The sequence below is a fragment of the Acidianus infernus genome, assembly GCF_009729545.1.
Classification (GTDB): Archaea; Thermoproteota; Thermoprotei_A; order Sulfolobales; family Sulfolobaceae; genus Acidianus; species Acidianus infernus.
The window spans coordinates 1,415,102-1,530,444 of the sequence record NZ_WFIY01000004.1 but is presented as its reverse complement, the minus strand read 5'-3'; the positions used below and the strand labels follow the sequence as shown (position 1 = coordinate 1,530,444).

Below are 115,343 nucleotides of genomic sequence, written 5' to 3'. Positions count from 1 at the left end.
TAATAGTGTAACAGACTATGTAATAATAACTAAGAGTGATGAAAATATAGAATTGCTTAAGGAGACCATGGAACCTCTAGCCTCTTCATAAGAATTTTATTTAAGTCCGTCTTTATTGCATCTTCTACTTGAGGCGGAACATTAGTAATTGGTGTAAACCATCCCACTGAAGTTGTCATACCTAATTCTTCTGCCTTAGATTTTAACCATAAGGCTACTGCCAGGCCAGCTAATGTTGGCTTAAATATTACTATTGAAGGCCCTATTGATGAACTAGAAATTTTTATTGCATGCTTAGAAATTGTTTTCCATCTAGTTTTTGTAATTATTCTTACTAATTCTTTTGCCCTGTCTTTTTCACCCACTGCATAAAATATTATCATACATAGAAAACAGCTAAAACCTACTTAAAAATTTTTAGCCGGATCCAGCCCCACAACCACAATATCCATATTCATCAATTTCCATACCACATACTGGACAAACTACGCCAGTTCCTTTGACTTCTTCAGCAGGTTTACCAAACTGCATTGTGTGTACATCTAATAAAGCTCTAGCTAAGTCACGTATAGAAACTATTCCGTACAGTTTTCCATCGCGTCTAATTATTGGTAAATGTCTAAATCCGTTATTTAGCATTACATCTAATGCATCAGTAACTTCGGTATCTTCAGTTACTCCTTTTACCTCTTTAGTCATGTATTTTTCTACTGGGCTGTCAATATCTCTATTAGAAACTGCCCTAACTATATCTCTCTCTGTTATAATTCCAGCTACTCTATTTTGAGAATCTATAACTACTAATGAACCTAAATTGTGCTCTTTCATTTCCTTTGCGGCTTCTGCTATTGTAACGTTAGGCTTAACTACATAAACTTTTGTAGTGGCTATTTGAGAAACTTTTGCTGCCATAAATAAATTAGAAAAGATTTAAGACTAAAAACTTTCTTATCCTATTATAAACTGGTAAGCCTTTACTTTTCCTCCTTCTAGAACAATTAAGGCTGCATGCAATAAACCTTCACCATATTCGCTTCCTGGATTTATAACTATGGTTCTTCCTATTTTATCAAAACCTCTAGACTCGTGAATGTGACCATGAAGACCTAATAAAGGTTGAGTTTCTTCAATTATTTTTCTTACAGCTTGAGACCCAACATGAGTAAATACTATTTCTCCTCCCTTAACTACAGGTTTAAGATTTTCATCAAGTAATGGGGCGTTATCTAAATTACTACCATATGGAGGAGCATGGAAATTAAATATAGCCTCAGAGGGATTAGATAGCTTTTCTACCTCATGTTTTAAAGCTTCATACAATTTCTCTTCTGGCATTTCTCTGGGCGTATGCCAGGGAGTGGGATTAACATAACCATAAGAGACCATTTCATATTTATCTATATTAACAACTTTTCCCTCAGTTTTTATCATTATGTCACTTTCATCCAACACGTCAAACAAGTATTCTGGATCATCGTTACCTAAATTAACGTAAATTGGAATATTAAGACCTTTATATCTCTCTTCTGCAATTCTTATCCAGGTTCTTACAACTTCAGTCATAGCATTTTTAAAAGCCTCATCTACCTTTCTTTTATCACGTTTCATATCTTCGAATTCCTCTCTACTAACAATGACATAATAATTTCCTTGATTTCTAATCTCTGATATTTTCTGGGCTAATAGATCTTTTGAAAATCTATTTCCATCTATCTCATAATTTCCATCATTAAGCTCAATTATAGGTATTAAAGCTTTACCAGCTAGATCTCCCCCTATTATTAAAGCATCAACTTTATACATTTTGCCCGCATTAAGAAACTTCTTGAATACTATGTCCGAGCCATGAAGATCGGAAGTAAATAAGATTCTTACTTGCTTGCTATAGTTATTTTTCTTCCTATTAAATAGCCCCACGCTTTAACTTAAAGTAATATAATATTTAAAAGTTGTTAAACCGATAAACAAAAAAGTCAGACAGCAAATAGTTCATAGAAATGGTATTAGTATTATTCGTTAGACATGGGCACAGCGTCTCTAATCAAAACAAAATTTTGTCACATGATATTAACAATTACCCTTTGACAGAAGAAGGACAAATCCAAGCTAAAAACACCGCTAAAGAATTGTCAAAACTTAAAATAACTAAGATTTTCACTAGTCCTATACTTAGAGCATATCAAACTGCTACAATAATAGCAAATGAATTAGGTCTGATACCGATTATAGACGATAGATTGAGGGAAAGATATTTGGGTGATCTAAATAATAAAAAATTTGACCCCTCTGATCATTGGAAAATAAAATTAATAAAAGGACAAATAGAAGTTAAAGGACTAGAACCTTGGGAATCCATGCAAAGGAGGATGATAGAATTTGTTAATTCTATCAAGAATGAGGAAGGTGCAGTAGTTGCTGTTTCTCACTATGACCCTATAAGAGCACTTATAGGTTATATTTTAGGCTTAGATGATATTTCAGTCTTCGGAATTTCCTTACCAAATGCAAGCATAACTGCTATAGAAATGATTGACGGAAAGTTTAGACTCCATTCTATAGGATCTCCTATACTTTCACAGGAGTTATTAAATAGACTTAATAGATATATTATTACTATTAATCAAAGATAGTATTTTTTCTCTAGTTTTCTGGTTTAAGCTATCGAATAATATAGTATCAATTCTGTTAATAGTTTTTTCTAATGCTTGCTGAATAATGTTCGAATTTAATTCTGATATATTATGTTTAGATATAATATGTGATATACATGATTTCATTGCAAGCTTTGAAACATTATGCGCATAATGTGGGCCACCAAAAGCTAAAATAACGTTATCACAAGTAGTTTCTTCTAATCTCTCAATTCCCCTCAAAACTGCATCAACTAAATTTTTGACCAATTTCTCGTTATTCCAAAATTCCTCACTGCTACCTACTTCAGCGAAAATCACTGGGACAGTTTGATAAGTAGGGCCGTGATGTGTGGCTTCAAATACTTTATCTATGTTAACATCAATCTTTGATATTTCCCGATATATTGAAGTTATAAGTCTTGGAAATGCTACCCCTAGTTTATTTGCCTCTCCTCCCATTGTTTTATTACCTATATTACCTGGATGATGAACAGTTAATGAAGGAATCTTTGCGGAGCTTTCATGCCTACATATTACTACTATTGCATCACCAGAATTATATTTAAAATCTATTACGTCTTCATTTATTTCTTCAAATTTATATCCTAATTTTTTAACAGTTTTTCCCACTGCGTCAACGTTAGAAATTATTACTTTAATATTCATTCCTTTACCATCTCCTTTACTTTTTCTGCTAAATATGGAGCTATTGCGTATCCAAACCTATATCCTCCAACAATTATAAGATTTTCAAAAGGTTTAATCAATATTGGCTCGTTATTTTCACTTACACTTCTAAATCCTACTCTAATTTCAAGGTTACTTTTGCTTATCAAGTTACTAAAAGTTGAAATTGTTTTCTTAACTTCTTCAAAATCTATATCCATAGAGCTATCCTGCTTTGAATCGCCATTTAAATACATCTTTTTCCCTTGGACCGCTATTCTATCGCCTATAACTACTATTCCGTTCAGTTTCTTAGACGGTTCGGCTATTATTAAATGCCCTTTAAAAGGAATTAGTTTAACATAATTACCTATAAGATCTGAAAGAAGATAGCTTGCAGTAATAATGTAATTTTCTCCTTTTAATACTCCAGCAGAAGTTTCTATGCTTTCTACATAATTACCTTTTACATTAATTTTAGTAACTTTCGCATGAAGGAAAGGAAATTCTTTTCCAACCTTCTGTAATAATTCATCTCCATCTATGAAAAGTGAATTATCAAAATATTCAGCGTAATCTAAATCTATTGAAGGTTCTATCTCTTTTATTTCCTTTTTATCCATCATTTTACCTCCTCCTAAAGGTTTCTCAGATTTCCTTAGCAAGAATGTTTTTCTGAAATATATTCCATATTCATTACCTATTTTCACATAATCGTCTTCTCCTTTTAGGCAGTCGTTGAAATATTTTCCACATAATGGAGGAATTATTGACCATAAACTAGCGTTAGAATTTCTTAAGTTTTCTTTTTCATCGATAATTATTGCATCTGAAATCTTAAATGCCGTAAATAACCCAGTTATTCCTCCTCCAATAATGATATTGACCATAACTTTAGATTTAGTTCTTCCAATATAAACTTTTTAAATTATGAAATAGACTACTTACTTATGAGTAGCGATTACGATCCAGAACTAGATGAGTTATTAAAGAAAAAATTTAAACAGATAATGAACACAACTAAAGGTATGCAAGAAAATCAAAAAAACCAAGAAGAACTAGTAGCACATTTAGATAGCAATACCTTTGATAATTTTATAAAATCTCATAAAGTAGCAGTAATAGACTTTTGGGCAGAATGGTGCGCTCCTTGTATAATGCTAGCACCAATTATTGAAGAATTAGCAAAAGATTATCCGCAAGTAGGATTTGGAAAAGTGAATTCTGACGAAAATCAAGATATTGCAGCAAGATATGGAGTTATGAGTTTACCTACCGTTATATTCTTTAAGAATGGAGAACCTGTAGATGAAGTCATAGGAGCTGTTCCAAGAGAAGAAATTGAAATAAGAATTAAGGAATTATTAAAGTGATAGTTAATGAAACCTTTGCTCATAGGAGTTGATGGTTTAAGCTATAGTAGCTTCATGAAGTGTAATCCAAGATTCTTACTTACTTTATTTAGTAGCGCATTTAGAGGAGTTGTTGTAAATAGAAAACCCCAGCATCCTGCATCATCATGGATGTCAATCCTTGAAATGAAAGATATAAGTGGTAATTCGTTCTATAAAGTTGAGGAAAAACCCACATTAATTAAAGAGACTAATGCGGTTGCAATAAATTTACCTATAACGAATCCAACTTATGGTGAATTAGGCTTTCCTTATGATTCTAATTTAACGGCTAAGGATGAGATTGATAAAGTAATAGAAGCTATTCTTGATTCACTAGAAGAGCAACCAGTAATTGCTGATATTACTGCTATAGATAGGTTAGTAAGAGTAAATCCACAAAAGAAATGTGAAATATATAAAGAGGTTGATGATGGACTTAGAAAGCTTTTAAGGAAAGTTGATGATTTCATATTATTTTCACCTTATGGAGAGCCAAAATCAGACAAAATGTGCGATCATGAAGACTATGGAGTTTACTTATCAACAGTTCCAAGACCTAATGAACACGACACTGTAAAATTACCAGAGATTGGGCTTTTGTTTAAGAGATTAGTATCTCAAAGCTAAATATTTTTATTATAAAATGGATATAATGCTAAAATTACTGGGTCTACATATAGTCTTTTTCTATCAATATACTTGGTAAGAATTCCGACTGCGCCTTCAGAATATTTTGACCCTGACTTAGAATAAGCTTTATCCACGGCATAGCCTAGTTCAAAACCTTGATTTATATACTTCACTACTTTTGAAGGTAGAGTGAAAGCCGCAGACTTTGAGAAGTTTTCGTTACCTTCCTTATCTACTGCATATACTACAGCAAAAGCTAATACTTTATTATACTCAAAGCATATTCCACCTTCTATTCCTATTCCTATATCTGCATTTGCAGTTCTCAACGCTCTAATTGCCCTGTTTCTTGCACCAAATAAAGTTTCTTTACAGTAAGGTTGAGAAGAAACTCCAGAATCTACTTCCATTGCAACAATTTCAGCCTTAAGTCCAATGATATCTAATGCTTCTTTTACTGCCTCAACTTTAGTCCTATTTTTACTACCTACTGAAACTAACATTTTTAACTTGCAGGATATACTAAGATTCATGGTAACAATAAAAGTTGGCGCCTTAGCGGATTCGGGCGATCTATATCCTTTTATACCATTGATCGAAGGAAAAATAAAACCAGAAGGTTTTAACTTAGAAATTGAGATTATACCAACTGTTCAAGATGTAAACGAGAAAGTACTAAAGAAGGAAGTCGATGTATCGGTGCCATCAGCTGCTATGTATCCCTACATTCAAGACGATTATTATATTATGAGCAATGCAGTAGCTTCTGCAGTAGATGGAATAACGGGTATGCCGATTTTAGCTTCTAAAGAAATGAGCTTAGACGAAGTAAAGAAATCTAGGTTAATAGTTCATGGTCCAAATACTTCGGCCTTTACTCTTTATAAGTTACTTATAGGAAAATATGGAAAATTAGTAATAATTAAGAGGGTTCTAGATGAAATCAAGGGCTTAGGTACTGAAGGAGACGTGCTAGTTGCTGTTCATGAAATTAAAATGATGTATGCAATGCAGAAATTGGGTGTTAAATATTACAAGATAGGTAGTATGTGGGATATGTGGAAGAACATTTCAAACAACGCCCCAATGCCGATGGGTATGGTTGTAGTATCTAAGGAATTAGGAAAAGATTTAGCCTTAAAATTCAAGGAAGTTTACGAGAAAAGTAAAAAATATGCTGAAAAGAATTTACAGGAGATAATTCCTAAAGATGTTGAGATAATGAGAGAAGCACAAGGAGCTAATTTAGATAAGGAAATAGTAGAAAAAACGATATGGGCGGATATTCAAGAATATAATGTTCCGGAGAGCGAAGTTATCAAAGGTTTAGAAACATTCTATAGGCTTACAGAAGAAAAGGGAATTTTACCTAAAGTTAAGAAGCTAGACTTAATTTAAAGAATTTTTGATATATAAGGAAATTTATTTAATGTAAAAATTATATCTATTTCTGACTTTAGCTCGCTTAATAATTCAGAAACATAATTTAGATAAGTAAAAGGCAAACTCAATTCTGTTATATATAGCTCTTCATTATTATCTATTTCGATTAAAATCGAGAATCTAATGAAAGGTATTAACTCTAAGCATTCAAGCACTTTTTTGGAATTATGAAAAATATCTAGTATAACATCTCTATTACCGTAATCTATTATAAAACTCTCTATTACCGTGTGATTATACATGCCTTTTAAGATCTCATTAAATGAAGAAAAAGACTTAAGTGAGGAGAAAATTAGGGGTTGTGCATAACCAGAATATTTAACTTCAACCTTTAACCCCTCAGCTCTTTTATCTAAGCTCATTTTCCACTTATCGTATTTCTCATCATAATATTCTGGAATTCCAGAGTAGTTTATAAATTCCTTTATTCTAAAACCTTCATTTAGAGATAATGAAATGGATAAATTGGACTTAATGCTTTTTCTTATAGGTAAACCATCAAAATTTATCTTTATAATTGAAGAACTATAAACAGGGGTAAAACTTAAGTTCTTAATCTTTAGTAACTGCTCTTTTAATAAGCTCTCTTCCGTTTTCAATATCTTTGAAATTAGCGGAATATTTGGTCCAATTTGTCTCATTAACTTTATTGCCGTTACTAACTTTTGGTGCATCATTAGTAATTTGTAATTTATGCTTTTTAATTTTCTCTGGAACTACTCTTACTTCAATCATGGCAACATTTTCAAATGAATTTACAATTCTCTTTACAGTTTTTCTTATCTTATATACATTTGAAAGTTTGCAATCGGGTGGTAATGAAATAACAACATATACCATGTAAAAGGAACCTAGTTTTCTTACGTATATACTTTTGATATTAATGCCAAGGCTCTCTAAAATTGTCTTTATCCTATCCTTAAATGGGGCATCACAGTTAATGCCTATCAACGAATAAATTGCCTCTTTAAATTGCCTTATTGCGTCAGCTAGAATAAAGCCTATTATAGTAAAAACTACAGTTAATGTGAGATAATATTCATTTATAATTATTGCAAATCCACTTACTATTTCCATAAACAAATCTAATTTACTATGAGTAAGATCTGTTTTTACTAGAGAGATCCAAGAATATCGTTTCTCGAGTATAAATACTACAAAAGTTAATACGCTACTTGAGTATATTATTGACGATAACCACGCCGGTACTTCATAGTTGACGTCGCTAATTATTAAATTAATATAATTAATTGAGAGAATTACTATAAATATTGTAACAAATAATACAGCTATACTTTCAAGGTTATATAATCCCCATGGAAATTTATTTGATCTTCGATATATTATATTAAGTAATAGAGAGAATAATATTGCTGAAGTTGCATCTATAAAACCGTGAAAAGAGTCCGCTATAAGTATAGCCGAGTGATAAATCTCACCAAAATATATTTCTATGATTGAAATTGGCAAGAGTAATGCTCCAGAAAATAAAAATACCTTTGAAACTTCCCTTAATTTTTCTAAGGGTATCAAGCATAATCACCTTTTCATACCCAATATATTATTTACTCGTATTGTTAAAAAGTTTACACTGGAAGGATATTTTAGGACGTAGAAATATTATTGAACTTAAAAGCTTACACTTACAAGCCTTAATCTAAGATTATTTTTAACATATACTACGCCATTTACTAAAATTACTTCAAGATTATGATCGTCAAAATTTTATGAAAAAGTGTAGATAAATCTTTGTTACTTTTTCTAAGGTAAATTTTTTAAAGTAAAATAACCTTAGATCATGTATGGCAGAGAAAAAGACCGAAATAAATAGCTTTTCCGATCTAATAAAAGCGTTGTTCAAGGACGATAACTGGTATCTAGGTGGATTTATAATAGCATTAATATTGTTCATTATATTCGATTTAATAGTATATAAATAATTTTTTTAATTTTTAATGATTTCTCAATATGAACAAGTTTTATAAAGTGGTAAAATGTTTACATTTATGTGAGTAAAGTGGCAAGAGTAAATATTGCAGCCGACGCTGAAATAGTTAAAGAATTAGAAAAGGAAGCTAAAAGTAGAGGATACACTATATTCTCCCTTACCAATATAGCACTCAAATCAATGTTAGAATTAATAAGAAGCGGAGAAGATTCTACAACTTTATCTCATTTAGTAGAATTTTACAAGATAACTAAAGATCTTGATATTATCCCTGTTACATCTTGGTATATAGAAAACTTAGTTAAACTAGCCTATGAGAAAGATCAGAAAGCGTTAGAAGAAATATGCGATGGAGCAGGACAGCAAATATCCTCCTATTTAAGGTCTAGAGCTTCCACGTTTGACGAATTACTTCAAATTTATGACACAATAAAATCTGTGTTGCCAATAAAGGACATAAGAATAAAAAGAGTTAATGATGAAATCATTGAAATACGGATTACTGGTAGTGGATTTAGTAGCGAATCTACATTATGCACCTCTAAAGTATTTAGGAAGATTCTAGAGGCTTATTACTTTGAAATTTTAGAAATGACATATTCGCCTGGAGGAATAATATTTACTAGAGTTAAATATCAGGGCCAGCCTAATAAGTAATTACAAGAAGATATTATTCTACATACTACTTGTTGAGTTTCTAACGATCTTTTACTTATTGAATAATGCTCAGTGAAAATTCCTTTTACCTCTTCAGAAAAATCGCCATGCTGAAAAGCTCCTATCCCTAAAAGAAAATTTTCGTTGCAAAGATATGTCGGATCAATCTTACTTCCGTCCTCTGAAAGAAGTACTGGCTTATATTTTTTGACAATGTCTGATAGCTTTACATTTAATATTTTCATTAAAGGCCTAGAAGAATTTGGAGGTATTTGACCAAGTTTTAATAATTGCTCCATTAGACCTATAAATCTATTATAATTTTTGGGCGGATTCATATCTTTCTCAACTTTTATAATTCTAGAGTCGTAAGTATGTATATAGAAGTCTCCTAAAATTTCTTTTTCAGATAAAATCATTATCATTGCCATATGTACTATATCCGGTCTACCTCTTTTTTGCCAATCTTTCAATTTTCTCATTGCATGATAATGCAAAGATATGTCAAGGATAGTATCTTGGGGTTTCTTTCCTCTTCTTTCTGCATTTTTAATAACACTAGGATCGTTTAAGATTTCTTTAGGTACAAGCTCTAAGGCCGAATCTAAAAGAATGAAGTTAAGTTTCACGGATTATAAGGAATATATGTGAATAAAAAAACTCTAAAGAAGAGGGCATTAAAGCTAATAAATGATGCAATAAAGCTTGCAGAGGAAGGAAACTTAGAATTAGCCAGGAAATATATAATGTTAGCTAGAGAATATTCAAATAAAGGTAGATTCAAAATACCATTGGAATATAAAAGAAAATTTTGTAGAAAATGCCTAACCCCGTTAATACCAGGTAAAACGGAAAGAATAAGAATAAAGTCAAAGATTTTAGTTAGAAGTTGTTTAATTTGTGGGTGGATAAGGAGATATGATCTCAGAAAAAATAAAGAAAGCAAAAGCGGAACATCCAACAATTAGAATAGGTAAGAATGGAATAACAGAAGGTTTAATAAATGAAATAAAAAGGCAATTAAAAGACCATGAAGTAGTGAAAATAAGAATTGGAATAAAAGATCAAGATAGGAGAGAAATTGCTAAAAAAGTTGCAGAATTGACTAATGCAAAATTAGTAGAAGTTAGAGGGTATACTTTTATTTTGATGAAAAATGAGTAAGCTTGCCGTAGATACCTTAGAAATATATGGACATCCAAATGTTTTAGGAAAACATAAATCTACTTTAGAATTTACTAAAGAGAATTACTTGACTTCTAGAGGAGATTGCATAATAGGAATAAATTCCACTAAAGCAATAGCTGATTTAAAAGAAGAAGTAAAAGAAATACTTAAAGAAAATGGGTATGGCTATGTGATAATTAAGATTGATAACCTCATAGACATAGTATCAGGGAGAGGAGATAAACGAATGACATTTTCTAATAAAGTGAAGATAATTATAAGAAAATCAAATTTTATTTCTGACTCTACTCTACTAGTTTATTCCGATAAAGCAGCGGCTGACATTAAAAGAGATATTATTAATAGGTTAAGACAAGGTGATAAGGCTAAAGTTTTTATCATTGCATCTGATATACCCCTTAAAAATGAAGAGATCCTTAGAGTAATCGTTAACTCTTAGCCATTTATATGCAGGTATTAGTGATATCCCATCCTTTGTAGTTAATATATAAATGATTAATTCACCGTTAGTCACTCTGCATAACTCATTAAGGAATTCTAAAATCATCGTGGGATTATCTGCATAAACCTTATCGAACGCTTTATCCCTAAAAGGCAAATTATGGGCATCGTACTGAACAATATCTATTAGGTGAATTTTTTTCTTATTTAGAGATAAACTTTCTCTGAGCATTTCTAATCCTTCTATATTAAGGTCACCCGCAACCACGTATCTAGAAATTGTACTAGCATGAATTGCAATACCTCCATATCCACAAAAAGCGTCCAGAATTTTCTCATTTTCTTTGACTTCTTCTTTTATTTTATTCCTCTCTCCGCCTAGTGAAGGATTAACGTAGACTTTCTTAACGTCAACTACAAACAATAAGCCGTTCTCTTTAAAAATTGTCCTCGATATATTTTCCCCACCTATTAATTCTAATTCGCTAATTCTAAGTTCACCAGACACTTTTCTCTTAATATAAACAGCTTTAACTTTAGGATTAATTTGCATAATTGCTTTGGCTAATTTTTCCTTGTCTATATCTTTTTTCTTAGGAGATAAAATAACTATATTACCAATTATATAATAGCTTGATACGCCTTCCACTAATTCCCTCAATTTGGGAGTTCTCTTTTTCATAAAAATTTGATTTAAAAAATGTCTTAAACCTTCTTAAATTTGTCCATTTCTGAACTGTGGCCCGCAAATAATGATGCATTAGGATCAATATACTTTTTAGCAACGCTAGTAGCTATTGCAACTTGTCCAAATCCAACAGCAATTAAGGCTAATTTTGGAGCTCCTTCTTGTAAAGCAATATCTCCAGCTGCGTAAACTCCAGGTAAGTTAGTTTCCATTCTAGCGTTAACAATTACATCTCTCCCTTTCATAGCCACTCCCCATTTAGGTAGATTACCTAGATCACCCTTAAAGCCTATACTTATTATCACCGCATCAACGTCAAGAGTTTTTTCTTCTTTGGTTCTGTTATCAAATATTATAGCTTGTGTAACTTTGTTACCATCTCCTTTAACTTCTTTCAATTCATGCCATGTATATACTGTAGCAACTTGGAATAGTTCCTTAACACTTCTTTCATGAGCTCTAAATTGATCTCTCCTATGAATTAATGTAACTGATTTTGCTATTGGAGCTAAAGTTAAAGCCCAATCTACTGCTGCGTCTCCTCCTCCAACTATTAGAACTCTCTTGCCTTCAAAATCTTTTTTCCTTCTAACGGTATAGTATACTCCTTTGTTTTCATATTCTAATTCTCCCTTAGCTCCGAGTCTTGATGGCATTATTTTTCCTATACCCATTGCTATTAATACTGTTTTTGTTTTAAATTGATTACCTTTATCAGTTTTTACTATCCACATATTATCGTCTGTTTTCTGTATCCATTCGACCCACTCTTTTAGTCTAATGTCTGGTGAAAACATTTTAGCCTGCTCTACTAACTTTTGTGCTAACTCATAACCTAATATACCAGGATAACCTCCAACATCGTAAACCATTTTTTCTGGATATAATGATACTAATTGGCCCCCTAGCTCATCTTGAGAATCTATTATCATCGTTTTCATATCCCTTAAAGTAGCATAGAATGCGCCAAATAGGCCTACTGGGCCGCCGCCTATTATTATCATATCATATTCTGACATATGTTGTCATAGAATTTAGAAAACTTATACTATTTAAACCTTACTAATTATTCGTTCAAAATAGTCTATATCCTTGAAGGATAGATAATTATAAAATTAAGAACAGTATTTGAAGTTTTAATGCAGATATGCTTATTCATGCTATTGGTTATCCCTTATTTTATATTATGGGGATTATGGGGTAAATATTTTAGAAAGATAGTAACTGAGGGCTTAAAATATGTAGGTGACGATTATATTGATGAAAATTATAAAATTCCTCCTCTTTCTTCGGTAAAGATTAACATTAACGGAAAATGTGCAATAATAATAAATGGAGGAACAGGATGGGCAACAATCAGAATAAATGGAGGACCTAGAGAAAAAGTTTTCAAAATTAGATTATTAAATACAGTAGGAACGCTAGAAATAATAAATGAGAGCAGATTTTTTCCAATTATTGTTTCAATTAGACGTTCACCTTAAGTTTCTTTAGCAAAATTAAAGGAATAATAGATAGTATTGTCGTAACTGCCCATATCATATTTCCAACTAAACTTCCAATAGGTTCAAACAGACTTCCAATTAATATATTTAGTGAATTTACTTCTGCTAGTGAAATACCAGAATTAATTCCTTTACCTATAGAAGCCACAGCATAAACTATTGATATAGAAAGCTCATTAAAGAGACCAATTATTATTATTCCTAGAATATAATATTTAGTATAGAGAAGTAAAGCTGGGATGCTACCTAATAATGATGATATAATTAGTAATTTTATTTTATCCATTCTATCTCCTAAAAAACCAAGTAAGCCCCCTAACATTGATGAAAGGAGAAGAATTGAAGTAAATTCGGTACTCTGCAGAATTTGTATACCTAGGTAGAATTTTGCAAAAGATGGAAATAATTCTCCTACAACATAATATATTCCCCATACTCCTGCAGATGCGACACCAATTATAAAGGAGTTTTTATCTTTAATTATCTTCCAATTCATCTTTAAATTCGGCTTATTAATGTTAACAATGGCAGCTAATATTGTAAGAATAGATAATATTACTGAAGAGATTGAAAAGCCCAATTTTTCATCTAAAATAATCCAATTTAATCCTATTATTCCTCCTAATGCAAACATAGAATTATAAACTCCAAGTGCAGTACTCACTTTTGTCTCATTTAAGTATGCTAAAATTGCAGCCCCAGTAGAAAAGAACATAGAAGCTCCAACACCTGCAATAAAATAAAATACTAAAATTTGATAAAAAACTCTTGAAACTCCGATAAGAAATGCAGACAGAGACATTATAAATAATCCTAAAACCAAAGTATTCCTAGAACCTAGCTTAGAAGAAATAAATGCAGAAGGTATTTGCATACTACCTGAACCTAAAAAGAAAGAAAATGGGATTACCCCAGCTAAATTTAACGGAACTTTAAAAGTAAATATTATATATGGTATTGCAGGTGCTAAGTAAAACCAACTTATTGCATATATTATTCTCGCAAAAAAGATTGAATAGCCTTTCATTGCCATAATAGCATCAAAAAGAAGACTATTATAATCTATGCTTAGAAATATCATTGAATGAGAATTAAGATAGTTAGTAAGCCCTCCGGTCAAATCCTAGAAATTGTGCAAAAAATTATAAGTACTGCTAAATCTCAAGGATTTGAGATAGACGAACAAAATCCAGATATAATAATAGCAGTAGGAGGAGATGGAACCCTTTTAAAAGCCATAAAACTAAACAAGCCAGTTATAGCAATTAAGGCAGGAAGAAGAGGTTTTTTAATGGACGTTAATCCTGAGTCTATAGACGAAGTATTTAAAAGACTTAAGGAAAACGACTATAAAATACAAGAGTATCCACTTTTGGAGACAAATATATGTGGAATTTCTTCATTAGCATTCAATGAAGCAGGAATTTTAGCAGATCAACCTGAAACTATATTATTAACGTTATCGTTTTTAAATTCGGAAATACAAATTGAAGGAGACGGAGTTCTAATTTCAACACCTCAAGGAACTACTGGATGGAGCCTTTCTGCTACTGGAAACATATTATATGGTATAAATGCAATGGAGATAGCATTTATTAATCCAGTTCTTTCTCCTTTAAGATCCATAGTATTACCGCCAACTGAAATAAAAGTTAAAGTAGAGAGTAAAGGATATCCGCAAAAAATAAGAGTTACTACTGACGGAGATTTACTAAAAGTTATAAATGAGGGAAGCGAAATAAAGGTTAAACTAAGTTCTAAAAAAGCTATAATATATAGATTTTTTGATATAGATCCACTAAGGAGGATACTGAATGGAGATAAATAGTAGAAATATAATTCTTGACACGGCTGGATTCCTAGCAGGCCTAGAAAATTTACTTAATAAAGTGTATACAACACCATACGTAATAAATGAAGTAAAAGATCTTGCTTCACGAAATTCACTTAGTCTAGCTACTAGTTCTGGAAAAGTTATAGTAATGGAGCCGTCCAAAAACTCCATTAATAAAGTACTAAAAGCAATTAAGGAAATAAACGAACAAACTTTATCGAAAACCGATATTTCAATAATCGCACTTTCCTTAGATCTTTCACCTTCATTGGTTTTTACTGACGATTTATCCTTACAGAATGTTCTCCTAAGATTTAATATTCCATTTAAATCAGTCAAATTAAATAAAATAGCTATTAACGAAAAGAAATTTATATACATATGCCAAGACTGCAAAAGGAAGTTTAACCAATATTTAAAGGAATGCCCGTACTGTGGTGGAAAAATAGTAAAAGCTAACAAATAATCTTTATACAAATTCAATTTAAGACATTTTACATATTCTAGAAAAGTTTAATTTAAGATATTTTAAATAAGTTTATGCAACTTGCTGATATTATAAGTGCTATTACTAAGGTTGGCGGAAATCCGCATGCAATAGCTAAAATTACGGGTATATCTATTATTAATGTAATAAAATCCATCAACATTTTAAAATATAAATATCACTTGGCATTATTCACAGGATTATTGGCTGAAAATCTTCAATTACAAAAAATATTACTTCTATGTAAAAATTCCAAAATAAAACTATCTACATCCAAAAAATTATTCTTTCCTTTAGTAAATTTATTTAGAGCCGATTTAGAAGAAAACAAATTCATGTTAGTAATTTACGCTAATAAAGACACGTTAAATAGTATTCAGACCGCAGTAAAAAAGCTAAGGGATGAAAATATAGTAGAATGCGAAATATTTGAAATTAGTGAGACAAAAAGGTACTACAGAGATATATATTGCTTTAATTTTGATCAGAATATGTGGACTTGTGATAGGCTCTTACAATTTAATAAGCGTGGAAAAATTGTGAAACCAGACGAAGAAGATATAAATCTTATAGTTAAATTGCAAGCAAATCCTTATATCCCATATTATTTATCACCACATTACAGCCATATTAAGCATGTACTACAAGGATTTCTATATACGCTGGGTACCAATGATACGATATTAGATGTTATAGCCGATAAGGAGATAATATTTCATCCCAATACCTTATGGTCTGCGAAAATAGGTAATAAATATTTAATGGAAATACATATAAATTCTAAGGAATTGGGTAAAATAGTGCAAAAAATAAAAGATCACTCTAACGAGATTTTCATAGTTCCCAAAACGCCTTCTTATGCAGAAGGGTATTCAATACCTTATGAGATCTTTAAGGAGAAAAAGTGGGAATTTCCAAAAATTGTCCTAGAATGAACTTACCAATAAAAGATTTTTTATAAAGTTAATTTACATTGTTGTTATGTTTTGGGAAGATTTTAGAGAGCTAGTACCAGCTACTAAAAATTATATTTACCTTAATCATGCAGCCCTTTCTCCTACACCGTTACCGGTACTTTATGAAACATTTAGGTATCTATATGAAGTAAGTAAATCTGGTACAATTGCAGATAATGAAGAACAAAAAGACGAATTATTCCATATAAGGAAAAATATATCAAATTTAATTAAAGCCGATCCTTTAGAGATTTCATTAATACCTAACACTAGTTTTGGAATCAATGTAGTCGCGCACGGACTAGAATACGACGATAAATCTAATATAGTAACCGATAGCCTGGAGTTTCCTGCTACAGTTTATCCTTTTCTTAAAATAAAAAAATTAGAAAAGAGAATAGTAAATGCCTCTCCTTATGATATTGAAGATAAAATAATAGAAAACATAGATGAAAATACAAAAATTGTGTCAATAAGCCACGTGAGTTTTAATACTGGAGTAAGAATAGACGTACAAAAAATTGTAACAAAAGCAAAAAAAGTTGGTGCATTAGTTTTACTAGATATAATACAGAGTGCTGGTGCGATTAAAATAAACGTTAAAGATTTAGGTATCGACTTTGCAGTAGCAGGAGGATATAAATGGTTAATGTCTCCACAAGGATCTGGTTTTATGTATATAAGAAAAGGACTTTTGGAAGATCCTCCGTTTTACGGATGGAAGTCGGCAAAAAATTACTTAGATTTCGATCCTACTAAGTTTGAACTAGAAAATGGACCTAGAAGAATTGAGATAGGAACAATAGATATTGCAGCTAATTTAGGTCTATCTAAATCGGCAGAGATTATCAGTTCTCATGAAGATGAAATTGAAAAGAGGGTTTTACAATTGTCAGCATATGCTATAGACATTGCAGAGGACAAAAAATTTGAGGTAATAACTCCAAAGGAGAAGAGGGCTGGAATAGTAGTAATAAAAGTTAAGAAACCTAAGGAAATAGCCTCTCGTCTTGCTCAAAGAAATATAATAGTTTCGCCTAGAGGAGAAGGAATCAGAATCTCAACACATTTTTATAACACAGAAGAGGAGATTGAAAAAACTATTAACTCAATTTCTCAAGAAGTTTCATAGTTCTCTCAAATGCCTCTTTTGCTTTTTCTGCAACATCTTTTGGAACTATTACCTTTGTAACTTCATTCTCCAATGAGTTCTTTATTTTCTCCAATGTTATCATTGCCATGTATGGACATCTAGCACAAGCACACGATTCTGTACTTATTAATGGATAGAATACTTTATCTGGAACTTGAAGTTTTAATGCATTTAACATGCCTATCTCAGTAGCGACTATAAATTCCTTGTATTTGCTCTCTTTTGCAAACTTTATCATTTGATTAGTAGATCCTACAAAATCTGCAGCTTCCAAAATTTCTAAAGGAGATTCTGGGTGAGCCATTAATACTGCATTTGGATATTTTTTCCTTGCCATTTCTACAAACTGCTTAACATATGAAGCGTGAACTAAACACCTGCCATTTGGTGGAACCTTAATTATCTTCTTCCCTGTTTTCTTTTCAACGTAATTTGCCAAATTAGCATCTGGTCCAAATAATACAATATCAGAATCTATAGCTTTAACAATCTTTACTGCAGTTGAAGAGGTAACTATATAGTCTGCTAACGCTTTTGCGTAAATACTAGTATTTATGTATAATACTACCGGAGCGCTTGGATATTCTTCCTTAAATTTCTTTAAAGTCTCAACATCTAATGCGTCAGATAACGTACATCCGGCCTTAGGATCTGGAGATAATACTAGCTTATCTTGATTTAAAGCTGCAGCTTGTTCTGCCATGAAATATACTCCAGCAAACACTATAATGTCAGCATTAGTCTTCATTGCCTTTACTGCTAGATCATAAGAATCTCCAGTAAAATCTGAAACTAGCTGAACTGCGTAGTCCATATAATTATGCCCTAAAATAATAGCATTCTTTTCCTTCTTTAGCTCTTTAATTCTCTTTATTAGCTCTGTATAATCTGTCATATCCCGAACACATGTTCGATTGCAAAAACTAATTTAAAAACTTTTTTACCGAATAAAACAGTTCTTCTAAGTCCTCCATAATCCTCACAAGTAAACCATATATTACATCATCGTCAGTTTTATGTAAATTCTTTATTATATTCATAATGTCAATTAATTCTTGCAAGAGATAAGAATCTATAATATTTCTTCTAAATAATTCTAAAAACAATTTTTCATCATCTGGCTCATCAATAAGTCTTCTTGCCTCGTTTAATACTTCTTTATATAACTCTATAATACCCTCTTTCACTTCAGATTTTAATTCGTTATTAGATCTAAATTCTTCTAAAGATACTTTTGTACCTTTCTCTACCTTTCTATAAGCTTCCCAAAACACGTAAAAATTTTAATCGTCAGAATATATAGAGTTACATGATAAAGGAAGTACTAGGAAGTTTTATTGCGAATCTTAAAACAGCAAAGAATTATCCATTTATTCTTGTAATAGCAACTACAGACGTAAGTTTAATACCGGGCATTACAGTCGCAGGTGCTTCTCCAGAGCTAACTCACTTTACACCTGCTGCAGATGCGGAATTTTTAGTTCTTGGAAAATGTAAGGTAATAAATACAGTGCCCATTACTCCTGACGGAATTCCAACACCCGCTTTAGTAACTAGAGCTTCCTTATCTTTCACTAAAGTAACTAAACTGGTTGTAAATGCAGGAAGTAAAATTCTACCAAAAATACCTTTCATAGATATAGGAGGAAAACCTGGAGGAGATATCAGAAAATATTCGCTAGATTTAGAAACGACAGAGAGAATAATTGAAAATTCTACTCTTTTGGGAGAGGAATTATCTAATACTTACGATCTCTTAGTCATAGGCGAATCAATTCCTGCTGGGACTACTACTGCTATGGCTGTACTACAAGGTTTAGGATATAATGCAATAGATAAAGTAAGTTCTGCATCGCCTACTAATCCTAAAGAATTAAAGAGGAAAGTAGTTTTAGACGCTCTTAAGAATCTCCCTAGTAATACACTAGGGAAGATTGCTAAATTAGCAGATCCAATGCTAATTTCAGTGGCAGGAATTTCACTAGGATTCAAAGGAAAGATCTTATTAGCAGGAGGTACTCAGATGACCGCAGCCGCTGCAATAATAAAGGAATTTAATAAAGAAAAATTAAAAGACATTGCAATAGGAACTACTAAATGGATAGTTAAGGATAAATGCTCAGACATAATTTCACTAGCTAAGCAAGTCGGCGTAAGTTTAATTTATGCAGATTTAGATTTCTCTATATCTAAACATAAAGGAATAAGAGTCTATGAAGAAGGATACGTAAAAGAAGGTGTAGGAGCGGGAGGAGCTTCAATACTTGCAATGATTAATGGTGCTAATAATGAAGACATAGTTAGAAAAGTGGACGATATGTATTCAGAATTGCTTATAAGCAAGAATTAAGAAGATAACTTAATGGAGTACGATTTTTTAACTACTAGAGAGAAGATTTTTTACCTTTTAATGTACGCGGACGAGCCTCTTTCTGCTAAGCAGATAATGAAGATTCTAGGGGTAAAAAAGGAAAAAGAAGTTTACTCACATATATATCATTTAGCTAAATCGTCTAAAAGAAAGGATTACATTATAATTATGTTTCCTCCTGAATGTGAGGACTGTGGGTATGTATTTAAATTAGAAATTCCTAAAAAACCTAGTAAATGTCCAGTTTGTAAATCGGAGAGAATAAAGCCTCCAAGCTTTTTAATAAGAAAGAAAGGAAAAAATAATGAATGAAGGCTATTTTTGTTGATATGGGCGAAACACTAGTAAAATTTACACCCAGATATTATGAAGCTGTAACTAACGCCATTAGAGAAAAAGGTTTCGATGTAGATGAGAGAGAAGTGTTTAGGGCGCTAATGCAACAATTAGGTAATCATCATTTTCCGCATCCCGAAGTAGGAGGGCTATCAAATATTGACTTTAGAGATTTATTCTATAGATTAGGATTAGTAGCAAACGATAAAGTTATTAAAGATTTAGAAAGTCGATCATACCTTTCAAATAAATATGAATTATTTGATGATGCAATACCATTTTTGGAGGAAGTTAAAAAAATGAGATTAAAAGTGATATTAGTAAGTAACGCCACGTCAAGCATACATAAAATAATTAGAGAGCTCAATTTAATAAAATACCTTGATGGAGTAGTAGCATCTTGTGACTTAGGAGTAATGAAACCTCACCCAAAAATTTTCTACTATGCAAAAAGAATTGCCGGAGGAGATGGGATCCATATAGGAGACGTTTATGAAATAGATGTAGTAGGTGCTAGAAGGGCATTTCTTAAAGCAATACTATTAGACAGATTTAATTATTATCCAGAAATTAAGGAAAATAAGGTGAATAATCTATTACAAGCAGCAAAATTAATAAAAGAGATGTTGAACTATTAGTAAGTAAAATTCCTCCACATCCCAATCCCAAAATTTTCTTAGAGCAGTATTTAACTCCGCCAGAGGTCGTTGCTGACATCGTATGGTTAGCGTTTCTCAGAGGAGAAATTAAAGGAAAAAGAGTTGCAGACCTAGGTTGTGGCACAGGAAGATTTTGTGCTGCTGCAAGTTTTCTAGGAGCTTATTGTGCTTGTATAGAGATCGATAATGATAGCATTACGTTAGCTAAAAAAGTCTTCAAAGATCTAGGAATAGATGCAGACTTCATTAATGCCGATGTTGAGTATTTTTACTCTCAGTCAAAATTTGATACCGTAATTGAAAATCCACCCTTTGGAGTTAAGAGAAAAGGTTATGATCTAATTTTCCTAAACTCAGCGTTAGATTTATCAAATGACGTTGTATATTCCATTCATAAAAGTAATGAGAAATCTGAGAAAATAATCAAAAATATTGCCAGAAAAAAAGGATTTTCAAGTGAAGTAATAACTACTAATTTTGAAATAGGATATTACTATCCATGGCATAGAAACGAAATTCATAAATTTTTAGTTGATATCTATCTTTTTAAAAAGATTACCTGATTCTATCATTTCAAGTAATGAGATTACTCCTTTACCATTCTCCTCATCTAGAACTAAATCAGCAATCTTTTTTACTTCATCTAGAGCATTAGCTACAGCTACCTTATAATCTGCTACGTTAAATAATGGAATATCGTTCTGACTGTCTCCAATAGCTATAATTTTACCCTTAAAATTTAGAATTTTTACAAGTTCTAGTAAGCCTTTCCCTTTATCCATATTTTTAGGCATTATCATGGCATCGTTTCTATTCCATTCCACTCTAGCACAATCAAATCTTAATTTATTGCTAAAGTTTCCTACATTATCAAGATAAATAATTATCTTGCCGACGGAATATCTTAAGCCTAATTTTTCCAATTTTTCAATTATACTCTGTCTTATTTCAAACCAATCTTTATCTACTAAGTGTATCTCTTTTTCTCCTATAAGCAAAAGAGGGCCATTCTCTAAAACCCATGCTGTAGGATTTAATCCTTTGGCTAAAACATCAATGAATTTCCTTTCTCTGCCAGTTACTACTACGAATGGATATTTCTTTGAAAATTCATTAACCTTCTCTTTAACTTCGTCTGAAATTGTAAAACCGTTCTTTTCGCTAGCTAACGTTCTATCGTAATCTGAAGCAACTAAAAACAATTTTTATTCACCAAAATTATATCCAAGATCTTCTAATATCTTTTTCATTCTTAACGCATCGTTTTCGAGCTCTGGACTTTCGCAAATTAATGTTATTGAAATATCTCTTTTCAGAATTTCCCTTGCTAAAGGCTCAAAAGGCGGAGTATTGTAAACTATAGACCTATGTATATCTACATATTTGCCATTTCTTATTTCTAGTCCTTCAAAATGAGAATTTATATGAGTTAACCCTAGTTCCTTAGTTAGTCTATCTAAAATTTCTCCATAATCTATCTGTCCTCCTTGCCTGGCAAAAGTATGAGCCCAATCTATATATGGAATTACTTGCCTATCAAGTTCCTTTGATAGTAAAATAACTTCATCTAACGTTCCTATTGCAGTTTCTTTAGCCATTGTTTCTATTCCAAACTTCACATTCATTATACCTAGTTCCTTAGATTTATCTAAAATCTCTCCTAGACCAGATTTAACTTCATCTAAGCATTCCTCTCTCTTAGATTTTTTCCCATAAAATGCTACATGTATTGCTATAGCATCCGCTCCCATAGCTTCGGCTCTAGTTGCAGTTTCCAATATTCTATTTTTAGACGCTTCTATTTTTTCTTTTTCCTCTGAGCACAAATTTATATAATACGGGGCATGTACTGATAATCTTACTCCTATAGTTTTTGCAACTTCACCTAATTCTTTCGCCTTTTCAATACTCATCTTTACTCCTTGTACAAATTCTACTTCCATAGCATTGAGACCCAATTCTTTTACTTTCTTTACACCTTCAACAGTACTTTTACCTTTGGCAGATAAAGGAATGCCGGCCGTACCCAAGTAAATCTTTGGCATAAAAGAATGTTTTATGTACAAAAATTTTAAGCTAAAGTCTCACAAGTTTACTATAGATTTATTTAGTGAGTCTTCTTTCTCTCTTAATAATTCTAGAATAGCGTTTGCCATAATTCTTTGATCAAAATCCTCCGAAGTATTGGATTTTACTTGCTTAATTATTAACTCAACTATAGGCTGAAGCGTAAGAGACATTATAATCGCAGACAATTCTTTTATGAACGCTGATCTTATAACGATTTTCTCAGCTTCGGACTTACCAGAAGTTTCGTTATCTATAATTTCTCTAATTTTTTTAAGAATATTATTACTAGCTTCATCTATAGCCTCTGTAATTACTGGTTCTATTATTTTCTTGTATTCTACTTCTCCTGAAGATACAAAAGATACTGTATCAACAAGAATTTGAATTCTCTTGTTTAAAGAATTCACAATTTCATTATTTATTATTTCACTTATTTTATCTTTTATAGATTGAGGTATCTTATACTCTGTAGCCTCTACTGCTATATTAACACCAGCTTTTTCAGCAATAAATTCTATTAAAGTCTTGGCATTTATACCCACACTTCTGAATTTCACAGCCGCTAATGGACATAAAGTTATAAGATTTTGATACTTCTCACCTAAAGCTTTAGCCATCATATCTGCTCTTTTACCTATGTTTTTCTCTAATATAGCCCCTGAGCACCCTTCAACTTTCCTTACTTTAAATCCTCTATCTCTAAGTCTTTTTATTATATCATCTGCGTAAGTTGATGAAAAACATGCTACGTGGAGATTTATTTCTTCATTACCCTCAAACTGTATAGATTTTAATAGCCTTAGTTCTAAAGGAGTAACCTCTGCTTCAATATTTACTCCTGCGAATTTTGCGTACTCTCTATAAGCCTCGGAGAACGCTTTATAGTCCTCCGGCGTTAAAGTAATTAGCTCAGATACATTCTTCATTTTCTCTAAATTATTTTTCATTATTTCTGTAAGATCTTTTCCATTACCGCTTATATATTGCAAAAATCCGCTATCATTAGAAGTATTAAATAACTTTATTCTTATTCCGAGCTTTTTGAGCAATTCTAAAGACGAGAATAGAACTGTAGGATTTTCAATTACATATTTACCTAACCATAATCCTATTTCACTATTTTCATCAATAATATCATTATATTTAGCTGGAATAGGAGTATCAGGAACTTTTTCTTCTGGAATCTTCTTTGCTACAAGACTATTCAGCTTAATTAAAAGAGTAGAGATTGGTATTTTAGCGGGGCAAACGCCATCACATAATCCGCACTTATGGCATCCAGATATTTCCGCTATTGCACTATCCGGAATGTCAACTGAATTATGTAACTCATAATAGCTTATTACTCCTCTAGTAAAGTCAAACATTCCTTTAGGAGCATAAGGCCATTGAGGAACTAGTTTAAACTGAGGGCATACTGTTACGCACATAGCACAGTCTATACAAGTCAGCGCATAATCTACGAAAATATCGAGATAACGCTTAGCAACCTTATAACCTTCTATTTCGCCACCTGGCGTTAACGCTTTAGCTAAGCCTATTCCAAACCTAAACCTTAAGGCTTCTTGCTGCTTTCCTACTATCTCTAGAACTGCTTTAGCCCTACGCTTAGGATCGAATACTTTTCCAGGGTTAAATATTTCATTAGGATCCATTTCTTCTTTATACTTCTTTATTTCCTCGTACCTATCAACGCCTAGTTCTTGAAAAGTTCTTCCCATGGCACTTAGCCTATTCTTAGCGTACTTATGAACAAATATTCCTATAGATAGCATAGATCCTCCTACTTTTATGTATTCGTCCATCATCAAAGTATTTTTAGCCAAGTCATAGATAATTTTCTTATCAACTGGAGATAGTGATGCTTGAGTAAAAGCATTTACTAGAAGAACTTCTCTTCTCTCTAAATCTATATCCAGATCAAAACCATTATCTATAGTTAGAGTACCTAACTTACCTATATTCTTTTCAAGGCCTTCTATTAGTTCCTTTATTTTAGTATAATGTATTAAACCATGCTGATGAATTAGTAAACCCTTAGTTCTTAGAGCTGCATTAACACCGTGATTGAATGACCACCATCCTGTCCATTCTCCTTCAAACATCCTTCCTCCATAGGTCTGTGCTATTCTATATAATTTAGGTTCTACAATCGAAGACCTAGATGAAGGATATAATATTACCATGTTCCACTTTCCTGGATCTAAAGATGCCTTAAATTTCTCTGCAATATAACTAGATATTGCAGGACCTCTAACTTGTATATGCCAAGCTGGAATTACTTCTCTATAAAATTCTCCTATTGCGTTGTAAGTCTTATCAAAGTCGTCAAAAGAGATTACCATTGCTTCAGTATTACTAAATTGCCTTAATTTAATTCCTGCTTTAACAATTATTCCTGTAGTTCCTTCAGCTCCACAAGCTATTGCCAGATCTTTTCCTTCCAAATGAACTAATTCACCCTTTGGATTTACCATATCAATAAAGCTAATATTATCACAAATGAACCCATACTCGTAAGAGCCTATTCCTAAAGCATCTCCGGCTATGCCTCCTCCAGCTGTTGAGTCGTATGAAGATGGAAAAGTTCTTAACTGAAGACCTTTTTGTTGCGCTGCTATATCTATAAGCTTCCAAGTAGCCCCAGGCTCTACTATAGCTATTTTATTTGCTTCATCTATTTCAACTTTATCCATCTTAGAGAAATCTACTAGGATACCACCATCTGCAGGAATTGCATTTCCATACCTATTTGTACCTCTACCGTAAGGAGTTATTGGCACGTCATATTTTAATGCTATTTTTACTAAATCTATTACATCTTCAGTAGATTTAGGATAAACTACATAGTCTGGAATAATATTTATTTTAATTCCTGACCATACAAGTTCAGGAACAAATCCCATATCCACTGTATGTGACAGTCTTTCAACTAAACTATCAGAAAAGTTATCGCCAAAGCGAGATTCCAACTCTTCCCTTATGCCCAACGGTTTCTCACCTATAAGCTTAAAATATTTTTAACATTCTGACTAATAACTCTTTGTAAGAATTCATAATATTCTTTACGTTGCTCTTTTCTAGGCTCGAAATAAGAAAATTCCTCGGGATAAGATCCGTCCCAGGTAGGTATTATATGAATATGAACATGAAATATAACTTGACCCGCACTTTTTCCTACATTAGTTAGAAGTCTTATTCCAGAAGATTTTACTGACTCTTTTACTGCCCTGCTAACTATATTTGAAGAAAATGCTAGTTTTTCCAAATATTCTTTTTTAGTATTTAGAAAATCATCAAAATGCTCTTTTGTAACTACTAATGTGTGGCCGGGCGCTAACGGAAATTTATCTAAAAAAGCTACAGTATACTCATCCTCATAAACAATATATGCAGATTCTTCCTTTTTAACAATTTTACAGAATAAGCACATATTACTTACAACTACTTTCTTACTTAAGTTTATATCGGTCATTATGCGGATTAAAAATTAATTTAATAAAGGTAAAGAGTGACATCAATGAGAGTATTTTACTTAATTATAATTCTTGTAATATCTATTGTTACAAATGCTACTCCATTCTTTGGAACTCCATATACTTTAGTTACAACAACTTTACTTTTAAAATGTGGAATAACACCAATTAATCTAGCAGAAGCTATCATACTAACTGGCGTTGGTGCTGCAGTTGCAAAAAGCTTCATGTATTTTATAGGATTAGGAGCACGTAAAGGCTTAAAGCGTAATAAAAATGTAATTTTCTTTTCTAGATTTACTAGTAAAAAATCATTTTATATTATATTATTTCTTACTTCTATATTTCCATTCTTGCCTCTTGACGATTTAGTTTACCTTATAGGCGGAACTACAAAAACTTCCTTAATATCAATGCTAAAAATTTCATTATTAGCCAAAATTATCAAAAGCTCAATAGAGATACCTATAGAGGCCTTTGGAATATTGCAAATAAGCGAGGCAATAGGGATAAGCCCTTTCGAAACTGGAGTAATATCTACAGTTATAATGACCATTTTAGCAATAATATTATTTAAAATAGATTGGGAGAGTATCTATAGAAAGATAGAAAAATATCTTACAAATAACAAGTACTTCAGATTACCATGAAATTGTTTAGTGGTAAAAAATTCGAAGTTTACTTAGATAAATTCGATCTACCTAATGGTAAAATTAGAGAAACTGAATATATAAAACATAGAGGATCTGCAGTAATAATACCGCTTATTGATGAAAATACAATAATTTTAGAAAAACAATTCAGACCAATTATAGGTAAGTGGATATACGAATTACCTGCTGGTACTATGGAAGAAGGTGAAGCTCCTGAAACTACTGCCAAGAGAGAATTGATTGAAGAGACAGGATATGAGGCTGAGACTCTAATTCACCTTATAGACTTTTATCCTTCACCAGGTGTAAGTACTGAATTAATGCACCTCTTTTTAGCTAAAGGATTAAAATTTGTAGGAAGTAAACCAGAGGAATACGAAGTTATAGAAATAGAAAAGAAAAATATCGACGAAATTCTGGAAATGATAAAAAATCACGAGATTGAAGACGCTAAAACTATAATAGGAATACTTTACTATCAATTTATGCTAAGAAATCGAACGACTTAGTCTCTCCTACTATTAATGGTTCTTCTTTTACGATCCATTTTCTAGCCTTAGCTTCTCTTAATTTTTCTACAACATCTACCCAGTTAAATAAGTCTGGAATCTCGTAAATTACTACAAATTCGTAATCTCCTATTCCAAATGAGTATGTAGTATACGATTTAATACCGTTATTTTTTGGATTATTAATTGCCATATCTATGTGCTCCTTCATTATTTTTTCTCTCTCTTCAAAAGGCAATAAATACCATTCAGGAGATTTTTTCATAGGATATGCAACAAAATACTTTAATTGCTCTCTTCCTAAAACTACTTTAGGATCGAAATTTGATTTCATATAAGGAGAAGGTTTAAAGACTGAAAGAAATAAGTTGGACTCTAAAGCATATCCTTCAAATGCTGATAATATAGCCGATCTAAACTCCAAAAATGGAGAAGTACTAAAAGAAGATAGCCAATAGATTATGTTAGACTCTTGAGATAGAGAAGAGAATTTCTTAATAGATATTACATCCTTCTTAAATTCGTTAGCAACTTCCTCTGCCTTACTTAATATCGATTTTCTAGCCTCATGATTAAGCCTCCACCAATCTTTATCAAATTTAATTGAATACACCATCATATAAACTTCGTTAACCATTGTTATTCATCTCATTAATTATATCGCCGTAGATTATTAATGCTTCTTCTAAACTCATTAAATAACCTATAAAATAAGAGGAAACGTTTCTTCTAACATACTCATCCAAAATGTCATATCCGTCAGACGTAGGACCGTTTAATATTCTATTCATTTGATTATCAAATTCCTGCTTATTTGATGCTGTAACTATAAAAGCTACTGGCAAAACTCTAATTCCTAATGAGAGATCACCATCGCTTAACTCTTCATCATATTTTATGAGCTCATCTATAACGCTTTCATTAATGCCATAATAGTTTATTTCATTTAAATTATATAATTTATGTAATATATTCTCTACTCTATTTTTAATTAAGTTAATCTGTTCCTTCAATTTAGTTAAAGGAACGCCTTTTCTTCCAATTATTATTTCAGTACCACCATTTTTACCCATCTTATCCAGATAGAGCAAGGCTCTCAACATTTTTGCTAATTTCTTCCTATTATGAATTGAAATTTCTCTATCTTTAATTGTAGATGATGGTAAAAATCCTATAAAATATTTAAAGATAACGCCTACATACAATTTGTCGCCTTTATTAGTAGTTACTTCTATAGGAGAAGGAATTTCTTCTAATGACTCTTTATATACTATAGCTACTTCATCAGAATTTATTAAGGACCTTACATAATTCTCAAAATTATCTATTTTTTCCCTTCTCTCCTCTACAAGCTGACCCATCTCATTGTATATTTTTAGTAAAGGAATTTCACTATCCGTTTTCAGAACTATTTGCATTAAGGGGAAAGTGTCTTCCTTTCTAAGTATGGTTGCTGCATAGAGAAAACTTGAAAATTTAACTATACCTATAATAATTTTACTATCTATGTCACTTAAAAGCGCCGTATGTTTGGACGCAGCTAAAGCTAGCTTTTCTGCATCATACCATTCTTCACTTAGAACAAGCTTGTCTGTCTGTTCTTCATCTTCCTCGTTATTTCCAAATTTAAACACTATAGATTTTACATTTAATTCTTCTGCAACTTCGTCGATTACCTCTTTTATAAGTAAATCTATTTGAGGTATAGGAGGCAATATATAGTGGTTATCTTTCTCCTCTATATTTTTATACACATGAATCCCATTATCTTCTAAAGATATTATCAAGATTTCCTTTTCATTACCGTTATCGTCTATAAGAGAGCATGAAATGATTGGCTTATTCTGCAATGAATATACTTCTAGTATACTCAATTTACTCTACCTTGAATAGTAAGTTATCTAGAATAATACAAAAACCTTATCACTATATTAAAGAGCTCATAGGCAGTTCTATGAAAAGCGTTATAAAAATACGGAAAAATCTTATATCAAAAAACTATATGATAAATACTAGATTATGGATTTAAGGAGGCTTGTGACTTATATAATAATAGGTTCTACTATATTATCTGCAATCTTTATAATATCGTTTAGAATTAATATTCTGAATAATCCAGTCATAGCTGCAGTCTTAGCTTTAAGTTTCTTTTCTGCAATAGCAATCTTTGTAATAGCTTTAGACCCCTATATTTTAAATCCTAATAGGAAAATAAATATGATCGATGATATTATAGTAATCATAAGTATATTAACTTATACATTAATTTCGGTATTTCTAATTAACGGTTATGGAACTGATGATATGGAATATATAGCTACCGCAATAAATTATCTAATTCATGGTATAAATCCTTATTTACAGTCTTATCATCCTCATAATGTAGAACCTACATATCTTCTTAATGGTAATATTGCTAGTAGTTATATTTATCCGCCTTTATCATTCTTACTTTATACGCCATTATATTTGATTTTAGATTTGCTTAAAATAAAATTATATTATATTAATATTTTAAACATAATTTTCGAAGATCTTCTTGCTATAATTATATATTTACAAGGAAGAAAGAGAAAAGATCCAATAGCCACGTTGCCAATTATATTCATTTTCATAACTTCAGGCTTACTAGCACCATCATTTGCAGGAGTTAATAGTTCAGTTTGGGCAGTATTCATTGCCTTAAGTTATGTGTATAATGGCAAAAAATCTGGAATTTTTTTAGCTTTAGCTGACTCATTTAATCAAATACCTTGGGTCATAACGCCTTTTCTTCTAATTTACAAGAAAAAAGATCTTTTGAATGTTCTTAAAGGATTTTTAACATCTATTTTACTTATAAATGTACCATTTCTGATATGGAATCCATATGCATTCTTACATATTATCACATTAGACGAAAAAACTATTCCAGTAGCGTTTACTGGATTTACAATACTTAATTTTACTACATTATTTAGTGTAGAACCTTGGTTCTTTACATACGCTATGGCGTTGTCTGGAGCATTTCTAATATATATTTATTATAGATTTTTCGATAGATTAAAAGAGTCCTTATGGATATTTCCATTAATAATAATGTGGTTTAGTTGGAGAACCTTAACTAGTTACTTTATAATGTGGCCTCAATTAATGTTTTTATCCATTTTTAACATTAATTCTTATAATATGGAAATTCCAAAAATTCATTTGAGTATAAATAGAAAGGAGATTTTATCCGTATTATTCGTATTATTAATTTCACTAGTTTCTGCAGGGGAATTTTCTCACATACAATATGTGGACCAGGATCCTATACAGATAATTAATGTTATAATTCCTGAAAGTGAACATAATTCTACTTATATAAATCAACTTTATATCGTGGTCAAGAATATTAAAAACGAAACTATAAATATTACCCTAGTTAGAGTTTCGATTCCAAACTGTTTAAATATGGTTTGGAATTTCACTAAAGTAGAAATACCACCAAATTCTACTGGAGTGGTATTTGCATATACTCAAAATCCTGCATTATATATAAATTCCACATCTTTTACAGTGCAAGTTTATTCAAATTGTTACATAAGTTCTTATAAGGTTATAAGGAATTTTACCGAGTATAATACTACTTTAACTCATGAGTATTCAATCAGTGCTTCAGGAACTTAAGAACGTTAATTATAGTGTAATTTCAGAATATATAATTAGAAGAATTTCAGAATATATAACTGAAAGTGGTAAAAATGGAGGAATTATAGGCTTAAGTGGAGGAATAGATTCTTCTGTAACTACCGTTCTTCTAAGTAAGGCTACACAAAATTACTTCATTTTACTTATGCCGTCTTCTTCCACACCTCAAAAGGATATGGAAGATGCAAAGAAAATAATAAATATGATAGGAGCAAATAACAAATATAAAATTATAAATATAGATACAATACTAGAATCTTTTAAAAATGAAATAAAAACAAATGACAAGTTAGTTTTGGGTAATATTAAAGCTAGAATTAGAATGATACTTCTTTATGCATACTCACAGATTATGAATTACCTAGTAATTGGTACTGGGGATAAAAGTGAATTACTATTAGGCTATTTTACTAAATACGGAGACGGTGGGGTTGATATTTTGCCTATAGGCGATCTGTATAAAACTCAAGTAAGGGAACTTGGTAGATATTTAGGTTTGCCAGAAGATATAGTAACTAAACCGAGTTCTCCAGCACTTTGGGAAGGTCAAACTGCTGAAGGTGAACTTGGAGTTTCTTATGATATAATAGATGCAGTATTATACCTTAGAGTAGAGAAAATGATGGATATAGACTCAATAGCTAAAGAACTTCAAATTAATGTAGATATAGTTCGTAAAATAGATAGGATGGTGAAAACTTCACAACATAAAAGATTGCCACCAGAAATATTTAGATTAAGTGGAAGAGCTATTAACTCAGACTGGAGGTATCCCAGAGAATGGATATAGAACTTGCACAAATAAGACCTAAGTTAGGGGATGTTGAATATAATTTAGAAAAACACTTAGAAATTATACAAACATCCTCTGCCGACTGCATCATATTTCCCGAGTTATCGTTAACTGGATATGTACTTAGAGACCTCGTTTATGAAGTATTTAAAGAAGCTGAAAAAGCTGTTACTAAGATAGTTGATAATTCAAAGTGTGTAATTTTTGGAACAATAAAGGAAGTTAGATCGGGTATTTTAAGAAATTCAGCGGTCATATCAATTGAAGGTAACTATGATTATATTTACAAGTTTTACCTCCCTACATATGGCTTATTCGAAGAAAGAAGATATTTCCAGCCTGGAGATCCATTATCAGACGTTAAGATATTTAAATATAAAGGAATTAATTTTGGTGTAGTTATTTGTGAAGATGCTTGGCACCCAGAACCTATAGAAGCGCTTGCCTTAAAAGGAGCAGATGCAGTATTTATTCCTGCTTCCTCACCTATGAGAAGATTAGAAGAGAACTTATTAATAGAAAATAATTGGGAATCTCTAATTAAAGCACATTCTTTAATGTATGGAATATGGACAGCTTTTGTTAATGCAGTAGGCAGTCAAGAAGAAGAATATTTTTGGGGAGGTTCAATGGTTTCTTCTCCTCAAGGTACAATCAAAGTAAGAGCTAGAAAATTTGAAGAAGACAGAATATTTACAAAGATAGATTTAGAAGACGTTAGAAAGGCTAGATTCTTTAGCAGTTTCAGAGACCATAATAGAGACTTTCATAGATTGCTCTCTAATCTTTAAATATTCTAAGTTAAGAAAGATATTTATGCTCAGGCAAACTTTCAACTTTAATATTATACTACTTATATTGCTAATAGTATTTCTTATTCTTTCGATAATTAGTCCAGTATTTTTACTTGGAGCAATAGGAATAGGAATGTTTAAAATATTTGGAAACAAAACATTTATACCTTTTTCAATTTTACTTTTATTATTAATAGGCTTACATGGATATTTATATATGATAGGAATACTATTGGCGTTAGCATTTATTGCTTTTAATATAATAAAAGATATATACAGATATTACGTATAAAATATAGAATATTTTTATCGATTTATAAGAAATTAATGGATTTCGCATAATTTAAAAAGCATTTAAATGTAACTTAACGCGTTTTCAAATGCTTAGCCTTAATAGAAATACATTACTAGAGTAAACACATGTTATACAAATTAGATGAGGTAATAGAAAACAAAGGTTGGGATACTAGGAAAAAAATACTAGAGCTTTTACAATCGAGAGAAATGACTGCATATGAAATTTCCAAAATATTAGAATTAAATTATTCTACAGTAAAATACCATCTAGAATTATTAGAAAGAGTAGGATTAATAACTGTTAAAAAAGATAAAAGGAATAGGTATCTTTATAGAGCAAATAATAATATAAAAATATTAAAGTTAACAGATAAATAATATATTTTATTATATTTTACCTATTTTAATTAATACAAATATCGCTATAATTAGAACCACTATAAATATTATTAAAGTTAAATAATTTGATAAAGATTCACTTGAAGGAGTAGTGCTAATTATAGTTGGATATTCCCTACTAACGTATACAGAAACTCCATTATATGTTCCATTTAATTGTTGTAATATCCCATCATGGAAATATACTGTAACTGGAACTTTATATTTTCCTAAAGCGTCAAAAATCCCCGAAAATTCCTTAGTTAAATTTCCATTTAACGTGGCGTTTCGTATAAATTCTAAGTTAGTAGTGTTAAATGCCATACAGTTTATAGGCAAAGGATAAGGATTATCCTCATTAACATTATACTCCATTACATTGTAATAGTTATTACCAACAATCGTTAAATTAAATTCTATAGTATTGTTTTTAATACATATAACTGTAAAATTATATGTAAATGAATATATAGTATTATTAACGTTAACCTGAACTGCATATATTAAAGAAGAATGAGGAACTAAGGAAGCTACTATTAACGGTAATAATATAGGAATCATATCAACTAAATTATCATTGAGGTTTATAAGAATGAGCGAAATATTTCCAGGAATATTCGAATCCGATTTTTATATAAATGAAATGATAAAATTGTGGGACGAAGGAGAGAAATGGGCTAAATGGCTTGATGAGCTAGCTAAGAAATATAATCTTGAAAGAAAAGTACTTGACGTTCCATGCGGAATAGGCCGAGTTTCATATTTTCTTAATAAATTAGGATACGAAATTGTTGGAGTGGATATTTCAGAAAAAATGATAAAAATGGCAAAGAATAACGTTCCAAACGGCAGATTTTACAGAGCAGACATGAGATATTTGAAGGATGTACTTAATGGAGAAAAATTTGATTTAGTAATAAATATATTTAATAGCCTAGGATATTACTCAGAGGAAGATGATCTAGAGATACTTAAATCCATAAAAGAAGCTACGAATAAAATAGCCGTAATAAACTTGGATAATAGAGATTATATAATTTATAATAAACCAGAAGTTTACTATACGTATGTTCATCCTTACTTGGTAGAAGATCACAATTATTTTGATCCATACACTTCTAGACTAAAAATAAGGAGGACTTATATGAACCAAAAAGGGGAAATAATAGGCTCAATAGAATATACACAAAGATTCTATAGTTTACACGAAATAGTCAATTTAGTTAAGAAAGCCGGTTTTAAAATCTTAGATGTAGTTACAGCATACTCGTGGAAGAAGTTCGAAGTTACTGACCCTCAGATAACAATAATAGCTGGAATATAAAGAGCTATAAAAAGATGATTAAATTGGCCTTTGCTGAATAATGATGATTGCACGTCAGGATGATTTTAAAGTAATGAAAATTTTATAGTTCAGTATAATACTTTCTACTTAATGAAGTATAAGGAAAAACCGAAGATGATGGTATTTAGGGGTTTACTACAAGTTATAATTGCTTATATCATATATCGATATGGAGATATGTACGGTTACGAGATTAAAAGAAAACTTGAGGAGATTCACGGTAAAAAATTACCTCACGGTTTAGTTTATATTACCCTAAAAAGAATGGTTAATTCGGATATCCTAGAAATATATGAGAAAGATGGTAAAAAATATTATAAACTATCTGAAGGAGGTAAAGAGTTTTTAGATAATCACGTTAAAGTACTGCAAAAAGTTAGGAGTATAATAGATGAAATAGTGAATTTTATGAATTCTACTCATTAATGTCTTTTTAAAATGGTATAATCAAAGCTTAAATTATCATTGCTTATTCTCTATATATGATTCAAAAAATTCGATCAGAAAAGGTTTATGGTGGTTATGAAAAAGCTCCAAATAGAGCGTTTCTAAGAGCTATGGGATTAAATGACGATGATATCTCAAAACCTCTAATAGGCATAGCTGCTGCATGGAATGAAGCAGGTCCTTGTAATATTCACGTATTGGCCTTAGCTAATGTAGCAAAAGAAGGAGTAAGAGAAGCAGGTGGAACTCCTAGAATTTTTACTACTCCAGTTGTAATAGATGGAATAGCGATGGGAAGTGAAGGAATGAAATATTCATTAGTTAGTAGAGAAGTTATTGCAGACACTGTGGAATTAACAGTAAACGCTCACGGATATGATGGCTTTGTTGCATTAGGCGGATGTGATAAAACAGGACCAGGTTTAATGATGGCAATGGCTAGGTTAAATATACCATCGATCTACATGTACGGCGGAACAACCTTGCCAGGCAATTATAAAGGAAAACCAATTGCAATAGGAGATGTATATGAGGCAGTAGGCGCTTATGCTGCTGGAAAATTATCTGCGGAAGACTTGAGAATTATGGAATTAAACGCCATACCAGGACCTGGAACTTGCGGAGGATTATATACCGCAAATACTATGGGAATGATATCAGAAGCTTTAGGAGTAGCTTTACCAGGTAGTGCATCTCCCCCAGCAGTGGATGCAGAGAAGGTTAGATTTGCAAAAGAAACTGGTAAAGCTTTACTTCATTTAATGGAAATAGGATTAAAACCTAGAGATATAATGACATTTGAGGCATTTGAAAATGCAATAACTGTACTCATGGCTTCCGGCGGTTCTACTAATGCAGTATTACATTTATTAGCAATAGCGCATGAAGCTGGTGTTAATTTAACTTTAGACGATTTTGATAGGATAAGCAAGAAAGTGCCTGAAATAGTAAACATGAAGCCTGGAGGAGAGTATGTAATGGCAGATTTGCATAGAGTTGGTGGAGTACCATTAATATTAAAGAAATTACTCGATGCTGGTCTACTTCATGGAGATGTAATAACTGTAACTGGAAAGACGATGGAACAGAATTTAAAAGAATATAAAATACCAGATGTACCTCATTCTCATATTGTAAGAGATGTAAAAAATCCTTATAGCCCCACCGGAGGGATAAGAATATTAAAAGGTAATTTAGCTACAGAAGGAGCAGTAATTAAAGCTTCAGCAAGCAAAGTTAAATATCATAGAGGACCTGCAAGGGTATTTAACTCCGAAGAAGAAGCATTTAGGGCAGTACTTAATGGTCAAATCAAGGAGAAGGAAGTTGTCGTAATAAGATATGAGGGTCCTAAAGGAGGGCCAGGAATGAGAGAGATGTTAGCTGTTACAAGTGCTATAGTTGGTCAAGGATTAGGAGAAAGCGTAGCTTTAGTTACTGATGGAAGATTCTCTGGAGCTACCAGAGGTATAATGGTAGGTCATGTCGCACCAGAAGCAGCAGTTGGGGGTACTATAGCTATAGTAGAAGATGGAGATATTATAACAATAGATGTAGATAACGGGAAATTAGAAGTTGAGCTAAGCGACAAGGAAATAAAGGAAAGATTAGAAAATTGGAAACCGCCAGAACCTAAATATAAAACTGGCTTACTTGCACAATACGCTCGACTAGTTTCATCCTCTTCTAAAGGAGCCGTTCTTTTAGGATAAGGAAAATTATTTTTATTTAATTTTGCTAAATTGAAAGGCTTATATTATTAAAGTAAGTTTATATTCCAGTATATACATATGTTTTAATGATAAATATGAGAAGGATTCTAAAAGCAGCAATATTAGGAGCTACGGGTTTAGTAGGAATTGAATACGTAAGAATGCTATCACAACATCCTTATATAAAGCCTGCATATTTAGCGGGAAAAGGTTCTGTAGGTAAACCTTATGGAGAAGTTGTAAGGTGGCAAACAATAGGACAGATTCCAAAAGAAGTTGCAGACATGGAAGTAAAGCCTACAGATCCAAAATTAATGGATGATGTAGACATTGTTTTCTCACCTTTGCCTCAAGGCGCGGCTGGCCCTATAGAAGAGCAGTTCGCAAAGGAAGGTTTTCCAGTGATTAGTAACTCTCCAGATCATAGATTTGATCCAGACGTGCCAATGTTAATTCCAGAGTTAAATCCTCATACTATTTCCTTGATAGATGAACAAAGAAAGAAAAGAGATTGGAAAGGTTTCATAGTAACTACTCCATTATGCACAGCTCAGGGCGCCGCAATACCTTTAGCACCAATTTTTATGAATTTTAAAATGACAGGAGCTTATATAACCACAATACAGTCATTATCGGGAGCAGGATATCCTGGAATTCCTTCACTTGATGTAGTAGATAACATACTGCCTTTAGGAGATAAATATGATGCAAAAACTATAAAGGAAATTACCAGAATATTTAGTGAAGTAAAAAGAAATGTAAACGATCCACCTTTAGAAGAAGTAGCTTTAGATGCAACTACTCATAGAATAGCAACAATCCATGGCCATTATGAAGTTTCATACGTTACTTTCAAAGAAGATGTCAACATAGAGAAAATAAGGGAAACATTAGAGAATTTTAGAGGTGAACCTCAGGATCTAAAGTTACCTACCGCACCGGAAAAACCTATAATAGTAAGAAACGAGGATACTAGACCACAAGTATATTTTGATAGATGGGCTGGAGATCCTCCAGGAATGAGTGTAGTTGTTGGAAGATTAAAGCAAATAAGCAATAGAACAATAAGAATGGTATCGCTAATTCATAATACAATTAGAGGGGCAGCTGGAGGAGGAATTTTAACTGCAGAATTACTTATAGCCAAAGGATATATAGAATGATTAAAATCAGGATATTTTTATTTATATTATCACTTTTATAGGATTAATTTTTTAAATTTAAGGTTATATGAAACTATGTAGGCTTTAAGTAATGGACTATATAGGCCTTGCATTAAAAAATGGCATAGATAAGGAAAAAGCTATTTATGTATATAAAATTTTGAATGGCGGATATTTCATGAAATTATACTATGCAAAGACTCCCATTATTAATGAATTAAAAAATTGGCCAACCTTATATCTTAAAAAGAAGAAATATTTTCCAAAAATTGCGTCTCCTGAATATAACGAAGCAATGCAACTCCTCATAACTCTGGATATATATTCAATTTTAGGAACTTCATTTAGATTGCTTAAAACTAATCTTGAGAAGAAAAGGCTAGAGGATGAGTTAAAAAAAGTATACGATAAAATATCAGAAACCTGCAATAATGAAAATATATTTCCATGTCCTATGAGAACATTTGATGTAAATATAAACCAGGATTTTGAACCATTTATTCAAGATCTTTTTGAAAAAAGGCTTAGAGATCAAAAGGCAGACGTTATGAGTACTATTGAAGAAATAGCGTATAATAGTGAATTTTTTGAAGAATTAAAAAAAGAAGTAAATTGGCTTAAGGCTATAAAAGTAGAAAATACAATAAGAGGAATAGCATTAGCAGGTAAACTCGAAGAGTTCTTGGATAATATTCAAGATATAGTATATTTATTGTCATCTGAGAGAACTCTTTACTTTGATGAGCTATTACTCTCAAATAGCATTGAGGATAGTATTAAAAAAATCTTAGAGGATGGTAGAAAAGCAATTAAGAATGAAATAAATAATGAATTCTCAAAAGACGTTAATTATATATACACACTTATTAGACAACAAGGAAGTTACATATGATCTCATGATTATAGAAGTATTTTTAAGTTATTATTACCTCAAAATATTTGTGAAAACAAAAGAGACCATAAAACAACGAAAAGTTAGAAGTAATGAGAGCATTAGCGCGTTCAAAGAAGAACTTAGAGCACTAAGCTTTGAACCAATTTACGGTGAATCTGTTAAGGATATAATAATGAGATTTACAACTAAGATTCAAGAACTTGCAGAACAATATGGCTATGAGATTGAATTTCCAAAGAAGGCAGAAGTAGAGACTGATGGTAATATCTATTATTTTGTGTACAATATAAAAGTAAAAACTAAGACGAGCGTTAAAAAACTTAAGATAAGCATACAATATATTATGTACGATAATAACCAATGGGTAGGATTAATAACTGGTATAAAATAAAAAAGGTTTTACTTTCTTCTAAATTTCTTTATTATAACTACATCTATAGTTAAGAGTACAGCTAATAGAAGTAATGTCTCACTTAAATTACTAAGAGAATTATCAACTCCATTATTACAAGTTTTGGTTGTAGCATTATCGTTTAATACTTTCCCATTAATTGTTTTGTAAGAGCATATATGACTATTAATTAAATACACAGAACCATTTATTATCGTTAAATTCTTTATAATTGAATTAACTAAAGTAAGATTATGATTTATTATGACGGCATTACATATGTAAGCGTCTTCCACTAATGTTCCATTAAAGTCTTTAATAAATGTGTATGGCAATAGTATAAATTGATCATTTGGTATACTAGGTATAATATTAAGTGTAGAATAACTTAAAGTTGTAGGGAAGGATACTGGAATTCCATCATATGAAGTACCATAAACATATATACACCATTCACCGCTAAGCCCTTCTGCAGAAAGTCCTAAAGGATTAGATTTTTCACATGGTGTAGTAAATTTACCAAACCATTCTCCTTTAGTATAGTATAGCGGCACTGAAAAATCTAAATCTAAAGAATCGAAATTATCTTTCATGTAAGAGGGAATAATTACTGCATTAAATGTTCCAAAGTTTACATTAGTTCCATTTTCATATGTTATAGAAGCTATTATACCTAGAGTCTCATTCTCATATATACTACCATTAGGTATTGTAGTTACTATTACCCTTAAAGTGCAGGACGATATATAAACTTGTGTAAATCCCTCACCATATACCATATGATCAGTAGAATTATAATTTGCTACTGCAACTATTTTGTAATAGCCTCTAGATATATTGTGAGGAAGTGAAATTTCGCTTACATAGAATATTGAATTTGCATAACTTATAGCGTTTATAGAAAAGGAATAAACTAATTGATTAGCCACATTATAGAGCTTTACTGTAACGTTTGGGGCTACAAGAGAGAGCAGTGCTATGCCTATGGTAAAATTACACCCATCTGCTATAGAAACTGGCTCAGTGAATGCACCTGGTATAATATAAGGAATTAAATAAATTCCTTCAACAAACTCAGAAAATCCAAATACGCAACTTATTCTTATAATGTAAATACCACCAAAAGGTGTTGTTGGGGCAAAGCATCCATAAATATAAGATCCGTTATTAATTATGATATATAAATACCCTTGTATAAGATATTCGGGTGATAGTACAGTTTTATTAATCATTTTAAATGTACACGTAGTTATATTATATTGACATAAAAACGCAGTAAAAATTCCATTAGCTTTAGCTGCTGAACCGTTAGCATATAATAGTTCAGCTATTACCTTTATTCCAATAGGACTAGGATAAAGTGCTACTTGAGGACATAAGAACATGGCTTGTAATCCAACTAGTATATAAGTTCCAGCTTTATCGTTGCCTTGAGCCACTACTACTTCTTGAATTCCACTGCCTTTAGCTACAAAGTACCCTATCCAATAAGTACCGTTATAAACTAGAGGGAATTTCTCTAGAATATTACTTCCATTATAGACATATCCTGTAACTGGAACTAAAGGAGAGGCCTTTACTATAACCTTAACCAGTTGACCATCATTATACGTAATATTAGAAACTGCAACACTAATTGTACTTTCATTTCTTATTAATGAAACAAAATATCCAGCATTTATATATCCAAGTCCAGAAACCGGATTATAAGAACTGTTTTTAATATAATATGGCGTATTATATCCAAAAGTTACTTGCTCAAGTGCTTTAGTTCCTTTTAGACTATAAATTAAAGGATTTATAAAGCCAAATTTACCATGTACTTGAGTTGCTAAATCTATTATTCCAGCAACAATTGGTGAAGCTACTGAAGTGCCACCAATTAAATACTCTTCTCCATAATAATAAATTACTGGTACTCCAGTATATGGATTAGCATCAGCTATGACGTCAGGCACTTCTCTAAATCCTTTAGCTCCTTGATACCAAGGAGATGGAAAGATACTACTAAAGCCACCAGTAGATGCACCATATATGCTTTCTCCACTCCATGCCTCTTGAATAGTTTTGTTACAAGAATAATATAAGGTAGAACCGCCTACTGCTAAAACATATGGGTCACTCGCTGGAATCAATAATCCACCTTGTGGAGACAAGAAAAAGTTATATCCATTTCCTCCATAATCTCCGCTTGCTGCAACAAAAGTTATTCCTTCAACTTCGCCTAGCCAATATTCGTAGGTTAATGATTGTAAGTAAGATAATGGTATTAAACCTAAATCAAAATATATTTCTGGAATTCCAAAGCTTTGTGATACAACGCTTACTTTATCTTGTTGATCAACAAAAGCTATTATTGCAGGTAATGGAACGTTTGGATTAGCCACATAAAGTATTATCCCTGCGGCTGGGGCTATAGAATGAGAATATTCTACATCTAAGGAAATTTCTAAAGCCCAACCGCTTTCAATGCCTTGATTGGGATTATACGGCCCTATAGGACATATAATAAATCTAGGAGGATTTTGTATATTGAACTTCTTATCAAAACATATTAGTTGTTGATAAATATATGGATCTCCACAAAAGTCTATTATTCCAATGTTTGTTCCATTACCCATAATTCCTTGAGAATATAAGGGTGTTACATTATAGGCTTCCCTTAATATGCAAGGATAAATCACATTATAAGCTATCGCTTGAGAATAATTATATAAAGTATTAGGCTTTTGTAAAATCTGAGAAGTAATATTAGTTGAAAATACTAAAGCATTACCTATAGATAGCGGTGGGTCTCCAAAGAATTCGTAGAACTTTATATCATGAAAGTTAATTACGTAAAATTTACCGTTAAGTGCTTTTTCAAAGCTACATACTTTACCAGTAGCTAGTATTACATTCATATATACTGAAGTTTGTATTCCAAATTGCGTTAAGTATGATACTGCTTTTATAATTTCATTATTAGGGATGAAAAGTTTATACACGCAAGTCTCGTTAAGAATAATATGATTTTCTATGTCCAATTGCAATTTTGCTAAATTTTTAGGCTGTTCTACTATAGCTACTGTAACAATACAGTTAGGATTTAATTCTTGCAAATTATGATAATTACTCACATTACTAGGAGAATAGAATGGAATCAACTGTGTTATTAAAATTGCCATTATTACTAATATCTTTAACATAATTATACTTGTTAGCTAGGACTCAAAAACTTTTTCATGACATCTAAAAGTCTTTTATTTTTAAGTAATACTTTATAATTATGGAAGAGGAGTTCACATTATTATTACCAAGTTTTAATGCTTATGACTTTTTCAGCAATCCATCGAATATAATGAAATTTATACCATTATTTAAGAGTATTTCACAAATATCTGACAATGAATTTATTGTTAGCATTGGTTGGATCTTAAATGTAAAAATTAACGTAAAAAGAATTTTAGCAAAAAACAGAATTAGTTATATTATATCTAGGAGTGAACAGCCTAGAATAACGGGCAAATTAGACCATATATTTGAGCCTTTACAAGGAAATACTAACTTAACCAAAGTTAAGATAATTTTCTACTATAAAGGACCTTTAGAAAAATTGGTCAAAATAGAATCAAGAAGGTTCTACAATAAAGTTAAGGATGAAATTGACCAACATAATAAAGAAGAAGTTTCTGATATTGAATTTGATAATATACTAAATCAAATGAAGACGATATTATCTGGTATTATAAAAACCGATGACGAATTTGACATGCTAATTAATAAGGCTGTTATGGAAAGTATAAATTCAGAAATAGCGCTCATAATAGGCTCTGATAGAAATAGCATGAAGTTCCTTTTTGATAAAGGTAATCTTATAAAAGAAAAGGGTAGTGTAGAAAACATAAAGTCTGGAATGAAGTTTGTAATGAAGAAAAAAGAATAAAAACATTAAGTTAATGTTAAGAGAGATGTACAAAATACCAGAAGATGGAGAGAAAATTCAATTTAAAGATGGCAAATGGATTACCCCAAATAAGCCTATTATTTTGTATATTGAGGGTGACGGAATAGGTCCGGAAATCGTAAAATCTACAATTGATGTAATAAATAAGGCTGTAGAGCTAAAATATAAAGATAATAGAGAAATCAAGTGGGTAGAAGTTCTAGCTGGAAATAAAGCTGCTCAACTTGTTGGAGATAGATTCCCAAAAGATACACAAGACATGTTAAAAGAATACAGAGTTGTATTAAAAGGCCCTATGGAAACTCCCATAGGTAAAGGTTGGAAATCTGTCAATGTCGCAATAAGAATAATGCTCGACCTTTATGCTAATATAAGACCGGTAAAATACATAGAAGGACTAGAAAGCCCTATAAAAAATCCTGAAAGAGTAAATATGATAATATTTAGAGAAAATACAGACGATTTATATAGAGGAATAGAATACCCATATAATTCTCCAGAAGCAGAAAAAATTAGAAAATTTATAAGAGAAGAACTAAAAGTTGATGTGGAAGATGATACAGGTATAGGGTTTAAAATAATAAGTAAGTTCAAAACTCAAAGAATTACTAGAATGGCAATAAAATATGCACTACAAAATTCCAGAAAGAGAATAACCATCATGCACAAAGGCAATGTTATGAAATATACGGAAGGAGCTTTCAGAGAATGGGCTTATGAAACGGCAATTAACGAATTTAGAGATTTCATAGTCACAGAAGAGGAGGTTACAACTAAATATGGAGGGAAAATTCCAGACGGTAAAATACTTATTAACGATAGAATAGCAGACAACATGTTCCAACAAATTATTACCAGACCTGAAGATTACGACATAATTCTTGCTCCTAATGTTAATGGAGACTATATTTCAGACGCTGCAGGTGCGTTAATAGGTAACATAGGTATGCTTGGTGGAGCTAACGTAGGTGACGACGCAGGTATGTTTGAAGCAGTACACGGAACGGCTCCTAAATACGCCGGGAAAAATGTTGCTAACCCTACAGGAATGATAAGAGGTGGAGAGCTAATGTTAAGATTCATGGGGTGGGTAGAAGCGGCAGATCTTATAGATAAAGCGATTGTAGAAGCTATAAAACAAAAGAAAGTTACTCAAGATCTTGCAAGATATATGAATGTAAAACCGTTGTCTACTACAGAATACACTCAAGAACTCTTAAACATAATGGAAACGTTAGTTTAACTCCCCGGTTTTACTGTATAGAAGAAGAGTTTCAAGTATTACATTACCCTAATCTTCCCACACTGAGTCTAGATTTCCAACGAAACTGTTTTTATACTCATGATAGTAAGGTCAATGTTAACCTTTTATTTATACAAACCATGATTTTATTTGTTCTATTTCTTGTCCCTAAAACTCTGCATTTTTACTCTGTCTCTATGTTTTAAGTCGTAATACATAACTCTAGGTATTATTAATATGATCACTATTAACGCTGAACAGAGAAAATAATAGATTGAATAAAGTTTAGGGAAGATGTACGGATGAAACTCTTCTTTTATACAGTAAAACCGGGGAGTTAATTATCGTGTAATACTATTCCAGGCCAAAACCTGGTACTACTATAAGTAATATTTGAAACAACATTTAACTAATGAAACGAATGAAACAATGTGATTCGAGAGACATTAAAGGGCGGAAAAGGCGAGGTCATAAAAAATCCTAAGGTTTTCATAGACCCTATTTCGGTCTTTACCGAGATACCTTATAGAGAAGATATAATAAAAGAGACAGCAATATCTATTAGATATTTTGTTAAAAACGATGTAAGGTTTTCCAATTTATTCTTGGGACTTACTGGTACAGGTAAAACTTTTGTTGTTAGATACATACTAAATGAGATAGAAGAAGTAAAAAAAGAGGATGAGGATTACAGGAATGTAATACAAGCGTATGTAAATTGCAGGGAAGTTGGAGGTACTCCTCAAGCAGTATTGTCTGTACTAGCTGAGAAATTAACAAACGATATTGTTCCAAAGCATGGCATAAATTTAGGAGAGTATATAGAAAAAATAAAAAATGCAGTAGAAGGCAAGAAAGCTATAGTATATTTAGACGAAGTAGATACTTTAGTTAAAAGAAGGGATGGAGATATAGTTCTATATCAGCTACTTAGGGCAGACGCTGAAATATCAGTAATTATGATTAGTAATGATATTAATGTAAGGGACTACATGGAGCCTCGTGTATTATCATCTCTTGGTCCTTCAGTCATTTTTAAGCCTTACGATGCGGAACAATTAAAAGAAATATTGAGTAAATACGCAGAATATGGTCTGTTCAGAGGGACTTATAATGACGAAATTTTAGCATATATAGCAGCAATCTCGGCCAAAGAGCATGGAGATGCAAGAAAAGCCGTTAATCTGTTATTTAGAGCAGCTCAATTGGCCTCAGGAGAAGGTATAATAAGAAAAGAACACGTTGATAGGGCAATTGTTGAGTACGAGCAAGAGAGGTTAGTTGAAGCTATCAAATCTCTTCCATTTCATTATAAATTAGCCTTAAGAGCGTCATTAGATTCGGAAGATGTAGTAACTGCTCATAAAATTTATGTTGATTTATGTAATAAATTGAAACAAAGACCTTTATCATATAGGCGTTTCTCCGACATAATATCTGAACTTGATATGTTTGGAATAATAAAGATAAAGATACTAAATAAAGGGAGAGCTGGGGGTATAAGAAAGTATATAGAAGTTCCAGATAGGGAAAAGATTATGAAGGCGTTAGACGAAAATTTAGCTGAGGAAATAGGGTATGAATACTAAAGGAAACTTTGCAGATATACGGTGATTGAAAATGCTATGGGAAAAGGTTAAAGAACTTGAAGAAAAATTTTTGCGGATACAAAAAGAAAGAGAGAAATTAGAAGAAGAATTGAAGAGACTTCCCAGTGGGCATATAGATAAGAAAAAAATTGGCAATCACGTTTACTATTATTTAAGGTATTGGGAGGAAGGAAAACTAAAGAGTAAATATTTAGGTAAAGATGCTGAAGAACTACAACAGAAGATAGAGTATTCCATGGACATTAGAAAGAAAGTATCTCTATTAAGAGAAGAAGAGAAAAGACTTCAAAAGATTTTAGATAGGATAAAGAATAGCTTAGAATTTACCTAATATGTCTGCTTAGGTCGTCTATTTTTTCGGCTAGCTTAAAGTCTAAATCAGTTATACCGCCAGCGTCATGAGTTGTTAGTTCAATAATGACTCTATTATAATATATATGCACATCTGGATGATGATCCAAACTATCAGCTACTGGCTGTATTAATTTAAGAAAATTTACCGAATCGTCAAACGTATTAAATTTGAATTCCTTAACTAGTTTGTTATCTTTATATTCCCAGTTATTTAAATTTTTTAACTTATCCCTTATTTCATCTTCAGAAAGCTTGTTCATAAAAAGTATTTGTGTAAAATATTTAAAAATATACGTTCAGCCTGGTTCATTAATTTCATCGATCATTTCAGGGCTCACTCATCATAAACCGGTACTTATTTTATCCCATTTTCTCTTTAAGCCTTCAATTATTGAATTCTTATAAAAATCTGTAGGTTCTCCTTCTCCATCTTTGTAATCTGAGATATAGGCTTGTGCGAAATATTCCTTCCCTTCCTTATCCTTTACCTTTATAACGTCCCTAACGTACTTAATTAAGTGTTCTTCTGCTTTATCTAATGAATTCAATTCATCTTCTAGCATCACGTATATATATCCGTAAACTTTTCCGCCTTTAAATTCTTTCAAATTTGCACAAAGTCCATACTTGCATTTGATATTAAAGATAATTTTATAGTCTTCTAAATATGCTTCAATCTCCTTTAATATTTCTTTAACTCCTCTTTCCTTTAGAATCTCAGGATTCGTGTTTTCAGCATATGCAAAATAATTCACGATTACTGGCATCCCTACCCACCTTGAATAATCTCCAGATTCAATTTCATCCCTAAATTCTATTCCATGATTGTATCTGTAAAAATTTACATTATCTATATAATATCTTCTTTTCTGGTCAAAATAAACTCTAGTTTTTTCTCTTATATATAAGTCGTCTGGTCTACCCTTATAATCTTCTACTTCATCAAGAAGGTTTATTAATTCATCTTTTATTTCGTAGACTTCTCCCCATACTATGCCGTCTCCTCTAACTACACCAGGATAATTTCCTATATCATACATCTTGTACCCTTCTATAAAGCCTAAGCCTACAAATCTACTATCTTTAAGTAAATGATGAAGCTCAAAACCATATCTTAAAGTTCCGTAAGCAAATAAGTACATCATGTATCACTACTCTCTAAATACTCTATCCACAGTCCTAATTCATCTAAATCCATTTTCCTAATTACTTCATTAGACTCATTTTTAATTTCAGCATATAAAATCTGTAAGTTTCCTTCATTATCCTTTTTGCAGTGTATTTCTACTATTCTAAAATTTTCTCCCTCTATACCTGACGCATCAAGTAAGGAAGGAGTAGTATAGCTTATAATAATATCGTTACCGTTTTCTGATATACTGTAATTGCCATAACTTTTTAATTTTTCCAAAGCTTTAGATGATAACTTCATTATTTTTATTTTTTCTCACTATAAGCTTTAAATCTTGCATTCCGACCACTATAACTTCGTCTCCAGAACTTATTGGCTCCTCGGCTATTGCTCTCCAATATTCGCCTTCTATTAATATATAACCCTCTTTTCCTTTTGGAATATCCTCTAAAGCTTTTCCTATTTTGCCATTATATGAATATAAGTTTCTCTTTCTAGTTTTTATTATAACGTAAAAAATTCTATATGTAAGAAATCCCACTATAGCAAAAGATGGAATATCTATTATAGGGTCAGAAATATAACCAGTAGCTATTAATATGATGATCAAGACTATTATGATTATAATCGGAATAACTATATGGTGTGCCACAATTTTATTATAGCTTAAGTAATTAAATAATCTTATGAACTCATTATTATCATTAAGCTTAATATTGCTACTCTTATTACCGCTATCTTCTGTAGCTCTTGTTCATTCATTTACAATTGGAGACCCTGCTTATCCATCTGGCATGTCGTTTTTCCCTCTTACTAATGTAATTTATACAACATATGTTATGGGTACAGTTAATATAACAAGTCTTAATATAGGTAACTCTTATCTACCTTCGGGAATGTTTTTTGCAAAGGGTAATGCTTCTCTCCAACTAAACGCTATGATAGACGGAAAATACTGGGCACAAGACGTTGCATTGTTTCATGAAATAAATAATAAAGAATTTGAAATTACGATGATAATAAATCTATGGAATTTATCCGGTCCATTTAAGATTTTGAAAAATAATATTACTACATATCAAGGTCTAGGGGTTTATCTGTATCAAGGTCCTACATTTAATGTTACTCTTCCACTTCATTTCTCACTTTTCATGAACGCTACTAAGGCTCTTGAATTTGGATACTGCATTAATGGCAAGAAATATGTATATCAAATCCTACCATATTTTGGAAATTTTCAGATAGGAGGGTTATCTATATTAGGACTACCCAATGATTTAGAGTTCGTCTGGGGAGGTCCAGGTTGTGGAAGCCAAGTATGTATGTCTGGTAATATGAGTGAAGAAATATACTATTTGCAACAAGGAAAACTAGTTATACCTTCCTCAGCGTTCTCTGTAGGATTAGATACTGCAGAAAGCGCATATGGCCTTAAAGTATTTGCAAATTTTGAAAATATTTCAAGTCCTTTTGCGTGCGTTACTAAAGGAATTAATTCTCCATCAGTTCTTTGGCCGATACCTCCATCAATTATAGTGCAATCTAATGGTAGCATAAAACATGTCAGGCTTTGCATTAATGGATTTCCATTATCCAATCAAGAAGTTGAAGTATTAGTTCCTTCTGCTAATTTATCTTCTCCAATACCTTTTACAAGTGTAAAAGAATTAGGATACACAAATAGTACCGGAGAAATAACATTTAATATTTCTACTCAGAGTCTATATATAATTTACTATCCTGGAAATTATACATTGTCCTCAGCGTATGATATTTCATCTCCATTATTATCTCACTTAGTTTCTTCAATGAAATCTGCTTACGATTCTTTAGTTAACTTTCTAAAAAGTTATAACTTTAAACATGCTTTATCATCCTCTTTCTCGAGAATAAAGTACAAATCACAGAGCGTTAATATAGACTATTTACTTTTAGAATATATTGGAGCTTTTGTCGTGGGAATCTTAGTTTCTGCTATCTTAGCTAAATATAAGTTTTAAACTCTGAAAGTAATATATAAGGTATGGATACAAGTTTAATAATTGGTTTAATTTTACTTTTGATAATAATCTTAATATTTGTAGGAATGTCATTAAGACAAGTTAAAGAATGGGAAAGAGCCGTAGTTTTAAGGTTAGGTAGAATTTTGGGAGTAAAAGGTCCAGGTATAATTTTTCTAATTCCCTTCATCGATAGACCAGTAATAGTTGATTTAAGAATAGTTACTGTCGATATTCCTCCTCAAACAATTATAACTAAGGATAACGTAACTATATCTATAGACGCGGTAGTATATTACAAGGTACTAGATCCTATCAAGGCAGTCTCAATGGTTTACGATTATAGATCTGCGGTTTTAAATATTTCTCAAACTTCCTTAAGAGATATTGTAGGCCAAATGGAACTAGACGAAGTCTTAAGTAAGAGGGAAGAGATAAACAAAAAATTGCAAGAGATATTAGATAATTATACTGAAGCGTGGGGAATAAAAGTCACCGCTGTCACAGTGAGGGACATAAAGCTTTCTCAGGATCTATTATCTGCAATGGCTAGACAAGCTGAGGCTGAAAGACAAAGAAGAGCTAGAGTAATTTTAAGTGAAGGAGAAAGACAAGCTTCAACAATACTAGCTGAAGCTTCTCAAGCATATAAAAATAATCCAGCAGCTCTTCAACTTAGATTCTTAGAGACTCTTTCGGATATCTCACAAAAAGGAGGATTAATAATAGTGGTCCCAGCAGGTCAAGAATTATACCCTACAATTTCACTAGCGTCGTTTGCTGCAAGCTATGTAAAACAACAAGAAATAGGACAGAAATAAAAATAAATTTTAACTTCACATTGATAATGCTTCAAGTACTAAGTATTCTTCTAATTCCATGGCTATCAAGTATCACTTAGCAGATAATTTTAAAAATACTTGCCATTAGAACCTATAGACAAAAGTCTAACTTTCAATAGAATCTAGTAATTTCATCCATTTTTTACCGTTCTCATCCATTCCGCTCTCAACTTCATAGCCCATTGCCATCCATCCTGCCATTCCATATTGCATATGGATAGCTTTCTTTTTGTATATATGAGGCATTCCATAAGTTGCGTAAAATGCTCTATTTCCATGCTCGCATATTACTGCAACGTCATTGTCTGGTAGGAATTTTGATAGAACTTCAAGATAATCTAAAGGTATTAGTATTGCGCCAGGTATATGATGGTCTTCATATTCCTCTGGTGTTCTTACGTCTATCAGAGTTATCTTATTTTGTTTCCATAATTTTCTTACGGAAGAAGGAGGTAAGCTAAGAATATGTTTATAATATGGAGTAGTGTATTGTTCTACGACTTGCATAGGGTAAAAATGGTTATTATACTTAAATATCTTTCTTTTAATACTAGTGTTATAAGTTTTTCAAGAATATTAAGAAATTATAAAATTATTTATTTTTAATTAAGTATAGCTTAAAATGTCCTCTTTTCCAGTTATTTTCTTCCTTCCAGCAAATCCCTCTTCTACGTAGTGCCAAAAACTTATCTTTTCTTCTCCATCTTTCCAACATAGGTAAGCAGGCCTTCCATTTATTACAGCAGGAAAATCAAGTATTCCTAAATCCGGGTCTCTTATTATTATTCCCTGGGACGTTATTTCCTTAATTATCTTATCTATCTTTTTAGCACCTTCACTTAGTGCCTCTTTCTCTCCTTTGACTAATGCTTCTTCAATTTGTAGTCTGGTCTGTCTAAGTTCTTTTATCTTTTCCTTTATCCAAGGGAGTAAAGAATTAGCAGTGTTTAAATCAAAGTAGATCATAAGAAAAAATGGTAAAACTTGAATATTAAGAATGATGAACCTTACAAGGGCTGATTTATGATGTCCTGGCTTTCTCTGATCTAAATGCGTTCCTTATATCTATAATTTCCAGATTATTGTAAGGACAAGCTTCTACACAATCTCCGCAACCTACACATGAAATCCTATTAGTATATCCTTTAGATAATACGTCAGTTCTTATAGGTATTTTAACCGGGCAAGCGCTTTCACACTGTACAGTTTTACAACTTTTGCAAGTATCTACTGAATCTGCCTTTATCTTAAAGAGAATTTTATTAAATAAACCAACAAAATTTCCGAATCCGCACCAACCCTGTCTTGCACATGAATAAGTCCCGAATACTGGTGTTAGGAAGAAGAAGAACCACCATACATAATTAAGTGTGAACATTCCATAAAAGTCTAGTAAAGGTATCTGTAAAGTTCCTATTGAAGGATTCTTTGCAATTCCTAGATATATTAGAAAAACATAAGTGAATACTATTATCATTATGCTCAAACTTATCCATCTAATGTATTCCCAAATTTTACTAGATTTTTTTGGTTTAAATTGATCATAATATATATTAGTCCACATATGTGCTGACATGCATACTAAGTTGCAGTAGGCTCTCCTCCCAAAAAGCGTTGATGCTAGAGCTATGGCTACTAAAGATAGTGTTAAAGATAGTAATGTAGGAGCAAATTCTGGATTAATATGAGAAAGCATTCCACTCATTCCGAAGATATACGTTTGAGTGTAATAAGGAAGTAACCATACAAATAATGGAATTCCCACAAGTATGGCTACTGCCCAACTTTTAACATTAGAATTCTTAGCTGTTTTAAATCTCTCATATACCAAATAGCTCATTTCTGCACCCATCATAACCACATAGAATGGCATCATAGTGGTCATCATTATTAGCATGTACGATGCCCAGAATCCTGCAAATAGAATATTATGAGTAGCCATCATTGCTTGCTTATAAGCCATGGAAGTCATGCTCCAAGGATCTGTAGGAAATATCCACCACCACGGATTAGATGTAGGACTCCACATTAGCATATGCATATGCATAGGATCCATTGATTTACTATGCATGCTCATCATACTAGGCATCCATAAATTGTTGGTTATTCTGAATCCTAATACGCTTTCTCCAAATCCCATAGTTAATTCAGCAAAATTAATAAATATTACAAATACTAGTGGATATTTTAAACCTAGTTTTATTTTTACATCTTTAAATCTATAAAGTACTAAAGTAAAGTACCATACCATGGAAGCAATCATTGTTAAAGAAATTGTATAAAGGTCTTTAGATGTTGCATATATTGATAAACTAAGCATCATTACAAAATCAAAAAATCCTAATGATATTGATAGTAACTGTGCGTTGAATGTTAATTTTCTTGATTCGATTAGATATAATGTTATTATATTAACTATCATAATTATCGAAGCAATTAAGGATCCTACTAGTTCTGTGTACGCAGAGAACGTAAAGAAGATGTTAGGCATGAAAGCCATCGAGGACGCAAATGTAAATAATGCTAATTCCTCGATTTTTCTTGGAGATAGAGCTAAGAAGAATATTGAATCTGCCAACATCATAACTCCGAAGGCTATGTTACTCACTGAGTCAATTAAAGGATTTATATGAGGTCCAAAAGCTTCGGAATATGCGTAACCCATCGCAATTTCGTCAGCAACTATGGTTAAAGCTAAAGTTAAAGCAGAAGTCTTATCTTCTCTCCATCTGGTTATTGAATTCTTCATCATAGTAGAGAGTATTATGGGTATTGAAGCAATAATTAAGGATACTGGTTCTATTATTATACTCCCGTGTGAGAACAAAATATAACTAATATCTACAGCTTCTACTGACATGTAAAGTAATACTGAGCTTACGAAGAATATAGCCTTCTTATTTACTATTGGCCTTCTTAGCAAGTAGTACAGTATTATAAAGTCTGCAGTCATCATTCCAATTATATACACAAGGATTGCCAATTGTAGATAATTCATATGATAATTTCAATTCATATACTATATAAACCTTAGTTTTAATGAATAGAAAATGTATAAAATTTTAATTTATTTAACTTTTCTTACCCATATGTATGCAAAAAGCTTACAAAAAGGAGGTTAAGGGGGAGGAAAGGGGATGGATAGCCCAAGACGTTAATGACGCACCTCCACAGCTCGAGTGAAGGGCAAACAGCATGAAAGTCCCCTCAAATGGTGGTCTCTGGACCACCCGAGTCGATGGTGGTAACTATGAGCCCCTTGGGAGGGAACACTTCCAGGGCGGGGAGGAAGTCAGTTGAGCAACTATTAAAGATTAATGCATATAATGCACGTCATAAATAAGTAAGAATTCCTTACAATCTATTTTAATTAGCTTAAATAATAACTTAAACTATGATCGTAAGAATATTTAAGGACGATGAGACGTATGTTATAAACAATTTTAATGGCAATATTTATGGTAGTAATGCTTATGAAGCAGGTAGGGTATTTTATTTTATCCAAAAAGCTATATATTCTATGCCAAGACTTTATGGTAAAGTGAATGACTTTAAGGATCCTTTAGATTCTTGGAAAAGGGCATTTGATGAGACTTTGTCTAGTATGATCTCTTTAATGCTTACTGAAGGAAGAATAAAGTTTTATATCAATTTTGAGATTGAGAGTGAAATATTTAATATTAAAGGTAAAATTGACGGCAATAAAATAAGTTTATCTTCTAGTTTACTTAAGGTTCCAGAGGGAATAACAAACGATTTAAAGGGAGCCATTTTACTTGATTCATTCTATTTTAATCATATAGAGCGAAAAAGGCCTTTTATTTTACCTTCTGCTAGAGACGGTTTTCTAGCATCATTTTATAAGTTTGTTGTATTTCAATCTGAGGGAATTTCTGGTATTCCTAGAAGTATGGGTATTGCTGCTGAGTTCATTAATTCAATCTCTATAAATCCTGGATATAAGGATGAAATTTTAGGGCATCAGATTGTTGTAAACAATGAAGGTCTTTTTATTGATGATCAGCCAGCATATAATTCCTCCTCTGAATTACTCAGTTTATTTGCACTAAAGTATTTTTTATTGAATACTACAAGCAATGATGTACTTATTATTGAAGATGTAGAAGCTCATCTAAGCAATGAAGGAAAAACTCTTCTTAACGAGTATTTAAAGACTGCTAAATGTAATATTGTCTTTGTAAGTAATTACAGTAAGTTTTCAGAGTAATATCGCTCTCTATTACCCTAAAGCAAGTTTTTAATTATACCCTAAAAGATTTAGATTATGCAGATAGATTCGTACGATGTATTTATAGAATTTGATTTTAAGGGATTACAGTATCATGGAATAGAAAAGATAAAATTAAGTACAGAGGACAAAGTTATATTAGATGCTGAAGGCGTTAAAGTTACCAAGGTAAGCATTAATGGTAAAAGTGTTGACTTCTTAGCAGATGATAAGACTGTAACAATATCTACTGGCAATTTTTCTGGAATTATTGAAGTAGAATTTGAGGGTAAAGTAAGAGACGATTTGGTTGGAATGTATATAGCACCTTATGATAATTCCTATATCTTCACTACTCAATTCGAGTCTTCTCATGCTAGAAAGTTTATTCCATGCGTTGACAATCCGTCATATAAGGCAGAATTCAAGTTTACTGTGAAAGTTGACAAGGATCTAGATGTAATATCTAATATGCCACCTCAAAAAATATATTATGAGGGAGATAAAAAAATAATAGAATTTTTAAAGACTCCTAAAATGTCTACATATTTAATTTACATGGGAGTAGGAAAATTCGAAGAATATTATGATTATTCTTCTCAACCTATAGTTATAGTGGCTACTGTACCAGGCAAGATTTCAAAAGCTAAAATTCCCGCCGATTTTGCGAGGAAGTTTATCAAGTTTTACGAAGATTATTATGGAATAAAATATCAATTACCTAAAGCTCACTTTATAGCAATTCCAGAATTCGCATTTGGGGCTATGGAAAATTGGGGCGCAATAACTTTTAGAGAGACAGCATTACTAGCTGACGAGAACTCAAGTATAAGGCAATTAAGAAGAGTAGCTGAAGTAATAGCCCATGAACTAGCCCATCAATGGTTCGGAGATTTAGTTACTTTGAAATGGTGGAACGACTTATGGCTTAACGAAAGTTTTGCAACTTTTATGAGTTATAAGGCAGTTAATTGGCTTCATCCAGATTGGGACTATTGGGGTGAATTTTTGTACAGCGAAACTGCAGGAGCGATGGAAAAGGATTCTCTTCATATAACACATCCTATAGAAGTTGAGGTCAAAAAACCAGAAGAAATTGAACAATTATTTGATGATATAAGTTATGGTAAAGGCGCAAGTATATTAAGAATGATAGAATCTTATATGGGAGAAGAAGAGTTTAGGAAAGGTATATCTAATTATCTAAATAAATTCAGTTTCTCCAATGCAGAAGGTAGAGATTTATGGAATAGCTTAGAAGAGGCTTCTGGAAAGCCTATAAGTAAGATTATGCCATCATGGATAGTGCAGGAAGGCTATCCTTTGATAACTGTAAAAGTTAAGGATAATATAATTAAATTCGAACAAAGAAGATTTATGTTAGACGGCAGTACTGATGATAAAATTTACATGGTCCCATTAACTTTAGAAGTTAATGGAAATAAGAAAATTTCGCTTCTTCTTGATTCTAAAGAGAAGGAGTATAATGCTGGTGAGAAGGTAAATTCAATAAAGGTTAACTTGAATAGAGCAGGATTTTATAGAGTTTACTATGACGACTTAAAGATCTTAGGAAGCATGAATCATTTAGAGAAGTTTGGATTGATTAATGATTACTTTAATTTCCTTTTAGCAGGAATTATTCCATTTGAAGAGTACGAGAAAATAGTTCAATCTATGATGAATGAGGAATCTTATTTGCCTGTATTAGAGTTGGCATCGCAACTTTTTATGTTATATGCTATAAATCCTAAGAAATATAGTAATCTTGCTTTACAATTTCATGAATCACAAGAGAAAATATGGAAAACAAAGACTGATGCATTAGGTAAGCTTACTTACTCTAAAATTATCGAAAACTTAGTTCAAATGGACTATAATTTTGCATTAGAGTTATCTAAGGAAATGACTAACTTTTCTTCGATAGATCCTAATAAGAAAGATGCAGTGGCAATGGCTTATGCAATAGTTAATGAAGACTCAGTATTTGACGAAATTCTAGATAAATATAGAAAGGAAAAATTTGATGAGGAAAAAATGACTTATTTAAAGGCAATGTTATCGTTCAAGAAACCTTATCTTGTAACTAATACCTTAAGTTTGAGTTTAACAGGAGAAATAAAGAAGCAAGATATTGTTAGAGTGTTGCCTATAGTAGCGTATAATGTAGAAGCTAAGGAGGCTGTATGGAGCTGGTTAAAAACATATATGGATAATATTAGAAAATATTACCAAGGAACAGGAATATTAGGAAGAGTACTATCTGATGTCTTACCAATCTTGGGTATAGGAAGAGAGAAAGAAGTAGAAGAGTACTTTAATAAGCATCCAATGCCAGAGGCAGAAAAAGGAATAAAGCAAGGAATAGAGAAATTAAAAATCTTCTCAAGACTTGCCTAAATTTGTTATATACGATATGAGTTTTATTGCATCGTTTTTTTGAATTTCGTCATATATAATGATATCAGATGAATTCTTTGAATTTAAATTGCATGATAAAAGTAACGATTTATTGTCTATTATTACGATGCTAAAACTTAATGCATTACTTTCTATAATATTAAGTTTTTTTGCTAGAATATTTCTAGTTGATGTCAATTCATCTAGAGTTTTTTGAACCTCAATATTAAGCATATTAAGTTTACTTTCCTCTACCTTTATCATATTTCTTATATATATGAACTGTATTATATTAATTATTATAATAATTATGGATGATATTAAAGTAACTAACGAATGAATTGTGTTTCTAATAAGGAGAACTATGAGAATGGATATTGAAATTATAAGTATAATATATCTTAATCTCGAATAAATAATAATTTTATCCCTTAATCTTAAATAACTCTTTTTTATCTTATTTTCTTCATCCTTCTTATAACTAATTTTTTGATTCGCGAGCCATCTAGCCCAGTTCTTATCAGATGTAATTATTGTAGTTTGTACTCCGCTTGCAGCTCTATTTATTATTGCTTCTATAAAATCTTCAGAAAATCCGCCAGTAGCTATAGTTATTTCATCTGTAGCTCTATTTAATAATTCCATAATCTTTGGAAATATATTTTTTGCATATTCAATTTTCATATTTGTCACGGTATTACTTCAGTAGAATCTAGCGTAGGATCGTATTTCAAGTCACTAAGTTTTATTATTCCTTGTTCTATTAATTCCTTTATTGTTGGAATTATTGACAATACAGTTTTTAAATATTCTTTAGTTATTTCATCAACTTCTTTAAATCCTTCTTCTCCCCAGTAGTTTTCCTTCATGGAATATAAGCATCTTCCTCCACAGTATTCTTTAAATTCGCACTTTTTGCATATTTCTGGTAGAGGATCTTCAAGAAGTCTAAATCCTGAGTTAACATTTCCTAAAACGGCCCAATTTTCCCAAACAGCGATTGGACAAGATAGTATTCTCCCATCAGTAGTAATAGCAACGGATTTATATCCTGCTCCGCAAGGAGATCCTTTATATCCGCCAAAGAAATAAGCGCTTAATACGCCAAGAATCGGAATAATTTTTATTACTTTCCCTTTTTTTAATTCTTCCAGAAATAGATCTACCAATTTTTTTATTCCAGGTAAATAGGATTCTTTAGCCCATTTCTCAACGTTCCATTTATCACTCCATATTACATTCAGCTGCCAATGTATTTTATCAAATATTCCCAACCTTAATAAGTGAGTTACTTCTTCAAATATGTCAGAATCTTGCGTTACGGTCATTCTTGCAATAGTTTCTATCCCTAGTGATTTAAGATATCTAGCGTTTTTAACTACAATATCGTAAATATATTTACCTCTGTGCTTTTCCGTTATTTCCTTTCTTCCATCTATCGATAGTAGCGCAACGTTAATTTTCTTCCAGTAATTTTCTGGAAGAAGCTTAATAAGCGTACCGTTTGTTTGTATTCCATATCTTTTTGCTTTTATGTAATCCAAGAATTTCATAATAAATTTGGGATTAGATAAAGGCTCACCGCCATAGAATATAACCGTGGCTTCTGGATCTCTCTCAATTAAACTCTTTAGTTTATTAATGTCGTATTTAACATTCCAAGGAACAACATCTTTAGGAAAAGATCCACCACAATAATCGCACTTTAGATTGCATTTACCAGACGTAAATACTAGCCATAGCACAAGTAAAATACGTAGGAAATTTTATAAAATAATCGCTTATTGTCAAATATTAATTGATATAAAAGAGAAGTATTCATAACATTTATAATTTATAAGTGTGAAATTAAAATGTGATAAGATTAGATAGATTGAGTAGACTAATGATTTTAGCAGGTATTATTATGTTACTTTCCAGTATAATTTTGGGCGATATTCTACTTCAAGTAAATTCTTCATCTCAAGAGCTCATTATACCTCCTCATGGCACTTTAGTAACAAGCTTTAATTCAAATAGTATAGTAGTTTTTCAAGGAAACGGAGTTAGTATTCATGGAAATAATATCTATACAATAGGCTGTAAAGTAATTAATCTTCAAGGTAAGGTTAGTATAGTAAATAATTCGTCTTGCTCTGTCAATTTAAATGAAAAAACAATACTATTGCCACGACTTCTCTATATCATTATTTTTCCTATAATTATAATAGGCGGTATTATATTTATTTCAGGAATTCTGATCTCTATGTATTTGAAACTAAGATAACATTTGTGAAGCTAATTTTGACGCTATATCCTCTTGATATTCTTTAATTTTATAGTATAGAAGTAATGCCTTAGATAGCCTTTCCATGGCATCATTTAACGATTCCTTAGTTAAAGGCCTAGAGAGGTCTATTGAAATTCTTAAGTAATCGTCTATATCTTCATACTCTATTCCTTTGCTTCTCGCAATATCGTTTACAAGATCCACACCATTAAATGTTTGTAAACCTAAATCTGGAGAAGTATATAACTTGTTACCTTCTATCATAATTGTAATAAACTCCCTCCAATATCTAGGTTTATATAATGCTTCTCTGAATTTATCAATTTTCTCAATTTTATTTGAGAATGCATACTTTATGTCCTCTGAAGTTTCTATCGGATATATTAAGATACCATAAGTATCAAATTCTTTTGTCATATATTTTCCTTCTTTTCCAGATATTATTTGCCAGTCATCGTCACTAACTATTGTGTACTTTGAAATGGAGTCCCTAAACTCGTAAAGGTTAAAATGTATTTCTATAACTGCTTCAGCGGTGGTCCTTTCATCATAACTCATGCAGTGCTCGACCTCATCACTTTGTATAAAATTATTATTCAGATTCTAAAAACTTATTTCATCAATCAAAGGGGTGGAACGTCATCACTTATTTTCTACTATGTAAATCTTATCTCTCCATATTATTTCCTTTTTCCTCCAGCTTAATATTAATACAATCCATGCAAAATAAATACCTATTATAGATAATAACGAGGGTAAAATAGCCTTCCTACCCAGTCTCCTGCCTCTAAGTAGATTCTTTATTATCCATAACAAAAAAGGTAATAGGAGGAGAAAATTTTTAACCAAAATAAGAGAAATTAATAGTATTACCATATACAATCCAAACGGTATAAATGCTCTTGCTCCTCTATAAGAGTAAATTTTCACTGTTAAGACCTGTCTCTGTGCCCACTTAAATAGGTTATGTTCATCGTAAATATTAAGCGGTATAGCGTTGCCTATAAAGCCTATTTTTCCTTTTCTTTCCTTTACTATCCTAGTAAGAGTGCAGTCATCGCACCATTCTTTGCTTAAGGATTTAATTACATCTTTGTTGAAGAAATTTCTTCTAAATGCCATAGAACCTCCCCATAAGAAAGTACCACCTATAGCCTGAGATTCTATGCCCAATGTCCAAAATCCTGCCCTTACTAGATTTTTTAACGTCAATCTAGCAGGACTAGCAAAGGAAAAAGTTGTAGTCGCCATGTATTTACTTAATGGCAATGTCAGTTCTCTTAGCCAGTATTTTGGATACCATGTATCAGAATCTCCAAAAACTATTATATCTCCATTACTTCGAAGTAGACCAGAAATTTGAGCTCTTATTTTCCCGCTGCACGTATTGCAATTATAAAATGTATGAACAATTTTTACATTGTATTTCTTAAGTATATTCTCAATAGTTTCTCTATAGGGATCATCTGGATCTATCACGTAAATTATTTCTAGCGGCTTGATATCTTGGTTAAGTAGAGATTTTACGTTTTCCTCAAAATTCTCATCTATGCCTCTAACTGGTATTATTATGCTTATATTTCCGCGATAATTACCTTCTTTAGGTTCTTTAAAAAATTTCTTATTCTCCGCATAAATTTGTATGAGTATGCCTAGATCTAATAAAATACTAGATATTAATATCATTATGATAATAAGGTTCATGACTAGTCAGAGTACCAGAATAAAAAAATATTAACTGCTATTAGCTGTAATTTTTTCTAAAAATCTTTTTATTTCTAGATATCTTTCGTCAAAAGTAGAAATATTACTTATAATTGTAGATACCTTAGTATTGGGCATCCAGTTAACACAGTCCTCAGAGGAAAATGTTTCCACGCTACTAGAATCAAGCCAATATATAATTCTTAAGCACTTATTATTAACTGACAAGGACATTTTTAGCCTTCTTTCGCTTTCAAATCTTGGACTATTTTTTAGAAAATCTCTTCCTATATCATAATCTATGTAATCAATGTTAAAATCCAGGTATCTTTCTGGAGATACGTTTTCTACATTAAGGTCCTCTACAAAATTTTTAAGTAAACTAACTGGAATTTCGTATCTTAGACTGTTCTCATTTAAATCTTCGACTATTCCTGGCTTTAGCGAATTTAGTATGGAATTTATTTCAGTTATGGCATCTTTACCTTTTTTAGTAGATAAATTGTTAAAATCAAATAGCTTGCCATTAGAAAATGTGAGTCTAAAATCCTTTGTAAATAATCTCAAGTATCTACATGAAGAACTTGCAGTAAGCTCTATGACGTTTCCTCTATTATTACAGTAAAAATTTAGAGATTGAGGTTTACAAGTAAATTTTATACTTATTTCTTTAATCCACAAGTTTAATCGCCGATTATTAATGTTGGTTCCCTTTTTAGTGCCGATTCCCAGAACATTATTTCAAATCTTACGCTATTTATAAATGGCGTAACAAGAGATTCTGAGTATTTTATAGAGTTTAATGCCTCAAGGATTGCATCTACTCTTGATTTGTATTCATCAGACGCATAAAATTCAGCCCATTTTGAATATAATTCATTAGGAGAATCTTTAACGAATTTACCTACTTCATAATATCCCCACATACATGGCGCCCATGCAGCAAGAAATTCTTCCCAGCTTCTAGTAGAATAATAGTATAAATGTCGTGTATATGCATAATTTACTAGAGAATAACCCGTATTCCTTATCTCTTCATGAGAAATGCCAAGCCTTGATAATAGCCAGCTATGAACTTCTATGCCCTTATCTCTAGTGTCAAAGATTGATTTTAGAATCTTTGTGGAATGGGATAAAGGAGCTAAAGAAGAAGCTCGCAACAAGCTTTTTAGCATAATTTCGACATATTTAGAATCTTGTATTAAATAATATCTAAAAGATTCTAAATCTAGGCTCCCTTCTTTCATCTTAATTACAAACTCGTGTCTAACGTAATTTTCCCATAGCTTTCCTGCTTTTTCTCTCAAAATATCGCTATTCATTTTAACCTTGCACCTCCATCAACTGGAATTACAACTCCATTAATCCATTCTGCCTCATCAGTTAATAACCATGTTATAACTCTAGCAAAATCTTCTGGCGGGGCTTTTACGTCTCCCAGCTTTCTTAATTTTTTCCAGTCTCTATTAGGTTGAAAATCTCCGTAAATCCAACTAGGTGCAATTCCTACTACTCTTATTTGCTTATCTAATAATTCTGAAGCTAAAACTTCTACAGCTTTCGCAGTAGCAGATTTCGAAATTGAGTATGAAAGCTGATTTGGAAGTGCCTTATCTATTCCTCTCATGGCTGATACCAGCACAATAGTAGAACCTTCATTAAGATAATTTAATGCGGCAGAAATAATATAAAGTGGATATTTCACGTGGTTATTTATCATTTCATCTAATCCGGTAAGATTCTCTACATTATCCTCTATGTATCCCCCTATGGAAATTACTATTCCATCAAGTTTTCTTTTAATTAATTCGTAAGATTTACTTAGTACGTCTTTTGCAGAGCTAAGATCTACTACTCTCTCTGCTATATAATTTATTTCGCCTAGATTTTTTAACGAATCGACTATTTCTTGAAGTTTTTCTTTGTTTCCAGAATTAACGATTACCTTTGCTCCTTCCTTTAGTAAAAAATACGCCAATGCGTAACCTAAACCTTTACTTACGCCAACGATTAGTATTGCCTTATCTTTTAACCTCATAAAAGTATTTTAGCTCAACTTAGTTTTAAGTAAAAGTTTAATTTTCTCTTTATCGAAAATAGGCATGCTGCATGTATTTCCTATACATATGTAAGCTCTACTTTTTCCTCTATTATCGTTAAGCATAGATCTTAACGTTGAGTCTAATCTGTCTTTAATATCATCAGAGATTTTTTCAACGACTTTTAAAGGATAATATGTGGTCATAGCTTCCTTATGTAAATCCTCAGCTTTATCATCCTTTTCATCAACTATAACAACATGAGCTATCCCATTTATGATACTGCCTGCAGAAAGTAATAATCCAGATACAAATGAAGGATCGGAATTTACTAACTTAGATAAAATTTTTTCTATTTCAATATCTATTTTATATAACATTGATAGTTTAAGTATCCCTCTTACTGCTAAGGAATTTGCTGACTCATTAGGCATGTCTCCATAAGGTAATTCCCCATTAGGCTCTTCAAAACCATCAGCTCCTAAGAAATCCTTCAGTTTATTGTATAGCTCTAGAGATAATGAATAGTATCTTTCATCAGCTGTTACCTCATATGCGGAAATTGATGCTAATAATGCTGATGCATAATCTTCTAATAGACCTTCTTTTCCTCCAGTAAGTCTTCTACTTACTGTGGGTGTTAAGTTCTTGATAATTTTTAGGCCATCATCTATTTTTAATGATTGAAATAAAACTTCAGCTAATCTATAATTGGGATAAGAATAAGAGTTTGTATCTACTCTAGGCATTTTCCTATTTTTCTGTCTATATTCAAGCATTCTTCTCCTTAAATCTCTAAGTTTTTGCAAAATAATATTAATATCAGTATTTATAAGCTTTTTTGCCTCAGCTAAATCAACTCTTAAAACTTTTCTACCTTCAACTACTCCACCTTCTTTCCTTAATCCAAAAAGCTTTATTGCTAATTCTGCTTCTTGACCCAAGGCATCTTTTATTTCTTCTTCTGTCCAAGTATAATAACCGCCTTCTATGCCATCGCTGTCTGCGTCTATACTATTTGAAAAAGCTATGGAATTTTCTAAATCTCTTTTTATAAATTCATAAGTTAAATTGTATGCCTCAAGAAATTCGACTTTTCCAGTTGCTAAGTAAGTCACATAGTAATCTTCTAATAATTCTGCGTTATCTATAAGTAGTTTCTCAAAATGTGGGGTTATCCATTCTCTATCCGTGGTATATCTATGGAATCCTCCACCTACTTGATCAAAGATACCGCCTTCAAACATTTTAATTAATGTGAAATTGTTTAATTTCTTTCCTAAATCATCTCCAGTCCAAGCAGAGTAAGCTAGCATAAATTCATCAACTTTAGGGTGAGGGAATTTCATACTTTTACCTAGTCCGCCGTATTCAAGATCATACGCAGAAGTTAATAATGAAAATGAGGACTCTATTAAATCCTTATTAAGCTGTCCTTCATTTTCAGTCTTGACTTTTATTGATAAAGGTATTGCCGAATTTAATATTTTATCTCTTTCAGTATTCCAAATTCTAAGAATTTCATTTAATAATCTTTTAAATCCAATCCTACCATAGGAATCCTCTGGAGGGAAGAAAGTACCGCCAAAGAAAACATTACCTTCTGGAGTCATAAATACCGTAAGTGGCCATCCAGATTCTCCAGATATTTCACTTACTATTAATTGTAGTTTCCTATCAACTTCTGGCATTTCATCCCTGTCAACCTTTATTGCGATAAAGTTCTCATTAATTATCTTAGCAATTTCTTGGTTAGAATAAGTTTCCTCATCCATTACGTGGCACCAGTGGCACCATGCAGCCCCTACATCTACAAGTATTAACTTATTCTCCTTTTTGGCTTTTTCAAATGCATCTTTTGACCAAGGAAGCCAATTTACTGGCTGATTTGAGGCCTCTCTTAAATATAAACTTTCTGAATTTGCTAAGCCATTCATTGTATAATGTTGTTAAAATAAAGTTAAAAGTTAAGTTGGACTATGTTTTCTTTTAATATAAATATAAATTCCTCCTAGGATTACTAGTAATCCTATACCTAGAAAATTTACCGAAGAGAATATTGGAGATTTAGCTTTTCCAAAATTAGCTATTACGCATGTGTTATTACTAGCGATTAGCCACATAGTTGGATATGTATAATTATTATTCCAGCTTATGAAAGACTCACCGTTTGTTCCCCTTGCGCTTAAAGTTATTAGACTTCCATATAGCACTTTTAATTTAGTGGATTGATTAACAATTTCTTTGCTACCATTTTGAAAATTAACAATCACTTTGCCAGTTCCATTAATTTTTATGTTTATCCAGACATATATTGGAAACGCTTTTATTACTATTTTACTTAGATTATTTGGATTAAATGTTAATGATGATACGTTCATACCATTTATGGAAATATTATAACCTATTATAGTCTCATACGCAGTTATAGTAACTGAAGTATTAGGAAGATACAAAGTTTTATTTGTAGTTATTAACTCTATATGATTACAATATTCCACAATAGCAGAAATTCCTTTACCTTGGAAGAGAATATTTACCTCATAAGTAGAACTTGCTTCCAGTACAGTAGCGGTGCTTATTAAAAATAAAAGGAACAATGGTAATGCTTTCTTAATCATAGCCTTGATTTTTAATAAAATAAGTAGAGAGAAAGGTGAAAGTCTTTTAAGCATTATTGCCTATAATAAGATCGAATGAAGACCTCAACCTAACCTGAAGAGTGATGACGGGTTGTTCCTCCTGATTGATTGGTATTATTTTGTATATAGATAAATGTAAATTAATCGTCAGGTTTATTGTGAAAGTATTACTTGGAATACCTGACGCTAGAATCCCGATATGGGAGCTTAACACCCCTCTAATGATTAATCAATTAGTTTGGGATAACATTACTTGGGATAATGAAACTTGGGTAGATAGTGGTGGTTATCAAATAATGGTTAAAGGGTTTTCCCTACAAGTGGATGCAGTATTAAAGAAATATCTCTCTCTCCATGCAGATAATTTCATGAGTTTGGACGTACCGTCGTTTTGTACAGACGTAAATGAGATAAATTTTAGGAATTTTGAATATTTATATGAAAAAATAAATGTAATGCCAATAATCCATGCCTATACTCCAGACGGTATAGAGAAAGCGATAGAATTCTATTCTCAATATACAGATAAGATGGCTTATGGAGGAATAGTTCCGCCATCATTAAGCGGTAGTAAAAAGCTAGTTATCATGATCTATCATTACTTGAGAAGAAAAGTGAAATACCTTCACGTCCTTGGTGCAGGTTCGCCATATATGAGAGAATTATTCTTCAATGCAGATAGTGTAGATACTGCGACTTATAGGATAAAAGCCAGTCGTGGTTTAGTAATAATTCCAGGAAAAGGTGAAAGATATGTTGGAGATAGAAAAATAGTATGGAAAGCTAAAAGGGCTACCGATGAGGACATAGAATTACTATTAGACTTTCTTGAGAGAACTAGGTTTCCCTATAAAGTTGATTTAAAGAACTGGGTAAGTAGAGCTCTTATAAACGCATGGGTGTTACTAAATTCCAAATATGAGGAACACAACTATTTGATAGATTTTTCAAGGAAAGTTGATAAGATGGGCTCTGACTATCTAAAAGGTGAAATAGAGGAAATGTGTAATGCAGTGTCCTCCTCTTTCAGGGCCACCAATAATTAAAAAAGATGGCGTAGATCTATTTAAAAATCCTATAGTAAGAAAATGGTATGATTTCTTCATAGAGAATTGGCAATCTAAAAAGGAAATAGCTTTCCTATTACCTTGCACTTCTATTAAGCCATATAATAGGTCTCCTACCCATAAGTTAGCTTATTCTATAGCAAAAGGTAAGGATTATATTCAATTCTATTCAGTATCGGAACCTATGTTGCTTGTTCCTAGAGAATATGAAGAGTGCTATCCATTTAATTCTTATGATTATCCTCCATCGATGATGACAGAAGAAGAGAAGAAGGAGTTTGTTGATCTTCTCTCCATTATGCTTAGGAAAATATCTTCTCAACATGAAAGAATAATTGCTGTATTACCAAGGCATCATTATAATATAGTAAGCAGGGCATCCGAAAAAGCAGGCATTAAGATAGAAATGCATCCTTATGGTAGATTAGCGTTTAAAACGATAAGCGAAGTATTAAAAACGTTATAATGCCAAGAGTCTTTTAACCAATCTTTATTAAGCATATTAATCATGTTAGCGGAAGGTAAGACTATAGGTATAGTATTACAGAAAAGCGAAGCAAGCTCTATACAAGGGTTGTTAACTCCAGAGTATGAAGTTAGCCCGGGTCAGCTATTCCTTATTAAGGATAATAATAAGTTATCATTAGCTAGATTAGAGAATTATGAGTATATTAATGAATTTTATGATGAAAAAATTCCTATAGTGAAGAATATTCTTTCCGAAAATACTTCTTTTGATTTACTAAATATGAATACAGTAATTAAAGCTGAAATGAGTATAATAAAACGATATGGGCACAATTCTTCTCCCATGCCAGGTTCTTTAATAAAGACCCTTCCAGAGGAAAAAGACGAGAGCTTCCTATCAGAATTCTATGGTGTAAAAAATGCTGCAGACTATGTAAAATATGGAAGATTAGCTGGTTCAGATATACCATTATTATTAGATCTTAACGCAGTTACCATGCATGTAGGAATCTTCGGAGAAACTGGAAGTGGTAAAAGTTATAATATGAGATATTTAATTTATCTATTTTCTAACCTAAAAATAATGGGAAAGAATACCGCTTTGCCAATGATAATAATTGACGCTAACGGAGATTATGTAGACTTTAGTAATATAAATATAGATTTAGTTTCTGGAGGCCGGAAATGGATAAAGAAATATGTAATAAGAGACCCTAAAAGCGATACAGAGACTAGGCTCACTATTGACTTAAGTTTATTCACTCCAAAAGATTTAGCGGATTTTATTATTTCCCTTAAGTATGGAGGGAATGAAATAAATTCACTGCAATCAAATCTGTTAGATTATATTATTTCGCAACATGATCAAAAGGAATATAATAACCTATTAGGCAAGGAAGAAGGAATAAGCTTAATTCAACAAGAAATTTCTTCAAATCAGAATCTTAAAGAATTAGGCTTTAGCAGCAGTACTGCAAGAGCTGTAATAAGTGCTTTGGAAATTTTTAAAGATAGGATAGTAAAAAGGTATAAATTAATAAGTAATTCCTCATCAATAAATGAACAAATCTTAGATGTTATATGGAAGGAAAAAGGGTTGGCAATAATTGATTTTTCTGCTGACGGCTCTCCCGGAGTTGATATTCCTACTAAGCAATTAATAGTGAGTTATATATCAAGGCTCTTATTAAATTATTTAACAAAAGCAAAGTACTCTGGCTCACAAAGGCTGATTGCCTTCGTAATAGAAGAGGCTCAAAATTATATTCCTTCGAACGACTATCCCATTTCTGCAAATATAACAAAGGAATCATTAGTTACGCTTGCAACACAAGGCAGAAAGTTTGGAGTCTCATTATTCCTAGTAAGTCAAAGGCCTGCATTTGTTGACAAGTATGTGCTATCAATGCTAAATACCTTCTTCTTCCATAGAATCTATCATGAAGACCTAAAATACGTAATGTCAGCATCTGGTGGGCTTCCAGAATCTTTAGCTAAAGGGTTAACGTCATTAGATACGGGCTATGTTATAGTCTCTGGTTTAATGTCAGCACTTAAGGTTCCAGCGTTGGTGAGAATACCTTGGGATCCTAGGTTAGGGTCATACGCAGGAAGTGTAGAAAGAATTGATAGGGTTTTAATTGAAGATTCATCTAAATGACTTGCAATTATCGAATAAGTGAGACAGCAGCAGATTCTAAATCCCTTTATGATTTGTATTTGTGTATCTCCTCTAAGACTAGGTATATAGATAGGTTAAAGTTCTTTAGACAAATCGGCTGGGAAATAAAGAGGCTTGAAAGCCCCAGAGAATCGCCAGAAATAATTGCAGTATTAGCTGATTGGGGTCAAGGCAAGACCAGTTTCTTTAACATCATAGAAGAAGCATTAAAGCCTAGAAATGTCAATATATATAAAGATTCTTTTGTAAATATACTTAAAAAAGAAAAGGGAGATATAACTTTTATAAAAAATTATCCAGTGGTTCTTATTGACGAGATAGAATCTGCAGTTGACTTTGCTGTATACAGGCAATACCAAGATTATATAAGGGATTTCTGGATATCGCTAAAGGAGCTGGCTAATTCTAAAGGCAATAATATAGTATACTTGTCTACAACCCCAAGCGCTTATTCAAAAGTCTTTGGAGTAGGTGGTCAAATAAATTCATTATTTCCAGAAACTTATTATTCATTTATACAAAGGATAAAGACAATTCAAATAATGCCACCATCAAAGCTAGAATTTCTAGCGATGATTGACTGTCTGCTCGACTATAATGGGAAAGATAAGGAGATCTTACAGTATTTAGACTTACCTTATTGGATAATTAGTCAAGAAAGGAGAAAATATGCAAGATTCTTTAATGATATACTTTGTAAGTCCTTTGAATTTAAAGATCCAATAGAGCAACTGTTCAAAGAAATTTCTATAGCCAACGACTTAAACGACGAAGGAGAAACTTTGAGGACTCTTGTTACAGAACTTGAGAATAAAATGGATAAAGAAGAAATAAAAAAATTCCATAAAGTTCTACTAAGTAGAATTTTTACCGATAAAAACTTAATTATAAAAGAATTGGAAGGACATATAGTTAAAGGCTTTCTGGTAGATTTTCCTAGTTGGGTAGAAATAACTAAGGAGTATAAAATACCTCAGGATGTTGAGGACTTTTTAATATTTTACTCTAATTCGTCTGAATTTGACAAGAGTGTAAGTGTATTTGTCTCAAGCGATATAAATAAGGTTATTTATGAGGGAATAAATATTGATCTTTCTGACGTGTATAAGAAGCTAAAAGTTAAATCAAAAGGAGAGGCATATGCTCTAGAATGGGGATACTACGAGTCCTTAGTAAACACTAATGTTGGAGGATTAATAGTAGATTTTAGAAGCAGAGAAATAAAAGAAAAGGCTCTAAAATTTGTTAATGACAGTTTACTAGATATAGAAAAAGAGATAGATTCTTTTATCGTTTTTCTAAAGGAAATAGGCTTGAAGTTTAATCAAAAATACATTGCTAAAAATATTAGAATAATTGAATGCGATCTAGGAAATTCTGGAACTATAAATTTAATTATTTATAAACCTATAGGAGGAGAAAAAGCGATAAAAGAAATCTTAAATGAGTATGATGGAATAATTCATGGCATAATATTCCTAGGAAAAAGTAATGAAGATCTAAGTAAATATTCAGTAGTTCAAGCTGAAATAGAACTGTTTACTCCTATTAAAAGGCAATTACTCTACTTACTTTTCTCCAGCTTAAATCCGGATCTTACTAGGATAAGAAAAGATGTGTTAGATATAAAATTAGGTGAGTTAAAGAGAGAAATAAATGACACAATGAGTAAAATTTTACAAAAAGTTACGATTCAACAATTGCCTTTAACAAAGGGAAATAAAAGACCAATACAATCTTTAAACTGGGTATTATTCTCTCCTTCAATCTATCCAGATAATTATCAGAACGTATTCATGAAAGTAAATCAAATAGTTAATGAAAAATTTAGAATCTTTGGGAGTAAACAGTTTCATTTAGAAGATATAGAAACTTCGTCTTCTCTAAAGGATGATATTATTACATATCTAACAGAAAATGAAATAATAAATTCTAAAGACGGAGGAGAAATAATATATTATGATGATCTAGCTGGACAGAAAATTAAGGACTTCTCGTCAACTCTAGTTGGCTATTTAAGGCAGAAAGGGTTCAATATTGAAAATTTGATAATTGAGTATATTTATTACTTAAGTGAAATAAAAAACGTTAAACCAAAGTTAATTCAGATAGTTGGAAAAATATTCGGAAAGTCTCCTACAGTGGAATTTTTGTTATATTCGTCAGTTACAACTGGGGAGATAATAAACTACGTAGATGATAAAGATAGGCTAATCAAAGATCTTCTAGATCAATTAGATAAAAGCATTGAAGAAATTAAGTCAGAGGATTTGAATGAAGGATATTTTATAACTGTTAAGAAAAGAGATGCTGGAATAAGAAGCTTAAAAGATATGAAAGATTCTATTATGGAATATTATAATCAGTTGAATCTTGCGATTAAAAATGGCGATTATAGGAATCAGCTAAGGCTTGCTTTCCTAATATTAACGTTATATTCTCTATTTAAAGAATTTGTAAATCAGACAATAAACGCACAAAATGAAATTACTAAAATAAAATCGTATATACTAGCAAAGCTAGATGTAATAAATAAAGCTAAGAGAATTCTAGGAATTAATGAGGAGCTAGAGGAAGAAAAGGAAATTAAGGAGATTCTGACTTACTTAGAGTCTGGAAAGGTGTTAAATGAGTTTTATGAGCTTATAGAAAGAACTACTAAGGCTAAGAGAAACGAGGATTTAATGAATTTTATTGATACTATAAAGAAAATATCTCATAATGAAGATAATGATAATTTATATCTAATTGCCTGGGAAATATACAAGACAAGTATAGATGGTACTCCTTTACCTTTCTTTGACGAGCTAAAAAACACTGCAATCTATAGGTATAGCGAGAGACTTAGGGAAATAGGATCAAATATTACGAGGCTTCAAGCTGAAATAGAGTCTATAGAGAAAATAAATCCAGAAATAAATAAATTGAAAAGGGAAATAAATAATCAAGAAAAACAGATTCATGAATTAATTAAAACAATAAAAGGTGAGTTGAATGAATTTAGTTGATATATTACTTAAAATTCAAAACGAAAAAAATTCATTAGATTGGGAGAATCTGAAAAAAGAGTACATGGAGCAAGGTGAAATAATAAAATCACTTGAATTTACAGTCTCAAAAATTCATTCAATAAAGCAAGAATTAAGAAAATGTTCATTAAACGAGGTTAGCGAGGAATATCTGACGATAAAGAATTATTTGATCAAGGCTAAAAATAGCGATAATCCTAGGGAGATTATTTCATATATTAACAATGCGTACGAAGAACTTAAACATTGCTTAAAACTATCTGAAGACATAGTTAAGGAAAAGATTCAGAAATACAAAGAAATAATAGAGGAAAACAACAGGAAACTTAAAACGTATCTAAAAATATTCCTAACAATATTAGGAGAGTCCAAGGATTTGCGATTATTTGAAATTACAGATAATCTTGAAGAATTAGAAAGAAACGCTAAAGAATCTGAAGAAGAGGCTAGAAAAATTTACGAGGAGCTTAAAGATAAACTGTCCAGATTAAATATAGAAGGTAAAAGGCTAGAGATTTTACTCTCTCTACTTGATCAAGGTCAAGTAATTATAACAAAACGTAATAGCAAAGATGTTATTGAATTATTACGTTTTCTATCAGAAAAAGGAATAATAATTACGGTGAAAATTTGAATTCTATTGATATATTAAATAAGATAAAAAAGTTAGCGGAGGAGGAAGACGAAAAAGCTAGAAAGGTAGATGCAATACTTTCCTTGGTTGCCGAGGATATATATTATGGAAATTCAGATTTGGAATTTTTGGAAATAAATAATGCGATAAATCCTCACATAGCTTGTGCGGTAGATGGTAGTAAATATCAGCTTGATGTGGGAGATTTTTCACTAATCATTGCTAGAGCAGTAAAAGTTAAAGGTATTTCTGGAGAAAAAGGCAAGAGAATTCCTCCAGATATTAAAGAGGATGTAAAGCTTGAGGATAACTATTATGGGGAAGATAAAGTAGGCAAAGATGCAATACTTCTAATGTTAACGTTAGAGACTGAAATTTTAAGTTCGTGCTCAGACTGCGATGTGATTTTTATCGATGGCCCTATTATAGATCCTCCCACTTACGACGATAATGATGAAGATTTAAAGAAGTTTCACGAAGTTAGAAAACTTGCAATTTCCACCAATGATAAAATTATAGGTATTGTAAAGAGATTTGCACAAAGGTTTCTCATAAATAAGCTAATTAATGATGGTTATGCGCAACTTATTGAAGCTAGAGAAAGCTATATTGTTCAAAATCTATTTTATAAACTCAGGCAAAAATTTAAGGATTACAAAAATCCGAGATTTCTAGGTTGGATATCTTGGGATTCTATTTTCTCATCAAATTATACTGCAGATTTAACTGCATTAGGAAAGGCTTACATGAAGTATAATATAAAATTATATTCGGGATATTTTCAGCAAAACGCCATTTCTCCAGTAGCAAGAATTGACGTATTAAGCCCAGACAATAATATACTGGCATACATTGCAACATGGAGTTACCCGGGGATAAACGAAGTCACAATTTTAAATAAGTTAGCTGATGATATATCTAACGTAAGTAAGGCAGAAGCAGAAGCTTATTTAAATTTGCTTATCTCAGCTAGGAAAATTCTGCCGATGATGAGAAAGGCTTAATGAATTGATGACTTGTCCTAGTCCAGCTGAGGTTAATCATTTTTAAATAATTGCAAACATTTTTCTCCGTGGACAATAGGAAACTCTTTGCGGACGCTGTATTTCTAATAATGAAGAAAAACCTCTCTCCCGAAAGAGCATTTGATATAGCATTTAAAAAATACATGCAGGGTGATAGAAAAGAGCTTTATAGAGAATTTCTTGAATATATTAAAAAATATTTATATGAAAGAAATGTATATCCAGGCATAAGTCCTAGAGAAGTGGATATGACAATAAAGCCGGATCCTATGCTATCGTTTCCTAAGTGGATATTTGAAAGACTTTACGCGCTTTTAGGAGAAGAAGGAATTAAAGGGATATATAATCATAAAACTTGGGCTAGAGTTAACGAACTAAAGGCAAACGTTAATGATGTAGTCAGATTATTGGAATCTGAAGGATATAAAGTAAAGAGGACTGAAATAAATTTTCTCTTAGAAATAGAAAGTTCTGATAAACGCATCTCTGATTCTACTGCGTTTAAAGAAGGACTCTTAATACCTCAAGATAAGTCAAGCGTTCTTGCAGTAATGATCTTGGATCCAAAGCCTTACGAGAAAATCTTAGAAATAGGCTCTGCACCAGGAGTCAAATCTTCTTTAATCCAACAGCTAACTAGGAACAAATCTTTCCTCATCTCAATAGATATTTCTGAAAAAAGAATTATGCAACAGAAAAAACTTATGGAAAAATGGGGCGTGCATAACGTAGAGCTAATTGTTGCCGACGCGTTACATTTACCAATAAGAAAAGCAGATAAAGTATTTATTGATGCTCCTTGTAGCAATAGTGGAACAATAAATGTTGATCCATCAGTAGTGTTGCGTTTAAATAAGAGGAAATTGCACGAGCTTTCATCAATACAAATAGGAATACTTAAAGAGGCTAGCAAGTTAAGAACGCAAGTAGTTTATATAACTTGTTCTTTATTTCCTGAGGAGGGAGAAAAAGTTGTAGAAAAATTTGAAAGGAACTTAGTCCGTATTCCTAATGAAGGTCATGAAGGGTATAAAAAAAGTAGGGTTTGGTTAAGAGTGTTCAGGACGTATCCGCATAAGGACTTTTCAGAAGGATTCTTTATTGCAAAGTTGGACTTTTCATCTCCTCATTCCTTCCAATAACGTAAAGCATTACGCTCATGTATTCTCTCATATGCCTAGTTATTAGGAAATTATTTTTAACGTGCTTATGGGCATTTTCTCCAATTTTTTTCGATATTTCAGGATTCTTTAACGTATGAATAATGTAATGTGCCGCGCCTTCTACATTATCAACTAGGTAGCCTGTAATTCCGTGAATAATTTGTAGAGGAATTCCTCCTGTTCTTCCACCTATTACTACTTTCTTTTTCCACATTGCTTCGCTAACAGTTAAACCGAAGCCTTCTTTAATGGATTTTTGTAATACAACTGAGGCTCCTGTTTGAAATGCGTTTATTTCAAGATCGCTATAAGGTGGTAACATTAATAGATGAATGTCCTTATCGTCTCCTGCCTCTTTGACAGTTTTCTCGTAAACTTCTTCTCCTTCTGGATCATCAGTGGCTGGACTGCCTACGTAAGCTAACTGAAGTCCATCTATGTGCTCTTTAGCTAATTTGAAAGATTTAATTACTCCTATAGGGTCCTTAGCATAGTCAAATCTTGAAATCTGAACAACTAAAGGTCTTTCAGTATCAATTCCGTATTTATATAATATTCTCTTTACAGTTATTTCTGGAATAGGTTGATTCTTTATAGATAAAGGGTCAATTGATGGAGGAATTATAAATTGTGGAATACTAATGTCATCCCTCGCAAAGGCTGGAGTAGAAATTATCATTGAATCGTAATTTTCAATTTTTTTCTTTAAAAATTCCCATACTGGAGCATAAGGATTAGAAATATCTATGTGACATCTAAATATCCATTTTCCTTTTTTTCTAAATTTAATTAAACCTAAAGGTTGCGGATCATGTATCATTATTATATCATAATCTAAAGGTATTTCGTTTGCGTTAATTTCCTGCCATTTTTCATATGTTTCAAAGGCATTGGGGGGTAATTCTCCATAACCGTTTTGTAAGGAGTTGTGGAACGATTTTGTAACTCTAAAGAACTCAGTATCTCCTCTTATTACTTTCCAATCTACATTAAGTCCTAAGTCTCTCATTAGAGGTACCATTCTATTTAAGATCTCCGCTACTCCCCCTCCAGCTCTAGTAGAATTTACATGAAGTATTGAAAAATCTTTAAGTTTTTCTGCTATTTTTACTAGACCATAAAGCTCGTCTTCTCCTATTATCTTTTCATATTTTTCTATCATTTTAATAACTCACCTTCCAAAATTTTTAACAAATCTTGCCTGAAATCCTCTTCTTCTGTGTAAGTTTGAGGATCTATTTTTGCTATTTTCTCTCCTAAGTCTATTAAACCAAAGTTCTCCTCTAACCACGTTGTAAAATCATTTCTCTTACTTAAGCCCATTACTCTTTTGTATACGAAATGATAAAATAAAGATCTTACTGGAACTTTGGCTATAGCATCCATAAATTCTGCTAACGTCCTTACTTCTACATTTAAAGGATAGACTACGGGAATAAATGAAATAAATACAAAGGGATAGTCGGCTGTCTTATCTAAATGAGTAGAGGTGTTTAGCAATTCTAAAATTTCCTTTCTTATATCTTCTATAGTCAAAGGCTCTCTACCTTTTATATCAGCGACTACTTCAGCAAGGTATTCGTCATGAAGGGATTCTCTAAGCCAAAAAGCAAAGTCGTTAGGCAAATCTTCCGGCACTACATGAGAAGAAAGCATTGGATGGAATACATGGTAAAATATTGAATTTTTATCTACAATTGAAACACCTTTTATAAGTTCTGATAACGAATTTGCTTTAACCTTGGTGTATATTGGAGGATAATACGCGGCATAGAATTTAAATGGAATACCTTTTCCTTGACAATCGAGGTTCATAATACAAAAATGGTTTAAAAAGTTTAAAACATTTTATGCAGATATGGTACTTTAATACAGATTATGATTCGTACGCTTCTGCATACATTTCTTCTGGTAATTCCTCAACTATTTTCTTTTTAACTTCTTCCAAATTATTTAGAACCTCTTGCAACGTATTATATTCAGTTGGAATATATTTTAATCTACCGTAAGACATCATATATGATCCAGGACATAAGAACTTATTCTTTACGATTATTGCATCAACACCAAGGTCTAGTATAATTCCCATAGTTGCTTCTTTGCTTACGTTATATGCAGGATTCTCGTATTGTTCTACTACCTTCTTTTCTTCATCTATTACTCCTATTATTTCAGCCTCATCTAAAGGCTTTAGATTTTGCTCCTTATCATACGTTACAGCTATTTTCATAGTCATCTATTGTTTCAAAAGCTTATATAACATTTGCTAATTAACTTTCATAAAGAGTGTTTTAAAAATTACAAGCAAAATGATGATTATGACAATAGTAAAAATAGTCTATTGTAGGCCTTGTGGATATTTAGATAGAGCGTTAGAACTGGCTAGAGACTTACTACAATATTTTGAAAATGTAAAGGTAGAGATTGAACAAGGTAAAAATGGAATATTTGATGTTTATTTAGATAATGAACTCATTTTCTCAAGGTATAAAGAAAAAAGATTTCCAGAAAATATGGAAATCTTAAAGGAGGTAGGAAAAAGAATAAATAATAATTGATAGTAAATAAAAATAAGTTATTCCTTTATTTTTACTATTCTGCTTACTGCCGTAGTTAATTTATTTGATATTTCGTTTAATGAAGGTCCTTCATATCCTAATTGCATAGCTATAGTTGTTATGGTATCGCTTACCGATAATCCTTCTACGTTTGCAGATCTTCCTTTCAGTAACGTAATTACTAGGTTTCCTAGCCATATTAATGTTGCAAAGTCTGCTATCATTGCTCCTACGCTGGCTACAACTTCTGGAGTAACGTAAGCAGGAATTAATGGATAAATTTCAGCTCTCCTAATTAATCCAGCTAATCCTAATGCGTCAAATCCTACTATTATCATTGCTGTTCCTATCATGTAGCCTACCATGTGAATCCAGCCTAGCTTAGTTGAGTACCACATTCTACCGGTCAACATTGGTATCATATAATAAAGGGTTGCAAATCCCGCTGGAACAATTGACCAGAATATCATTGCGTGGAAGTGCCCTGGAACCCACATGCTATTGTGAATTATTGAATCGAACGATATGTTTGCGTTAGCAATTCCAGTTACTCCAGCTGCAATTGCTCCTGCAAAGCTAATTGATATCCAGACAGATATTAAATTAGGCTTAAATTGTGCTCCTTTTACTGTAGCCCATAAGTTGAAGAACGTCATCATTGATGGTACAACTACGGCATACGTTAATACTTCCTGCATAATCTTTACACTAACTGGTAAGTCTACCATGTATAAGTGGTGTATTGGTACGTTGTTGGAGAAGATAAGGTAAAGAAGTGCTGCAATTCTTCCCATTTTATCGCTGTATAATGGTTTTCCTGCTAAGAGTGGTATTAAGTAGTACATTGAAGCTACTGCTGGCATCCAGACTATGTATACAATGGAGTGCCCTAATATCCAGAACGCTATTTGGTTTGCAATTGGATCTAAGCCTACTAGTCCGTAGTAGGCTAATATATCCCAGGTATTTGCTGCAGTTTCACCACTCCAACCTATTGCTATCATTAGTGAGGTCATTAAAGCAAATACTGCAAATATTGGCAGTTTTTCTTTCATATTCCTGCTTACAAGGTAGTAATGGTAAATTAGCCATATAACATATATGTAAACACCTATATCCATAAGTTCATATCCTAGGAACCATAGAGGTGATATTACATATTCCGAATAATTAGGTATCCCTAAAGGATTTAAGTAGTACCATCCAGTTGCTCCGAAGTAATTATCATTAAATGTTGGGAATGCTACAATTGGCCCTTCTATTAGCATGAATGCTATGTTGAATAGTATGAATCCAATGTTAAGGAACCACTTTGCCCTTGGTTGGAAGTTCAAGATCTTATAAGATAAGAATATGAATATTGCAACTTCTAGTTGTACTGCAAATCCAAATAGATCTCTTACTCCATGTAGAGTTATTCCTCCGTAATATTCTTGGGAAGTGAAAACTAGTGTTTGTGATAATCCCCATACCATTTCTTGTATTCTCGCCATTAACGCATCAATAATTCCTAGAATTCCCCAAATTAGGCTCATTACAATCATAGCCATTGACACTCTGCTTACCCAGTCCTTATCCAATTGGAATACAGCATTAATTAGTGTTACAAGGGGATTTGACTTAGTGCTCATAGGTACTGCCTATAATATTAACATATTTAACTTTATCTTCATAACGATTAGATAAAGTTATAAAAACTTATTTTTATATAATTTGAGAGAAATTTTACCTTAGTACAAGTCATATAGATTTAATAACTAATGAATTATAACATATTTAACTTTATAATATAAATAAATTTTTATTCTAAATGAACGGCAAAGAAAAGAGATAAATAAGGGATAAGGGAAATAAGATTGATGTTTGTCAATAAAGAGTATAAGGATAATTTCATTTTACTGACATTTAATACAGGTACAAAATATAATGTTTTTAATGTAAAATTTATGACAGAACTTTTAGATACTTTAAGTGAAATAGAGAAGGAAAAGAAATATAGATTTATAGTATTTAAAGGAGAAAACGGTAACTTTGGCTCAGGAGCTGATATAAGGGAATTAAACCGAGCTTCAATAGATAAGGAATTCGCATCGTCCTTTTTCAATTACATGAAAGATCTTTATTTAAAGTTAATAAACATAGATAAAATTACAATAGCACAAGTTGAAGGTATTGCTTATGGGGCCTCCTTAGAATTATTATTAGTTATGGATTTTGTAATAGCCTCAAAATCTGCTAAATTTGCTGCTCCAGGTGGAAAGATAGGAGTTTTTCCTCCAGTTTTACTTACATTAGGTCCTTATATAATAGGTTTAAATAATGTTAGGAGGCTGGCCATGTTAGGGGAGGAAATAACGGCAGAAGAAGCCGAAAAAATAGGTCTTATAACTAAGGCAACTGATGAAATTGATAAAGAAACTGCAAATTTAATATATAAAATGTCATTTATGGCGCCATCTTCACTTATGTTAATGAAAAGGCATATCATGAAATATTTAGATAGAGATTTATCTGAAGTATTTAAGTCACTTACAATTCAAGTAGGAGGAGACGAGAGTAGAGAAGGTATTAATGCGTTCTTAGCAAAAATTAAGCCTAGCTGGCTAGTCAACCTCTCTAAGCTTTAATAGTTTGCCGCCAAGAAATACGCTCAAGACTGTAAAGATTATTATGTAAATTATTTCCCACGGTTGAGGTAATTGTTGATAAACAGTAACTTGCCTTATTATGTCATTAAGTACGGAGACTGGTTGATAGTTTATTAATATTTCTATAAAACTTGGAAAAGAGCTTACGTAAAAGAAGGCATTACTTAGGAAAGTTAATGGTAAAGTAACTACATTAGCAGCAATGTTTGCTATGAAGAGTTTATCCTTTGGCGTTAAACCAAATATTATTGCACCTAAACCGGAGAACATTAACGTACCTATTATTAAAAATATAACAAATAATATTCCTATAATTGGTATAAAGCCTAGTATTACTCCTAGTAACAATATTGGAACTATAGAAATGAAAGTAATTATTATTTCATAAAGCATTAGTGAAATTACCCATTCATAACTTTTTAGAGGCGAAGCTGCTAACCTTTCAACCAATTTATCCCTATAATATCCTGCTCCTACGCCAGTAACTCCAAAAACACCATTAGATAGTGCGATAACACCTATCATTCCAGATAATATATAATCTACGTAAGTAAATCCTGGAAGTTGTGTAGTGGTGACCTTAGCTGAATCGTGTGTTGAATATTCCGTTAGTATTGCTTCTAAAGAAGGTATTAAATATTTACTATCTTTCGGATAAGTTACATTAAACAACGAATTATTTTGAACGTTAACATAAATATAGTTATGAAGAATGGCCTCTTTCTCGTTATTGCATGTAATACCTATAAAAAGCTGAGTAGAATTTAGATATTTTGCTAATTGTTCACTATTTGTAGCTACTACTTGTGTTACATGATTCATTCCTGCAAATCCGAAAGCGAAGACTATAGTAAGAAATAAAGGAAATATAAGAATAAAGAATATGGTAGCTTTATTACTCAAGTTATCTTTAATTATAGCCTTAGCAGTAGGAATTACGTTTCTCATCATTCCTCACCAATACTCTCTAGAAGCGCTAAATAAGCTTCTTCAAGGGTAGGTTTTTCAAATTCCTTCATTAGATCTTCTGGAGTTGATAATCTAAGTATTTTTCCAGAGTAAATTATCGCTATTCTATCAGATAATTTTTGTGCCTCATCTAAGTAATGTGTAGTAAGCAAAATTGTTAATTTTTTATCTTTCAATTTCTTCATTATATCCCAAACATTCCTTCTGGCCTTTGGATCTAAACCTACTGTAGGTTCATCTAGATAGATTATTCTTGGGTTTCCTACTAATGCACAAGCTATAGCTACTCTCCTTTTTAGTCCACCAGATAATTTCTTAAATCTTGTATTTTTATAATCTTCCAGATCTAATTCTTCTATAACTTCATTTATTTGCGATTTATCTCCTCCGTAAATATTTGCAAAATATTCAATGTTATCCTTTACGGTTAAATCAGAAAATCCTTGAAAATCCTGCGGTACTATACCTATAATTCTGCGTATTTTCTCGCAATCCTCGGGAACTTTCATGTCTAAGATTTCTATTTTACCTCTATCTGGCTTAGATACGCATGAAAGAATCCTAATTGTTGTAGTTTTCCCAGCACCGTTTGGTCCCAACAATGAAAATATTTCTCCGTCATTAACTGTAAATGATATGCCTTTAAGTACTTCTTTGTCTTTGTAGCTTTTCCATAAGCCTTCAACGCTTATTGTTATCATAATTTATTTATGTTAGTAAAAAGTAGTTAATGTGTCTTTCGGCAAAGTGCCTTTAAAAGAATTTTTGCATAAGATACCCAGTGGCAATTGCGAGATATGCCCTTCCGTTGGAGAAGACGACGCTATACTTAAAACTACTGGGCCTTACATAATTGTTCACTCTGACCCTATAACTGAATCCTCAGTTGATCCAGGATTTCTCTCAATAGCAGTAGCATGCAACGATGTTAACATGAAAGGTGCACCTTGCAAGTGGGCTTTAACTACACTTTTACTTTCTTCAAGAAATAGTCTAGACAGAATACTTTCTGGAATAAATGAGGCGTGTAAGATTTTAGGATGTAACGTAGTAGGCGGGCATACGGAGGTTGTAATTAACTTACCTTCAGATATAGTTGTCACTACTGCCTTTTCAACTACTGACAAAATTTTAACAGCTAGAGACGCTAAAGATGGCGATTATATTGTAATGGTAGGTAGTGCTGGGATTGAGGGTACTTGGATTTTAGCCAATCAATTTGAAGACTATTTACTGAAATTGGGAGTTAAAAAGGAGACTATAGAGTCTGCAAAGCGCTTTAAGTACGATATAATAGTTCAAGAAAAAGCTTTGAAAGTAGCAGAATACGCTGTAGGGATGCATGATGCAACAGAAGGAGGAGTATTACAAGCAATATTAGAAATAGCAAAATTATCTAACTTAAAGGCAGTAATAAACCCAAAACTTATACCTGTAAGGAAAGAAACCTTAGAAATAACTAGGGCATTATCGATGGATTATTTGAGGCTAATTTCCTCTGGAGCATTTTTAGTTATTACAAGAAATCCGGAAGAAGTAGTAAATAAAGTGAAAGAGAGTAATATAATAGGAAGACTAATAAAAGGCGAGCCAAGTCTTCATTTAGAAGGAGTTGGAGATTTTAATGAGGACTTTGAAGAAGAACTTGTCAGATTTGAAAGTAGTTATAATGGCAGGAGGTAAGGGAAGCAGATTATCTCCGATGAAGCCGGTCATTAAAGTATGTGGTAAGCCTATGATATTATGGGTGTATGAATTCTCAAAGCAATTTTCTGATAAGATATTTGTAGCTACAGTAAAGGATCACCCTGCATTACCTAAATTAAGGGAAATTATTCCAACTAATGATATAATTTTTACTGAAGGTAAAGGATATGAGTTCGACGTTATAGAGGCCGTGAAAAGCGTTGGACTTCCATGTCTAGTCTTTCCGTCTGATACTCCTTTTATCCCTAAAGATGCTGTTGAAAAACTTGTTAATGAATGCGAAACTTCCATTTGTACCTTACTTTCTAAAGGGGAATTTGTTGGTATTAGCTTATGGAATTCTTTGGATACTTCATCTTTCTCTTCAATAAATACAGCTCATGAAATTGTCAACGTTAATACGAATAAAGATTTATTGAAAATAAATGAAAAATGTAGTGAGGGATTTATTTGGGGAAAAGAATAGTTATATTTTATCCTTTTAGAGGAATTCTTTTTCCTGTTTATCTTTTTATGGGATTAATTTTAGTACTTATCTCAATAGGTTATTTCAAGGATTTACTCTTGTTTGTTGGAGTTAGTAGGAAGCTAAGTTATCTCTTTGCATTTGAAATATCTTTTCTAAGTCTTCTTTTAAGTCCAGTAAATTTTGTGATAAAGGAAGTAAAAAAGAGGGCGATTGCTCCTAGATACGATGTAGTTTATGTTTTTGGAATACCGTTTTATGTACCTAGAGTTGATATAGAATATTTCACTACGCAAGTTGCTATAAATTTCGGAGGAGCACTTATTCCATTAATGTTATCTATATCATTACTCTTTTTACTTTATAAATATTTGCTTCCTATATTTATAAATATTATTCTCTTAATTATAATATCAAAATATTTCTCAAAAGTGATTGAGGGTGTAGGAGTAGTAATGCACCCTTTTATTCCTCCCCTATTCTCCGTATTATTTAGTTATTTACTATTCTTTAAAATGCCACAGCTTATACCGGTTTCAGCTTATATCTCAAGCGTTTTGGGTACGTTAATAGGGGCAGATTTACTTAATCTAAGAAAAATAATTGACGCATCTCCACAGATAGTAAGCATAGGAGGGATGGGAAGTTTTGACGGGATATTTCTATCTGGACTATTTTCAGTGCTTTTAGGCGAATTACTTATATCCATATTCTAAAGGTTCTCTTATATTTCTTAACTAAAGCTATTGCTTCTCCGCCTTCCTTAAATTTTACAATAGCTTTCCCCCTTTCAAAAATGCCCTTAAGATAAGTAATGCCTCCTTTATCGTAACTTACGCTATCGTATCTTAATAATCTTCCTAGTTTGAATTTTTTGCTAACCTTCTCTAGAATCTCTACTTCATAGTCTTCAGAATTCACTATTCTCTTTGGAGTATAGAAAACGTAAATCTTTTTCACATTATTCTATACGCTTAAATATTATATATTGTTAACTCACTACTATGGAGGAAAGAGATGAAGTATTGCTAAAATTGAAAGAAGCCGTAGATTTATTTGTCAATACCCCTGGTACTCATTTACTTATTCCAGAAATAAGAACAAACATAGGCTATGCAATTAAAGGTGCAAAAAACGTTAATGACGTAGCGGCTATTCCAGGGAGAATTAGTGTAGCATTTAATAGGGCAATCTATTGTATGCCACCAGCTTTTGGTGCTTCAGACCATGTAGCGAGAGTAATATTAACTGCGATGTTACATGACGAGAACATGAGAAGTGCAATAAATTTGAAATTCTATGAAGAAATTGTGAAAAAGCTAAGCGACGTATTCATATTTAATAGAAAGGAAGAACCAGAAGAAAGTAAAGAAAAAGAGAGACACACTATGAATTTCATGGTTGACCTTGCGTACTCTAGACTGGGCAGAATACCTAGATATATAGTAGATCTAGGTGATTACGGTAAAGAACCCAGTATTTTCATTTTAGGTAAGGAACCAATAGAAGTCGTAAAAGAAGCGATAAATTTACTTCAATTTATTCAATAAATCTTCTATCTCATTTTTACATCCATTTATAATGTTATTTATTTTCTCATAATCTTCTTCACTTAATTTATCTCTGAAATTATAAATTATTAATCCTATCTCAAATAATTGATTAACTAACTTTCTATACTGGTTATTCTTAGTAAAAACATTCTTCATTTCCGTTTTCATTTTGTTGAAGGCTTCTTTACCCTTGTCAGTTATAATGTAAATTTTTTTATCATCTTTTTCTTCTACAGTTATCATTCCATTCTCAATTAATTGCTTTAGAACTGGATAAAGAGAACCAGGGCTGGGTTTATATATTCCATGAAATTTTTTCTCTATAGATTTAATTATCTCGTATGCGTGCATCGGTTTATCGTTAAGCGCCTCTAGAATCAATAGCTTTAATGTGCCTTTTCTTAGCCTTTCTAGGTTCATTTTCATATGTAAAAATGTCTTCTCACGATTTTATAATTTTAATTCTCAGTTCATAGAATCATGTATTTTTATAATTAACTTTATTAACATAATTTACAAATTAGGGTTACCCTTAATAATCTAAAGCTAAATCTATAGACTATGAAAAAGAAAGTTGTCGTAGTTGGTGGTGGAAACGCTGGATCTATTGTAGCTAATAAATTAGCTAAAAACGCTGATCTAGAAGTAACAGTTATAGAACCTTCGGAATATCATTATTATCAACCTGGTACTGTAGATATAGTAGGCGGAATAGGTAAGGAAGAAGAAATGATAAAAAACACTTCAGATCTTTTACACGCTAGATGGATAAAGAATTATGTAACAAAAGTAGATGTTGAAAATCATACAGTATTCTTGAAAAGTGGAGATAAGATTGACTATGACTACGTCGTAATAGCTGCTGGAGTAAGAAATATAAAACTGGAAGGGTTCCCAGAATGGCATACTATTGAAGGAGCTAAGTTAATGAAAACTATGGCAGATAATTTTGAAGGCAAAAAGATCGTCGTAGGATACTTTGGTTTAATAAAATGCCCTGCAGCTCCTTTTGAATTGTCCTTTATTTTAAAGCAGAGATTCCCTAAAGCGGAGATAACGCTAATAAATCCAGTAGCACAACCTCCTCAAATACAAAAACCAATGGCTGAGATACTGGGCAAGATTGCTAAAGAATTAGGAGTTCAAGTCATAAGAGGTTTTAAAATTAAGGAAATAGATAGACAGAATAAAATTATAGAATCAGAAAATGGAGAGAAAATAAATTACGATCTAGCATTTATAGATACTCCTATTAGAGCTGGTGAGGAGTTCTCAAATCTTGTAGATAATTCTGGCTTAATACCGGTGAATAGAGAAACATTAAGATTTAAGGACTACGATAATGTATTTGCTATAGGAGATATTACTAATATAACTACACCACCAAAAACTGGAGCAATAGCGCATTTTGAGGCAAACTATGTAGTTAAGGAAATTCAAAACGATTTATATGGACAAGGAAAAGGAAAATTTGATGGTTCTGCTGCATGTGCAGTTTATAGTGGTTACGGAAAAGGCGCATTCATCTATATGAATTATGAAAAGAGCTATGCACTAGGTCCTTCATCAATATTTTTCATAGCCAAGAAAACATTTGCGCATATATATTGGCTCACAGTAGAAGGTAAGTTGATCTAGCTTTTTTCAAAAATTCTTGCCTAGGAAATGTTAGGAAGATATTACCTTTGTTTCAATTGTGAAATTTTTTCAGCTTTGCTAAAAAGGTCAGGATACATGTGCTTCAATCCATACTCTAGAGCTTCCTTAGCTACTTTGCTCATTTTAAATCCGGGTTTTGTATTATAGAGATATTGCAAAACTAAGTATGCGGGATAACTCCATATACCTATTTTTGGATCTTTTTCCAGAAATTTCTTCATTATACTTTCTATACTGTCTTCTCTAGAATCTTCTTTCTTCTCTTCCTCTTCTATGTTATTCTTAGTAGATTCTGGAGTATTCTCTATAGTCTTCTCCCTCTTTTCGTTTTTCTTCTCTTCCTCTTCTATAGTCTTCTCTACTGGAATATTGTCTCTTCTTTCCTCAGTCTTCTCTACGTTTTCTACAGTACTTTTCTCTTCCTTCTTCTCTATACTCTTTTTCCTATTCAGTAAGAAGTCTAGTTCGCTCACTCTAGAGTCACCTTTGCTAACTCTTCAAAGAAGTGTGATAATTTTGGTTTCTTCAATCTAACCTCTTCATATCTAGTAGCTGGAACTCCTAATCTAGATGCTTCAATAAATAATCTAGACTGTGGAATGTGTATATTTAAGAACTGTACTGAAGGTAATTCGATACTTATAGCTTTGTTTGACAAATTGGTAAAAGCTAAAGCTTTCTTATTGAGGCTCTGTAATCTTCCATCTAGATTCTTCGCAGCTTCTAAAGCTAAGGGTTGAGGAGTTACTGGGGATAATATTTTATCAGCTGCTATCATTGAGGCTACTGCTAATGTGCCTAAATTAGGGGGAGTGTCTATAACTAAGATATCAAAGTTTTTTGCGGTTTCTTTAATTTTATTTACAACATCCTCTACGTCTCCATTTAGCTCAGCTTTAAGTAGGCCTAGATGTGCAGGAAATACTTCTACATTGAATATATTAACGCTCTTACTGCCTATCTCAAGTTCTTTTTTCTCTCTCTTCATTCCAAATGATGTAGTACTTCCTCCTTCTGGATCCATATCTAGCAAGGCTACATTTTTTGATTTGGATAGGATATAAGATAAATTAACTGCAGTAGTAGTTTTACCGACGCCACCTTTCTGATTAATAACTGTTATTATCATGTCTAGAGTATTCAATGAAGATTTTTTATAAGCATTGTTAGGCGGTATTCTCCAGACTCTAGTGTAGAATAACTTTTAAATAGCAATTGTTCTAATCTAATATTATGATAAGTGAAATAGTAAGAAAGAACTATAAAGAAGAGCTTTTCGGTGCAACTGTTTACGAGGAGTTGGCCAAGACTGAGAAAAATGCCAAGGTTAAAGAAGTTTTAGAGGAGTTAGCTAATGGAGAGAAATCCCATGCGTCATTTTGGAAGGAAGTTGCAGAGTCTAGAGGAGTAGAATTAGAGGAGTTAGGATTCTTTGATAGATTAAGGATAAAAATACTTAAACTTTTTAGAAGAGTCTTCGGTCTTCCTTTGACATTAAAATTAGTAGAAAGAGGTGAAATAAGTGATGCAGAAAAATATTATCAACTATCTAAAGCTGCAGAATTTAACGATACAGAAAGGCAGAAATTATCGTCAATAATGATGCAGGAACTTGTACACGAGGATTTGTTAGTTCAAACTCAAATTAACGCTGACAAGATAAGGGATGCTATTTATGCTGTGAGTGATGGCTTAATAGAAGTCTTAGCGGGAGTTTCTGGGCTTTCTAGCATTCTTGCATCTCCATTCCTTGTAGCGTTAGGAGGCATAATTATTGGAGTTTCGGGGACAATTTCAATGAGCATAGGAGCATATTTATCTACAAGTTCTGAGAACGATATTAGGAAAAGTAAGCTAAAGAAAGAGAAGCTAAGGGCATTATTAGGTCAAGCTTACTCTTCTGAAGGTAACAACGAGATTAACAAAAACTCAGAAAGCGTTAAAATAACTGCAATTTCTTATATTCTTGGAGCTTTAGTCCCCATTCTTCCTTTCCTTTTAGGCTTAGGTGGCCTTATAGGTCTCATTACTTCTTATGCATTTACTGGAGTTGTCACATTCATCGTAGGCGGAATTATAGGGCTATTAAGTGACGTTAATCCATTTAAGAAAGGTACAGTAATGGCTGGACTTGCAATAGTAGCAGCACTTGTTACTCATATTATAGGTATAGCTTTTCATTTTATAGGTTATTGACTTAACTTCCAAATGATGCTTTTTAATATCTCTTCCTTTATTATCTGTTTCTGTTTATATTCAAAGTATATTTTAGCTTTTTCTTCAGCAGTAAGAGTTTTCCCATTAATTACATCTTCCTGGGTTGCTTTTCCGCTATCTATACTAATACTTACTTTTCCATTTTCACCTATATTTATTGTAAGTGCATTATGATAGGGAAAGAGGTTGTTCGAAATTACTGAAACAAGTAGTAAATATCCTGGTATTATTAAATTGCTCTTGAATATTCTAGACTCTTCAATCTTTTCTACAGATCTAGAGTCCATGAATATATTCCTCTTCTTTTCAATATTCACTAGTCCACTATTTTTAAATTCTAGGACTATATCGTCGTCTGATTGGGATAATATATCGTGATTTAGCTCGTCAAAAGAAGAATGAATTAAGAAAGTTAATCTAAACTTTCCTTCAATTGGAACTGCTTTAGGGGGAACGTTATCATTATTTACTATCATTATCTTATTATTTTCTCCTATTGGTACTAAATAATATGGAAAGTCTTCATAGTCCTTTTCTGTGTTGAATTTTTCTTTTACCTTCTTTAGGAAGAAAGTTTTATTATATTTATATTCCATATATAAATTATAAAAATCTTTATCTAGACTCTTGACTAAGTTATTTAATAATTCATCTTCAAGATAAAAGGATAGTAGTGGTACAAGTTGGTTATTCTTACAATAATTAATTACGTCTTCTACATTCTTTTTTATAGGAGAATCTAACAATTTATATAGTGATGAGGGGTTCATTCAAATTTTACTAAAATCTTAGCTAATAAACTTACTGGAGTTCCATTACATCAAAATCTTTAATTTCCTTTATTCTCTCCAATCTTATATGAAAATATGATAATGGATTAATATCAGCTATTGCAAAATTTTCTTCTTCTCCCAATTCCGCTAATGTAAGCAAGTCAACTATGTTATCACTCCTCTTATATGGAACAAAAATTACGCTTTTGCCTGGATAATCTGGGGGGCTATAAACATTCGCATTAACTATCGCAACTCTATTCTCTAGACTTCTTACTCTTAAGTATTCTCTCCAAATTTCTATTCCATTATAACTTATCTTAGAAGGTACTAGAATAATCTCTGCACCTTTTAGTACCATCTTTCTTATTACTTCTGGAAAATCTAAATCATAACAAATTGCTATACCTACCTTTATTCCACTTATGGAAAAAATTGTAGAATAAGTTCCAGGTATTAATTTTTCTCTCTCTTTATTAAAAAGATGAAGTTTTTTAGCTAATCCTTTAATATTGCCATTAGAATCTATAATTGGCGATATAATTGATACTCCATCCTCAACTGCTCCTGGTATAATATATGCAGTGTATTTTATCGCCAGTCTCTGAAATTCATTTAAAGGCAATTCTTCAATAGTTTTAACCCATTTTTCGGGCAAAAGTACTAATTTTGCTCCAGATAGTAACGCCTTCTCTGTAAGTACTAAGGCTGAACTAACGCTGGAAGACTGAACTATAGCAATTTTCATTCTTCTTCCTTAGTTACTTTTTTGCTTTTATCGATCTTTTTTAATTTTTTGATTAAGTTATTTTCAACCTTTTCTACGGCTTTCTTTACTGCCACTATAGGATCCCAGTCAGTTTCGCTTGCTATGAAATTGCCTTCTTTAGTACTAACTGTCACGGTAGTTTTATATAGAGTCTTATTTTGACTCTTTGCAGTTTCCTTAAAGGACACCTTAAAGTTTATAATGTCAGTCATTTTTTCCAATTTGCTTAAATATCTTTCAATAACTCCATCAATTTCCGCTTTGATTTCTTCCTTCTTTAGTCCTGAAGTAAGTTTCGCCTCAATTGGCATAGTTAAATTGTATTTTGACTCCAATGATTTTATTATATCTATTGTACTTATTACCCCTTCAATGAAATCTCCTTCAAGTACCGGTGCTCCAGATATGTTCTTCTTTAAGAGTAGTTCTGCAACAGATTTTAATGAATCAGAGCCTTTAACTGAAATTACTGGCGAAGTCATTATCTCTTTTACCGACATTGCCATTATCCTTTCTTCTTCTGTTAATATTGACGATCTTTTCTTTTCATTAATAGAATATAATGCATTAACTATATCCCTAGAGCTTACTATTCCCTCTAGTTTCTTCTCTCTAGTTACTGGTAATCTACTTATATTGTCTCTAATCATTAGCCACCTTGCTCTCGCTATAGATTCTTCTGCTTCTATTGTTAATGCAGGAGAAGACATATATTCTCTAGCTTTTTTATTACTTTCAATTTGATTGGTATCTAAGAGATATTTAATAACGGATTCTCTAGTAATTATGCCTATAAGTTCCTTATTTTTATTAACTGCTGGTATCGCCCTGGCTTTTGTAGTATAAAACTTTGCTATGACTTTTGAAAAGTCATCCTTCTCATCGATTGTTATAGATGGTGAAGATAATGTAATTACCTTAGCATCTAAGCTTACTCTTCTCTTTAAAAGATCTTTATATGTAAGCAATCCAATAACTTTCTTATGCAAAACTACTGGAACAACCCATTGGTTTTTCTCCTTCATCTTTGGTAAAATATCTCTTAACCTATCGTTAGGGTTTGCTACCACTTGAGGTTCGACGTATAACTCTTCCAACTCTACCACGTATAATCTTTTTATAATGAGAAAATAAAATTTCTATGGAGAATTTGAGAAAGACCGTATTTATATGGAATGAAAATTATTTGGACTATTCGTTTCCTGGAGATCACCCATTTAAATCTCTTAGAGAGTCTATGGCAAAGAAGCTAATGGAAGAAAGAGGATTTTTCCATGAAATAGATTTAGAAAACGCGGAACCAGTAACAGAGAGCTTACTAGAAAAGATCCATGATAAGGAATATATAGAATTTGTAAAAAAGAAGAGTCTAGAAGGAAAAGGATATTTAGACGACGGAGATACGCCAGCCTTTAAAGGAATATATGAGGCAGCAATTCTAAGGGTTGGAGGCAGCGTAAAAGCATTAGAAATGATAGAGAAAGGATATGAAGTAGCAATAAATTTAGGTGGGGGATTTCACCATGCAAAGAAATCCTCTGCTTCAGGATTTTGCGTATTTAACGATGTCGCTCTAATAGCTAAGCTTGCTGAGAAGAAATACAAAGTAGCAATAGTAGATATTGACGGTCATCATGGTGATGGAACACAGCAATTGCTTTATGACGATAATAGAGTTTTGAAAGCTTCTTTGCATATGTTTCATAGAAACTTCTTTCCTGGAACTGGAAATTATGATGAAATAGGGGAAGGTGAAGGTAAAGGATTTACTATCAACGTTCCCTTACCGCCTGGTACTGCAGATGATGCATATATTTCAGCTTTTAAAGAAGTTATAGTTAGAAAATTGAAAAAGTTTAAGCCAGAGTTAATAATTATAGTTGAAGGAGGCGATTCTCATTTTGATGATCCTTTAGTAGAATTAAAATTGTCTACTAAAGGCTACTCTGAAGTTATAAATGAAATCTTAAGTATTGCTAAGAAATTTTCGTCTAAAATAATACTATTAGGCGGTGGAGGATATAATTATGAAGCTACAGCTAGGATCTGGACTATAACTACAGCTCAACTTGCAGGACTTGATATGAGCGAAGTTGATTTACTTCACGATTGTTGCTTTACGTCGTCTACTAATTTTGTAAAAGAAAAGGTTAATGAAGTAATAAAAAAACTTAAGGAAATTCACGGCTTACTCGACTAGTATCAATGCTGCTGCTTTCCTTGCTTTTTCTTTAGCTTCTTCGATAGTGCTTCCGGTAGCTAACACTACTCCCATTCTTCTTTTTTCATAACTGTAAGGCTTGCCAAATAATCTAACTTGAACGCCTGGAATCTCTAAAGCCTTTTCTAAATTAAGATATTTAGGATTCCACTCTTCTCTTTCAGCTAAAATTACATGAGACGCTGCAGGAGTTAATAGCCTAACCTCAGGAGTTGGTAAGCCTAATGCACTTCTCACATGAACTTGAAATTCGCTTATATCTTGACTAGCCATAGTAACCATTCCAGTATCATGAGGTCTAGGAGAAACTTCACTAAAGAGCACTCTATTACCTGATTTTATTATTTCTACACCAAAAATTCCTACTCCTCCTAATTCTTCGACCACTTTTATTGCATAAGATTTAGCTTTTTCTGCAATTTCATCTTGAACTGTAGCTGGTTGCCAAGATTCGACATAATAATAACTAGGTCTTTGATGTTCTACTGGAGGAAAAGTTTTAGTAACTATTCCTTTCCCAGTATTATACCTATAAGTTAGAATTGTAAGTTCAGTATCTATTTTAACATATTCCTCAACTATAACTCTTTTACTCTTGCCTCTAGCGTGGGATATTGATTCCTTATACGCTTCTTCTATTTCATCTTCCTTATTTATTAAAACGTGCCCATGGCCGCTGGAACTCATTTCTGGTTTTATAAGACAAGGAAATCCTATATCTCTACAAGCTTTTCTAACTTCTTCTGCGCTTTCTGCAAAGGCATAGGTAGTCGTTGGAACTTTCAATTTCTCTGCAGCAAGCCTTCGTAATTCTATTCTATTCATACAAATTTTTACTGCTTGCGCATTTGGTATTATCTTATACCCAGAATCTTCAAGGTCAATTAGAGCATCGGTATTAATTGCTTCTATCTCTGTAATAATTCCGTCTGGATTCTCTCTCTTGACTATGGACTTTAGAGCTGATGGATCCATCATGTCTATTACATACTTTCTATGAGCTACGTGCATAGCAGGGGCCATATCGTATCTATCAACAGCAATCACTTCGATACCCATCCTTTGTGCTTCTATTGCTATTTCCTTACCTAGCTCTCCACTTCCTAAGAGCATTAGTTTCTTTGATCCTTCTAAAAGCGGTGTTCCGATCTCCATGTATGAAATTACTTAAATAAGATAAAAAATTTGCCTATATATTCTCTCTTTTTTCTTTAATCAAGTAAATGAGAATCTATCCACTCGTAAAGTCTGTTATAATCTTTCATCAGATAGAATAAACAAATCCAATTTTTAGGTACTCTGCATTTTCCAGAATAAGGGAAGACTATTGCACCATACTTGAATTTTTTAGCATATTGTGTTACTTGTTCTAAGTTACTTTCTCTAACTTTAGCTTCTATGGCTATTTTGTTTTCGACTATAAAGTCGGGCTTATTATGAATAGAAATCCCTTTTATTGTAGAATATATTTCCTTATTTCTCTCTACACTATACTTTCTGGAGAGAATAGAATATACGTAATCCTCGAATACTTTTCCCAATAATTGGTTAAGCCTTATTTTTCTCTCTTTATTAGGATACGCTAAAGCCGGTAAAATGTTAACACTAGGGTTAATTTCCCTTATTCTATTTATCAAGATTCTTTCTTCATTATCTACGTAAAACTGCAAATCCGTTATTTCCTTATTTCCTTCAAAAGCTTTAACAAGCCAATTATCAACGTATACTATAATTTTACCGTTCTTTTCATCTGGTATTAGTAATCCTTCTTCTGTCTTATTATATTTAAATGCTCTCACGGCTCAAACTTAATAGTTCTTGGAAATTCTAAAATATTGTGTTTATTACTTTAACAGATATAGCGTGGGCAATAATCCTTACCATATGGGTAATGATAGTTACATTGTATATCTCAAAATACGTTGCTAGAAAAACTACTATTTACGTTGCTAGAAAAACTATACACATTTTAGGTGGAGGTTTGGTTGCAGTAGTTTCTCCTTTTGTTTTTTCATCACCATTACTTCCAATAATCCTATCTTATCTATTAACTGGATATTTGATTTTCCATAGAGAAAGACAACCGCTTAGTTGGTTTCAAGATAAAGAGAATAGAGGAGAAGTTTGGTTTACTTTCTCTTTTGGGACAATTTTATTATTAAGCTGGATCTTGATTAGAAATTTCTGGGACCCTGGATCTAGAGATATTTACGTAGCGTTATTGCCCTTATTTTACATGTCTTTTGGCGACGGAGTTACTGGCATAATAAGGAATTATGTATATAAAAGGAGGGTTAAAGGCTGGTGGGGATCTTTAGGAATGTTTATAGTTTCTTCCTTTTTAGGATATTATTTCCTATCTATTCCAGGCTTAATTTCTGGAATCTTGGCCACTATAGTGGAAAGAATAGGTAAAGTTGACGATAATATTTTAGTTCCTTTTGTTCCATTCATCTTACTATATATCACTGTAGTACTTCTTAATCTTTAAGAAGTCCTCATAATCAAAGATCTTTAACTTAAGATCTGTAGTATTTATTATTATTATTCCATCAATTTTAGCAGACTTCAATGAAAACAAATTGACATCTAAGCTATTGTGATATTTCCTAATTAACCGCATGAGATTCCTTATTTCATCTTCGCTTCTTTTCTCTTTATCCTTTAATAGCTCTACAGGGACTGGAGGAATATAGTATGAAGGTACTGCAATGTAAAATTGTGAGGCTAGATTACTATATCTAGCTATTTTTAAGGCCATTCTACTCATTAGGAAGTCCTCTTGTTTTCCAGCAAAACTTGGGGGAACGAATCCCGTTTCAACTTCTATTCCCACGTCTATTCCCTTTATTGCATAAACATCAATTATCTTACCATTACTTTCATGCTCTACTGATACTTTGAAGCCTTCTTTGATTAGATAAGCTGCTACTATAAGCTCTAATGCCGAGTGAGTGATATTAACAAATCCTAACTTATGAAAATCTATCAGCCTTTTATATATTTCATCTATCTGTGGTAAATTTCCGTAATTAGATATTATTCTACATTTAATATTATGTAAGTCTTTAGTATAATTATCGCGTTTCATACGAATTACCTCTCAGTCAGGGGAAACGCTCTTCATTCATTCAGCAAACCGTCACGTCATCATATTCAACTAACTTTAACAACTCTGAAAATAAAATCATTTTCATGTTAAGTTTCTTAGTTGGTTCTCCTGCTCCATCTTGGTATGATTTAAAAGATATATTTGAAGACTATAGGAGCGTAGCTGTTTACGTAGATGATAAGGGTAATATAGAAATGATAAAAGTCAGTAGCCTTGATGACTGTTTTTTACAAACTTCAGTATTAGTTAATCCGGCATATTTGAAAAAATTAAAGCCTTACTATATAAAATTGCCTAATTTCGTAGCATTTCCAATATTTAGCCTTAAAATATTAAGAAAAATGATAGAAATGAAATATTGGAGAGCTATAGAATATTATTCTGGGAATGAATTTATAGGTGGTTGGGTGTTATACGATTGCAAGAATTGTGAAGAAAAACAAATGTTACATCTGCAAGTTACGGCCAATAACGATGAAGAACTTTACTTAAAGCACTTATCAATTTACAATTCATGAGGTTCTTTTCCTATCTTAAAGTCCTTTATTCCATTGAACCTATCTACAATGTAATCCTTGTCTTCCTCTCCTTTAGTTATAAAATTAAAAAGTAATCTTGCAACTCCTGGACCAACTTCTGCACCATAACCGTCGAATCCTCCTATAAAATATAGATTGTCTAATAATCTTCCATAAGCAGGTCTCATGTCAGGAGTTCCTTCACAGAATTCTCCAGAAGTATAGATAACCCTTAATTTTCCTACTCTTTTTCTAGCCCTACTCATAACCTCTTCTGGGTCAACTTTTATCCTTTGGCAAGGTTTAGCCTCTATAGCCTCTCCGTCACCTATGATTGCAGTTCTAATTCCTAAGCCTAAGAAAGGTCTTGAATAAAAATTTAATTCGTAATCATAAATAAACATCTTGTCTAATTTACTATCTTGAGTTAAAGTGAGGGATGCCCAGCAATAATAACTCTTGGAAGGAACACTAAAAATTTGACTATTCCAAGGGCCAGCTGCAAGGATTATAATATCCGATTCAATGTATCTGTCATTAACTTTCACTATTGCGTTATTTCCTTTTTTAACGATCGATGCTTTCTCTTTAATTATTGGCACCTCGTCTATCATTCTCTTAATATAAACTAGTCTATCTCCTCCTACAGCATAAATTCCTTTTGAGTTAAAGATATTTTTCTCTTCAATCTTCACTCCGTACTCTTCCCATAGCTTAATTAATTTTTCATCAATTTTTCCTATAGTAAAAGAGGGAAATTCCTTAGTCTCAACATTAAACTCTTTGTAAAAGTCTAAAGCTAACTTTGAGAGATAAACGTCTTTGCCTACTAGAAGTAAAGAGTGAATTAAGCTAGGAAAGATTCTTCTAATTCGTGGATCTATAACTTTTACGTTATGACCTGCTTTTTTGAACATATAATAAAGTGAACTTCCAGCTATTCCAGAACCTATTATTGTTACTTTCAACAAAGAAAACGCTAAGTTATTAATATTTAAAATCATCTAAATGATAACAGAAGGATATTTTGTAAGATACAAGGGCGTAATATGGGCAGTAAAAGGATGTTATCACCCAGAAGGCTACGTAGTCGCAGTACCGCGTAAATTTGGTGAGAAAAAAATAAAGAAAATGAGTGAAGCAATACAGTTAGTTAGGGAAAAGTTTCCTCAATTGTTAAAATACGTGGACGAAATAGGTTTTGAAGTTCCATTAGTGCCCTTATCTGAGGTGGAAGTATTAGACCCTTTTAAAGTTTCTATACCCCAATTTAATGATTTTATAAATAATTTCCTTAATGTCGGAATAACGGGAAGTTATCTATATGAAGGAAAAGGAAATGATCTAGATTTAATTTCTTTTAATAGCAAAAATTATTATATACTAATGGATATGAGAAAAAGGGGGATAACGTCACCTTTGGTAGAAGTTAAAGACAATGAGATTGAAGGACTTTCAAAGCAGGATTTTTTGCGTTTGAAAGTTAAGAGAGTTCTAGAGGGGAACTATAAAGGAATTCCCTATACTTTTAAAATAATTGAATGTGAAGATTTTGGGAAAGTAATTAGGAAAGGTAAGTTTGAAGGGATAATAAAAATTGATAAAGCGTTAAAACCGTTTTCCTTGCCCGTCAAATATCTCACAGAAGAAGGTTATGTTCTTACTAGTTTTAGGACTAGATATACTGAATTAGAAGAAGGACTAAGGCTTTATATTAAGGGAACTCTACTCTCTAGAGAGAAGTTTGAAGACTTGGATTTAGACATTGCACAAGAAGTTAAAATTATGTAGGAGTGGGTATATAATTATTTATGTCCTCACATAAACAACATAGAGAGTTAGCTCCAAAAGTTCTAAACTTTTTTGTAATAACCATAAGTACTTCAAGATATGAAAAAATGCAGAAAAAAGAGCCAATAGTTGATGAATCCGGAGATATAATTAAACAAGAAATAATCACATCTGGCCACAAGCTTGTTGGATATTCATTAGTACCTGACGATAAGGTAAAAATTTTAAAGGCATTTACTGAAGCGTTAGACAATCCTGAGGTTGATGTTATAGTATCTACTGGTGGCACAGGATACTCTAAAACTGACGTCACTGTAGAAACTTTAAGAGGGATATTTGATAGAGAAGTTGAAGGTTTTGGCGAAGTGTTTAGATTTTTAAGCTATGAAGACCCGCAAGTTAGATCTGCAGCCTATCTAAGTAAAGCTACTGCAGGAATAATAAAAGATAAGGTTATTTACGCGCTACCTGGTTCCCCAGATGCTGTAAAATTAGCTATGGAGAAATTAATCTTGCCAGAGGCTCCACATTTAGTCTTTATTGCTAGATCTAAGTAGTTTCTCTATTTCATTTTTAACTGAGCTCTTTATTCTTTCATTTTTAAACTCTAGTTTATCAATATTCAAATAGTAGTAAAATATTTCAAAATAATTTTTGCTCAGTAATACTTTATCTATAGCATCAAGAAATATTTTTTCGTAAATTTTTGGCTCTATTTCTTTATACCATTCTGCATCCTCCAATACTCTATCTAGAGTTGAAAGCGTTTCAGAAATCTCCGTGTGAAGCTTATAAACGTCAGATATATCCAAGTTTATATTTAATAAATCAATATAACTTTTAATTCCAAGTCTTTTTGCAGCTAGTGGACATAATGTAATTTCTGCATTAATCTTATTTTCTCCATAGCCTTCATTGTTAGCTAAATTCAACATTTCATATGAACAGCCGTAGAATTCCTTTTCAGAATAAAAACAAGGAAAATGAATTCTTTTTCCTTCCATTAACGGTCTAATAATATTTTCTAATATAGAGTATGCGAAAGTTATGTCTAGAATTTTTACAGACTTTAATACAATTAGATATCTGGCTTCTTCAGGAGTTAATGTAATAATTTCATCAACGTTTTCCAAAAGTTTTCTAGCATTTTCAAGATTAATCTGGCCTTTAACTATCTTCTCTAAGGGCTCAGGTAGCGTTATTACACCTAGCTTTATTCCTCTTAGCGAGAAGTATTTTATTAGTTTTAATGCATCTTCAAGCAAATTGTCAGAAATTGCAGTTAGGATTATACTCTTTTTAGATGGAAAAGTAAGTTGAACATTAGGTACTTTACTGTTTAAGGTAGATTTTTGTTTTATTAAATCAACAATATTTAAATCAACTGGGCATACTTCTTCACAAATGCCGCATAAATGGCAATTGCTTACATACGTCTCTTTTCCTATTGTTGACAGTACAAAGAAACCTAAAGGCGAAAAAACTGGTGAATTCCTCTGATAGCTATGAGGGCATGTATCTACACATTTACCACATAAAATGCATCCATTAAATTTCTCAATAGAATATTCTTGGCTAATAGAAGTAATATCCAATTTTATATCAGACGATACGACATAATAGGCCGAGTTACCTCTAAAGGTAAAATATGCATATTTAGTGTTTTTTAGCAAGTCAGAAGAAATATTTAGTAGATCAGTTTTACCTATGTAAATGAACTTACCTATACTGGATAATTGAGGATATAGATGAGGCGCTTCAGAAAAACCACTAATATATCTCCTTACTAAAATTTCTCTAACTTGTGTATATGATACTACTAATCTAGTTCCATTATTATCCTTGATGAGTGAAATGTCTCTAAAGGGTAATACGTTTTCAGAGAGTAAGGATTTAACTTTCGATAATACTATATCTTCCGATCCAGAATATTGTTTAAAAATTAACGGCTTATTTTCCTTTTTTATATATATAGCATAAATAATTCCTCCTCTATATTTTCCCGTATATTTTTCTCCATTTAAATATGCCTCAACAGTGACTCTATTAGCTAACTCACCGAATTCGTTATATCCAAAGCCTTCATCTCCAAGACTAATTGTTCCACCTACGGAGAAGTCCATTACGCTCCAAAGCTCTGGAGAATAGCTGATTACATCTCTCCATTTAGTTCCTGCGAGAACTTTAATTGAGTCTCCTAGATCCTCTACACCCTTAAGTTCTGACAAATCTGCTACTATATTTGATGTAACGTTACCTCGAAGTAATTCATATTTAGCATTAACATTATTAGGTAAATTTTTAATATCTTCTTCTTTAGTAATTTTAATATATTTATCAATATTTTTTGATATAATTGATGAGTAAAATAAGCTTTCTAAGGATTCCATAAAAAATAATTCTAAAGAACTGTTAATAATTTATCTTTTATACAATACGCAATACTACAGCTGTTTTAAACTTGCAATAAATAAGCGAAGAAGGTAATTTTTATTTTTAGACTTAAGCCTCTTATTTAATGAGAATTCTTTTACATTCATATTTACTGGAGGCCGGTAGCGGTGGGGTAAAAAGGAATAGAGAAGTTATTAAATATTGGAAAAAATATGTCGATGAAATAATATATGTTCCTCTTTTAGGAGACATGAGAAGAGCGTCCGAAGACGAGGAATTTAGGAAGAAAATGTATAATGAAATTAAAGCATTAGGTCTTGAAATTCCAGAGAAGGTTAATGAAGTTATAGATAGTGAAGTTATAAAAAGAGTTCCTCTAAATATGTCTAAATTAAAATTTGATCTATATAGTAATATTACTCAATATAAAATTAATTCTGAGATTTCTAAGATAATGGGTAAAATTGATGCAGATATATATTACGCACAACAAGAATTTCCTCAAATGGTAGATTTTCTAACAAAAATTGCAAAAAATAGGAACGTTGGTGCTTTGATTCATATCGAGAATTTTCTTGGATCATTAACTGAAGATTTATCTCATTTTTACAGGGCATATAAATCAATGGGATTAAGCGGGATTATGTATGCATGTTATGTAACATTCTTAAGATCATATCCTAGGAGGAGAAAATGGGTAGAGTTAATAAATAGTAGGAAAGTAAAGTTCGCTTTTTCAGTTTCAGAACCTTTAGCAGAAATATATCCGTTTATGAGAAAAATATACACTAGAGTGCTAAAGCCTGGCAATGCGTTCGACAAGAAGCTATTAGACTTTAGAGATAAAGGAAAAGAAGATTACTCGGTGTTTTATGCCAGGTTAAGTCCAGCTAAAGGTGTGTTAGAACTTTTAAAAATATGGAGAAAAATTGATGAAAATAAAAAATTGGTGATAATGGGAAAATTTTCTGATAAAAGAGTAGAAAAACTTTTTATGAAAAATAAACCAAAAAATGTGGAATACTTAGGTTTTGTTTCTCAAGATAAGCTAATAGACGTCGTAAGTAAAGCAAAAGTCTTAGTTTATCCTTCTCATTCTGACTCTTTTTCTTTAACAATTTTGGAGTCCTTAGCTTTAGGTACTCCGGTCATAGCATATAAAATTCCAGGAATAAGAAGAATATACGAAGGGCTTAACGCCGTAAAATTAGTTAAAGAGGGTGATTTAGCTCAATTTAGACAAGAAATAAGAAAAATTTATGATATGCCAACCAAAGAATATGAAGACTTAATAAATGATAAGAAATTATGGGAGTTCTTAGATGAACATTCAAGCTGGGAGAAAGTTGCACTAAATGAATTAGAGGAGCTGAAAAAAGTAGTTTAACTAATGCTGTCACCCCACATATTATCACAAGAAGCAGCTTTACCTTTAATTACTTCGCTAATTAATCTGAAAGATTTTTTTCTAGATAACATTTTATTATTATTACCACAATAAGGGCTGTAAACACACTTTGGGCAACCGTCTTCACAATCACATTTTCCCACAATGTCCAGCGCAACCTCATAAGCATCTTCTAGTCTATCATATAATAACTTAGCAACCCCACTACCCCCTACTACAGAGTCGTATATAATTACGTGGCCGCTAGGATAACTTATTCCAGAAAGGTCTGTAAGGGACGCTCCTGCAACAACTCTTCCTGCAGAAATTAGTACATGTTCCGTTGCATGATAAGCTTCCATGCCATCAATTAGCGAAAAGTCATCTAGTATAGGATGTTTTATAATTAATCCTTTAGTCTTATAAGTATACGTAAGAGGTACATCATACTCTATTTCTTTTCCTCTATTCTCCTTTTTAGAGTAAAAATCGTGTATAATATAACCATGAACTGAGATTCTAACTTCTATTTCTCCATATTTTACTGGCAAACCATAGACCTTCCTACTTTCAATTTCTGTAAAATTCACCATATCTACGTCATATAACGGCTTTGTATAGTAAGGCAAATCTTTGTCTACTCTCTCCACTCTAGCAACTAGAGTATTGAGATCCACATCCTTAACAATATAGTTCTTCTTCGAAACTAAATATACAGCGTTAGGATAGATGTCATATAGCGCTACTGGAAGCTCTCTTTCTCCAATTTTCTTTTCTCTATCATATATTTTTATTATAGGACCAGTGCTTCTCAAAGAAGAGTTTATTACGAAAATCTTAGTTTGCTTTGTAGCATAGGCGACATCATTAACTATTTTTACCTTACCTTCTTTATCTAATTCTTTCAAAGCCTTAACCCAAAGAGGAGGTAAACTACCAAGTTTTATCATTCCTTTTTCAAGGAGATATGATGCTGCGTGCACTTTTATAACTTCAAGGTTTGTTGTGTCAAATGGTAATGGCGTTAACTTTCTATTGAAGAATTCCTCTGGTTTTCTCAAAAAATAAGAATCTATTGGATCGTCACCTAAAATCGTTATAATATAACCTATCCTATTTCGCCTACCCGCTCTACCAGCTCTTTGAATGTATTTTGAATAACTTGGTGGATTTTCAGCCATAATAACAACGTCTAAATCCCCTATATCTATTCCAAGTTCTAAAGTAGGAGTAGCAACAACTCCCATTATTTTCCCATTTTTAAGATCTTCCTCTATCTTTATTCTTTCTGAAGGTAATATTCCTGCTCTGTGAACTTGCATATTAACTCCGAATCTGTCGGCAATCTTTGCAGTGACTTCCGCCATCTGTTGTGAGTCCGTGAACACTAACGTTCTTAAGCCATTTTTTATTAGAAGAGCTGCCAAGTATGCTGCTAAAGTCCACCTGCTCATGCCTTTAGAATCAACTAAAATGTGAATTGCCATTCCTCTCCTTCTTCTAGTCCCTTCAATTATTTCTCCAGGTTCGTCAAAGAGTTCTTGGAACATGAAGGGCGAGGCATCAATCGTTGCGCTGGAAGCTACGACGTGGATATCGTTTGTAAATTCCTTTAACCTATCAATTATCATTCTCAAGTGAGACCCTAGAACTCCCTCATATACGTGGATTTCGTCAAATACAAAGTGTTTCACAGACCTAATTAATCTTCTAAAATTAGGGCTTAAAGAAAGTCCTACGTGAATCATGTCTGGGTTAGTTAATAATATGTCTGGTGGGTTAGCGTAAAGCCTATCTCTTTCGATTTTAGGTGTATCTCCATCTATTATTCCAACGCTTATTGGGAGGTTTCTTGTTAACCTTAATATTCTACTTAATTGGTCCCTAGCTAGGGCTTTAGTCGGATAAACTATAACGCTTTTTTCTCCTTTTAATGCTAGGTCTAAAATTGGAATAAGAAACGCCTCAGTTTTTCCAGTTCCTGTTCCAGAAATTATCAATACGTTCTTTCTACTTTCAATTTCTTCTAACGCTTTTTCTTGGAATTTATAAAGTCTAGTTATTCCAATGTTTTTTAATGAGTTTTTTAATCTCTCGTCTATTTGTAGATCATCGACCTTGCTTCCCAGTTCTGGTTCTAGAGCCGTCTCTGTATGAACGTGAGCTACGTTAGCAGAGAAAAGCTTTAATCCTTCAGTAAGCTTGTCAAGTACTTCCATACCTTTAAATAATTGTTATTGGAAGTAAAAAGCATGACAGAGATAATAACTAATATAGGGGATCTCAGAGAGTTTTTAGAAAAGCAAGAGAGCTTAGGTGTTAAAAATCTTGAGATAGTCATTTCAGCAGATGTCTTGGAAAAATCTCCAGAAATAGCAAATAAATATGGATATTCAATAATTAATGGCGAAGATTTACCTAGCGGATATTTTAAGCTCACTTTAGAGTATAGAGGCATAGGGAAGAGTAATTCTCCTAAGCGATTTTTCAATTAAATTTTTAGTTCATTTATATATTTGTTAAACTCTATTTTTCTTGGTAAATTAGGTAAAAATAATGATATAAAAGAAGCTAAATTAATGTAAACTAATGTTTTCAGCGTATAAATACCGCATAATATAAGTTTTCCGCATCTTTTACCTTCTAGTAGACATTTTTGAATCTCAGCCATTTTTTTACTACATTCTGCCGCGTACTTAGCTTTTCCTTTGAATGCTTCTATCATAATTGTATTATCGTGTATAGCATCATCAAAATATTTTGCTCTATATGTAATGAAGTTTTCAAAATTTCTTGTTATATGTCGTGAGGAACTGGAATGAAGTCTATAATATGTTAGTTTATCAGAAATTATACGGATTTTGCCTTTTTCTGATACGGCAGATAAAAGAAAGAAATTATCAACTAATCTTCTAATTTTATAGAGACTCTCAAGATTTTTATCTAAAACCCGTCTACGTATGCACATAGAGCTACTATTAAAATAAATCCTATTTTTAAATAAATATTTAATATTTTTACTATCTACAATTTTATCTCTAAGTACTTCTTCTCCTATCTTATCTCCTTTCTCATTTATAATAAGCCTTGAATTATATGAGAAAATAATATCGTTGTCTGAAAACGCTTTTGAAATAACATTTAGTTTATTTTCTGTAAACATGTCATCATCGTCTAAAAAGCAAATAATATCTCCAGAAGAGTGCAAAATTCCTTCTGCCATGAAATAGCCTGCATTGTCCTTATCGCAAAAGATTTCTTTTACTTTATATTCATTTACTAATAATTTATCAATTTTATCATCTTTAAAGTTTTTAACAACAATTATCTCATTTGCATTCTTAACAGATTTTACTGCATCTATTAGGAATTCTTTCCTATTATAAGCCGTAATAACTACTGAGATCATTTTTGTCACTTCTCTAATTATAAAATTTTCTTAAATACATTTTAACATAAATATCTCTAGCTAATTTATTAGATAGTAAATTTAGAATTGATGCCAAGAATAATTTTAATCTGAACGATGGAAAATAAATTGATTCATCTAATATTCTAATGGAGTTTTTAAAAGGTAAAAACTTAGATTTATTGCATAATATAGCTGATATGGCAGTAAAAGTGTAAACGTCTGCTTTAGTTACTTGTGCGAGCAAATTGTCATCCTTAAAATACTCATAAATTGCTTCCTTTGCCTTACTTTGTTCATAATAATAATTACAAGCAGAACTTATGATTTCTTCAAAAGTATTAGAGAGAAAGTGCATTGCGCTCTTATGTATTCTATAGTAAGTTAGTGGGGAGAAGTCTAACATAATTTCCCTTCTAGTTTTCAAAGCAGATAGAAGATAAAAATAATCCACGGCCCTATCTAGCTTTCTAAGCATATTAGTATCTATTATTTCTTTCCTTATACAAATAGAACTTGAATTGAACTCTCCAAAATTCCTGAATATGAAAGCTATTGATTTTTTTGTTATATCTGAAATTATCGTTTTACTATTATATTGTGGATTATCTAATATTTTACCGTTTTCATCTATTTTTATTTGATTATTGTGATAGTATACTAAGCTATTATTCTTAGAAAAAGCGTCTAGTACTATAGCTAGTTTATTTTCTGTAAACATGTCATCATCGTCTAAAAAGCAAATAATATCTCCAGAAGAATTATCTATACCAATAGCAGCTTTCTTACCTACTCCTTTTTCTTCTGTTATATAATTTTTAGTTATTCCGTTATTCTCTATAAATTTATCAATTTTATCATCTTTAAAGTTTTTAACAACAATTATCTCATAAAGATCTTTATCTAATTTCTGATTTAATACGGAGTTAATTGCATCAATAATATATTTTTTTCTATCATGAGCAATAACTATTACAGAAATGTAATTATTCATCATAACAAGTAAGATAATGTTATTAAAAAAGTAAGCATTCTTCATATAATGAAAGTAAATGTAGTAACCCATAATTTAAGCAATAAAAGCGGTGAAGGGTTTGTAGTATTCTCGTCAATAGAGATGCTAAAGGAGAGAAATGTTGATTTTGTTGTATCAACATTCTCTAAACCAAGAGAAAATTACGATCTTCCAGTAAGATATTATTTACCTTTTAATTTCTCTAGATTTGATAGATATCAACGATTATTAGTTTGGTTATCTGCAAGGAAAATAAGATCTGATATATATCTAAATTTTACAGGAATACCCATTCCTTTATCTAGTAGAGGAGTTCATATAATCTATGGTGGAGCGTCGCCATTTGAAGTAACCAAGTATTCAAGGTCGTTATTTTGGAAATTATACAGATTTCCCTTTAAGTTGGCACTAAGATTTTTAAAAAATGAAGCAAAAAAGGCAAAATTCGTCGCAAATTCCTTCTATTCAGCTAACACTTGGAAGCAATTATACGGAATAGAGGCTAAAGTTATTTATCCACCAGTAGATGTTGAAGATTTTTTTAAGGCATTTCACGAGAGTGGCGGTAAGTATATTTTAACAATTGCAAGGATAGAGCGCGGAAAGTTTCTTGAAAGGACTATTAAATTATCTCATGAAGTAGGCATACCTGCAATTATAGTAGGATATTTAAGTGATACTAAATATTATAAAGAGTTAATTTCACTAAAATCTAAATTGAACGCTAATATTAGTTTTGTTCTAAATGCTAGTAAAGAAGAATTGATACAAATTATGAAAGATGCATGTTGTTATTTTCACCCTACACAAGGTGAGCATTTCGGAATTCCTGTAGTAGAATCTATGGCAGCAGGTTTAGTTCCAGTTGTTCCTAAAGAAAGCGGAGCAGCAGAAATAATACCAGAGTTTACTTATTCTACTCTAGAAGAAGCAGAAAGTAAAGTGAAAGAAGCCTATATAAAACACTCCTCTAAGAGCTATGAAATGAGAGAAATAGCCTCTAAATTCTCTAAAGCAAGATTTAAGGAGGAATTTTGGCAATATATCATAAATATCTATAATAAATGATCAAAAATCTTAGTTTGCATATTTTAGTATGAGGTTTCTAACGGAGTTTGCCACATTATCCCAACTAGAATGTAATCTAAGAAAATCTAAAAGTTTGGACTCATTCATTATTTCTTCAATCTGCTTCTCATTTAAAGAAAGAATTTCATACGCCTTCTTACTCATCTCTTCTTGGTCAAACTCCTCAACTATTTTGACAGCCTTTAGTCCACTATACACGCTCCTTATTGCTGGTATCCCATAGGCAACTACGGGGGTGCCTAACGCTAGTGCTTCTAAGACTACTAAAGAAAATCCGTCAACGTGAGTAGGATAAATGAAGAGCTTAGCCCTAGAAACAACATCATATAGTTTTTCCCTTGGTACAAAACCTAGATATTCAACGTTTAATCCATATTTCTTGACCTTTTTCCAAAATAGTTTCTCATTATACTTATCAAAGAATCTTCCCATGAGAACTAGTTTTAGCTTTCTAGGCAATTTTACTTGAGTTCTTTTTAATATGTCCGGTATCTCATGAATTCCTTTATCTTGATTTAATCTACTCCAAAAAACTATATAGTCCTCTTTGCCTCTGTTCCTATATTTAAGGAGCTCGGGGTCGAAAGCGTTGCCAGGATAAAGAATTTCCCCTTTAATTCCGCTTTCTTTTAAAGGTCCTTCACTAACTGCTGCTATGAAACTTGGTTTATACTTCTTAAGTAGCCTCCTATATTTTGGCTTAGAATATAATTCATTGTATAGAAACCTAGTGTAAAACCCTTTACCAGTATAAGGATTAAATTTATAGAATTTTATTAGTCTCCTTAGGTATTTTATCGAATCATTATAAAATAAAGGTACGTGTAGAGTTAACCCAAATTTAGTCTCTTTACCTAAATAAAATATATCGAATGAAGTGTGGTCTGGCTCATATAAAAAATCTACGTCAACTGTGTATCTTTTAGACACTTCCTTTGCGATTTTATCTGCTAATATAAATTTTTTTATTCCAGCCGCTTTAAACTTATTTTGTTCATCTAGGATGGAGTAAAATTCTGGCGCAACTTTTATTCCTTCTCTTTCAATTTCTTTAACTTTATCGATTAAAACTTCTTTATCCCAAATAAATACAGGACTTGAGGGATAATAGACTATGTTAAAGTATTTAGCTAACCTCTTAACTACTTCATACGCGTGCTGCGCCCCTCCACCTGCAAATCTAGGCGCTAAGAAGTTATTGTAAACTATTCCTAACTTCATTCATAAACTACTTATTAATTTAAAATTTAAAATGCGCTTTTGCTTCTTTCATATAATTAAGAATAAATATCGTTATATAAATTGCTTAATTCCATTAATCTTTTTACTACTAAATCTACATTATATGCTATGCAAGAAGAAATATATGATGTAGTAATTGTAGGGGCAGGAATCGCCGGATTAAGTGCAGCATTGTATACTTCAAGGCAAAGGATGTCAACTTTAGTAGTTTCAAAAGATCTTGGCGGTCAGTTAAATTTAACGCAATTAATAGAAAATTATCCTGCTATAAGTGCAGACACTGGTTTGGGTTTAGCCTCAAAAGTAGAAGCACAAGCTAAGAAGTTTGGTGCTAAGTTTATTTATGGAGAAGAAATAAATGGATTAAGAAAAGAAGGTGACATCTTCATACTAAAAGGACTAAAAGGAGAATATAAAGCAAGGACAGTAATTTTAGCATTTGGTAAGTCTCCAAGAGAATTAAAAGTTCCTGGAGAAAACGAATTAAAAGGAAAGGGAGTTTCTTATTGCGCTATATGTGATGCGGCATTTTTCAAGGACGTACCTGCAGCTGTTGTGGGCGAAGGAGATCCAGGATTAGAAGCTGTGGAGCTACTTGGTAAATACGCTAAACCCACTTACTATATCTCTAGGAGTTTTCAATTAGCAGGAGAACCAGACCTTGTAAATTCTGTTTTATCTAACAAGAACATTCAACTTTTCTTAGGATATAGAGTCTTAGAAATTAAAGGTAATTCTAAAGTTCAAGGAATAGTTATTGAGAATCTAAAAACTAAGGAAGTTAAAGAGTTACAAGTAGAGGGAGTAATAATTGAAATGGGATATGTGCTAAATACTGAATTTTTAAAAGGTTTAATTAAATTAAATGATAAAGGAGAAATTATAGTTGATGATCTAGCTAGAACATCAATGGAAGGAGTCTTTGCAGCAGGTGATATAACGCAAGTGCCTTATAAACAAGCAGTAGTAGCAGCAGCAGATGGAGTTAAAGCCGCCTTATCGGCTTATAATTATTTAAGGAGCAAGCAAGGTTTACCTCCTGTAAATGTAGATTGGAAAGCTGAGAAAAAGAAGACTGTCGTATCATTTAGATTATGAATTTTAAATAAAAATAAGTCAATTTTCTTAACTAAGATATAGGTGACTTTATAAAAAATATAGCAAATATTTCCGGTAGTGATACAATGCTAACAGGCATACCACTTTTTTTATCAGTACTTTTTTCCTCACTTTTAGCGGGTTATTTAGGATCCTTGACTGGACTCGGAGGAGGAACGATTTTAGTGCCTATACTAACTTTATATGACGGAATACCAATAGAATACGCCACTGGTGCTAGTTTAATTTCTACTATTGCAACATCTAGTGGTGCAGCAAGCGCCTATTTAAAGGATAAAATAATTAATTTAAAAATAGGCACATCTTTACAAGTAGCTACAACTTCTGGTGCAATAGCGGGATCATTAACCGTAACTTATATCTATTCTCACCACTTGGAGCCAATAATATATGTAGTATTTGGAATAGTTCTCTTAGGTTCTGTATATCCTACTATTAAAAGGGGTAAATTTGAAATACCTAAGAATTCAGACCCAGATTGGTCAACTAAATTCTTCCAAATGCATGGAGAATACTACGATATGGCATTACAAAAGAAAGTTGAATATTGGGGCGTTAGATGGGTTCAAGGTGCTTTGGTAATGTTTGTTGCTGGGTATGTTTCAGGATTGCTTGGAATAGGTAGTGGGGCGTTAAAGGTTATAGGAATGGATTGGGTTATGAATTTGCCAATAAAAGTTACTACAACTACTAGTAACTTCATGATAGGAGTCACTGCGGCTACAAGCAGTGGTATATATTGGGTTTTTGGGTATATACAGCCATTAATAGCCGCAGCTACTAGTATAGGAGTGCTAATAGGTGCATTTATAGGCACAAAGACTCTAGTCAAATTAAAGAATAAAAGGATAAGAACTATATTTACGATCTTATTAGCTTTTCTTGGTATACAAATGATATTAAGGGGATTGGGGATCTATTAATGGATCTAGATTACATAACTGGAATGATAATGAGAATAGGAGTAATATTAAGCATATCTCTCGTCGCACTAGGAGTAATTCTAATATTGATAGAAGGTCATGCATGCAATTACTCAGAGTCTGTACTTTTCTCTAGAACTTCATATGTTAACTCGTCAATAGCTAATATTAATTATATAATAAAAGGATTTACAAACATAAGTGGGCTTTCGTTCATATACTTAGGTTTAATAGTCCTTGTTTCAGTTCCAATACTAAGAACTGCGTTAGCATTAGCGTATTTTGCTTACGAAAAAAATAAGCTCTATATTATTCTAACGATAATAGTTCTATTCAACTTGGTATTTGCAATATTATTCTTACCTTCTATTATAAAATAGTCATCCAGACAAGATAGCAGCTCCTTTTATTTTATATTTAACAAGCAAACCTTCAAGTTTTCTTTCTATTACTATTATTGAATATTTTAACAATCCCTCATAGGCTAAACTTCCAGGGTTGACAACTATCGTATTTTTAATCTTATCAGTTGCAGGAGACTCTATTATGTGACCATGTAAGCCAAGTAAAGGTCTATATTTTTCGATTAAATCTCTAACTCCTCTAGATCCTACATGTTCTCTTTTCTTACCATCGATTATGGCAATATCTAATTTAGTATTATATGGTGGAGCATGAAAGTTTAATATAGCTCTTTCTGGATCGTCTATTTTCCTTAAGTAATCTTCTCCTTTTATATAAATTGTAGAATCTGGCTCTTCCCTATAACTTTTAAAAGGCGTAGGATTAACGTACCCATAAGAAATTAAATACAGAGTATTTGTCTTTCCTTCTTCAAGTTCAAATATTCCCTCATCTCTTATGTTATATTTAGAAAATACCTCATCTAGATATAACGGATCATCGTTACCGTAACTCCAGAATACCTTTATATTAGTTCCAGTTAATTTTTCTTCAGCTATCTTAATCCAGTTATCTATTTGTTTTTCTATTAAAGTTCTCTTTACAGATTCAAAGAATTCTTTATTTTCCAGAATTTTCTGTATTTCATCTTTACTAGCAACGTGAATATAGTATCCATATTTTCTTGCATCCTCATAAACAGTTTTTATATCTACTTCATTATCATTAAAATAATATTTATCTCCACTTCTTTCTATAAATACAATATTTTTAGAGGTTATATCTCCACCTATAATTAGGTAATTAACGTTATGCATCTTTGCCGCATTTAATGCTTTTCTATAGGCTATTTCTGATCCGTGTAAGTCTGTGACAAACATTAGTTTAATTTCTCCGGTCATTGAAAGTCTGTCGTAAATTTACTATTTAAGAATTTTGTCATTATAATTAAAAAATAGTTACATTAAAGGAAATAAGATAAAACAATTTAAATTATCCTTCTTCTAGCATTTTGAATATAAATGCCGATATAAATAGTAATATACCCGCTATTGCGAAGTTAGTAGTAAATCCAAACTTTGTAGAAATAAAGCCTGAGGCAAAAGAACCTAGGAATAGCGCTACTCCCACTAAAGTACTATATACACCAAGGCTTCTACCTTGGTTTCTACCGCCTATTGCCTTAAAAATTAGTGTATTTGATGCCGAATAATAAGCAGAAAAAGCTACCCCTGCTGCTAAAGGATAAAATAGCATTCCAAGTATTTCTGTAAATGATGCAGGCAAAATTATGGAAATTCCCATAGCTATGTAACTACTTCCTCTTAATAATAAAGCTCTAAAGCTGGTTTCTCTTTCATCCTTCTTTTCTAAATATTTTCCAATTAAATGAAATGTGAGTATTTCAGCAATCATTCCTTCTGTTATTATACCTAGTACTATAGACTTATCTAGACCTTTAGTATAAAGACTAACAGGATATAATGTATTGAATAATCCACTAGAGATGTAAAAGATAAATATTGCTAAGTAAAGAAGCGGTAAATAATTAATTGGCTTCTTAAGAAGCCTAGATAATCTAAACATTTTGAAATTATGTAAATTTGGAGGTATATGAACGAAAAATAATGGATGCATTTTTAGTCTAGTAAAGAAAGATTCCTTATGATGAACTATTGAAACTCTTTCTATTCCCATGAAAACTCTTGGCGTAAAAAGATAAGCTGAAATGAAAGCCGCTATTGAGAATACCGAAAGCACGATGTAAATCTCATATATATGTATGAAAATCACGAGTATTGTAGACAATATTAGCCCTACTAGATTTCCTATTGAAGTTAGCATTGAAAGTTTAGAAAAGCTTTCTGCCCATCTACTTTTTTCTGTAGTTTCCATTACCAGCAAATTCATTGGAGTAGAGTAAGATACAGAGAAGAAAGTGAATATTGCATATAAAATTATTAGTAAAATAATAGAACATGCTAATGCCATTAAATATAACGAAACACTTGAAGCTCCAAAGCCTATTAGTATTATACTTCTTATATCAAATCTGTCAGATGCATATCCCCAAAATAAAGATGCAGGTATTAGGACAGCATTAGAAAGCGATATTGCATAATCAACATCTATAGTATTTCCTCCTAAGTTTAGGATTTCTAGGCTTAATAAAGTAGAAATAGGTAACGAAACGACTCCAAATAATAAGGCTGAGAACATCCACTTAGAGTCTGTCCTTATCACTTAGGATCAATAAAAGGGCTCCTTTAGTTAGAAATTTAAAGTAAACAGCTTAACAGGCTTTGCTTGAACTTTAATATTAAGTAACGGAGTTCCTCCGAATTTGCCCTTCTTTCCATTTATTATAGAATTTATAGGTTTTCCGTCTAGGTCAAAGAGTGATGATTTAAATAAGAAATAGACACCAGATGGTAGATCCTCGGATTTTTTAAATATTACTCTTACTTGTCCCTTTTCTGAATATAAGATTCCTTCTCCTTCAAATTTTGAATTAAAGACTATAGGCTTTCTCTCGCCATATATCTCTTTAAATTGACTATTAGTATAATTAGGATGAGAAGAATAAACAAGAAATTCTCCTTGAGGAAATTCCAGGTTATCCGGCTTTGGAAAAGGCTCTATAGAAAACTTTCTTGTAACCTTAGGCGAAATTTTAACGACCTTTCTCCTTTTTAGTTCTTCTACAGAGATTCCGGTATTTCTTAAGGACACTTCTACTGCCTTCCACGGATCTTCAAATATAAAATCCTCCGAAATTTTCAATTCTCTGGCAATTTTATGCATTAAATTAACTTCACTAATTCCTAAAGAATTATTAATTATGGGCTCGTTATAAACAAGATAATTGTGCCAATAACTGTATACTACATCTTCTTTCTCTAGGAAAGTTAACCCTGGGAAAACTAGGTTGGCTAGCTTAGCAGTCTCGGACCAGAAAGGATCATGTACTACTAGAAAAACTCTTCCATCATTAACCGCCTCTATAATTTTATCTCCTCCTGGAAGAGAATGCAATGGATTAGAATTCCAGACAAAGATTATTTTGAACTCGTTTATTCTATCTCCTACTTCGCCCATGCTGATAATCTTTCTAGGTTTATACAAGTGAGTTCCTCTAAGGTAATCAAAATCTATTCCCCATCCTTGGCTATTAGAATAGAAAAATCCGTTTTCTATATTTAGTAATCCAGGTATAAGAGAAATTACACCTATTGCGTAACCTCCGTTTAAACTTCTTCCTAGGGCAAATCCAATTATTGTTAAAGGTTTTTCATTAAAGTAAAAATCCGCTAGATCTTCTATGTCCTTCTCTTTCAAAGAAGTAGCTTCTTCTATCAGCGAGTAATTGAAAGAAACAACTTTATCTTGCAATTCAGCATTATGTATTCTTCCCTTTTCTACAAGTTTCTTCAATATTCCTATAGCAAGGTAAACATCAGAACCGGGTTTTATAATATAATATTTATCACTTCTTTTTGCTGTTTCGCTTTTTCTTACGTCTATAGTTACTTTATATTTATCTTTAAGAATTTTCCATCCGTGAATAAAGCTAATAGAAGCCTCACTACCCCAGAAAACTACCGAAGAAAATTTAACAAAATCTTCTGGCAATGCGCCAAAACTACTTCCATAATGGGCTTTAATTGCTTCATGTCCTTCTGCACTACATATTGAGTAATCTGTTGAAGCACTGCCTAGATAATTCCAAAGCCTTGCTGGATAATACCACGTTAATAACCCTTGGTTCCCATCGTAATCTATATGAAGTATTTCTTCAGGTTTTATTTCCCTTATTTTCTTGGCTAGAATTCTTATTCCTTCTTCTACTGTAATTTCCTTTCCTTCATAATAAGCAGATTTTATTCTATTAATTGAATTTCTTTTTAAGTCTGCAATACCCCTGGAGCAAGTAAAACCGTTAATTGGGAAGATATCCAAGGGTTTATAATTAGAGTCAAATATACAAGTATCGTAACAATCTCTTGTACAAGCGATCATAAAGATAATATTATAAATTGCTTTTAATCTTTTCCTTATTATGGAAAAGGCAGAACAACTCTTCCAGGCATATAAGGAAAGGAAAGAAATAGACCCATTTCCACTTACGGAAGAAGAAGGCAAAAAAGTTGGTGAAGAATTCTCTAAGATGCTTATAGATTATGAAGGTTTAGGAGGGTATAAAATTGCGAAAGGTGGTATTATAGGAGTTTTAACTAAGGCTATGATTACGTCTAGCGAAGATGTAGAATTGTGGTTTAAAACTCATAAAGTAGAGGTTGAGTTAATAGCACTAGTTAAAAGTGGAAGGATTTCAAAGGTT

Annotated in this window: 131 protein-coding genes (2 of these 131 running past the window's edge); 68 read left to right on the top strand and 63 right to left on the bottom strand. The window is 31.9% G+C overall.

Annotation, left to right across the window (positions count from 1 at the left end):
* On the top strand, positions 1-91 hold the final stretch of the coding sequence (locus D1867_RS08870) for an archaea-specific SMC-related protein (RefSeq protein WP_155863816.1). The gene continues 1,658 nt to the left of window position 1, outside the view; only the last 91 of its 1,749 coding nucleotides appear in the window; its start codon lies off the left edge, out of view; it ends in the stop codon at positions 89-91.
* On the opposite strand, the gene D1867_RS08865 is transcribed toward D1867_RS08870, so the two are convergent.
* Genes D1867_RS08865 through D1867_RS08855 form a run of 3 tightly spaced genes read right to left on the bottom strand, consistent with a single transcriptional unit; the run spans position 57 to position 1,917 of the window.
* Positions 57-383, bottom strand: coding sequence for a hypothetical protein (locus D1867_RS08865; protein ID WP_013777088.1), 327 nt, complete (start codon positions 381-383; stop codon positions 57-59). The genes D1867_RS08870 and D1867_RS08865 overlap by 35 nt on opposite strands.
* 34 nt (positions 384-417) lie before the next feature.
* A complete protein-coding gene (locus D1867_RS08860) occupies positions 418-912 on the bottom strand; it encodes a CBS domain-containing protein (RefSeq protein ID WP_155863815.1) in 495 nt (164 codons plus the stop codon).
* 36 nt (positions 913-948) lie between these two features.
* On the bottom strand, positions 949-1,917 hold the full coding sequence (locus tag D1867_RS08855; protein WP_338078018.1) for a metallophosphoesterase family protein: 969 nt from the start codon (positions 1,915-1,917) through the stop codon (positions 949-951).
* Positions 1,918-1,997: 80 nt separating this feature from the next.
* On the opposite strand from D1867_RS08855, the gene D1867_RS08850 reads away from it, so the two are divergent.
* A complete protein-coding gene (locus tag D1867_RS08850; RefSeq protein ID WP_155863814.1) occupies positions 1,998-2,630 on the top strand; it encodes a 2,3-diphosphoglycerate-dependent phosphoglycerate mutase in 633 nt (210 codons plus the stop codon).
* Here D1867_RS08850 and D1867_RS08845 read toward each other — a convergent pair.
* Both D1867_RS08845 and D1867_RS08840 read right to left on the bottom strand, forming a co-directional pair.
* Positions 2,586-3,299: a D-aminoacyl-tRNA deacylase gene (locus D1867_RS08845; RefSeq protein ID WP_155863813.1), complete on the bottom strand. Its 714-nt coding sequence runs from the start codon at positions 3,297-3,299 to the stop codon at positions 2,586-2,588. The two genes, D1867_RS08850 and D1867_RS08845, sit on opposite strands and share 45 nt — an antisense overlap.
* A complete protein-coding gene (locus D1867_RS08840) occupies positions 3,296-4,189 on the bottom strand; it encodes an FAD-dependent oxidoreductase (RefSeq protein ID WP_155863812.1) in 894 nt (297 codons plus the stop codon). The genes D1867_RS08845 and D1867_RS08840 overlap by 4 nt, the downstream gene beginning before the upstream one ends.
* A gap of 60 nt (positions 4,190-4,249) precedes the next feature.
* Here D1867_RS08840 and trxA point away from each other — a divergent pair, with 60 nt between their 5' ends.
* Positions 4,250-4,672: a thioredoxin gene (gene trxA / locus D1867_RS08835; protein ID WP_155863811.1), complete on the top strand. Its 423-nt coding sequence runs from the start codon at positions 4,250-4,252 to the stop codon at positions 4,670-4,672.
* A gap of 6 nt (positions 4,673-4,678) precedes the next feature.
* Entirely contained in the window at positions 4,679-5,320 is a 642-nt protein-coding gene (locus D1867_RS08830) for a hypothetical protein (protein WP_155863810.1), read from the top strand.
* Here the strand turns inward: D1867_RS08830 and D1867_RS08825 are convergent.
* On the bottom strand, positions 5,317-5,826 hold the full coding sequence (locus D1867_RS08825; RefSeq protein WP_155864458.1) for a DUF84 family protein: 510 nt from the start codon (positions 5,824-5,826) through the stop codon (positions 5,317-5,319). The two genes, D1867_RS08830 and D1867_RS08825, sit on opposite strands and share 4 nt — an antisense overlap.
* Before the next feature lie 28 nt (positions 5,827-5,854).
* On the opposite strand from D1867_RS08825, the gene D1867_RS08820 reads away from it, so the two are divergent.
* Entirely contained in the window at positions 5,855-6,721 is an 867-nt protein-coding gene (locus D1867_RS08820) for a menaquinone biosynthesis family protein (protein ID WP_155863809.1), read from the top strand.
* On the opposite strand, the gene D1867_RS08815 is transcribed toward D1867_RS08820, so the two are convergent.
* Together D1867_RS08815 and D1867_RS08810 are read right to left on the bottom strand one after the other, a co-directional pair.
* Positions 6,718-7,365, bottom strand: a complete 648-nt coding sequence (locus D1867_RS08815) for a hypothetical protein (protein WP_155863808.1) — start codon at positions 7,363-7,365, stop codon at positions 6,718-6,720. The two genes, D1867_RS08820 and D1867_RS08815, sit on opposite strands and share 4 nt — an antisense overlap.
* The gene (locus D1867_RS08810; RefSeq protein ID WP_155863807.1) at positions 7,319-8,299 is read right to left on the bottom strand and encodes a cation efflux transmembrane domain-containing protein; all 981 of its coding nucleotides are present in this window, start codon (positions 8,297-8,299) and stop codon (positions 7,319-7,321) included. Before D1867_RS08810 ends, D1867_RS08815 begins: the two co-directional genes overlap by 47 nt.
* Before the next feature lie 269 nt (positions 8,300-8,568).
* Between D1867_RS08810 and D1867_RS12215 the strand changes: the two genes are divergently transcribed.
* The gene (locus D1867_RS12215) at positions 8,569-8,706 is read left to right on the top strand and encodes a hypothetical protein (RefSeq protein WP_170283910.1); all 138 of its coding nucleotides are present in this window, start codon (positions 8,569-8,571) and stop codon (positions 8,704-8,706) included.
* Positions 8,707-8,783: 77 nt separating this feature from the next.
* Positions 8,784-9,371, top strand: coding sequence for a hypothetical protein (locus D1867_RS08805; RefSeq protein WP_338078119.1), 588 nt, complete (start codon positions 8,784-8,786; stop codon positions 9,369-9,371).
* Here D1867_RS08805 and D1867_RS08800 read toward each other — a convergent pair.
* Positions 9,350-10,000 (bottom strand): 16S rRNA methyltransferase, encoded by a 651-nt coding sequence (locus tag D1867_RS08800; protein WP_338078017.1) that lies wholly within the window; start codon positions 9,998-10,000, stop codon positions 9,350-9,352. The two genes, D1867_RS08805 and D1867_RS08800, sit on opposite strands and share 22 nt — an antisense overlap.
* A gap of 18 nt (positions 10,001-10,018) precedes the next feature.
* Between D1867_RS08800 and D1867_RS08795 the strand changes: the two genes are divergently transcribed.
* The 3 genes from D1867_RS08795 to D1867_RS08785 are packed head-to-tail and all read left to right on the top strand — an operon-like array spanning position 10,019 to position 10,998.
* Positions 10,019-10,339 carry a ribonuclease P protein component 4 gene (locus D1867_RS08795; protein WP_338078016.1) on the top strand — a complete coding sequence of 107 codons (321 nt, stop codon included), beginning with the start codon at positions 10,019-10,021 and terminating at the stop codon, positions 10,337-10,339.
* Positions 10,290-10,535: a YhbY family RNA-binding protein gene (locus D1867_RS08790; protein WP_155863806.1), complete on the top strand. Its 246-nt coding sequence runs from the start codon at positions 10,290-10,292 to the stop codon at positions 10,533-10,535. Before D1867_RS08795 ends, D1867_RS08790 begins: the two co-directional genes overlap by 50 nt.
* Positions 10,528-10,998 (top strand): DUF371 domain-containing protein, encoded by a 471-nt coding sequence (locus D1867_RS08785; RefSeq protein ID WP_155863805.1) that lies wholly within the window; start codon positions 10,528-10,530, stop codon positions 10,996-10,998. The genes D1867_RS08790 and D1867_RS08785 overlap by 8 nt, the downstream gene beginning before the upstream one ends.
* Here the strand turns inward: D1867_RS08785 and D1867_RS08780 are convergent.
* Complete coding sequence (locus D1867_RS08780) at positions 10,906-11,682, bottom strand: class I SAM-dependent methyltransferase (protein WP_155863804.1); 777 nt, start codon at positions 11,680-11,682, stop codon at positions 10,906-10,908. The genes D1867_RS08785 and D1867_RS08780 overlap by 93 nt on opposite strands.
* Positions 11,683-11,705: 23 nt before the next feature.
* The gene (locus D1867_RS08775; RefSeq protein WP_155863803.1) at positions 11,706-12,707 is read right to left on the bottom strand and encodes an NAD(P)/FAD-dependent oxidoreductase; all 1,002 of its coding nucleotides are present in this window, start codon (positions 12,705-12,707) and stop codon (positions 11,706-11,708) included.
* 120 nt (positions 12,708-12,827) lie between these two features.
* On the opposite strand from D1867_RS08775, the gene D1867_RS08770 reads away from it, so the two are divergent.
* A complete protein-coding gene (locus D1867_RS08770; RefSeq protein WP_240872209.1) occupies positions 12,828-13,172 on the top strand; it encodes a hypothetical protein in 345 nt (114 codons plus the stop codon).
* Here D1867_RS08770 and D1867_RS08765 read toward each other — a convergent pair.
* On the bottom strand, positions 13,156-14,226 hold the full coding sequence (locus D1867_RS08765; protein WP_240872207.1) for an MFS transporter: 1,071 nt from the start codon (positions 14,224-14,226) through the stop codon (positions 13,156-13,158). The two genes, D1867_RS08770 and D1867_RS08765, sit on opposite strands and share 17 nt — an antisense overlap.
* 51 nt (positions 14,227-14,277) lie before the next feature.
* On the opposite strand from D1867_RS08765, the gene D1867_RS08760 reads away from it, so the two are divergent.
* The 4 genes from D1867_RS08760 (at position 14,278) to D1867_RS08745 (ending at position 17,602) form a co-directional block, all read left to right on the top strand.
* Entirely contained in the window at positions 14,278-15,021 is a 744-nt protein-coding gene (locus D1867_RS08760) for an NAD(+)/NADH kinase (protein WP_155863802.1), read from the top strand.
* A complete protein-coding gene (locus D1867_RS08755) occupies positions 15,008-15,493 on the top strand; it encodes an NOB1 family endonuclease (protein WP_155863801.1) in 486 nt (161 codons plus the stop codon). The genes D1867_RS08760 and D1867_RS08755 overlap by 14 nt, the downstream gene beginning before the upstream one ends.
* A 74-nt stretch (positions 15,494-15,567) precedes the next feature.
* Positions 15,568-16,449, top strand: a complete 882-nt coding sequence (locus D1867_RS08750; RefSeq protein ID WP_155863800.1) for a hypothetical protein — start codon at positions 15,568-15,570, stop codon at positions 16,447-16,449.
* A 46-nt stretch (positions 16,450-16,495) separates the two neighbouring features.
* Positions 16,496-17,602: an aminotransferase class V-fold PLP-dependent enzyme gene (locus tag D1867_RS08745; RefSeq protein WP_155863799.1), complete on the top strand. Its 1,107-nt coding sequence runs from the start codon at positions 16,496-16,498 to the stop codon at positions 17,600-17,602.
* Here the strand turns inward: D1867_RS08745 and nadA are convergent.
* Both nadA and D1867_RS08735 read right to left on the bottom strand, forming a co-directional pair.
* Positions 17,574-18,518 (bottom strand): quinolinate synthase NadA, encoded by a 945-nt coding sequence (gene nadA / locus D1867_RS08740; protein WP_155863798.1) that lies wholly within the window; start codon positions 18,516-18,518, stop codon positions 17,574-17,576. The two genes, D1867_RS08745 and nadA, sit on opposite strands and share 29 nt — an antisense overlap.
* A 28-nt stretch (positions 18,519-18,546) precedes the next feature.
* Positions 18,547-18,897, bottom strand: a complete 351-nt coding sequence (locus D1867_RS08735; protein WP_155863797.1) for a hypothetical protein — start codon at positions 18,895-18,897, stop codon at positions 18,547-18,549.
* A 35-nt stretch (positions 18,898-18,932) separates the two neighbouring features.
* Here D1867_RS08735 and cobT point away from each other — a divergent pair, with 35 nt between their 5' ends.
* From cobT to D1867_RS08715, 4 genes are read left to right on the top strand one after another with little or no spacing between them, the layout of a single operon-like run.
* Positions 18,933-19,973: a nicotinate mononucleotide-dependent phosphoribosyltransferase CobT gene (cobT, locus tag D1867_RS08730; protein ID WP_155863796.1), complete on the top strand. Its 1,041-nt coding sequence runs from the start codon at positions 18,933-18,935 to the stop codon at positions 19,971-19,973.
* A gap of 12 nt (positions 19,974-19,985) precedes the next feature.
* Positions 19,986-20,306 (top strand): transcriptional regulator, encoded by a 321-nt coding sequence (locus D1867_RS08725; protein WP_155863795.1) that lies wholly within the window; start codon positions 19,986-19,988, stop codon positions 20,304-20,306.
* Entirely contained in the window at positions 20,303-20,968 is a 666-nt protein-coding gene (locus tag D1867_RS08720) for an HAD family hydrolase (RefSeq protein ID WP_155863794.1), read from the top strand. Before D1867_RS08725 ends, D1867_RS08720 begins: the two co-directional genes overlap by 4 nt.
* Positions 20,926-21,552: an METTL5 family protein gene (locus tag D1867_RS08715; RefSeq protein WP_338078118.1), complete on the top strand. Its 627-nt coding sequence runs from the start codon at positions 20,926-20,928 to the stop codon at positions 21,550-21,552. Before D1867_RS08720 ends, D1867_RS08715 begins: the two co-directional genes overlap by 43 nt.
* Here the strand turns inward: D1867_RS08715 and D1867_RS08710 are convergent.
* Genes D1867_RS08710 through D1867_RS08695 form a run of 4 tightly spaced genes read right to left on the bottom strand, consistent with a single transcriptional unit; the run spans position 21,517 to position 26,492 of the window.
* On the bottom strand, positions 21,517-22,191 hold the full coding sequence (locus tag D1867_RS08710; RefSeq protein WP_155863793.1) for a phosphoglycolate phosphatase: 675 nt from the start codon (positions 22,189-22,191) through the stop codon (positions 21,517-21,519). The two genes, D1867_RS08715 and D1867_RS08710, sit on opposite strands and share 36 nt — an antisense overlap.
* 3 nt (positions 22,192-22,194) lie before the next feature.
* Positions 22,195-23,034, bottom strand: a complete 840-nt coding sequence (locus D1867_RS08705; RefSeq protein WP_155863792.1) for a TIM barrel protein — start codon at positions 23,032-23,034, stop codon at positions 22,195-22,197.
* Positions 23,035-23,073: 39 nt separating this feature from the next.
* Positions 23,074-26,049 carry an FAD-binding and (Fe-S)-binding domain-containing protein gene (locus D1867_RS08700; RefSeq protein WP_155863791.1) on the bottom strand — a complete coding sequence of 992 codons (2,976 nt, stop codon included), beginning with the start codon at positions 26,047-26,049 and terminating at the stop codon, positions 23,074-23,076.
* A gap of 11 nt (positions 26,050-26,060) precedes the next feature.
* Entirely contained in the window at positions 26,061-26,492 is a 432-nt protein-coding gene (locus D1867_RS08695) for an HIT family protein (protein WP_155864455.1), read from the bottom strand.
* Positions 26,493-26,579: 87 nt separating this feature from the next.
* Here D1867_RS08695 and D1867_RS08690 point away from each other — a divergent pair, with 87 nt between their 5' ends.
* Both D1867_RS08690 and D1867_RS08685 read left to right on the top strand, forming a co-directional pair.
* The gene (locus tag D1867_RS08690; protein WP_155863790.1) at positions 26,580-27,185 is read left to right on the top strand and encodes a hypothetical protein; all 606 of its coding nucleotides are present in this window, start codon (positions 26,580-26,582) and stop codon (positions 27,183-27,185) included.
* Positions 27,182-27,697 carry an NUDIX hydrolase gene (locus D1867_RS08685; RefSeq protein ID WP_155863789.1) on the top strand — a complete coding sequence of 172 codons (516 nt, stop codon included), beginning with the start codon at positions 27,182-27,184 and terminating at the stop codon, positions 27,695-27,697. The genes D1867_RS08690 and D1867_RS08685 overlap by 4 nt, the downstream gene beginning before the upstream one ends.
* Here D1867_RS08685 and D1867_RS08680 read toward each other — a convergent pair.
* Both D1867_RS08680 and D1867_RS08675 read right to left on the bottom strand, forming a co-directional pair.
* Positions 27,672-28,334 (bottom strand): chlorite dismutase family protein, encoded by a 663-nt coding sequence (locus tag D1867_RS08680; RefSeq protein ID WP_155863788.1) that lies wholly within the window; start codon positions 28,332-28,334, stop codon positions 27,672-27,674. The two genes, D1867_RS08685 and D1867_RS08680, sit on opposite strands and share 26 nt — an antisense overlap.
* Positions 28,327-29,571 carry a hypothetical protein gene (locus D1867_RS08675; RefSeq protein WP_155863787.1) on the bottom strand — a complete coding sequence of 415 codons (1,245 nt, stop codon included), beginning with the start codon at positions 29,569-29,571 and terminating at the stop codon, positions 28,327-28,329. The genes D1867_RS08680 and D1867_RS08675 overlap by 8 nt, the downstream gene beginning before the upstream one ends.
* 145 nt (positions 29,572-29,716) lie before the next feature.
* Here D1867_RS08675 and D1867_RS08670 point away from each other — a divergent pair, with 145 nt between their 5' ends.
* The 5 genes from D1867_RS08670 (at position 29,717) to D1867_RS08650 (ending at position 33,631) form a co-directional block, all read left to right on the top strand.
* A complete protein-coding gene (locus D1867_RS08670; protein WP_155863786.1) occupies positions 29,717-31,348 on the top strand; it encodes a hypothetical protein in 1,632 nt (543 codons plus the stop codon).
* A complete protein-coding gene (locus tag D1867_RS08665; RefSeq protein ID WP_420809293.1) occupies positions 31,323-32,159 on the top strand; it encodes an NAD+ synthase in 837 nt (278 codons plus the stop codon). Before D1867_RS08670 ends, D1867_RS08665 begins: the two co-directional genes overlap by 26 nt.
* The gene (locus D1867_RS08660; protein WP_155863784.1) at positions 32,150-32,953 is read left to right on the top strand and encodes a nitrilase-related carbon-nitrogen hydrolase; all 804 of its coding nucleotides are present in this window, start codon (positions 32,150-32,152) and stop codon (positions 32,951-32,953) included. The genes D1867_RS08665 and D1867_RS08660 overlap by 10 nt, the downstream gene beginning before the upstream one ends.
* Positions 32,954-32,978: 25 nt before the next feature.
* Positions 32,979-33,248, top strand: coding sequence for a hypothetical protein (locus tag D1867_RS08655; protein WP_155863783.1), 270 nt, complete (start codon positions 32,979-32,981; stop codon positions 33,246-33,248).
* Positions 33,249-33,376: 128 nt separating this feature from the next.
* The gene (locus tag D1867_RS08650; RefSeq protein ID WP_155863782.1) at positions 33,377-33,631 is read left to right on the top strand and encodes an ArsR/SmtB family transcription factor; all 255 of its coding nucleotides are present in this window, start codon (positions 33,377-33,379) and stop codon (positions 33,629-33,631) included.
* A 9-nt stretch (positions 33,632-33,640) separates the two neighbouring features.
* Here D1867_RS08650 and D1867_RS08645 read toward each other — a convergent pair whose 3' ends face one another.
* Complete coding sequence (locus D1867_RS08645) at positions 33,641-34,192, bottom strand: hypothetical protein (RefSeq protein ID WP_155863781.1); 552 nt, start codon at positions 34,190-34,192, stop codon at positions 33,641-33,643.
* A 31-nt stretch (positions 34,193-34,223) separates the two neighbouring features.
* Between D1867_RS08645 and D1867_RS08640 the strand changes: the two genes are divergently transcribed.
* The 6 genes from D1867_RS08640 (at position 34,224) to D1867_RS08615 (ending at position 39,584) form a co-directional block, all read left to right on the top strand.
* Complete coding sequence (locus D1867_RS08640; protein ID WP_155863780.1) at positions 34,224-34,955, top strand: class I SAM-dependent methyltransferase; 732 nt, start codon at positions 34,224-34,226, stop codon at positions 34,953-34,955.
* A 111-nt stretch (positions 34,956-35,066) separates the two neighbouring features.
* Positions 35,067-35,402, top strand: a complete 336-nt coding sequence (locus D1867_RS08635; RefSeq protein WP_240872206.1) for a PadR family transcriptional regulator — start codon at positions 35,067-35,069, stop codon at positions 35,400-35,402.
* Positions 35,403-35,458: 56 nt separating this feature from the next.
* On the top strand, positions 35,459-37,135 hold the full coding sequence (ilvD, locus tag D1867_RS08630; RefSeq protein ID WP_155863779.1) for a dihydroxy-acid dehydratase: 1,677 nt from the start codon (positions 35,459-35,461) through the stop codon (positions 37,133-37,135).
* Positions 37,136-37,230: 95 nt separating this feature from the next.
* A complete protein-coding gene (gene asd, locus D1867_RS08625) occupies positions 37,231-38,298 on the top strand; it encodes an aspartate-semialdehyde dehydrogenase (protein WP_155864453.1) in 1,068 nt (355 codons plus the stop codon).
* Between the two features lie 91 nt (positions 38,299-38,389).
* Positions 38,390-39,190, top strand: coding sequence for a hypothetical protein (locus tag D1867_RS08620; protein ID WP_155863778.1), 801 nt, complete (start codon positions 38,390-38,392; stop codon positions 39,188-39,190).
* A gap of 49 nt (positions 39,191-39,239) precedes the next feature.
* Entirely contained in the window at positions 39,240-39,584 is a 345-nt protein-coding gene (locus D1867_RS08615; protein WP_338078015.1) for a hypothetical protein, read from the top strand.
* An 8-nt stretch (positions 39,585-39,592) separates the two neighbouring features.
* Here D1867_RS08615 and D1867_RS08610 read toward each other — a convergent pair whose 3' ends face one another.
* The gene (locus D1867_RS08610; RefSeq protein WP_240872204.1) at positions 39,593-42,772 is read right to left on the bottom strand and encodes a S53 family peptidase; all 3,180 of its coding nucleotides are present in this window, start codon (positions 42,770-42,772) and stop codon (positions 39,593-39,595) included.
* An 80-nt stretch (positions 42,773-42,852) separates the two neighbouring features.
* Here D1867_RS08610 and D1867_RS08605 point away from each other — a divergent pair, with 80 nt between their 5' ends.
* The 4 genes from D1867_RS08605 (at position 42,853) to D1867_RS08590 (ending at position 46,714) form a co-directional block, all read left to right on the top strand.
* Positions 42,853-43,509 carry a hypothetical protein gene (locus tag D1867_RS08605; RefSeq protein WP_155863776.1) on the top strand — a complete coding sequence of 219 codons (657 nt, stop codon included), beginning with the start codon at positions 42,853-42,855 and terminating at the stop codon, positions 43,507-43,509.
* Between the two features lie 25 nt (positions 43,510-43,534).
* Positions 43,535-44,773: an NADP-dependent isocitrate dehydrogenase gene (locus tag D1867_RS08600; protein WP_155863775.1), complete on the top strand. Its 1,239-nt coding sequence runs from the start codon at positions 43,535-43,537 to the stop codon at positions 44,771-44,773.
* A gap of 431 nt (positions 44,774-45,204) precedes the next feature.
* Positions 45,205-46,362 (top strand): Cdc6/Cdc18 family protein, encoded by a 1,158-nt coding sequence (locus D1867_RS08595; protein ID WP_338078014.1) that lies wholly within the window; start codon positions 45,205-45,207, stop codon positions 46,360-46,362.
* A gap of 31 nt (positions 46,363-46,393) precedes the next feature.
* Positions 46,394-46,714 carry a DUF6788 family protein gene (locus D1867_RS08590; protein WP_155863774.1) on the top strand — a complete coding sequence of 107 codons (321 nt, stop codon included), beginning with the start codon at positions 46,394-46,396 and terminating at the stop codon, positions 46,712-46,714.
* Here D1867_RS08590 and D1867_RS08585 read toward each other — a convergent pair.
* The 4 genes from D1867_RS08585 to D1867_RS08570 all read right to left on the bottom strand — a co-directional run bounded on the left by D1867_RS08585 (position 46,707) and on the right by D1867_RS08570 (position 48,521).
* The gene (locus tag D1867_RS08585) at positions 46,707-46,997 is read right to left on the bottom strand and encodes a 4a-hydroxytetrahydrobiopterin dehydratase (protein WP_155863773.1); all 291 of its coding nucleotides are present in this window, start codon (positions 46,995-46,997) and stop codon (positions 46,707-46,709) included. The genes D1867_RS08590 and D1867_RS08585 overlap by 8 nt on opposite strands.
* Before the next feature lie 81 nt (positions 46,998-47,078).
* Positions 47,079-47,879: a gamma-glutamylcyclotransferase family protein gene (locus D1867_RS08580; protein WP_155864451.1), complete on the bottom strand. Its 801-nt coding sequence runs from the start codon at positions 47,877-47,879 to the stop codon at positions 47,079-47,081.
* Positions 47,879-48,169, bottom strand: a complete 291-nt coding sequence (locus D1867_RS08575; RefSeq protein ID WP_155863772.1) for a hypothetical protein — start codon at positions 48,167-48,169, stop codon at positions 47,879-47,881. Before D1867_RS08575 ends, D1867_RS08580 begins: the two co-directional genes overlap by 1 nt.
* Positions 48,153-48,521: an NfeD family protein gene (locus tag D1867_RS08570; RefSeq protein ID WP_338078013.1), complete on the bottom strand. Its 369-nt coding sequence runs from the start codon at positions 48,519-48,521 to the stop codon at positions 48,153-48,155. Before D1867_RS08570 ends, D1867_RS08575 begins: the two co-directional genes overlap by 17 nt.
* 34 nt (positions 48,522-48,555) lie before the next feature.
* Here D1867_RS08570 and D1867_RS08565 point away from each other — a divergent pair, with 34 nt between their 5' ends.
* Together D1867_RS08565 and D1867_RS08560 are read left to right on the top strand one after the other, a co-directional pair.
* The gene (locus tag D1867_RS08565) at positions 48,556-49,869 is read left to right on the top strand and encodes a thermopsin family protease (RefSeq protein ID WP_155863771.1); all 1,314 of its coding nucleotides are present in this window, start codon (positions 48,556-48,558) and stop codon (positions 49,867-49,869) included.
* 23 nt (positions 49,870-49,892) lie between these two features.
* Positions 49,893-50,690: a slipin family protein gene (locus D1867_RS08560; protein WP_155863770.1), complete on the top strand. Its 798-nt coding sequence runs from the start codon at positions 49,893-49,895 to the stop codon at positions 50,688-50,690.
* 126 nt (positions 50,691-50,816) lie between these two features.
* Here the strand turns inward: D1867_RS08560 and D1867_RS08555 are convergent, their stop codons facing one another.
* The 3 genes from D1867_RS08555 to D1867_RS08545 all read right to left on the bottom strand — a co-directional run bounded on the left by D1867_RS08555 (position 50,817) and on the right by D1867_RS08545 (position 53,709).
* On the bottom strand, positions 50,817-51,218 hold the full coding sequence (locus tag D1867_RS08555) for a rhodanese-like domain-containing protein (protein ID WP_155863769.1): 402 nt from the start codon (positions 51,216-51,218) through the stop codon (positions 50,817-50,819).
* 99 nt (positions 51,219-51,317) lie between these two features.
* The gene (locus D1867_RS08550) at positions 51,318-51,677 is read right to left on the bottom strand and encodes a DUF2203 domain-containing protein (protein ID WP_155863768.1); all 360 of its coding nucleotides are present in this window, start codon (positions 51,675-51,677) and stop codon (positions 51,318-51,320) included.
* A 55-nt stretch (positions 51,678-51,732) separates the two neighbouring features.
* Complete coding sequence (locus tag D1867_RS08545; protein WP_155863767.1) at positions 51,733-53,709, bottom strand: 4Fe-4S binding protein; 1,977 nt, start codon at positions 53,707-53,709, stop codon at positions 51,733-51,735.
* Between the two features lie 396 nt (positions 53,710-54,105).
* On the opposite strand from D1867_RS08545, the gene D1867_RS08540 reads away from it, so the two are divergent.
* Both D1867_RS08540 and D1867_RS08535 read left to right on the top strand, forming a co-directional pair.
* Complete coding sequence (locus D1867_RS08540; RefSeq protein WP_155863766.1) at positions 54,106-54,939, top strand: hypothetical protein; 834 nt, start codon at positions 54,106-54,108, stop codon at positions 54,937-54,939.
* Between the two features lie 54 nt (positions 54,940-54,993).
* Positions 54,994-57,339 carry a M1 family metallopeptidase gene (locus D1867_RS08535; protein ID WP_338078117.1) on the top strand — a complete coding sequence of 782 codons (2,346 nt, stop codon included), beginning with the start codon at positions 54,994-54,996 and terminating at the stop codon, positions 57,337-57,339.
* Here D1867_RS08535 and D1867_RS08530 read toward each other — a convergent pair.
* Both D1867_RS08530 and D1867_RS08525 read right to left on the bottom strand, forming a co-directional pair.
* A complete protein-coding gene (locus D1867_RS08530; RefSeq protein ID WP_155863764.1) occupies positions 57,325-58,023 on the bottom strand; it encodes a hypothetical protein in 699 nt (232 codons plus the stop codon). The two genes, D1867_RS08535 and D1867_RS08530, sit on opposite strands and share 15 nt — an antisense overlap.
* Positions 58,024-58,028: 5 nt before the next feature.
* On the bottom strand, positions 58,029-59,084 hold the full coding sequence (locus D1867_RS08525; RefSeq protein WP_338078012.1) for a radical SAM/SPASM domain-containing protein: 1,056 nt from the start codon (positions 59,082-59,084) through the stop codon (positions 58,029-58,031).
* A gap of 110 nt (positions 59,085-59,194) precedes the next feature.
* On the opposite strand from D1867_RS08525, the gene D1867_RS08520 reads away from it, so the two are divergent.
* Positions 59,195-59,605, top strand: coding sequence for a hypothetical protein (locus tag D1867_RS08520; RefSeq protein WP_155863763.1), 411 nt, complete (start codon positions 59,195-59,197; stop codon positions 59,603-59,605).
* On the opposite strand, the gene D1867_RS08515 is transcribed toward D1867_RS08520, so the two are convergent.
* From D1867_RS08515 to D1867_RS08485, 7 genes are all read right to left on the bottom strand, one after another.
* The gene (locus D1867_RS08515) at positions 59,597-60,166 is read right to left on the bottom strand and encodes a hypothetical protein (RefSeq protein WP_155863762.1); all 570 of its coding nucleotides are present in this window, start codon (positions 60,164-60,166) and stop codon (positions 59,597-59,599) included. The genes D1867_RS08520 and D1867_RS08515 overlap by 9 nt on opposite strands.
* A gap of 84 nt (positions 60,167-60,250) precedes the next feature.
* Entirely contained in the window at positions 60,251-61,312 is a 1,062-nt protein-coding gene (locus D1867_RS08510) for a glycosyltransferase family 2 protein (RefSeq protein ID WP_155863761.1), read from the bottom strand.
* 30 nt (positions 61,313-61,342) lie between these two features.
* Complete coding sequence (locus D1867_RS08505; RefSeq protein WP_155863760.1) at positions 61,343-61,993, bottom strand: hypothetical protein; 651 nt, start codon at positions 61,991-61,993, stop codon at positions 61,343-61,345.
* Positions 61,994-61,995: 2 nt separating this feature from the next.
* Complete coding sequence (locus D1867_RS08500) at positions 61,996-62,634, bottom strand: TenA family protein (RefSeq protein ID WP_155863759.1); 639 nt, start codon at positions 62,632-62,634, stop codon at positions 61,996-61,998.
* Positions 62,631-63,350: an SDR family NAD(P)-dependent oxidoreductase gene (locus tag D1867_RS08495; protein ID WP_155863758.1), complete on the bottom strand. Its 720-nt coding sequence runs from the start codon at positions 63,348-63,350 to the stop codon at positions 62,631-62,633. Before D1867_RS08495 ends, D1867_RS08500 begins: the two co-directional genes overlap by 4 nt.
* A gap of 9 nt (positions 63,351-63,359) precedes the next feature.
* Positions 63,360-65,288 (bottom strand): thioredoxin domain-containing protein, encoded by a 1,929-nt coding sequence (locus D1867_RS08490; RefSeq protein ID WP_155863757.1) that lies wholly within the window; start codon positions 65,286-65,288, stop codon positions 63,360-63,362.
* 30 nt (positions 65,289-65,318) lie between these two features.
* Positions 65,319-66,026: a hypothetical protein gene (locus D1867_RS08485; protein ID WP_155863756.1), complete on the bottom strand. Its 708-nt coding sequence runs from the start codon at positions 66,024-66,026 to the stop codon at positions 65,319-65,321.
* 125 nt (positions 66,027-66,151) lie between these two features.
* Between D1867_RS08485 and D1867_RS08480 the strand changes: the two genes are divergently transcribed.
* The 7 genes from D1867_RS08480 (at position 66,152) to D1867_RS08450 (ending at position 75,039) form a co-directional block, all read left to right on the top strand.
* Positions 66,152-67,039 (top strand): tRNA guanosine transglycosylase family protein, encoded by an 888-nt coding sequence (locus tag D1867_RS08480; RefSeq protein WP_240872202.1) that lies wholly within the window; start codon positions 66,152-66,154, stop codon positions 67,037-67,039.
* Positions 67,002-67,526, top strand: a complete 525-nt coding sequence (locus D1867_RS08475) for a DUF5591 domain-containing protein (protein ID WP_155863755.1) — start codon at positions 67,002-67,004, stop codon at positions 67,524-67,526. The genes D1867_RS08480 and D1867_RS08475 overlap by 38 nt, the downstream gene beginning before the upstream one ends.
* Positions 67,527-67,565: 39 nt before the next feature.
* On the top strand, positions 67,566-69,188 hold the full coding sequence (locus D1867_RS08470; RefSeq protein WP_338078116.1) for an ATP-binding protein: 1,623 nt from the start codon (positions 67,566-67,568) through the stop codon (positions 69,186-69,188).
* On the top strand, positions 69,185-72,217 hold the full coding sequence (locus tag D1867_RS08465) for a hypothetical protein (protein WP_155863753.1): 3,033 nt from the start codon (positions 69,185-69,187) through the stop codon (positions 72,215-72,217). The genes D1867_RS08470 and D1867_RS08465 overlap by 4 nt, the downstream gene beginning before the upstream one ends.
* A complete protein-coding gene (locus D1867_RS08460) occupies positions 72,204-72,872 on the top strand; it encodes a hypothetical protein (RefSeq protein ID WP_155863752.1) in 669 nt (222 codons plus the stop codon). The genes D1867_RS08465 and D1867_RS08460 overlap by 14 nt, the downstream gene beginning before the upstream one ends.
* Positions 72,869-73,876 (top strand): DNA double-strand break repair nuclease NurA, encoded by a 1,008-nt coding sequence (locus D1867_RS08455; protein ID WP_155863751.1) that lies wholly within the window; start codon positions 72,869-72,871, stop codon positions 73,874-73,876. Before D1867_RS08460 ends, D1867_RS08455 begins: the two co-directional genes overlap by 4 nt.
* Positions 73,877-73,944: 68 nt before the next feature.
* Positions 73,945-75,039, top strand: a complete 1,095-nt coding sequence (locus tag D1867_RS08450; protein ID WP_338078011.1) for an RsmB/NOP family class I SAM-dependent RNA methyltransferase — start codon at positions 73,945-73,947, stop codon at positions 75,037-75,039.
* On the opposite strand, the gene D1867_RS08445 is transcribed toward D1867_RS08450, so the two are convergent.
* From D1867_RS08445 to D1867_RS08435, 3 genes are all read right to left on the bottom strand, one after another.
* Positions 74,996-76,222 (bottom strand): glycosyltransferase, encoded by a 1,227-nt coding sequence (locus tag D1867_RS08445; protein WP_155863750.1) that lies wholly within the window; start codon positions 76,220-76,222, stop codon positions 74,996-74,998. The two genes, D1867_RS08450 and D1867_RS08445, sit on opposite strands and share 44 nt — an antisense overlap.
* Positions 76,219-76,875 (bottom strand): DUF5752 family protein, encoded by a 657-nt coding sequence (locus D1867_RS08440; protein ID WP_155863749.1) that lies wholly within the window; start codon positions 76,873-76,875, stop codon positions 76,219-76,221. Before D1867_RS08440 ends, D1867_RS08445 begins: the two co-directional genes overlap by 4 nt.
* 61 nt (positions 76,876-76,936) lie before the next feature.
* Positions 76,937-77,290 (bottom strand): NifB/NifX family molybdenum-iron cluster-binding protein, encoded by a 354-nt coding sequence (locus D1867_RS08435; RefSeq protein WP_155863748.1) that lies wholly within the window; start codon positions 77,288-77,290, stop codon positions 76,937-76,939.
* 88 nt (positions 77,291-77,378) lie between these two features.
* On the opposite strand from D1867_RS08435, the gene D1867_RS08430 reads away from it, so the two are divergent.
* A complete protein-coding gene (locus D1867_RS08430; RefSeq protein ID WP_205737147.1) occupies positions 77,379-77,618 on the top strand; it encodes an Rdx family protein in 240 nt (79 codons plus the stop codon).
* 17 nt (positions 77,619-77,635) lie between these two features.
* Here D1867_RS08430 and D1867_RS08425 read toward each other — a convergent pair whose 3' ends face one another.
* The gene (locus tag D1867_RS08425; protein ID WP_155863747.1) at positions 77,636-79,249 is read right to left on the bottom strand and encodes a cbb3-type cytochrome c oxidase subunit I; all 1,614 of its coding nucleotides are present in this window, start codon (positions 79,247-79,249) and stop codon (positions 77,636-77,638) included.
* Between the two features lie 228 nt (positions 79,250-79,477).
* On the opposite strand from D1867_RS08425, the gene D1867_RS08420 reads away from it, so the two are divergent.
* Complete coding sequence (locus D1867_RS08420) at positions 79,478-80,245, top strand: enoyl-CoA hydratase/isomerase family protein (RefSeq protein ID WP_155863746.1); 768 nt, start codon at positions 79,478-79,480, stop codon at positions 80,243-80,245.
* Here D1867_RS08420 and D1867_RS08415 read toward each other — a convergent pair.
* Together D1867_RS08415 and D1867_RS08410 are read right to left on the bottom strand one after the other, a co-directional pair.
* The gene (locus D1867_RS08415; RefSeq protein ID WP_155863745.1) at positions 80,222-81,214 is read right to left on the bottom strand and encodes an ABC transporter permease; all 993 of its coding nucleotides are present in this window, start codon (positions 81,212-81,214) and stop codon (positions 80,222-80,224) included. The genes D1867_RS08420 and D1867_RS08415 overlap by 24 nt on opposite strands.
* On the bottom strand, positions 81,214-81,936 hold the full coding sequence (locus D1867_RS08410) for an ABC transporter ATP-binding protein (RefSeq protein ID WP_155863744.1): 723 nt from the start codon (positions 81,934-81,936) through the stop codon (positions 81,214-81,216). Before D1867_RS08410 ends, D1867_RS08415 begins: the two co-directional genes overlap by 1 nt.
* A gap of 31 nt (positions 81,937-81,967) precedes the next feature.
* Between D1867_RS08410 and D1867_RS08405 the strand changes: the two genes are divergently transcribed.
* Genes D1867_RS08405 through D1867_RS08395 form a run of 3 tightly spaced genes read left to right on the top strand, consistent with a single transcriptional unit; the run spans position 81,968 to position 84,124 of the window.
* On the top strand, positions 81,968-82,918 hold the full coding sequence (locus D1867_RS08405; protein ID WP_338078010.1) for an AIR synthase-related protein: 951 nt from the start codon (positions 81,968-81,970) through the stop codon (positions 82,916-82,918).
* Positions 82,860-83,408 (top strand): NTP transferase domain-containing protein, encoded by a 549-nt coding sequence (locus tag D1867_RS08400; protein WP_155863743.1) that lies wholly within the window; start codon positions 82,860-82,862, stop codon positions 83,406-83,408. Before D1867_RS08405 ends, D1867_RS08400 begins: the two co-directional genes overlap by 59 nt.
* Positions 83,409-83,455: 47 nt before the next feature.
* Entirely contained in the window at positions 83,456-84,124 is a 669-nt protein-coding gene (locus D1867_RS08395) for a DUF1614 domain-containing protein (RefSeq protein ID WP_205737146.1), read from the top strand.
* On the opposite strand, the gene D1867_RS08390 is transcribed toward D1867_RS08395, so the two are convergent.
* Positions 84,108-84,368, bottom strand: coding sequence for a hypothetical protein (locus D1867_RS08390; RefSeq protein ID WP_155863741.1), 261 nt, complete (start codon positions 84,366-84,368; stop codon positions 84,108-84,110). The two genes, D1867_RS08395 and D1867_RS08390, sit on opposite strands and share 17 nt — an antisense overlap.
* A gap of 44 nt (positions 84,369-84,412) precedes the next feature.
* Between D1867_RS08390 and D1867_RS08385 the strand changes: the two genes are divergently transcribed.
* Positions 84,413-84,958 carry a thiamine-phosphate synthase family protein gene (locus D1867_RS08385; RefSeq protein ID WP_155863740.1) on the top strand — a complete coding sequence of 182 codons (546 nt, stop codon included), beginning with the start codon at positions 84,413-84,415 and terminating at the stop codon, positions 84,956-84,958.
* Here the strand turns inward: D1867_RS08385 and D1867_RS08380 are convergent.
* Positions 84,938-85,387, bottom strand: coding sequence for a PadR family transcriptional regulator (locus D1867_RS08380; protein ID WP_155863739.1), 450 nt, complete (start codon positions 85,385-85,387; stop codon positions 84,938-84,940). The two genes, D1867_RS08385 and D1867_RS08380, sit on opposite strands and share 21 nt — an antisense overlap.
* Before the next feature lie 135 nt (positions 85,388-85,522).
* Here D1867_RS08380 and D1867_RS08375 point away from each other — a divergent pair, with 135 nt between their 5' ends.
* On the top strand, positions 85,523-86,599 hold the full coding sequence (locus D1867_RS08375; protein ID WP_155863738.1) for an NAD(P)/FAD-dependent oxidoreductase: 1,077 nt from the start codon (positions 85,523-85,525) through the stop codon (positions 86,597-86,599).
* A gap of 41 nt (positions 86,600-86,640) precedes the next feature.
* Here the strand turns inward: D1867_RS08375 and D1867_RS08370 are convergent, their stop codons facing one another.
* Both D1867_RS08370 and D1867_RS08365 read right to left on the bottom strand, forming a co-directional pair.
* Positions 86,641-87,093, bottom strand: coding sequence for a hypothetical protein (locus D1867_RS08370; RefSeq protein ID WP_338078009.1), 453 nt, complete (start codon positions 87,091-87,093; stop codon positions 86,641-86,643).
* Positions 87,090-87,749 carry a ParA family protein gene (locus D1867_RS08365; protein WP_155863737.1) on the bottom strand — a complete coding sequence of 220 codons (660 nt, stop codon included), beginning with the start codon at positions 87,747-87,749 and terminating at the stop codon, positions 87,090-87,092. Before D1867_RS08365 ends, D1867_RS08370 begins: the two co-directional genes overlap by 4 nt.
* A 104-nt stretch (positions 87,750-87,853) precedes the next feature.
* Here D1867_RS08365 and D1867_RS08360 point away from each other — a divergent pair, with 104 nt between their 5' ends.
* Positions 87,854-88,816, top strand: a complete 963-nt coding sequence (locus D1867_RS08360; RefSeq protein ID WP_155863736.1) for a VIT1/CCC1 transporter family protein — start codon at positions 87,854-87,856, stop codon at positions 88,814-88,816.
* On the opposite strand, the gene D1867_RS08355 is transcribed toward D1867_RS08360, so the two are convergent.
* Genes D1867_RS08355 through D1867_RS08345 form a run of 3 tightly spaced genes read right to left on the bottom strand, consistent with a single transcriptional unit; the run spans position 88,810 to position 91,485 of the window.
* A complete protein-coding gene (locus D1867_RS08355) occupies positions 88,810-89,607 on the bottom strand; it encodes a hypothetical protein (protein ID WP_155863735.1) in 798 nt (265 codons plus the stop codon). The genes D1867_RS08360 and D1867_RS08355 overlap by 7 nt on opposite strands.
* Before the next feature lie 31 nt (positions 89,608-89,638).
* Positions 89,639-90,358 carry a carbon-nitrogen hydrolase family protein gene (locus D1867_RS08350; protein ID WP_155863734.1) on the bottom strand — a complete coding sequence of 240 codons (720 nt, stop codon included), beginning with the start codon at positions 90,356-90,358 and terminating at the stop codon, positions 89,639-89,641.
* The gene (locus tag D1867_RS08345) at positions 90,355-91,485 is read right to left on the bottom strand and encodes a CBS domain-containing protein (RefSeq protein WP_338078008.1); all 1,131 of its coding nucleotides are present in this window, start codon (positions 91,483-91,485) and stop codon (positions 90,355-90,357) included. The genes D1867_RS08350 and D1867_RS08345 overlap by 4 nt, the downstream gene beginning before the upstream one ends.
* Positions 91,486-91,529: 44 nt before the next feature.
* Here D1867_RS08345 and D1867_RS08340 point away from each other — a divergent pair, with 44 nt between their 5' ends.
* Positions 91,530-92,579, top strand: coding sequence for an acetoin utilization protein AcuC (locus D1867_RS08340; RefSeq protein ID WP_155864443.1), 1,050 nt, complete (start codon positions 91,530-91,532; stop codon positions 92,577-92,579).
* On the opposite strand, the gene purT is transcribed toward D1867_RS08340, so the two are convergent.
* Together purT and D1867_RS08330 are read right to left on the bottom strand one after the other, a co-directional pair.
* Complete coding sequence (gene purT, locus D1867_RS08335) at positions 92,568-93,755, bottom strand: formate-dependent phosphoribosylglycinamide formyltransferase (RefSeq protein WP_155863733.1); 1,188 nt, start codon at positions 93,753-93,755, stop codon at positions 92,568-92,570. The two genes, D1867_RS08340 and purT, sit on opposite strands and share 12 nt — an antisense overlap.
* A 56-nt stretch (positions 93,756-93,811) precedes the next feature.
* On the bottom strand, positions 93,812-94,399 hold the full coding sequence (locus tag D1867_RS08330; protein ID WP_155863732.1) for a hypothetical protein: 588 nt from the start codon (positions 94,397-94,399) through the stop codon (positions 93,812-93,814).
* A 38-nt stretch (positions 94,400-94,437) separates the two neighbouring features.
* On the opposite strand from D1867_RS08330, the gene D1867_RS08325 reads away from it, so the two are divergent.
* Positions 94,438-95,091 (top strand): phosphatidate cytidylyltransferase, encoded by a 654-nt coding sequence (locus tag D1867_RS08325; protein WP_338078007.1) that lies wholly within the window; start codon positions 94,438-94,440, stop codon positions 95,089-95,091.
* Here D1867_RS08325 and D1867_RS08320 read toward each other — a convergent pair.
* Positions 95,059-95,691, bottom strand: a complete 633-nt coding sequence (locus D1867_RS08320) for a hypothetical protein (RefSeq protein WP_155863731.1) — start codon at positions 95,689-95,691, stop codon at positions 95,059-95,061. The two genes, D1867_RS08325 and D1867_RS08320, sit on opposite strands and share 33 nt — an antisense overlap.
* Before the next feature lie 104 nt (positions 95,692-95,795).
* Here D1867_RS08320 and D1867_RS08315 point away from each other — a divergent pair, with 104 nt between their 5' ends.
* Entirely contained in the window at positions 95,796-96,230 is a 435-nt protein-coding gene (locus tag D1867_RS08315; protein WP_155863730.1) for a hypothetical protein, read from the top strand.
* On the opposite strand, the gene D1867_RS08310 is transcribed toward D1867_RS08315, so the two are convergent.
* Positions 96,218-97,198, bottom strand: a complete 981-nt coding sequence (locus tag D1867_RS08310) for an FAD-dependent oxidoreductase (protein ID WP_155864441.1) — start codon at positions 97,196-97,198, stop codon at positions 96,218-96,220. The two genes, D1867_RS08315 and D1867_RS08310, sit on opposite strands and share 13 nt — an antisense overlap.
* A gap of 40 nt (positions 97,199-97,238) precedes the next feature.
* Between D1867_RS08310 and D1867_RS08305 the strand changes: the two genes are divergently transcribed.
* Together D1867_RS08305 and D1867_RS08300 are read left to right on the top strand one after the other, a co-directional pair.
* Positions 97,239-98,021 (top strand): hypothetical protein, encoded by a 783-nt coding sequence (locus D1867_RS08305; RefSeq protein WP_155863729.1) that lies wholly within the window; start codon positions 97,239-97,241, stop codon positions 98,019-98,021.
* 20 nt (positions 98,022-98,041) lie between these two features.
* A complete protein-coding gene (locus D1867_RS08300) occupies positions 98,042-98,578 on the top strand; it encodes a MogA/MoaB family molybdenum cofactor biosynthesis protein (protein ID WP_155863728.1) in 537 nt (178 codons plus the stop codon).
* Here D1867_RS08300 and D1867_RS08295 read toward each other — a convergent pair.
* Positions 98,552-100,411 carry a 4Fe-4S dicluster domain-containing protein gene (locus tag D1867_RS08295; protein ID WP_155863727.1) on the bottom strand — a complete coding sequence of 620 codons (1,860 nt, stop codon included), beginning with the start codon at positions 100,409-100,411 and terminating at the stop codon, positions 98,552-98,554. The genes D1867_RS08300 and D1867_RS08295 overlap by 27 nt on opposite strands.
* 128 nt (positions 100,412-100,539) lie before the next feature.
* Between D1867_RS08295 and D1867_RS08290 the strand changes: the two genes are divergently transcribed.
* On the top strand, positions 100,540-101,802 hold the full coding sequence (locus D1867_RS08290; protein ID WP_155863726.1) for a glycosyltransferase family 4 protein: 1,263 nt from the start codon (positions 100,540-100,542) through the stop codon (positions 101,800-101,802).
* Here the strand turns inward: D1867_RS08290 and D1867_RS08285 are convergent.
* Positions 101,799-104,021: a DEAD/DEAH box helicase gene (locus D1867_RS08285; RefSeq protein ID WP_155863725.1), complete on the bottom strand. Its 2,223-nt coding sequence runs from the start codon at positions 104,019-104,021 to the stop codon at positions 101,799-101,801. The two genes, D1867_RS08290 and D1867_RS08285, sit on opposite strands and share 4 nt — an antisense overlap.
* Before the next feature lie 33 nt (positions 104,022-104,054).
* Here D1867_RS08285 and D1867_RS08280 point away from each other — a divergent pair, with 33 nt between their 5' ends.
* Positions 104,055-104,297, top strand: coding sequence for a hypothetical protein (locus D1867_RS08280; RefSeq protein WP_155863724.1), 243 nt, complete (start codon positions 104,055-104,057; stop codon positions 104,295-104,297).
* Here D1867_RS08280 and D1867_RS08275 read toward each other — a convergent pair.
* Both D1867_RS08275 and D1867_RS08270 read right to left on the bottom strand, forming a co-directional pair.
* A complete protein-coding gene (locus tag D1867_RS08275; RefSeq protein WP_155863723.1) occupies positions 104,294-105,211 on the bottom strand; it encodes a glycosyltransferase family 2 protein in 918 nt (305 codons plus the stop codon). The two genes, D1867_RS08280 and D1867_RS08275, sit on opposite strands and share 4 nt — an antisense overlap.
* 13 nt (positions 105,212-105,224) lie before the next feature.
* A complete protein-coding gene (locus D1867_RS08270; RefSeq protein ID WP_162309164.1) occupies positions 105,225-106,205 on the bottom strand; it encodes a glycosyltransferase family 2 protein in 981 nt (326 codons plus the stop codon).
* Positions 106,206-106,253: 48 nt separating this feature from the next.
* Here D1867_RS08270 and D1867_RS08265 point away from each other — a divergent pair, with 48 nt between their 5' ends.
* Positions 106,254-107,294 carry a glycosyltransferase family 4 protein gene (locus D1867_RS08265; protein WP_155863721.1) on the top strand — a complete coding sequence of 347 codons (1,041 nt, stop codon included), beginning with the start codon at positions 106,254-106,256 and terminating at the stop codon, positions 107,292-107,294.
* Positions 107,295-107,303: 9 nt separating this feature from the next.
* Here D1867_RS08265 and D1867_RS08260 read toward each other — a convergent pair whose 3' ends face one another.
* A complete protein-coding gene (locus D1867_RS08260; protein ID WP_155863720.1) occupies positions 107,304-108,536 on the bottom strand; it encodes a glycosyltransferase in 1,233 nt (410 codons plus the stop codon).
* Positions 108,537-108,665: 129 nt separating this feature from the next.
* Here D1867_RS08260 and D1867_RS08255 point away from each other — a divergent pair, with 129 nt between their 5' ends.
* The 3 genes from D1867_RS08255 to D1867_RS08245 all read left to right on the top strand — a co-directional run bounded on the left by D1867_RS08255 (position 108,666) and on the right by D1867_RS08245 (position 110,979).
* Positions 108,666-109,655, top strand: a complete 990-nt coding sequence (locus tag D1867_RS08255; RefSeq protein ID WP_155863719.1) for an NAD(P)/FAD-dependent oxidoreductase — start codon at positions 108,666-108,668, stop codon at positions 109,653-109,655.
* 86 nt (positions 109,656-109,741) lie between these two features.
* Complete coding sequence (locus D1867_RS08250) at positions 109,742-110,599, top strand: sulfite exporter TauE/SafE family protein (protein ID WP_152941599.1); 858 nt, start codon at positions 109,742-109,744, stop codon at positions 110,597-110,599.
* Entirely contained in the window at positions 110,599-110,979 is a 381-nt protein-coding gene (locus D1867_RS08245) for a DUF1634 domain-containing protein (RefSeq protein ID WP_155863718.1), read from the top strand. The genes D1867_RS08250 and D1867_RS08245 overlap by 1 nt, the downstream gene beginning before the upstream one ends.
* Here D1867_RS08245 and D1867_RS08240 read toward each other — a convergent pair whose 3' ends face one another.
* The 3 genes from D1867_RS08240 to D1867_RS08230 form a co-directional block, all read right to left on the bottom strand.
* Positions 110,980-111,903: a metallophosphoesterase family protein gene (locus D1867_RS08240; protein WP_155863717.1), complete on the bottom strand. Its 924-nt coding sequence runs from the start codon at positions 111,901-111,903 to the stop codon at positions 110,980-110,982.
* 91 nt (positions 111,904-111,994) lie between these two features.
* Entirely contained in the window at positions 111,995-113,245 is a 1,251-nt protein-coding gene (locus D1867_RS08235; protein WP_338078006.1) for an MFS transporter, read from the bottom strand.
* 27 nt (positions 113,246-113,272) lie between these two features.
* Entirely contained in the window at positions 113,273-115,021 is a 1,749-nt protein-coding gene (locus D1867_RS08230; protein WP_155863716.1) for a molybdopterin-dependent oxidoreductase, read from the bottom strand.
* Between the two features lie 40 nt (positions 115,022-115,061).
* On the opposite strand from D1867_RS08230, the gene D1867_RS08225 reads away from it, so the two are divergent.
* Positions 115,062-115,343 carry the 5' end (the start) of a 2-keto-4-pentenoate hydratase gene (locus D1867_RS08225; protein WP_155863715.1) on the top strand. 315 nt of this gene lie beyond the right edge of the window, so 282 of the gene's 597 nt are visible here — the first part of the coding sequence; it begins with the start codon at positions 115,062-115,064; its stop codon lies beyond the right edge, outside the window.

Bases quoted from the DNA above. Each gene is read 5' to 3' on its own strand.
- D1867_RS08865 (WP_013777088.1), bottom strand. From the start codon at position 383: ATGATAATATTTTATGCAGTGGGTGAAAAAGACAGGGCAAAAGAATTA.
- D1867_RS08860 (WP_155863815.1), bottom strand. From the start codon at position 912: ATGGCAGCAAAAGTTTCTCAAATAGCCACTACAAAAGTTTATGTAGTT.
- D1867_RS08850 (WP_155863814.1), top strand. From the start codon at position 1,998: ATGGTATTAGTATTATTCGTTAGACATGGGCACAGCGTCTCTAATCAA.
- D1867_RS08845 (WP_155863813.1), bottom strand. From the start codon at position 3,299: ATGAATATTAAAGTAATAATTTCTAACGTTGACGCAGTGGGAAAAACT.
- D1867_RS08840 (WP_155863812.1), bottom strand. From the start codon at position 4,189: ATGGTCAATATCATTATTGGAGGAGGAATAACTGGGTTATTTACGGCA.
- trxA (WP_155863811.1), top strand. From the start codon at position 4,250: ATGAGTAGCGATTACGATCCAGAACTAGATGAGTTATTAAAGAAAAAA.
- D1867_RS08830 (WP_155863810.1), top strand. From the start codon at position 4,679: ATGAAACCTTTGCTCATAGGAGTTGATGGTTTAAGCTATAGTAGCTTC.
- D1867_RS08825 (WP_155864458.1), bottom strand. From the start codon at position 5,826: ATGTTAGTTTCAGTAGGTAGTAAAAATAGGACTAAAGTTGAGGCAGTA.
- D1867_RS08820 (WP_155863809.1), top strand. From the start codon at position 5,855: ATGGTAACAATAAAAGTTGGCGCCTTAGCGGATTCGGGCGATCTATAT.
- D1867_RS12215 (WP_170283910.1), top strand. From the start codon at position 8,569: ATGGCAGAGAAAAAGACCGAAATAAATAGCTTTTCCGATCTAATAAAA.
- D1867_RS08790 (WP_155863806.1), top strand. From the start codon at position 10,290: ATGATCTCAGAAAAAATAAAGAAAGCAAAAGCGGAACATCCAACAATT.
- D1867_RS08785 (WP_155863805.1), top strand. From the start codon at position 10,528: ATGAGTAAGCTTGCCGTAGATACCTTAGAAATATATGGACATCCAAAT.
- D1867_RS08780 (WP_155863804.1), bottom strand. From the start codon at position 11,682: ATGAAAAAGAGAACTCCCAAATTGAGGGAATTAGTGGAAGGCGTATCA.
- D1867_RS08775 (WP_155863803.1), bottom strand. From the start codon at position 12,707: ATGTCAGAATATGATATGATAATAATAGGCGGCGGCCCAGTAGGCCTA.
- D1867_RS08770 (WP_240872209.1), top strand. From the start codon at position 12,828: ATGCAGATATGCTTATTCATGCTATTGGTTATCCCTTATTTTATATTA.
- D1867_RS08765 (WP_240872207.1), bottom strand. From the start codon at position 14,226: ATGGCAATGAAAGGCTATTCAATCTTTTTTGCGAGAATAATATATGCA.
- D1867_RS08760 (WP_155863802.1), top strand. From the start codon at position 14,278: ATGAGAATTAAGATAGTTAGTAAGCCCTCCGGTCAAATCCTAGAAATT.
- D1867_RS08755 (WP_155863801.1), top strand. From the start codon at position 15,008: ATGGAGATAAATAGTAGAAATATAATTCTTGACACGGCTGGATTCCTA.
- D1867_RS08750 (WP_155863800.1), top strand. From the start codon at position 15,568: ATGCAACTTGCTGATATTATAAGTGCTATTACTAAGGTTGGCGGAAAT.
- D1867_RS08745 (WP_155863799.1), top strand. From the start codon at position 16,496: ATGTTTTGGGAAGATTTTAGAGAGCTAGTACCAGCTACTAAAAATTAT.
- nadA (WP_155863798.1), bottom strand. From the start codon at position 18,518: ATGACAGATTATACAGAGCTAATAAAGAGAATTAAAGAGCTAAAGAAG.
- cobT (WP_155863796.1), top strand. From the start codon at position 18,933: ATGATAAAGGAAGTACTAGGAAGTTTTATTGCGAATCTTAAAACAGCA.
- D1867_RS08725 (WP_155863795.1), top strand. From the start codon at position 19,986: ATGGAGTACGATTTTTTAACTACTAGAGAGAAGATTTTTTACCTTTTA.
- D1867_RS08720 (WP_155863794.1), top strand. From the start codon at position 20,303: ATGAAGGCTATTTTTGTTGATATGGGCGAAACACTAGTAAAATTTACA.
- D1867_RS08705 (WP_155863792.1), bottom strand. From the start codon at position 23,034: ATGCCAAAGATTTACTTGGGTACGGCCGGCATTCCTTTATCTGCCAAA.
- D1867_RS08695 (WP_155864455.1), bottom strand. From the start codon at position 26,492: ATGTGCTTATTCTGTAAAATTGTTAAAAAGGAAGAATCTGCATATATT.
- D1867_RS08690 (WP_155863790.1), top strand. From the start codon at position 26,580: ATGAGAGTATTTTACTTAATTATAATTCTTGTAATATCTATTGTTACA.
- D1867_RS08685 (WP_155863789.1), top strand. From the start codon at position 27,182: ATGAAATTGTTTAGTGGTAAAAAATTCGAAGTTTACTTAGATAAATTC.
- D1867_RS08680 (WP_155863788.1), bottom strand. From the start codon at position 28,334: ATGGTTAACGAAGTTTATATGATGGTGTATTCAATTAAATTTGATAAA.
- D1867_RS08670 (WP_155863786.1), top strand. From the start codon at position 29,717: ATGGATTTAAGGAGGCTTGTGACTTATATAATAATAGGTTCTACTATA.
- D1867_RS08660 (WP_155863784.1), top strand. From the start codon at position 32,150: ATGGATATAGAACTTGCACAAATAAGACCTAAGTTAGGGGATGTTGAA.
- D1867_RS08655 (WP_155863783.1), top strand. From the start codon at position 32,979: ATGCTCAGGCAAACTTTCAACTTTAATATTATACTACTTATATTGCTA.
- D1867_RS08650 (WP_155863782.1), top strand. From the start codon at position 33,377: ATGTTATACAAATTAGATGAGGTAATAGAAAACAAAGGTTGGGATACT.
- D1867_RS08645 (WP_155863781.1), bottom strand. From the start codon at position 34,192: ATGATTCCTATATTATTACCGTTAATAGTAGCTTCCTTAGTTCCTCAT.
- D1867_RS08640 (WP_155863780.1), top strand. From the start codon at position 34,224: ATGAGCGAAATATTTCCAGGAATATTCGAATCCGATTTTTATATAAAT.
- D1867_RS08635 (WP_240872206.1), top strand. From the start codon at position 35,067: ATGAAGTATAAGGAAAAACCGAAGATGATGGTATTTAGGGGTTTACTA.
- ilvD (WP_155863779.1), top strand. From the start codon at position 35,459: ATGATTCAAAAAATTCGATCAGAAAAGGTTTATGGTGGTTATGAAAAA.
- asd (WP_155864453.1), top strand. From the start codon at position 37,231: ATGAGAAGGATTCTAAAAGCAGCAATATTAGGAGCTACGGGTTTAGTA.
- D1867_RS08620 (WP_155863778.1), top strand. From the start codon at position 38,390: ATGGACTATATAGGCCTTGCATTAAAAAATGGCATAGATAAGGAAAAA.
- D1867_RS08610 (WP_240872204.1), bottom strand. From the start codon at position 42,772: ATGTTAAAGATATTAGTAATAATGGCAATTTTAATAACACAGTTGATT.
- D1867_RS08605 (WP_155863776.1), top strand. From the start codon at position 42,853: ATGGAAGAGGAGTTCACATTATTATTACCAAGTTTTAATGCTTATGAC.
- D1867_RS08600 (WP_155863775.1), top strand. From the start codon at position 43,535: ATGTACAAAATACCAGAAGATGGAGAGAAAATTCAATTTAAAGATGGC.
- D1867_RS08590 (WP_155863774.1), top strand. From the start codon at position 46,394: ATGCTATGGGAAAAGGTTAAAGAACTTGAAGAAAAATTTTTGCGGATA.
- D1867_RS08585 (WP_155863773.1), bottom strand. From the start codon at position 46,997: ATGAACAAGCTTTCTGAAGATGAAATAAGGGATAAGTTAAAAAATTTA.
- D1867_RS08580 (WP_155864451.1), bottom strand. From the start codon at position 47,879: ATGTACTTATTTGCTTACGGAACTTTAAGATATGGTTTTGAGCTTCAT.
- D1867_RS08575 (WP_155863772.1), bottom strand. From the start codon at position 48,169: ATGAAGTTATCATCTAAAGCTTTGGAAAAATTAAAAAGTTATGGCAAT.
- D1867_RS08565 (WP_155863771.1), top strand. From the start codon at position 48,556: ATGAACTCATTATTATCATTAAGCTTAATATTGCTACTCTTATTACCG.
- D1867_RS08560 (WP_155863770.1), top strand. From the start codon at position 49,893: ATGGATACAAGTTTAATAATTGGTTTAATTTTACTTTTGATAATAATC.
- D1867_RS08555 (WP_155863769.1), bottom strand. From the start codon at position 51,218: ATGCAAGTCGTAGAACAATACACTACTCCATATTATAAACATATTCTT.
- D1867_RS08550 (WP_155863768.1), bottom strand. From the start codon at position 51,677: ATGATCTACTTTGATTTAAACACTGCTAATTCTTTACTCCCTTGGATA.
- D1867_RS08545 (WP_155863767.1), bottom strand. From the start codon at position 53,709: ATGAATTATCTACAATTGGCAATCCTTGTGTATATAATTGGAATGATG.
- D1867_RS08540 (WP_155863766.1), top strand. From the start codon at position 54,106: ATGATCGTAAGAATATTTAAGGACGATGAGACGTATGTTATAAACAAT.
- D1867_RS08530 (WP_155863764.1), bottom strand. From the start codon at position 58,023: ATGAAAATTGAATATGCAAAAAATATATTTCCAAAGATTATGGAATTA.
- D1867_RS08515 (WP_155863762.1), bottom strand. From the start codon at position 60,166: ATGAGTTATGATGAAAGGACCACCGCTGAAGCAGTTATAGAAATACAT.
- D1867_RS08510 (WP_155863761.1), bottom strand. From the start codon at position 61,312: ATGAACCTTATTATCATAATGATATTAATATCTAGTATTTTATTAGAT.
- D1867_RS08500 (WP_155863759.1), bottom strand. From the start codon at position 62,634: ATGAATAGCGATATTTTGAGAGAAAAAGCAGGAAAGCTATGGGAAAAT.
- D1867_RS08495 (WP_155863758.1), bottom strand. From the start codon at position 63,350: ATGAGGTTAAAAGATAAGGCAATACTAATCGTTGGCGTAAGTAAAGGT.
- D1867_RS08490 (WP_155863757.1), bottom strand. From the start codon at position 65,288: ATGAATGGCTTAGCAAATTCAGAAAGTTTATATTTAAGAGAGGCCTCA.
- D1867_RS08485 (WP_155863756.1), bottom strand. From the start codon at position 66,026: ATGCTTAAAAGACTTTCACCTTTCTCTCTACTTATTTTATTAAAAATC.
- D1867_RS08475 (WP_155863755.1), top strand. From the start codon at position 67,002: ATGCAGTGTCCTCCTCTTTCAGGGCCACCAATAATTAAAAAAGATGGC.
- D1867_RS08465 (WP_155863753.1), top strand. From the start codon at position 69,185: ATGACTTGCAATTATCGAATAAGTGAGACAGCAGCAGATTCTAAATCC.
- D1867_RS08460 (WP_155863752.1), top strand. From the start codon at position 72,204: ATGAATTTAGTTGATATATTACTTAAAATTCAAAACGAAAAAAATTCA.
- D1867_RS08445 (WP_155863750.1), bottom strand. From the start codon at position 76,222: ATGATAGAAAAATATGAAAAGATAATAGGAGAAGACGAGCTTTATGGT.
- D1867_RS08440 (WP_155863749.1), bottom strand. From the start codon at position 76,875: ATGAACCTCGATTGTCAAGGAAAAGGTATTCCATTTAAATTCTATGCC.
- D1867_RS08435 (WP_155863748.1), bottom strand. From the start codon at position 77,290: ATGAAAATAGCTGTAACGTATGATAAGGAGCAAAATCTAAAGCCTTTA.
- D1867_RS08430 (WP_205737147.1), top strand. From the start codon at position 77,379: ATGACAATAGTAAAAATAGTCTATTGTAGGCCTTGTGGATATTTAGAT.
- D1867_RS08425 (WP_155863747.1), bottom strand. From the start codon at position 79,249: ATGAGCACTAAGTCAAATCCCCTTGTAACACTAATTAATGCTGTATTC.
- D1867_RS08420 (WP_155863746.1), top strand. From the start codon at position 79,478: ATGTTTGTCAATAAAGAGTATAAGGATAATTTCATTTTACTGACATTT.
- D1867_RS08415 (WP_155863745.1), bottom strand. From the start codon at position 81,214: ATGAGAAACGTAATTCCTACTGCTAAGGCTATAATTAAAGATAACTTG.
- D1867_RS08410 (WP_155863744.1), bottom strand. From the start codon at position 81,936: ATGATAACAATAAGCGTTGAAGGCTTATGGAAAAGCTACAAAGACAAA.
- D1867_RS08400 (WP_155863743.1), top strand. From the start codon at position 82,860: ATGAGGACTTTGAAGAAGAACTTGTCAGATTTGAAAGTAGTTATAATG.
- D1867_RS08395 (WP_205737146.1), top strand. From the start codon at position 83,456: ATGGGATTAATTTTAGTACTTATCTCAATAGGTTATTTCAAGGATTTA.
- D1867_RS08385 (WP_155863740.1), top strand. From the start codon at position 84,413: ATGGAGGAAAGAGATGAAGTATTGCTAAAATTGAAAGAAGCCGTAGAT.
- D1867_RS08380 (WP_155863739.1), bottom strand. From the start codon at position 85,387: ATGAAAATGAACCTAGAAAGGCTAAGAAAAGGCACATTAAAGCTATTG.
- D1867_RS08375 (WP_155863738.1), top strand. From the start codon at position 85,523: ATGAAAAAGAAAGTTGTCGTAGTTGGTGGTGGAAACGCTGGATCTATT.
- D1867_RS08365 (WP_155863737.1), bottom strand. From the start codon at position 87,749: ATGATAATAACAGTTATTAATCAGAAAGGTGGCGTCGGTAAAACTACT.
- D1867_RS08360 (WP_155863736.1), top strand. From the start codon at position 87,854: ATGATAAGTGAAATAGTAAGAAAGAACTATAAAGAAGAGCTTTTCGGT.
- D1867_RS08355 (WP_155863735.1), bottom strand. From the start codon at position 89,607: ATGAACCCCTCATCACTATATAAATTGTTAGATTCTCCTATAAAAAAG.
- D1867_RS08350 (WP_155863734.1), bottom strand. From the start codon at position 90,358: ATGAAAATTGCTATAGTTCAGTCTTCCAGCGTTAGTTCAGCCTTAGTA.
- purT (WP_155863733.1), bottom strand. From the start codon at position 93,755: ATGGAGATCGGAACACCGCTTTTAGAAGGATCAAAGAAACTAATGCTC.
- D1867_RS08320 (WP_155863731.1), bottom strand. From the start codon at position 95,691: ATGAAACGCGATAATTATACTAAAGACTTACATAATATTAAATGTAGA.
- D1867_RS08315 (WP_155863730.1), top strand. From the start codon at position 95,796: ATGTTAAGTTTCTTAGTTGGTTCTCCTGCTCCATCTTGGTATGATTTA.
- D1867_RS08305 (WP_155863729.1), top strand. From the start codon at position 97,239: ATGATAACAGAAGGATATTTTGTAAGATACAAGGGCGTAATATGGGCA.
- D1867_RS08300 (WP_155863728.1), top strand. From the start codon at position 98,042: ATGTCCTCACATAAACAACATAGAGAGTTAGCTCCAAAAGTTCTAAAC.
- D1867_RS08295 (WP_155863727.1), bottom strand. From the start codon at position 100,411: ATGGAATCCTTAGAAAGCTTATTTTACTCATCAATTATATCAAAAAAT.
- D1867_RS08290 (WP_155863726.1), top strand. From the start codon at position 100,540: ATGAGAATTCTTTTACATTCATATTTACTGGAGGCCGGTAGCGGTGGG.
- D1867_RS08285 (WP_155863725.1), bottom strand. From the start codon at position 104,021: ATGGAAGTACTTGACAAGCTTACTGAAGGATTAAAGCTTTTCTCTGCT.
- D1867_RS08280 (WP_155863724.1), top strand. From the start codon at position 104,055: ATGACAGAGATAATAACTAATATAGGGGATCTCAGAGAGTTTTTAGAA.
- D1867_RS08275 (WP_155863723.1), bottom strand. From the start codon at position 105,211: ATGATCTCAGTAGTTATTACGGCTTATAATAGGAAAGAATTCCTAATA.
- D1867_RS08270 (WP_162309164.1), bottom strand. From the start codon at position 106,205: ATGAATAATTACATTTCTGTAATAGTTATTGCTCATGATAGAAAAAAA.
- D1867_RS08265 (WP_155863721.1), top strand. From the start codon at position 106,254: ATGAAAGTAAATGTAGTAACCCATAATTTAAGCAATAAAAGCGGTGAA.
- D1867_RS08260 (WP_155863720.1), bottom strand. From the start codon at position 108,536: ATGAAGTTAGGAATAGTTTACAATAACTTCTTAGCGCCTAGATTTGCA.
- D1867_RS08255 (WP_155863719.1), top strand. From the start codon at position 108,666: ATGCAAGAAGAAATATATGATGTAGTAATTGTAGGGGCAGGAATCGCC.
- D1867_RS08250 (WP_152941599.1), top strand. From the start codon at position 109,742: ATGCTAACAGGCATACCACTTTTTTTATCAGTACTTTTTTCCTCACTT.
- D1867_RS08245 (WP_155863718.1), top strand. From the start codon at position 110,599: ATGGATCTAGATTACATAACTGGAATGATAATGAGAATAGGAGTAATA.
- D1867_RS08240 (WP_155863717.1), bottom strand. From the start codon at position 111,903: ATGACCGGAGAAATTAAACTAATGTTTGTCACAGACTTACACGGATCA.
- D1867_RS08230 (WP_155863716.1), bottom strand. From the start codon at position 115,021: ATGATCGCTTGTACAAGAGATTGTTACGATACTTGTATATTTGACTCT.